Consider the following 111,668-nt stretch of genomic DNA (forward strand, 5'->3'; position numbering starts at 1 on the left):
CGGCGCACAGCTGTGGATTGGTCATGCCCGCCGACACCTCTGACATCAGGGTGGCCGGCAACAGGTCGTGCAGCCCGATTACTTTCCGGCCAGCTCGGCTACCACCGGAGCGAGCGTGTCGGCGAAGTCGGCGCCGAAGACGAAGTAGGAGAAGCCGATCTCCTCGCGCCGCCGCTGGATCTCTTCGGCGGCCGCCGCGGGGTCATCTGGAAGTACGGCCAGTGAGTCCGCCGCGTGAAGTGCAGCAGGGTTGGTGTCGGGGGACGCCATGAACGGCGCGACATTGTCGCCGATCACCGCCACGTGCTGCGCGAGTTCGACGTCTCGGATGGCGCGGAAGTCGCGTACCACCTGTGTGATTTCGCCCCGGTCCTCTCCTGGCATTAGTGCGAAGGCGACCGTGTCTGCCAGGTCGGCCGCCAGTGCCTGGGCCTTTGGCCCGCGTACGGCCATCACCACCGGCGTGTGCACGTCGGGGCCGTCGAGATCTCGCAGCGCCGTGACGGTCTCCCGCATCTGGGCCAGCCGCTCGCTCGGGGGTACGACAGGCAGTCCCAACTCGCGGAGTTCGTCCTCGATGCCGGGCCTGCCGGTGCCGATGCCCATCTCGAAGCGACCGCCGGTGAGCACCGACAGCGAGTGCGCTTCCCAGGCGGTGCTCCAAGCCGGGCGCAGCGGGGAGGCATACACCCACGTGCCCACCCGCAGGTCGGTAAGGGCGGCCGCGACGGCCAGCGTGGGGGCAGGCGCCGGCTGCCATCGCGGGACATCGGGCATCAGCAGCGTGGAGTAGCCGCTGTCGGAGATGAGGCGCACCCGGTCTCGCCACGTCGGCAGATCTGTATTGAGCGGGGCAACGACCCCGAATCGGAAGGGCCTGGTTCCGCCGTTTGCCGTCGAATCGGTCATCGTTCCTGTCCTCATCAGTAGGAGGGATGGGGTTTGTTGCTTCACATGCTTCGGTCAGTTGTCTGTGCGGGTGCCTGACCGCGCGATAGACCTGGCCCGTTACTTCGCATAATCGTGGAACCCTTTTCTTCGGGCTCCATGGTCGGCGTCTCACCCCTACTACGAACGCCGCTGCCCCGATCCGACACCTCCTCCCAGAAAATTCTGGCGAGGATCTCGGCAGCCGCTCATCAGCGATCCGACAACGCGACGGTTTGGGACGACTGCGCTTCACCTCTCCATGCGCGCCACTGCCGACGGACTCTCAGCCCGTCGTATTCGGCGTAAGGCTTTAGCCCCACCTGGGAGCGGCGCTGGTCACTCGCGGTCCTCGATGGGTGCGGGGCGAACCCGCCTTCGGCGGTCTGCTGTGACTAGGTGCCGTACACCTGAGGACGTCCTTAGCCCACCCGTACTCGATCGACCAGGTACGCGAGCTGTCGCGCAGCCGCCTGCCCTCGGGCGACGGCATCGCGCAGCAGAGGCAGGCAGCGGCGCTGGAAGTCGCGATCGCGGTCGGCGTGCTGAGCCAGCAACCAGGCCGCCTGGGCGGCGCGTTCTCTGCTGGCCAGGTCGATCACGGCGAAGCTGGCCAGGACCTCTTTGAGCTCGGCGAACGGCCCGTCGGTCGCCACCACGCCGTCGGGGCTCTTGCGGACGGTGGTGCTGACCACCGGGTGGCCGAGGTTCTCGCGGCTGACGAATTCGCCGGTGGCGATCAGCTCCAGCTCGAACTTCTGGTACGCGGCGAACGCGGCCAGCGCCTCCTCGGACGGAATGCCGGCGGTCGCGGCGTCCCAGGCGGCGGCCGGGTGTAGCTGAGCAACGGTCTTGGTGTGTAAGTTGGCGACTTGATGTGCGCCTTGTCGCTAGGTTCAAGCACAAGGAGTGGGGTCGTGATTACGAGTTGTCGGGCAATGCCCTCAACGGGCGGATGCCTGTTTCCAGGCTGAGATCGTTGCGTCAGCCCAACGCATGACTCGATCCTCATGCCCTTCCGCAGGAAAGCTGCCTTCCGCAGCGACGTCCTGAATCGTCACGGCATACCTCGTGGGTGGACTGATCGTCTGGGGGATCGGCGGCGTCCCTGGAAAGTCGTCGGCTGTGGGGGCCCCGCCCTCCGAACCGATGGGAGTTGCGTTGCCGGGCGCGCTGAGCCATGAATGTGAGCGCGTCAGTGCCCTGCTGCAGGTAAGCGTGTAACAGCGCCCAGTAAAATGCGGTGGCCCCGCTGTCTATGCGTGTCGGGTGCTGGAAGAAGTAGCACGCCACCGAGACGGCGTGCAGAGGCGCCCACGGCGGCCGTCCTGAGTAGTCGCACACGAGCAATGCGCGGAACAGAGTCTCGCACGAGTCCGTCCCAGCCCCGCATTTCTCGCAACTGGGCGCTGTCTTCTCCTCCTGGAGCCACTCTTTCTCGGTGCGCTAACGCCGCGCAACGCGATTTCCGGATACGACGATCTCGTTGGGTGGGGCGTGAAGCGACTATTTCTGAGCGGTGAGCGCCGTCAGCGGCGTGTCATTCCGTTGCGATGACCTCGTTGACGGCCGGCCGCCTGCGCGGTGGCGGGCCAGGGCTCTGGGGATGGGCACCACGTTGTACAGCATGTTCGCCGGCGTGATCGCCGGGCTGGGCACGCTTAGGACGCTGAGCTGGACCGGCAGCAGAAACACCGCACCCGACACCCCAACCGGAGCGGCGAAAACAGCGATCACCAACCCCGCGCCGAACCCCAGCAGGTCGCCCTGCCAGCTCATGCGGGGATTGCAGAGACGGCGGGGGCCGTGGCGGCCTCCTCGGCCAGGACCCGGTAGACGCCGGCCACCGAAGGCTGCCGGCCCTTGTTCTTCCCCGCCGGGATGACCAGCTTGCGGGCGATGTCCGGCACGGCCACCCCGCGAGCCGGCAGCGTCCGGGCACAGGCGATCATGTCGTCATCGAACACCCTCGGCCGCCCGCCGTGGCGGCCGCGCTCGCGCGCGGAAGACTGACCCTCCAGCGACTTCTCACACACATACTCCCGTTCCGACTCCGCCATGCCGGCGAAGAAGGCGAACAGCGCTGCGCCATGCCCGGAGGGGTGGTAGATGCCCTGCAGCGGGCGTGACGGCGCAGCTCCTCGGCGATCGCCAGCAGTTCTGCGGCACCACGGCCCAGGCGCTTCATCTCGTGCACCGTGAACATCACCCGTTGATGCGGCACAGCGGTCTTGATCGTGCGCGCGTACTCCATCGCCTTGGCGAACTCGGGCCGCACCTTGATACGCGTGCTGATCTTCTCGGCGAAGATCGGTTCACAGCCCGCCTCCTCAGGGCACCGAGCTGACTGTCCAGCTCCTGCTGCACCGGGCATACCCGACCCGGGTCGGCCTGGCCGCGACCGACGGCGCCACGGTGTCCACCGCCGGCCCGCCTGCCAGACGCGGCCGGGCCCGCGCTCGGCAGGAATGCGCACCTCCAGCTCGGTACGCAGCTGCGGCACCAGCATGAGGTACTTGGGCGCGACTCTGCCGCCCCGCGTTCGGCAGGTGCTGCCCGCGGGCGCCTCACACATTGGGCCATCGAACTGTTCGACGGCGGCGGCCGGAGCCACGAGCTCGGTTATGTCGCAAAACCTATCGCAGGCCCTGTTCTGCGAGACAGGTTTGCGAGAGGTTCTGAGAACGAAGATCGGCAACAAACCGGACATGAGCCGGGCAGTCCTCAGGTCTCGCAGATCTGGTCATTTCTGCGAATCGCGCCCTTTGCGATCCACGGGATGGGCCGGGCACGAAGGTTGCCAAGACAGGTGGTGACCTTGGAGGCTCTCCTTGCCGACGCGTGCGACCTTCCAGGAGTGCTCTGTGATCAACGAGGATCTGTCCGAGCCGGAACTCGCCCTCTGGGAGGCGTTTCCCACAGCGCGTCATGTGGATCTTCCTGGCGCCCCCGTTCGGGCTGCGATCATCGCAAGGATGTTGCTCGGTGCCCGGGAACGCGTTGCAGGGCAGACGCCCGGCATGCACCTGTCCGGCGCCCGGATCGCGGGCCGATTGGACCTGTCGTACGCCGAGGTACAGCATCCTCTGATCTTGACCAACTGCGAGTTCGAGGAAGCGCCGGTCTTCACCGGAGCCCGCACCGGCCTGGTGGACCTCGCGGCCTCCCAGGCGCCCGGACTGCAGGCTGTAGACGCTGTGATCGGCGGGGCACTGCGCCTGGAAGGCTGCGAGATGGCCGGCCCGATCCAGCTTGCCGGGGCCCATGTGTCCGGGACGCTGAATCTCAGCGGCGCAGCGATCCACGCACTTCAGGCTGTCCATGCCGACGGCCTGATTGTCGACCGTGATCTTCTGTGCGCGAACGCCGTCATCGACGGAGAGTTACGCGTTGTTGGCGCCAGGATAGGCGGGACGATGACCCTCGATGGCGCACGGGTCGGGCGGTCAGGCGGCTTCAGTCTCACCGCCGAGGGGGTCGTCATCGACGGCGGGTTGTCGTGTGCCCGCGGTTTCCGCTCCTGGGGGGAGCTGAGCGTGCAGGACGCCCGGATAGGGCGCCGGTGCGTCTTCAGCGGAGCCCAGCTGTCCAACCCGGACGGCATCGCCCTGAACGCGGAGAGACTCAGTGTCGAGGGCGGACTGCGCATCGATGACGGCTTCTCGGCCGAAGGTGAAGTCCTTCTGCGCGGAGCCCGTGTGGCCGGTTCGCTCCGTTTCGCGCAGGCGCGCCTCGCTAATCCGGAAAGACGCGCGCTGAATGCGCCGCTGATGGAGATCGGCAGCGGACTGCGGCTCACACCAGGTTTTGTGGCGAACGGAGAGGTCTTTCTGGACTCCACCCAGGTCCGCGGATCGGTCAACCTCGACGGCGGGACGTTGTCCAACCCGGGTGCGACGGCGCTTTCCCTGCGTCGGCTGGGGGTCACGGGCAGGCTCAGCTGCAGCGAAGGCTTCCGTGCCGACGGGGAGATCGTGCTCGTCAACGCCCGAATCGAGGGCAGCTTGGAGTTTCACGGTGCCGCCCTCAGTAATCCCGGCGGGCGAGTTCTGTCCCTATGGGAGGTGATTGCGGGCGGGGGCATCGACTGCTGCGAAGGCTTCGCGGCCACGGGAGACGTCTCGATCAGGAACTCCCAGATCGCCGCCACACTGTGCCTTGCGGAGACCACCATCGACGGTGACCTTCACCTTCGTGGTGTAGATACGGCTTCGCTGAAGATCGGGCCCCAGACGGAACTGCTGCGGGCCGTCGACCTTCGCCACAGTCGGGTCGGCGTGCTCGATGACGCTCCCAGCCGGTGGCCTGCTCACGTCCTGATGAACGGTTTCACCTATGACAGCCTGGAGGCTCCCCTGCCTGTCCGGGAGCGACTTGACTGGCTGGCCAGGGAGGCCTACCAGCCTCAACCCTATGAGCAGTTGGCCGCCGTCTACCGCCGGCAGGGTCACGATGAGGCTGCTCGCGACGTGCTGCTGGCCAAACAGCGTCGCCGCCGCTCGGGGCAGCGGCTCGGGGCGCGGCTGTGGGGATACGTGCAGGACTGGACCGTCGGGTACGGCTACCGACCCTTCCGCGCTGCGCTCTGGCTCGCCGCCCTTCTCCTTATCGGCACGGTCGTTTTCACCGCCCACCAGCCACCGGCCTTCAAGCCAGGCGAGGCTCCCCTCTTCAACGCCTTCCTCTACACCCTGGACCTGCTCCTCCCGATCATCAGCTTCGGACAGGAGAGCTTCTTCGGCCCGCGCGGCGCACAACAGTGGCTCGCCGCGGCGATGATCACTGCAGGGTGGATCCTCGCAACGACCATCCTGGCAGGCCTCACTCGCGCACTCTCGCGCCAATAACGCGACCACAAGCGGCCACCTTGACGCCCTCTCAGCAGCCACTGACAGGGTGATCTACCTAGGAGCTTTGCCCCGGGTGACGCGGACCTGAGCAGGAGGCCGCATGAGCAGGCACGTTATGGCCCTCAATCATGGCAAACAGCCGTCGTCGCCGAACCGTCGTCAAGATCGACTCTCTAGCGCCAAGATCCGGTCCGATCCTCCCCGGAGGCCAGCAGCCGGTCGACCAACCCGTCGAGGTAGTCAGGGGTGAGCGGGCCCGCGCCGAACAGGACGCGCATGTAGATCGGCGCCAGGAGATGGTCCAGCACCTCCAGTACGTCAGGCGGGTCCTCGCCGCGGCCGCGGGCGCGGTCGAGCATGGCCTGCAACTGCCTGGTGCGGTCGGCCAGGAGCTCGTCGCGCGCCTGAAGGCCCTGCTGACCCTCACCTGACAGCGCGATGGTCAGCCGCACCAGCGCCAGGCCGTCGGGCCCGGTGACCTCGCGGGCCACGTTGGCGGCGTGGGCCCGCAGGTCGCCGGCCAGGCTGCCGGTGTCAGGCATCGGCGACCGCGCGTTGAGCCGGGTCAGCAGCACATCGCCGAGCAGGGCTTGGAGGTTGCCCCACCGGCGGTAGAGGCTGGTGTCGGCCACGCCCGCGCGGGCCGCGATGTCGCCGACGGTGAAGTTTCCGTAGCCGCGCTCCCTGACCAGCTCGGTAACGGCCTGGTGCACTGCCGCGCGGACCCGGGCGCTGCGCCCGCCGGGCCGCCTGGCCCGCCCCTGCTCATCCATACCCCCACCTTAACGCAGTCGAGACTTGCGTTAGATCCTATGAAGGCCTATGTTAACGCAGCCACGAACTGCTTTTAGGAAGGATGTACGTGAAAGCGTTGCTCACCCTGACCTGTGCAGGTCAGTTCATGGTGCTGCTCGACAACACGATCGTCGGCGCCGCCCTGCCCGACATGCAGCAGCGGCTCCACACCGGGCTGACCGGCCTGCAGTGGATCGTCGACGCCTACGTGCTGCTGGTGGCCATGCTGCTGCTGTCGGGCGGCGTCTTCGCCGACCGGTTCGGCCGCAGGCGGGTGTTCCTGGCCGGGGTGGTGGTGTTCACGGCCGCGTCGGTGGTGTGTTCGCTCGCGCCCTCGATCGGCTGGCTGATCGCCGGGCGGGTGCTGCAGGGCGTCGGGGCCGCGGCGCTGAGCCCCGCCTCACTGGCGCTGCTCGCCGCCGCGTATCCCGCCCCGAGAGAGCGCGTCAGAGCGATCGGGTTGTGGGCCGGGTTCAGCGGCATCGGCCTGGCCGCCGGACCGCTGGCGGGCGGGATCCTGGTGGAGTCCTTCGGCTGGCCCGCCATCTTCCTGGTCAACGTGCCCATCGGGGCGGTCCTGCTGCTGGCCGGGCTGCGCGTGCTGGGGGAGTCCCGCAACCCGAGCGCGCCGCCGATCGACGTCCCGGGCACGGTCCTGTCCGTCGCGGCCGTGGGCGCTGTGACTTACGGCCTGATCGAGGGCGGTTCCCGAGGCTGGACCTCGCCGGTGATCCTGGGCAGCCTCGCCGCCGGACTGGTGCTCCTGGCCGCGTTCGTCGTGGTCGAGGCTCGTGTGCCGACGCCGATGCTGCCGCTCCGGCTGTTCCGTCAGCGGCTGTTCACGGTGTCGAACACGGCGATGGTCGTGGTCGGGTTCGCGCTGATGGGGTCGTCGTTCTTCTTCTCCCAGTTCTTCGTCTACGTCCAGGGCACTTCGATCCTGGTCGCCGGGCTGCAGACCCTGCCCGTCTCGCTGGCCATGGTGATCGTCAGCCCGTACGCGGGTCGGTTCGCGGCCAGGTACGGCTTCCGTGTCGTCGTCAGCATCGGCCTGGCGCTGGCCGGGCTGGGGCTGCTGGCGCTGGGCTTCGTCCACGCCGACACCGGCTACGGGAACGTGTGGTGGCGGCTGGCGGTCGTCGGCATCGGGTTCGCTCTCACCATGTCGCCGCTGACCGGGGCCGCCATCCAGGCGGTCAGCCCGCAGGAGGGCGGCCTCGCCTCGGGCGTCAGCAGCACCACCCGGCAGATCGGCGCGGTGCTCGGCGTGGCGGTGCTCGGGGCGATCGTTCACACGCGGGAGTCCGGCGGAGCCTCCTTCGAGTCCGGCCTCAACAGCGCTTTCCTCACGGCGGGTGCCGCGACGCTGGCCTGCGCCGTGTTCACCGGCCTGTGGCTGACCGCGGCCCGGACGCCGAGGGGCGTCCGGGCCGAACCGTCAGGAGGCCAAGCAGTCGGTGAGCGGCCGCTGACAGCTCCTCCCGGTCGGCCCAGGTCTTGAGCCGCTTGGCGTAGGCCTGCTGGGTCAACCCGCAGCCTTTCGGTGCGGCCTGTCTGGATGACGGCTCTGTCGCAGATTCGGTGGCGACGGAAGGTAGGAGAGCGGCACGCTGAGTTGTGGTCGATCCGACGTTCCGATCGAGACGCCGGGCGCTGATGATGGTGCGCGTCCGCCGCCTGGCCTGTCCGACGCACGGCTGTCGGCAGACCTTCCGGGAACAGGTGCCTGGCGTGCTGGAACGCTATCATCGCCGCACGTCGCGTCTGGGCGCCCGGGCCGGCGCGGTGGTGCGTGAGCTGGCCGGCCGCGCCGGTACACGGATGTTGGCCGCACTGGCCGTGCGCTTGTCGCGGCATACCGCGTTGCGTCAGCCGCTGCCACCGTTGCGGGTGCCCCGCGTGCCGGGTGTGGACGACGTCGGGCTGCGCCGGCGTCATCCCTACGCCACCGTGCTCATCGACGCCGGGACCCGCCGGCGCATCGACGTGCTGCCCGGCCGTACTGCCGATGTGCTGGAGGCCTGGCTGCGTGCCCATCCCGGGGTGCAGGTGGTCTGCCGGGACGGCTCGGGCTCTGCCCGACGCCGTCCAGGCCGGTGATCGCCGGCACGGCCTTCGGTACGGATCGTCTACTTCCGCACGTCCACCAGCCCAGCCGCTGCTGCGGCAGCGGCACATCCTCACCGAGGCCGGACTGCTGGTGCGAACCGAAGGCGTCGCCGAAGGGTTTCGCCCGGCCGAGGGGGTGCAGCTGTTCGAGGATCCGGCGACGACGTCGAAGATCCTGCGCTGGCACAGCCCTCGTTCGCGAAGGTCGCCGCCGCTGCGTACCCCGGGGACATCCTGACGGTCTCGGAGCTGTTCCGGCTGTGCCGCGACCTGATCGACATCCACGCCGTCCGCGACTGGCGCCAGGCCCGCGGCGTCGCCCTGCGCGTGCTGTCGGACCGCTGTCGAACTTCCATGACCTTGCGGCCAACGACGCCACGACAGCGCTGCTCATCAACGTGATCACCGCTGTGGGCCAGTTCCGACGCGACCTGCAGAACGAGCTGACCGCCGAAGGGGAAGGCCGCTACCGCGGCCGGCCACCCGCGCTGGCCGGCGCCCGGCTGGAGGAGGTTCGATCGGCGTTCGCCGACCACGGCACCTCGATCGCGGCCCTCGCCCGCGCACATGGAGTGAGCCGGGCCGCCATCCGAACCGGACTGACTGGGCTACTGCCCGAGCCCCCGCTCATCCCGGCCGAGGATTGACCCGCAGCGCGAGACGACCCTGCCGAAGCACCCTCTTGGGGTTCAGCTTGTTCCGGGCGATCGCCTCCAGCACCCCCGCACTCCAGCAGTATGGGCCCATCATCGCCGTCCGCAACGCCCTTCGCCTCCCTTGGAGATCGATCTTCACCGGCAGAGCATCCTGAGCTGTGACTCATGTCTCCCCTTGAGGGCCGATGAGCTTCCGGGTGGTCCTGTGTCAACACCTTCGGACAAGGAAGGAAATGACCATGCTGAACTTCCCGCAGGGTGACGTGCGATTGCTCGAAACGGACATCGCGCAGCGCCTGCTGCACTCGACGATTCCCGCACGTCTCGCGTACGTGGCGACCGACGGGACACCTAGAGTGATATCGACCTGGTACGTCTGGGTGGACGAGGAACTCGTCATGGCGACGTACGTCAAGTGCCCTCCGATGGGGATCACCCGCCCGGCCCGGCGGCTGCGTGCCCTGCGTGCCAACCCCGACGTCGCGATCACCATCGACACCGAGCCCCAGCCCCCGGACGTGCTCCTGTTGCGCGGTCGCGTCTCCATCACCGAAGTCGACGGCATGGTGCCCGAGCAGGCTCAGGCGGCGCGCCGTTTCCTGGGAGAGGAAGGCGGGGCTGGCTACGTCGCCCAAGCCGATCACCCCGAAACGAGGATGGCCCGCATCGCCCTCCGCCCCACCTGGGTAGGCGTCCTCAACTACCAGACCCGCCTCCCCGGCATCATGGGCGCCTGACTGCCGGGCAGGAGGGAGTTCACCGTGCTGCGCTGAGTGCCCCTCCGCTTGGATGATCTACTCCTCCAAGCGGAGGCGTAAATCGGGGCAGGTCTGGGACCGGTCAGCAGGATTCAGCAGCCATTGGTCACGGCAGTGGGCAGATCAAAGGGCTGTTTTCTCGGTTTGGTGTATACCTTTGATCGTTTCTGGCGGATACCCTTCGCTGTTGCAGTCTCAAGGACGATCCTGCGCCGCAATCATGTGAAAACCTGCAGGTCAAAGCCAAATGGTCACGAGGATTCCGACAGGGTTGATCACCACGTTGCCGTGGTTCACTGAGGCTTTTCCAACCTGATCGCGCAGGTCAGCAGGGGCGGCGCCGGGACCGGTTGGCATGAGAGGAGGCTCCAGGCAAGACAGCAGTCGACCAAGATCCGATGCCTCTACCGCGATTCCGCTGTCCAACCACACCCTGATCCGCCTGGCCGAGCTGATCCGCGTCCGGCGTGCCGAGCGCCACTGCCGGTGGCGGCGCCTGGACCCGTCCCGGCAAGCCCTGGTCCTGGCCCAGTTGCGCAATGGCGACACCTACGCGCGTCTGGCCGCGGGCTTCGCCATCGGCACCAGCACCGCCTGGCGCTACGTCCGCGAGGCGGTCGACCTGCTGGCCATGCTCGCCGACGATGTCCACGCTGCCGTCTTACGCGTCGGCTCGCTGGCCTACGCCATCCTGGACGGCACCCTGATCCCGATGGATCGGGCGAAGGACCGGTGCGCACCTTGCCTGGTGCCGGCCGCGCCGCGAGCCGCTTCGCCGACAGGTGGCACACGCCTTCATCGAGGCCCCCGTACGGTAGTGGATCACCCCTTCTCAAACAGATCCTGGAGCGGCCGGTCCCGCGCATCCGGACGGCAAGGCGCCATTGACCGGTTTGCCGGAAAAGTTTACTTTGATGGCCTGGAAAGCGCTTTCTGATCAGATTCTCCCCCCGAGAGCCCCCCATCCATCGGGAGCGCCATGAGACGCCCTGTCCGGAAATCCCCCTCCGTGTTCACCGCCGTCCTGCTCGTCCTCGCCCTCGTGCTGGGGCAGGTGACGCCCGCCCAGGCCGCGGCCGCGCGGTTCCGCGTGCTGGTCTTCTCCAAGGTCACGAACTTCCACCACGACTCGATTCCCGCCGGCATCGCCGCGATCGAGAAGCTCGGGGCCGACCACGACTTCGAGGTCGAGGCCACCGACGACGCGGGCGCCTTCACCGACGACAACCTCGCTCGCTTCCAGGCCATCGTGTTCAACAACACCAACTCCACCCCGGAGTCGGGCGACCTGCTGAACGCCGATCAGCGCGCCGCGCTGCAGAAGTTCGTGCGCGACGGCGGCGGCTGGGTCGGGCTGCACGCCGCGTCGGCCAGTGAGCGCGACTGGCCATGGTACGAGGGCCTGGTCGGCGCGATCTTCGACCAGCATCCGGCGATCCAGGTCGGCCGGGTCAAGGTGCTCGACCACGCCCACCCCTCGACCAAGGACCTGCCGGACCTCTGGGAACGCACCGAGGAGTGGTACAACTGGCGGGCCAACCCCACAGGGAAGGTCCACACGCTCACTCAGATCAAGGTGCGTGACGGGATCAACGGCCTGGACGAGGGCGTCGACCACCCGAGTTCGTGGTGCCAGAACTACGAAGGCGGCCGTTCGTGGTACACCGCACTGGGCCACGCATCCGACGCGTACTCCGAGCCGGCGTTCCTGAAGCACGTGCTCGGCGGCATCGAGTGGGCCGCGGGGGCTGCCCCCGGCGACTGCTCGGCGACCGAGACCGGCAACTTCCAGCGGGTGCCGCTCGTGACCGAGGACCTCGCCGACCCGTTCGAGCTCGCGGTCGCGCCGGACCGGCGGGTCTTCTACGCCCAGCGCACCGGCGAGCTGAAGGTGATCGACCAGGACTCCCTGCGGGTCACCACCGCGCTGGACTTCGACTACTCCCCGGAGATGACCAGTCAGTCGGACGGCCTGCTCGGGCTGGCCCTGGACCCGAAGTTCGCGGAGAACAACTGGCTGTACCTCCTGCATTCCGACAAGGTGGAGAACCGGCTCAACCTCTCCCGCTTCACCGTGTCCGGGAACACGGTCGACCCCGCGACGCAGAAGGTGCTGCTGACCATTCCGACGTGGCGTGGCGAAGGCCGGGCCAACGTCCACATGGCCGGTTCGCTCACCTTCGACACCAAGGGGAACCTCTACGCGGCGACCGGTGACAACACCGACCCCTTCGCCTCCGACGGCTTCGCCCCGATCGACGAACGCGAAGGACGCCGCGCCTGGGACGCCCAGGGCACCGCCGGCAACACCAACGACCTGCGCGGCAAGATCCTGCGCATCACCCCGCAGGACGACGGCACCTACGACATCCCCGAAGGCAACCTCTTCGCGCCCGGCACCGACAGGACCCGGCCCGAGATCTACGCGATGGGCATGCGCAATCCGTTCCGGATCACCACCGATCCGCTCAGCGGCGCGCTGCTCGTCGCCGACTACGGCCCGGACGCCCGCCAGGCCGCTCCGAACCGGGGCCCCGAGGGCACGGTCGAGTTCAACCGCATCACCAAGGCGGGCAACTTCGGCTGGCCGTACTGCATCGGGAACAACACGCCGTTCAACGACTACGACTTCGCGACGGGCACCTCCGGACCGACGTTCGACTGCGCGGCCCCGGTCAACGACTCGCCCAACAACACGGGGCTGCGCGAGCTGCCGCCCGCGCAGCCCGCGCTCGTGTGGTACGCCTACTCCGCCTCGGCGGAGTTCCCCGAGGTCGGCACCGGGGGCGGCGGCCCGATGAGCGGGCCGGTGTACGACTACGACCCGGACAACCCGAGCAAGACCAAGTTCCCCGAGTACTTCGAGGGCAAGTGGTTCACCTACGAACTCACCCGCAGGTGGTTCAAGACCCTGTCCATCCAGCGTGCGGACCAGACCTTCACCGACCCGCGCTTCGCCCCGGCGCGCGCGGGCGACCTGCAGTCGATCAACACGATCTTCCCCGACATGTCGTGGATCCAGCCGTTCGAAGCCGACTTCGGGCCGGACGGCTCGCTCTACGTCATCGACTTCGGCGAGGGCAGCGGCACCGGGCGCGGCGGCAGCAACGAAGGCGCGGGCATCTACCGGATCGACTACGTGGCGGACGGCCGTCCGCCGGTCGCGAAGCTCTCCGCCACCCCCGACTCGGGTCCCGCTCCGCTGACGGTGACGTTCTCCAGCGAAGGCTCGGAGTCGCCCGAGGGCGTGCCCCTCACGTACGCGTGGGACTTCGACGGCGACGGCACCACCGACTCCACGGAGGCCGAACCGACCCACACCTACACCGCGAAGGGCCGCTTCACCGCCCGGCTGACCGTCGAAGGCCCGGAGGGCCTCACCGGCGTCGCCGTGCACGACATCACGGTCGGCAACAGCCGGCCCGAGGTGCGGATCCAGGCGCCGCCGGACGGCGGCATGTTCGACTTCGGCGACACCATCACGTTCACGGTCAAGGTCAAGGACGCCGAGGACGGGCGCGTCGACTGCGGCCGGGTGGTCGTGCAGTCGCAGCTCGGCCACGACAGCCACCTGCATCCGCTGGACAACTACACCGGCTGCGAGGGCGAGATCGTGACCGACCCGGGTGAGAGCCACGGACCGGGACAGAACCTCTATTACGCGATCAGCGCGCAGTACGAGGACGAGGGCGCCGCGGAGGCACCGAGCCTCGTCGGATCGGCGTCGCTGACGCTGCGGCCGAAGTTCCGGGAGGCCGAGCACTTCACCACGACCGGTGGCGCGAGCGACGGCGTCGAGATCGCGGACCGCGCGGACGCCTCGGCGGGTAAGCGGCTCACCGAGATCGAGCACGGCGACTGGATCACCTTCGACCCCGTCCACCTCAAGGGGATCGACTCGGTGACCATCGGCGTGGCCTCGGGAGGGCTCGGCGGGGACGTCGAACTCCGGGCCGGCTCACCCGACGGGCCGCTGCTCGGCAAGGTGACGGTGCCGAACACCGGTGGCTGGGGCAACGTGATCTCGCCGACGATCGACCTCGCCGACACGGATCTTGCCGCAGGGGAGACCGTACGGCTCTACGCGGTGTTCACCAACGCCGGCTGGTCGGCGGACCAGCCCGACCTGCTCGCCCTCGACTGGCTGCACTTCAACGGCAAGGGCGTCGAGAAGCGCCCTGGCGGGGAGGTGGCCGTGACGGCCGCTCCGGCCGACGGCCCGGCTCCGCTGGCCGTGTCCCTTCAGGGCCAGGCGACGTTGCCGAGCGGAAGGACCGCAGTGAGCTGGCACTGGAACTTCGGCGACAACACCGCGGCGGACGGTGCCGCCACCGCCTCCCACACCTATGCCAGGAAGGGGACCTACACCGCGCATCTGACTGTCACCGACGACAAGGGTGACACGACGACCGGCTCCGTCGAGATCACGGTCGGCTGAGACGCCCGGCGAGGGTGGCCGGGAGCGACGACCCGGCCACCCCGCTCTCACCCGCTCACGACTTCTCACACGCCAACACAGGAGTTGAAGCCATGAACGACCCGACTCGAATCGGCCGGACCGGGAGCGGCATCAGCCGGCGTTCGTTGCTCGGCGGCGCGCTGGGCGCCACGGCGGCGGTCGCCGTGGTCGGTGGCGCGGCGGCGCCGGCTCGTGCCGACGACCTCGCCGGTGCGGAACACGGCAAGCGGCGTATCCCGCCGAGCGGTATCGGCATGCACCTGTACACCATGCGAGGACCGCTCGCGCAGGATTTCGAGGGCACGCTCGAGCAACTGGCCGCCATCGGTTACGCCACCGTCGGGGTCAGCGGACGCCACGGATACGACGCCGCCCAGATCCGTGGCATGCTCGACAGGACCGGCCTCAAGGCGGTGCTCGAGCACGTCGGCTACGACGCCATCACGAGCGGGCGCTGGGAGCAGGCCATCGACGACGTACGCACGCTCGGGGGCAAGTGGATCGTCATCCCGAGCCTGCCGTCATCGATGCACAACCCGGCCGGATACCGGGAGGCCGCACGGCGCTTCAACGAGGCAGGGCTGACCGCCCGCAGCGCCGGGCTCAAGCTGCTCTTCCACAACCACGAACCCGACCACAGGGTCGTGGAGGGAGAGTTGCTCTACGACATCCTGGTGAGCCAGACCGATCCGGCGCTCGTCGGCTTCGAGTTCGACCTCTACTGGGCGGCCAAGGGCGGTGGTGATCCGGCGAGCTACTTCCGGGAGCACCCGCGCCGCTTCCCCGCCCTGCATGTCAAGGACATGGCGCCCAACGGCGACTTCGCCGACGTGGGTTCCGGCGTCCTCGACTTCGCGGGGATGTTCCGATACGCGCGCAGGGGCGGCGTCAAGCAGTGGCTGGTCGAGCACGACGCACCGGCCGACCCGTTCCTGACCGCCCGCAACAGCTACGCCCATCTGGCCGCCCTGCGGTACTGACGCCCGGGTCGTGGCGTGCCGGAAGCCTGGCACGCCACGAGCCGGTCACGAGCCGATCACTGGGGGCGGGCCTCCAGGACGTCGACGGCGAGTTCGCGCACGACCGTCTCGTCGACCTCGACGCCGAGCCCCGGGCCGTCGGGCACGTGGGCGATGCCGTCCTCGATCCGGACGGTGGGGCCGGCGTACGGGGACTCGATGAACTGCCGGCCGTTGAGGTCGACCGGCGTGTCGATCCCGAAGGCGGCGAACAGGTGGAGCGACGCGGCCAGCCCCAGGTCCGAGTCGGTGAGGCCGGAGCCCATGAGCTGCACCCCGCTGTCCTCGGCGAGCGCGCACAGTCGCCGCGACAGGGTCAGGCCGCCGCTCCGCTGCACCTTGGCGATCGCGATGTCCACGGCCTCGAGGCGGACGAACGTGGCCAGGTCACTCGGGTGGCGCAGGCTCTCGTCGAGCGCCACGGGAACGGGGGAGGAGTCGCGCAGCCGTCGCAGCCCTGCCACGTCGTTGGCGGGCAGCGGCTGCTCCAGCGCGGTGACGCCGAGCGGCTCCAGCCGGCGGGCCATCCGCAGCGCGGCCGGCGCCGTATAGCCCTGGTTGGCGTCGACCCAGAGCGGCGCGCCGGGCGCGTGCTCGCGTACCGCGGCGGCGACGGCGACGTCGGTGTCCTCGTCGTGCAGCCCGATCTTCACCTTGAACGCACGGTAGCCCTGATCGCGGCCCTCGGCGACGCACTCGCCCACCTCGGCCGGCGACTGGCCGGAGACGATCCAGCCCAGTTCGACCGTCTCGGTGCGGCGCCGGCCCCACAGCACGCCGAGCGGCACGCCCGCGGCCCGGCCCAGCAGGTCGTGCAGCGCCGTGTCGACCGCGCTCTTCGCCAGGGGCGCGCCGATCGTGAAGCCCCGGTTGATCGCACGGTCGAAGGCGGCGTCGACGCCGTCGAGATCCCACACGGGCATGCCCAGCACCGCGGGGGCGAGATAACGGTCGATGGTGGTGACGATCGACTCGGCCGTCTCGTACGTCCACGCGGGGATCGGCGTCGCCTCGCCCCAACCGTGCACGCCGTCGGCGCTGACCTTCACCAGCACGCGGACGCTGGGCCGGCCCGCCACCGTGACCGCGCCGCCTGAGACACCGAACGAACGGCGGGTGGGCAGCGCGACGGCGAAGGTCTCGACCCGGTCGATGGTCAGCTCGGTCAGCCGGATCATACGGTGCTCCAAACTCTCGGGAATCAGAGTGGGGTGGTGCTGGCGCGCAGCACCACCTCGCCGCCGAAACGCGTGACGCGCGAGCGCCGGTGCGGCGGTTCCGCAGCGCGAGGGCCATGACCGCCTCGCCCATCTCGGCGAGGGCGGCGCCACGGTCGTGAGCGGGGGCTGAGGTCGCGCACGATGGGGATGTCGTCGAAGCCGGCGAGCGACACGTCCTCGGGGACGCGCAGCCCGTGGTCGCGCAGGGCCGCGGGGGCGCCGATCGCCATCACGTCGGTGACGGCGCAAGACACCGGTCGCCCGGAGCCCCCGCTGGAGCAGGCCGGAGCACGCGTCATACCCGCCGTCCCGGGTGAAGGCCCCCTCGACGATCTGGTCGGGGGCGAGGTCGACGCCCGCCCGCTCCAGGGCGTCGCGGAAGCGCCGAGCCGGTCCGACACGGTGGTGAGCGCCCGCGGCCCGGCCAGCACGGCGAAGTCGCAGTGCCCGAGGTCGAGCAGGACGTGGGTGAGCGCCTGCGCGTGGGCGTTCGGGATATGGCCCAGAAGGTCTGCGGCGGCCAGCACCCGCTCCTTCAGCTCGGCGCGGACCCTGGTGGTCCCGTTGAGCACGCGCGAGGCCGTCGCGGGGGAGACGCCGGCGTAGCGGGCGACGACCTCGAGAGTCATGTGGGCCGGTGCTGCGCGCTCGCTCACGATGTACCCCCGATCAAGGCACTGGCACGCTTCGCGACAACGGTGCGGCTATTGACCTCATTCGATGTGATCTTTACGTTATCAGAAAGCGCTTTCCGAAACCGCTTTCCAGCCGCCCCGGTGGCGAAGGGACGGTTTCCGACGGCAGAGGAGGTCATCGTGGAGCACGGCAGGACACCTACGGTGCCGGCGGCCTCCGCGGCCACGGTCGCCGGCGTGGCCGAACGAGCCCGGCCGGGCATCGCCGACCGCGCCCTCGACACGCTCGCGCGGTCGTGGCGGCCATTCGCGCTGCTCGTCGCCTGTTTCGCCGTGTGGTGGGCGGTCTCGGCGGCTCGCCTGGTGGAGCCGTATCTCGTGCCGTCACCGGGCTCGACCCTGCAGGTGATGCGGGACAAGGCCGGTTACATCTGGCACCACGGCTGGGTGACCACCTACGAGACGCTCCTGGGATTCGCGATCGCCGTCGCCGTCGGCGTCCTCGCCGCGGTGATCATGGTGTACTCGTCCACCGTCGAGAAGACCCTCTACCCGGTGCTGCTGTTCGCTCAGGTGGTCCCCAAGATCGCGATCGCTCCGCTGTTCATCGTCTGGCTGGGCTTCGGCATCGCGCCGAAGATCGTGGTGGCCGTGCTGATCGCCTTCTTCCCTGTGGTCATCTCGATGGTCACCGGCCTGAAGTCGGTCGACCCCGAAATGGTGCAGCTCTCGGCGACCATGGGCGCCGGGCCGCTGCAGACCTTCGTGAAGATCCGCTTCCCGGCGTCACTGCCGCACCTGTTCTCCGGCCTGAAGGTGGCGGTCACGCTGGCCGTCACCGGAGCCGTCGTCGGCGAGTTCGTCGGCGCGAACGAGGGTCTCGGATTCGTGATCCTGCAGGCGAACGGCAACCTCGACACCCCGATGCTGTTCGCCGGGCTGATCGTCATGTCGCTCATCGGCGTGGTCCTCTTCCTGCTCGTGGAGGTCGCCGAAAAGCTCCTGCTCCCGTGGCATGCCAGCCGCCGGGGCGACGCCGTCACCACCACCTACTGACCACCGCCGCCTCCTACCCCGACCGAGGAGCGCCCCACCATGAAACTCCGCACCCTCGCCGCCGGCCTCGTTCCCCTGCTCGTGCTCACCGCGGCATGCGGCGGAGGAGGCTCCGAGAAGACCACGAGCGCGTCGGGCAAGGAGCTCGACCGCGTCACGCTGACGCTCAACTGGTACCCGTACGGAGAACACGCGCCCTTCTACTACGGGAAGAAACAGGGCGTCTACGAAAAGCACGGCATCGACCTGCAGATCCAGGCGGGTCAGGGGTCGCAGAAGACCGTGCAGGCCACCGGTGCGGGCCAGACCGACTTCGGCTGGGCCGACACTCCGGCCCTGCTCGCCGGCGTGGGCCAGGGCATCCCCGTCAAGAGCCTCGGGGTCTTCCTGCAGATCACACCGGCGTCCGTGCAGTTCTTCACGGAGAAGAACATCAAGACCCCGGCGGACCTCAAGGGCAAGCTGATCGCCGGCACCGCGGGCGACGCGCTCTCGAAGACCTTCCCGGCCTTCCTGCAGAAGAACGGGATGAAGGAGAGCGACGTCCGGGTCCAGAACACCGACCCCGCCGGCAAGATCGCCGCGGTGATGTCCGGCCAGGTTGACGCGCTGCTCGGGTATGCCAGCGACCAGGGTCCGACCATGCAGGACAAGGCCGGCAAGCCGGTGTCGTACCTGCGCTTCTCCGAGCTCGGCCTGAACTTCTACTCCAACGGTCTCATCGCCGGCGAGCGCATGTTGCAGAGCGATCCCGACCTGGCCAAGCGGATGGTGACGGCGACCAGTGAGGCATGGGCGGCGGCGGAGCGGAGCCCACAGCAGGCGGTCGACAGCATGCAGGGCGCCTCGGAGCAGTTGCCGCCGGCGAAGGTGCTCACCGACCAGTTCAACACCACGCTGACGCTCCTGCGCACCGATGCCACCCAGGGCAAGGCGCCCGGCGTCAACACCGAGGCCGACTGGCAGGAGACCATCGACGTCTTCGCCCAGGCGGGCGTGATCCCCGATCCCAAGCCGCCCGCGGACTACTGGGACGCCGGCGCGGCGATGAAGGGCTGACGATGACCGAGGAGGTCGAGCGGGCCGTCGCCCTTGCCGAAGGCGGCGGGGACACGGCCGCGGTGGACGTCGACGACGTGGCCGTCCGCTTCCGTACCAGGAAGAAGGACGTCCTGGCGCTGCGGCAGATCTCGCTGAGCGTCGCGACGGGCGAGTTCGTGGCCATCGTCGGGCCCTCCGGCTGCGGTAAGTCGACCCTGCTCAAGCTCGTGGCCGGGTTGCTCAAGCCCTCGTCCGGCGCCGTACGGCTGCACGGCGACGCGGTCACCGGCCCGCGCCGCGACATCGGCTATGTCTTCCAGCGCGCCGCGCTGCTGGAATGGCGCAGCGCCCGGCGCAACATCCTGCTCCAGGCGGAGATGCGGCACATGCCGGGCGCGGCGGCGCGCACGCGCGCGGACGAGCTCATCGAGATGACCGGCCTGCGCGGCTTCGAGGACGCCTACCCCCACGAGCTGTCGGGTGGCATGCAGCAGCGCGTGGCGCTGTGCCGCGCGCTGCTGCACCGGCCTCCGGTCCTGCTCATGGACGAGCCCTTCGGAGCGCTCGACGCGCTGACCCGCGAGCAGATGAACATCGAGCTGAACCGGATCTGGCGCGAGACCGGCACGACCGTGCTGCTGGTCACCCACTCGATCGCCGAGGCCGTCTACCTGGCGAACCGGGTGGTCGTGATGAGCGCCCGGCCCGGCACCGTCACCGAGATCATCGACGTCGCGCTGCCGGCCGAACGGGACTACGCCGAGACCATGGGGCTGGAGGAGTTCTCCAGCGCCACGACGCGGATCCGCCGCCTGCTCGGCGCCGCGCCAGGCGCCGAGTGACCAGACCCGGGACGACCCCGGCCATGGGCACACCACCGCGGACATGGCGCGACTCGGCCGGCGCCTGGCTCGGCCTCGGCGCTGCCCCCGGCGCGCTCGTGCTCGGGGCGCAGATCGGCGGGCGGCACGACGGGCACCTGCCGGTGCAGGTGCTCGCGGCCGGCGGGATGGTGATGGCCCTGCTGCTCGCCGTGCAGGGACGGCTGGGGCTGCGCGCGCCGCTCGGCGAGGACGCGACGCTGTCGCAGCTGACCCCGCGCTACCTGCCGCGCACGGCCGACCACGGCGTTACCGCGCTGCTCGCGATGGCGATGATCGGCTGGTTCGGCTTCAACGTCGGGCTCGGCGGCGGAGCGGTGGCCGCCTTGCTCGGGCTGCCCGACCCGCTGGGTGTCCTGCTGCTGGCCGTACCGGTCACGAGCATCCTGCTGGTCGGCGCCGGCCGGTGGAACGCGGTGGCGGTGGCGGCCACGATCAGCGCGATCGCGCTGATCGCCATCGTGGCCGTCCGGCTGCCGCCGCCGGAGCCCGTGCTCACGACCGCATACGAGGGCGGCGGCCGGTTCGCGGCGGACGTGGCCGTCTACCTCGGGTACGTGGCGGTGTTCGCCGTACGGGCACCGGACTTCACCGTCGGCCTCGGCCGGCGGCGCGATCTCGCATGGTGTGTGGTCCTGCTGGTCGGTGCGGCGCTCGCCGCGAGCGCGGTGGGCGCCGGGCTCGCGGCCGCCAGCGGTTCCACCGACGTCGTGGCCGTGCTCGCCGGCCCGGGCGGGCTGCCCGCCGCCAACCTTTTCGTGGCGGCTTCCGTGGTGGCGCCCACGCTGACGACGATGCACTCAGGTGCGCTCGCCGTCCGCCGGTTCGGCCGGGTATCGCACCGGTGCGCGATCCTCGCGATCGCGCTGCCCGGTCTGACGCTGGCGTTGCTGCGTGTGGACCGGCTGATGGTCGTCTGGCTCTCGCTGCTGGCCGCGGTGCTGCCCGCCCTCATCGTGCCGTTCGCGGCCGAGGCCGCCCGGCGGCGCCGTGGCCGCGCGCCCCGCCAGGTGCCCACGTGGACCTGGGCACCCGCCTCGGCGCTCGCGCTCGGCCTGACCGTCGCCGCGAGCCCGGTGGCGGCGGTCGCCGGCGTGGGCGCGGCGGCAGCAGCGACCGCCGCCCACATGTTCTCGGTGTGGCGGGCGGGCTTGGCCGGGAGGGGGCGGGATACCGGCATCGAGTCTTGATCAGTTCCGGGGGCGTGATCGACAAGCAGCCGGGGCGCCGTATCGAGCCGAGGGAGGACTTAATGGATCAAGGCGGCGTTTCGTCGTCGGAGCCGGGCTGACGGCGGCCGCGCTGGCCGGCCAGTACGACAGGGCCGGCGCCGTACAAGGGGCACTTCATCCAGCATCTGCTGGGCGGCGTCAGGTCCGTGCTCGGCATGGCGCCCTTCTGCCGCTAATTTCGGGCGTCGATGCGTTCAGGTCGCGGCCTCTGTGATGCCCAGGCTGTGGAGCCACGAGTGATCGGGGCTCTCAAGCCGCCCCTTCACGGACACGAGGTAGCGGGCGGCGTCCGCACCGTCCACCAGTCGATGGTCGTAGGTCAGCGACAGATAGGCCATCGAGCGGATCGCGATCAGCTCGTCGCCGTCATCGCCGCGCAGAACCACAGGCCGTCGTGTCACGGAACCGAGGCCGAGGATCGCCGACTGGGGGGCGTTGAGGATGGGCGTGTCGAACAACGCCCCCCGGCTACCGGTATTGGTGATGGTGAAGGAGCCGCCCGCGAGGTCGTCGGCGGTCGCCGAACCGTCCCGGGATCGGGCCGCGAGGTGAGCGATGTGACGGGCGAGCGCCCCGACGGTGAGGTCCTCGGCGCCTCGGATGACCGGGACGACCAGTCCGTCATCGGTGTCCACGGCGATCCCGAGGTCCACCCGGCGAAGGTAGGTGACCGTTCCGGCGGCGAGGTCCAGCTCCGCGTTGATCATCGGGTGGTGGGCGAGGGCATGTACGGCTGCCTCGGCCACGAACGGGAACACGGACAGGGAGACGCCGTATCTGCTGCGGAACCCGTGCTTCGCCGCATCGCGGATCTTGGCGACGTGGCTGAGGTCAACCTCGATCACTGTGGTCAGTTGAGCCGACTCCTGGAGCGACCGGTGCATGCGTTCGGCGATGACCTTGCGCCGCCGGGAGAGCTGCTCGACCCGGCCGCGTGTGCCGGAGTGTGGAGTCCCCGGAAGAGGTTCGGACTGCTTCGGGAGGCTGGTGACCTCGCCAGGATGTGACTGCGCCGGGATGGACGCCCGCTCGGCGGCTTCGCGCACGTCGGCGACGGTGGCCCGTCCGCGAGGTCCCGATCGCCGTACCACCGTGAGGTTGACGCCGTGTTCGCGGGCGAGCCGGCGCACCCGGGGACTGTCCCGGTGCCGATTAGGGCGCGCCGCCGGCGTCGCGACCCCGTGGGGACGCGGTGCGGAGCCTGGCCCGCTGAGAGCCGTGACCGGCGGTGACCCGGGGTCCTCGGCGGCGGCGATGTCTGCGAGGAGCGCGAGGACGGTGCCGACGGGCACGGTCATGCCCTCGGGCACCAGGATCCGCCGGAGTACCCCGTCCGCCGGGGCGACCACTTCCGTGTCGACCTTGTCGGTGGACACCTCGAGCAGCGGGTCGTCCGCGGCGACCGGCGCACCCTCACTGAACAGCCAGCGCGTCACGGTGCCCTCGGCGACCGTCTCGCCGAGCTGCGGCATGGTGATGTCGATGTCGCTCACGCCTGCATCGCCTTCTCGATCTCGGCCACGATGCGGTCCACCGACGGGATGACGAGGTCCTCCAGCGAGTCGGCGGAGGGCAGCGGGACATGCGGTGTGGTGATCCGCACGATGGGTCCGTCGAGGTCCCAGAAGGCCTCGTCCCCGACGATCGACGCGACCTCGGCGCCCCAGCCCAGGGCCCGTGGGTTCTCCTCGACGGTGAACAGCCGGCCGGTACGGGCGACCGATTCCAGGATGGCCCGGGCGTCGAGCGGGATGAGCGAACGCACGTCGATGACTTCGCAGCTGATGCCTCGGCCGGCGAGCCGCTCGGCTGCCTCCATGGCCCGGGGCACCATCAGCCCGAGTGCGGCGATGGTGGCGTGGTCGCCCCGGCGGCGGATCTTGGCCGTGCCCAGCACGTCCTCGACGGTCCCGTCGGGGACGTCGCCCTTGCTGGCGTAGAGGCCCTTGTGCTCGAAGAACAGCACCGGGTCGTCGCTGCGCACCGCGGCGGCCATCAGCCCCACGACGTCCTCCGGGCACGACGGGGTGACGACCTTGAGCCCCGGCACCGCCATGGCCCAGTTCTCGATCGACTGGGAGTGCTGGGCGCCGAAGCGGAGTCCTCCGCCGTTGCCGCTCTTCACCACCAGCGGGATCGTGACCTGCCCGTTGGTCATGTAGCGGGTCTTCGCCATCTGGTTGACGACGATGTCCCAGCAGACGGCGAAGAAGTCGGAGAACATGATCTCCGCGATCGGCCGCAGACCGGTCATCGCGGCGCCCATGGCGGCGCCGAGGATGGCCTGCTCGGAGATCGGGGTGTCGATGACGCGGCGCGGCCCGAACTGCTCCAGCAGCCCGACGGTGGTCTTGAACACGCCTCCCGCCCCGGCGATGTCCTCCCCGATGAGGACCACGCGCTCGTCTCGTCTCATCTCCTGCGCGATTCCGCGGGCCACCGCCTCGCGGTAGGTCAGTTGCGCCACGAATTTCCTCCATCCGCCCACACATCGGTGTACGCCGATGCCGGATCCGGCATCGGACCGTTCTTGGCCGCCTCGGTCGCCGCGTCGACGGCCCGGCCGACCTGTCTCCCGATCTCGTCCAGCTCCGCGGACGGGACGCCGAGCCGTTCCAGCCGGCCGCGATAGATCTTCAACGGGTCGTAGGCCAGCCAGGCCTCCAGCTCGCCCGGAGGCTTGTACTTGCCCGGGTCGGCCCGGGAGTGGCCGCCGTGGCGGTAGGTCAGCGCCTCGATCAGGACCGGGCCGTGGCCGGAACGGGCGTGTTCGAGCGCGTCGCGCGCGGCCAGGTAGCAGGCGTCGGCGTCGTTGCCGTCCACGACCACCGGTTCGAGACCGTAGGCACCCGCCCGGTCGGCGGCCGGGCGGGGCACCGCGGTGATGTCGGAGATGGCGGTGTACTCCATGTACAGGTTGTTCTCGCAGACGAACACCACCGGCAGGGCGAAGACCGCCGCGTAGTTGAGGGCCTCATGAAAAGCGCCGATGTTGGTGGTGCCGTCGCCGAAGAAACAGACCGCGACCTGGCCGCTCCCGCGGTACTGTGCGGACCACGCCGCGCCGTTGGCGATGGTGAGGTGCGCACCGATGATCGCGTACGAGCCCATCACCCCGTGCTCGACGCTGGTGAGGTGCATGGATCCTCCCTTGCCGCCGAGCAGCCCGTTGGCGCGGCCCAGCAACTCGGCCAGGACGCCTTCCATCGCCACCCCGCGCGCCAGGGTGTGCGCGTGGCCCCGGTACGTCGCGAACGTGTAGTCGTCCTCGCGCATCGCGGCGCCGAACCCGACCGCCACCGCCTCCATACCGAGCGAGAGATGGGTGGTGCCCTTGACCAGGTTCTGCATGAACATGTCATAGGCGCGCTTCTCGAACTGCCGCAGCTCGTGCAGGCGCCGGTACATCAGCAGCCGGACGTCCCGGTCGATGGGCGCGGCGTCGTGGGTCGTCTGGCTGTCCGGCGGCAGCACGATGGGGTGCCCGCCGTACTGGTGCCGTTCGAGGGGCAGCGTCATGCCTGGCCTCCAGGGACGGTCGGCGTGTTCAGGTGCGACTGCGACTCTCGCGTGGTGGGCAGCATCCCGCCGGTCGTGAAGTACGGCCGGCCGGCGACGAGCAGATCCTCGGCGGGGAACTTCGTGATCACCTCGCACCCGTCGGCGGTCACGACGATCTCCTCCTCGATGCGGGCCGCCGACCAGCCGTCCTTGGCGGGCCAGTACGTCTCCAGGGCGAAGACCATGCCCTCCTCCAGGGTCTCGGGATGTTCCAGGGACACGAGCCGGCTGAAGATCGGCTTCTCCCAGATGGACAGTCCGACGCCGTGGCCGTACTGGAGGCCGAACGCGGCCTCCTCGCCGGCGAAGCCGAACTCCTGCGCGGTAGGCCACACCGAGACGATGTCGGCGGTGGTGGCACCGGGCTTCACCAGGGCGATCGCCTGGTCGATGTACTCGCGGCAGATCTTGTAGGCGTCCCGCTGGGCGGGTGAGGCGCTGCCGACCGCGAAGGTCCGGTAGTAGCAGGTCCGGTACCCCATGTGGCTGTGCAGGATGTCGAAGAACGCGGGGTCTCCGGGCCGGATGAAGCGGTCGGAGTAGACGTGCGGATGCGGCGAGCACCGCTCCCCGCTGATCGCGTTGACACCCTCGACGAACTCCGACCCCATGTCGTAGAGCACCTTGCTGACCAGTCCCACGGTCTCGTTCTCGCGGACCCCCGGCCGCAGGAACTCGTAGAGCCGGTCGTAGGCCGCGTCGACCATGGAGGCGGCCTGGGTGAGCAGCCCGATCTCGTCCTTGGTCTTGATCCTGCGCGCCTCGAGGAAGACCTGCTGGCCGTCGACGACCTGGATGCCGGCCCGCTGCAGCGCGGCGAGGATCGGCAGCTCGATGACGTCGACGCCGAGCGGCTCGCCGAGCAGCCCGTGCCGGTCCAGCTCGATCTTGATCTTGCTCGCTACGTCCTCGGCGATGCCGGCCTGCGGGTGGAAGGCGCCCCGCAGGGTGGAGATGCCGGCTCGGGCGCCGCCCGCTTGCGCGTCCGCGCCGTGGTGCGGGCCATGGACGGCGTCGGGCGACTCCAGCGCGGCGTGCCCGAGCCACGGGTTGTACAGCTGGTGGTGCCTGGCCGCCGAGCCGAAATCCCAGATGATCGGTTCGGCGCCCCGGACCAGCAGGGCGAAACGGATCAGCTTGTCGTTGGCCCAGGTGCCGATATGGGTGGCCGTCATGTACCGGATGTTGGGGAAGTCGAACGCGAGCACCGCGCCCAGCGATGAGCGGTCCAGCTCCGCGCGTAGCCGGGCAAGGCGCTCGGTACGCAGCCGGTCAAGGTCCAGCCGCTGTTCCCAGTCGACGGCGTTCATTCCGTAAGTGGCGATTCCCACGTTAATTCCTTTCGGTTGCGCGGCCGGGAGCAGCTTTCCCTGCCGCGGCGGAGTGGCCGGCGCGACCGGCCGTGCCCGAGTGGCCGGCCCGGCCCGCCGTGGCCCCGAACCAGGCCGCCATCGCGGCCATGTCCCTGGTGCCGAAGCCGTCGTCGAGCGCGCGCTCATGGAGCTCGAAAGCACGCCTTACCACGGACTCCTGGAGGCCCGCGTCGTCGCCGGCGGTGACCGCGAGGCCGAGATCCTTGGTGGCGGTGCCCAGATCGAAGGCGACCTCGGTGCCGGCCGGGTCGGTGAAGGCGGGCCTCTTGTAGTCGAGGAAGCGATTCCACAGCACGCCGGAGGCGAGGACGTCGAAGAAGGAGTCGGCGGAGACACCGGAGGCGCGGGCGGTGACCAGGCACTCCGACAAGGCGGTGCTGAACGTGTGCAGCAGCGCGTTCACCGCGACCTTGGTTGCGGCGCCGGCCCCGGTGGGCCCCACGTGCACCACGGTGCCGAGTGCCGCCAGCACCGGTCGCGCCGCGTGGATCACGGCCGGGTCGCCGCCGGCCATCAGCCCGAGCCTGCCCTCGCGGGCCACGGCGGTGCTGCCGCTCACCGGACAGTCGAGGAAGCGCAGGCCCGCGGCGGCGCACAGTTCCGCGGCCTCGCGTGCCGCGTGCACGCCGATGGTGGAGCAGTCCACGACGATCGTGCCCTCGCGGACGCCGGCCAGGACGCCGTCGTCGCCGGCGAGCGTACGAAGGACCGCATGGCCGTCCGTCAGCATGGTGATCACGACGTCGGCGTCCTTGCCCGCCAGCGCCGGCGTCGGAGCCACCTCGGCGCTGGTGCGCCCGGCGACTGCGACGGCGCGTTCCGCCGTCCTGTTCCAGATGGTGACCGGGAAGCCCTGCCGGGTGAGGACGCCGACCATTTCGGCGCCCATCCTGCCGGTGCCGCAGAAGGCGACCCGGAGTCGCCGCCGTTCGCTCATGATGGCCCGGCCTGGGTGTCCACGAGGAGCTTGCCCCGGGCGGTTCCCTCGGCCATCGGGATGAGGGCGTCCTCGATGATCCGATCGAGGGGGACGACGCGCTCGACGAGGAGCGAGGCGAGATCGTGCCGGGCGAGCAGGTCGAGGGCGGCCGGGAGGTTCCGGTCGCACACGTGGGCGACGGTGGTCATGACGTCGATCTCACGGAGGATGAGGTCGGCCGCCGCGAAGGAGACCGCCCCCTTGGGAAGGCCGACGAGGAGGATCGTGCCGCCGCGCCGGGTCAGCCGCTGCACCCGGGAGAGGCCGTCGGGCACGCCGCTCGCCTCGATGGTGACGTCGGCCAGTGCCGAGCCGGTGAGATCGCGTACCACCTGCAGCGGGTCGCCTGAGGACGCGTTGACCGTCACGTCGGCGCCGAGCCTCGCGGCAGTCTCCAGCCTGCCGTCGTCGATGTCCACGGCGACGACCGCGCCGGCGTCGGCGGCCTGCAGACCGGCGATGATGAACGACCCGATGGCGCCGGCGCCGTGCACCACTACCACGTCACCGGCCCGGACCCGGCTACGGTCGAGGGCGTGCAGCCCGACCGCGAGAGGCTGGGCGAGCGCGGCGTTGTCGTCGGACACGTGCGGCGCGATGGGGTGCAGCATCATCTCGGGCACCGTGACCTGCCGGGTGAGGGCGCCGTCGGCGGACAGTCCGTAGGTCCAGTAGGACCGGCAGAGGTTGGTCTGACCACGCCGGCACCAGTCACAGCCTCCGCACCAGACACCGGCGCCGGCAGCCACCCGGTCACCGACGGTGAACCGGTCGCTGCCGGGCCCCGTGCTCTCCACGACGCCGATGAACTCGTGGCCGAGCACCACCGGCCCGAGCGCGCCGGAGCCCGGGTGGCGGCTCTTCAGCGGGGTCATGATCGGCCCGGCGGCGTACTCGCTGGCGTCGGTGCCGCAGAGCCCGGCGCGGGTGACCACCAGGCGTACCTCTCCCGGCCCGGGGGAGGGAGCGTCGAGGCGTTCTTCGACGCGGACGTCCCCGGCGGCGTGCAGGACCGCGGCCTTCATGAGCGCGCGCCGTTCTCGATGTGCACCTTGACGTTGCGATCGGTACGGCGTGCGGCGTCATACGCCTCCGGCGCTCGCTCCAGGGGGAACCTGCTGGTGATCATCGGTGTCAGGTCGAGACCGGACCGGGCGAGGAAACGCAGGGTGTCCTGCCACACGCCGGGCGAGCCGATGGTGCCGCGGATCTGCAACTGCTTCGACTGGATGAGCCCCAGCTTGGCCGTGGCGCTGCGGCCGACGTCGATGCCGATGTTGACCAGGCGGCCGTTGAAGCCGGCGACCTCCAGCGTCGCGGCCATCGCGGCCGGCTGGCCGGATGCCTCCATGACGACGCTCGCGCCCCGCCCGCCGGTCAGGTCGAGGACCTGCTCGGCGAAGCCGGCGGAGGTGGGGTCGAGCACCTCCTCCGCGCCGAGCCGCCGGGCCAGGCCGCCGCGGGAGGCGTCGGGCTCGGCGGCGATGACCCGGGCGCCGAGCGTGGCGGCGACCGCGACGCAGCTCAGGCCGATCGGCCCGGCGCCGAAGACGACGACGGTGTCGCTCGCGTTGACGTTGCCTGCCCGCATGGCAGCGAAGTACGCGCAGCTGAACGGCTCCACGAGCGCTGCCTGGCTGTCGGTGAGCTCGTCGGGCACCTTGTGCAGCCACTCCGGCCGGACCACGAAGTATTCGGCCGCGGCTCCCGAGATGGAGAATCCGAAGTGGTCCATGCCGATCACGCACTCTCCGAGGACCCGGTCGCCGGTGGCGAACCCGGTCACGTTCCGGCCGACCTCGGCGACCTCGCCCGACCACTCGTGGCCGGGGATGAGCGGGTACTCGAAGGGGATGATGTAGCGCCCTTCCAGCAGCTCGAAGTCCGAGTGGCAGATCCCGACAGACCGCAGTGCGACCAGGATCTCGTCCTCGCCGATCTTCGGTATCTCGATGTCGGCCAGCGTCAGCTTGCCGACGTCCTGAAACTGAAGGGCCTTCATGACGGCCTCACCTCCGAGGGGATGACTCGTTCCTTGCGCAGCCGGTCGAAGAGGTCGAGGAACGAGCGGCTGCTGTCCTGGACTCTGGTGAAGCCGGCCCGCCGGCTCTTGGCCATGTCGGCGTAGGTCTCGACCGTCCGGCCGAGGTCGCTGTCGGTGTGCCACCACGACACCAGGCGGTTGACGTCGGGCTCGACGAGCCGCTCCCGCTCGGCGATCCGCCGCCAGATCACGGCGGCGTCGTCCATCCGGCCGTCGAGCGGCGTCGGGCGCCCCGGATAGGGGGCGGCCTCGACGCCGAGGCCGGAGGCCACCACTTTCCACATCTCGTGCCACTGGAACGTGTCGCCGTTGGTGACGTTGAACGCCTCGTTCCGTGCCGCGGGCGTGGTCGCGGCCCAGGCCAGGTGCTCGGCGAGGAGCCGGGCGTCGGTGATGTCGGTGGTGCCCTCGTACTGCTCGGGGGAGCCGGGGAAGACGAACGAGACGCCCGTCTCGCGGGCGATCGTGCCGTAAACGGCGAGCGTGACGCCCATGTTCATGGCGTTGCCGAGCGTGTATCCGATGACGGTGTGCGGGCGGTGCACCGACCAGCCGAACCCGAACCGCTCCGCGGCCTCCCAGAGGATGTCCTCCTGGGTGTAGTAGAAGTTCTCGTGGTCCAGCCGCGGCTGGCTCTCCCGGAAAGGCGGCCTGGCCGGGTTCCGCGCGTAGGCCTCGAACGGGCCGAGGTAGTGCTTGAGGCCGGTGACCAGGCAGACGTGCTCCAGCGTCCCGGTACTGCCCGCGGCGTCCAGGACGTTGCGCAACATCGTCCCGTTGACCACGATGTTCTCGGCCTCGGTGTTCCTGCGCGACCAGGTGCAGTAGAACAGGTGCGTCGCCCGTACCTCCCGGGCCACCCGCAGCACAGAGTCCGGGTCGAGGATGTCGGCGTTCGCGTGCCGCACCCCCTCGCTCTCCATGGCGTTCCCGCGCGACAGCCCGGTGACCGCCCAGCCGGCTCGCGCCAGGTGCTCGGCGGTGTTGCGGCCGGTGAGCCCCGTGGCGCCGACGACCAGCGCTCTGCGCCCGCTCACGGGTGCTCCTTCCCTTCCGGGGTCTGGAACAGCTCGAGGGTGATGCCGTCAGGGTCCTTGAGATAGACGAACGAGCAGCCTTCGAGCGGCCCGTCCTCGATGAGCAGCGGCGGGGCGAGGCACTCGACGCCCTTGCCCAGCAGGTCCCGGTAGGCGGCCTGCAGGTCGGGGACGTCGATGCACACGTGCGCGGTGCCGACGTCGGCGTTCGACCGGGTGAACGTCTCCTCGCGGTCGTTGTCGTAGCAGAGCAGCTCGATCACGCTGCCGCCGAAGCGGAGGAACGCGAACCGGAGGTCCGCGCCGGGCACTCCCAAGGCCTGCGACAGGCCGGGCCCCGACCCGTGGGCGACGAACTCGGGCTTCACCCCGAAGACGCGCTCGTACCAGGCCAGTGACGCCTCCAGGTCGCGCACCGTGATGCCGACGTGGTGCATGTCGCCGAATGAGCTCATGCGGCTTTCCTTTCTCGGGTCACGAACCCGACCGGACGAGGACTTTGAGCTGGTCGCCCTGCGGGTCGACCAGCGTGTCGAAGCCTTTTGTGACGACGTCGTCGAGGGAGATCTGGGCGGTGACGGCCTTGCCGACCGGGTAGGCACCGGAGGCCACCATGCGGATGATCCGCGGCCAGTCGGTCATCCTCCAGCACCAGCTGCCGTAGAGCGTGAGGTCCTTCTCCGACAGCGCCATCGCGTCGAGGGTGGCGGGCTGCGTGTGCAGCCCGGTCTGCACGATCGAGGCCCGCTTCCTGGTCTGCCGCACGCAGGAGGCGAGACCCGGAGTGCTGCCGGAGCACTCGACGGCCAGGTCCACGCCGTCGCCGTCGGTCAGCTCCGCCACGAGCTCGTCGAGCTCCCCGGTGGCCGGGTCCACCACAGGGCCGATGTCGAGGGAGGCCGCCAGCGCGGAGCGATTCTTGTTGGGCTCGGAGATGATGACCGTCGACGCTCCGACGGCGCGGGCGTACATCGCGGACAGGATGCCGATCGGCCCGGCGCCGGCGACCAGCACGATGTCACCGCCGGTGACCCCGGCGCGCTCGACACCGTAGGCGGCTACCGCGGCCGGTTCGATGACCGCGCCCTCGACGTCGGACACCTCGTCGGGAAGCTTGGCGACCTGGTACTCCTTGACCAGGGCGTACTCGGCGAGCCCGCCCGTCTCGGCGCTGAGGCCGGTGCAGGCGAACCGTACGCACAGGTGCCCCTGACCGCGGCGGCAGTAGCGGCAGCGCCCGCACACGATGGCCGGCATGATCGAGACCCGGTCGCCGACGGCGACGTCGCGGACCGCCGCGCCCACGGCGGCGACCCTGGCCGAGAACTCGTGCCCCAGAATCTGCGGCAGCGTGGCGCCGGTCAGCGGGTGCGGTGCGACTGGGGTGACGATCGGCCCCACGGAGTACTCATGGAGGTCGGTCCCGCAGATGCCGCAGTAGGCGACCTCGACGAGCACATCGTCGGGTTCCTTGACCTGCGGCTCGGCTACCTGCTCCACGCGGATGTCATGCTGTCCGTAGTAGCGCGCTGCTCGCACGTTCTGTCCTTTCGTCGGCGGCGGGTACGCCGAATTTCCACGAGGTCAACGGGTGGCGCTCTCGGCCGTGCGGCCGGTACCGCGCGCCTGGCTGTACACGAGGGCGGCGATCACGATCAGGGCCCCCTGGAAGAGGTACTGCCAGGTCTGTGACAGACCGAGGAACGTGGTGGCGTTGAGAAGTTGAACGATGAGGCCGGTGCCCAGGAGGGTGCCGACGAAGGTGCCCCGGCCGCCCAGCAGGCTGGTCCCGCCGAGTACGACCGCGGCGATGCTGTTGAGGGTGTAGCTGACCCCCTGGGCCGGGTCGCCGATGCCGAGCTGAGCCAGCAGGATGAGTGCTCCCAGGAAGGCGAAGAGCGAGACCACGACGTAGCCCGCGATGATCGTACGGGTGGAGCGCACGCCGAGCCGGCGGGCGGACTCCTCGTCGGAGCCGACCGCTCGGATGTTGCGCCCCCATCGGGTGGTGCGGAGCAGGAACTCCATACCGAAGGCGAGAACGACCAGCACGATGAAGGCGATGGGGACCGGGCCGATCGTCAGGGTGATGACGTCGGTCACAGTGGTGCTGATCAGCCCGCCGGGAGTGTCGCGCAGCAGATAGCTGAATCCCTGCAGCGCGATGTAGGTCGCCAAGGTCGCGGCCACCGGGGTGAACTTGCCGAACCTGATCAAGGACCCGTTCACCAGCCCGGTCGAGGCCGCGAGCGCTGCCATGAGCACCAGTCCGAGCACCAGCATCTGCCCCGACTGGCCGTCGGTGAAGAAGAACGACCCGACCACCACCAGGAACCCGGACAAAGGGCCGACGGACAGATCGATGCCGCCGGTCATCAGCGCGACCGTCTGGCCGAGCGCGATGAAGCCCAGGGCGCTGACCAGGAGCATCACCGACGTGACGTTGAAGGGCAGCAGGTAGCGGTCGTTCTGAGCGTAGATGTAGGCGCCGAGGAGGAGCATCACCCCGGCCAGGATGAGGACGGGGGTGTAGTCGCCCTCCAGCCGGCGCCGCCATACCGGGCTGAGCCGGCCTGCGGTGGTCCGGTGCTCCTCGGCGCGCTTGTGGGCCGTCGATTCGATCGCGGCCCGGATCATCCGCTCCTCGGTGACCTCGTCCCCGGCCAGCTCCGCCACGACGTGGCCCCGGGACAGCACGATGACCCGGTCGCAGAGCCCCTCCAGCTCCTTGGCGTCGGAGGACGCGACGACGACCGGCACCCCGCTGCCGGAGACCTCGCGCAGGATGCGGTAGATCTCCGCGCGTGCGCCCACGTCGACGCCCTGCGTGGGCTCGTCGGCCAGCAGGATGTCCGGCTTGCCGAGCAGCGACCGGGCCATGACGACCTTCTGCTGATTACCACCGGACAGGCTGGTGATGGGCGTCTCCAGCGTCGCGGCCTTCACGTTGAGCCCGGCCAGTTCGGCGCCGACGACCGCGACCTCCCGTCGGCGGCTCACGAACCGGCCCGCGCCGAGCCGGTCGAGCGCCGTCAGCGCGGCGTTCTCCCGCACCGACATGGACATCATCAGTCCCTCGTGGTGCCGGTCGGCGGGCATGTACGCCGAGGAGCGGTGCAATCGCCGGCGGTTGACCCGCCTGCCACCGATGACGATGCCGCCGCTGTGCCATGCTGCGAGACCGGCCAGCGCCCGGAGCAGCTCGCTCTGACCGTTGCCGAGGACCCCCGCGACGCCGATGATCTCACCTTGCCGGGCGGTGAACGAGACGTCGGAGAACCCGTCCCCGGACAACCCTTCGACCGTGAGCACCGGCGGCTCCTCACCGGAGGTGTGCTGCTTCGCGGGGAAGGTGTACTCCAGCCGCCTTCCGACGATCATGGCGAGTAGTTCTTCATCGGTGACGTCGCCGACGACGGCGGTGCCGCTGTGGTGCCCGTCCCGCAGCACGGTGACCCGGTCGGCCAGCTCGCGGACCTCTGCCAGCCGGTGCGTGATGTACACCACGGCGGTGCCCTGCCGAGCCGCCGAGCGTACGAGGTCGAACAGCAGCCCGACGGAGTCGCGGTCGAGGGGGGCGGTGGGCTCGTCGAGGATGAGCAGCCGCGGCTCCACGGCCATCGCCTTGGCCAGTTCCAGCAGATGCTTCTGGGCGATGCTGAGATTGCCCACCCGGTCCTGCAGGTGTGCGGTGCAACCGACCCGGTCAAGAACGCGGCGCATCGCGGCGCGGCGGTCACCGTGGAGGAAGCGTTCCGGCACCGCCACGGCGATGTTCTCCGCCACCGTCATGTCGGGGAGGACCGCGGGGTGCTGGTGCACGATCGCGATGCCCATCCTGGTCGCCAGGCCGGGGGTGAGCTCGTCGACCGCCTCTCCGAGGACCGTGATGGTGCCTCGGTCCGGGATGACGGTGCCGGAGGCGACACCCATGAGGGTGGACTTGCCGGCACCGTTCTCGCCGAGCAGTGCGTGCACTTCGCCGGGCAGGACCTCGAGGGACACGTCGGTCAGTGCGGCGACCGCAGCGTAGGACTTGGAGATGCCCTGCAGCGCCATCGTCGGCGGTGCCGCGGTCAGCGCCGTCTCCTGAGACTGGTTGATCATCACATCGTCCTTGGCAGGTGCTCGATCTCGATCGTTCCGGTGGCTCCTGGGGTGGCGTCCGGCGCCACTACTTGACGACCGCTGCCTGGTCGGCGCCTGACATCTCGGCGGAGAGGTAGATGTCGTCGGGCAGGTCGCGTTCGCATTGGACCGGCTTGTCCTCCGAGGTGGAGTCCTCGAACACCAGCGACGGGAAGGTGGAAGAGTCGGGGATCTGTCCGCCCGTGGCCCTGGCGACCGCGTGCTGGACGGCCAGCCGCGAGTGGTCGGTCTGGGTCGAGACCGTGAAGAGCTTGAAGTCGGGATTCTTGGCCTTGTGCTCTTCCCAGAAGCATGAGAGCACGTTGCCGTCGGACGTGGCGATCGCCGGGATGGAACGTCCGCTCTGCTCGAACACAGGAAGCGCGCCGACCAGGGACGGACCAAAGTCGGAGATGATGACGTCGATCTGCGCGTTCTGAGCGATCGCGGAGGTCAGCACCTTCTGCGTCTCGGCGGGGTCCCAGTTGGTGACCTCGAACGGCTGCTCGCCGATGAACTTGTACCGGCTGTCGGTGCCGAGCACCGAGCGCAGCCCCTCGGCCTCGTCCCGTCCCTGGCTGTTTCCGGGAGGGCCGCTGAGAAAGAGGATGTTGCCGCCGTCCGGGAGGATCTTTTTGATCCACTCGCCCCAGTTGCGTCCGTCGTTGGCGAACTTGGTGTCCACGAACACGTCGTAGTCCTCGCCGGCCTTGCCGCCCGGGGCGACACGGTACGGCACGGTGACCACACCGGCGTTGTAGGCGCTGCGCAACGCCGGGAGCATGGCCTCGCCCGCGTCCGGGAAGACGACGAGGGCGTTGACGCCTTTGGCGACCATGCCCTGGATGTCGGCGATCGCCTTCTGGGTGTTGCCCTGGCCGTCGGCGTACTCGAAGCTGGTGATGCTCGGACACTTGGCGGCCTCCTCTTTCGCGGAGGCGGTGCTGATCAGCCGCCAGCTGTTGCCACCGAAGCCGTCGGCCAGGCCGAGGGCGGCCTTCTTGCTGCCGCACCATGCGGGGGCGTTGCCGTTGCCACCGGCGACGGCCTCCGATGCGGAGCCGGCATCCGAGGTGCCGCATCCGGCGAGGGCGAGGCCGAGCGCTCCGGCGGCGATGGTGGCGAGAAATCTGGAACGGCGGATGGGACGGTTCATGGACGTGATCCCTTTCTGAGGGGCTTGCCGTTGCGCCCGGCGTGGCGGGCGAGGGCCCGGCGACGCGTGGATCGGTCAGGCCGTGGCGGCCGTTCGCCGCCCGGCGAACCTGCGTCGCACCGCGGCCCAGTCGACGGTGTAGAGAGCGACACCGACGGTGAGGGCGGCTGCCTCGACCAGGGTGCGGATGGCGAAGGAGACGCCGAGGGCGAGGACGAACTGCTCGAGTTGGCTGAGAAAGACGGCCGCGATGGCGGTGGGCACGAGGAAGCCACGGCCTCCGAGGAGCGAGGTGCCGCCGAGGACCACCGCGGCGACGGAGGGCAGCAGGTAGGCGTCGCCCTGGAAGGCGGTGGGCTGGGCGATGATCCCCGCGAGCAGGACGCCGGCCAGCCAGTAGAGGACCTGCGCCCAGATATAGGCGGCGGCGCGATACCGCGTGACCGGCAGGCCGGTGGCGGCCGCGGCCGCGGGGTTGGCGCCGATGGCCTCGAAGCGCCGGCCGCCGACAGTGGTCTTCATGACCATGGCGGCGAGGGCGACCACGACGACTCCGAAGTAGACGGAGTGCGGAATGCCGAAGGTGACACCGCCGGCCACCTCGCGCAGCAACTGGGTGGTACGCCGGGGGGACCCACCGGAGATACCGAGCACCACGGCGTACATCAGGGCGTTGACACCGAGGGTGGCGACGATGGGGTTGAGCCGCCGCCAGCCGATCAGGAGCCCGTTGACGATTCCGAAACCGATGGCGACGACCAGCCCGAAGAGCAGTGCGCCGAGGAGCTTGTCGTCGTCCCCGGCCGGCTGATGGGTGGTGATGACGACCGCGAGGGACACGGCGCCGGGCACTGACAGGTCGATCCCCCCCTGCTGCACCACGAGGGTCTGCCCGACGGCCGCGATGGCGAGGACGGCCGCGAACGGCAGCATTCCGAGGAGCGCGCTGTGGTCGACGCTGGTCGGCGCCAGGACGGCGCCGGCGGCGAAGAGCAGGATCACGGCGATGCTCACCGTCAGCAAGCCCCGGGAAAAGCGGAGCCCCGGTCCGGGAGTGATCGCGCTGCGTTCGGATGCCTGGAGGGCCATGCTCACACCTCACAGTCCTACGGGGCCGAGTGACGGCCGCCACATGTTTCGTAGGAATGTACATTGTGTGCTTACACTTAACAAGAGCCTAGCATCGGGTCTTCAACGCCGACATTTCGCCATGTCTGTTCACTATTACAGAACAGTTCGGGGCGGTTAACCTTGACTGGCCGTCCGCGGTCGTTCACTATGACTGATCACGGTCTCGGGCGACGACACGTCCCCGCAAGCTTCCCGCGAAGGGACATCCTCATGAAGATCAGCGACCGTCTGGGGCATCTCACCTACTCCACGCTGGTCCATCCCGGCGACACCTGGGCCGAGATGCGGGCGAGCGTCGCCGCCCACGTGCCCGCGGTGAAGAGGCGGGTTTCCCCCGGCTCCCCGATGGGGCTGTCGCTGCGGCTTTCCGGCGCGTCGGTGGCGGCTCTGCGGGCGGATCCCGCCGAGCGCGCCGACTTCCTCGGCTTCCTGCGCCAGGAAGAGCTGTACGTCTACACGGTCAACGCGTTCCCGCACGGACCGTTCAAGGGGCGCTCCGTCATGGAGCAGGTGTACGAGCCCGACTGGACAACTCAGGAACGGGCGACCTACACGATGGGCGTCGCCGACGTCCTGGCGGACATCACCGAAGCCGGCGTGGAGCCGTCCATCCAGACCGCTCCACTGGCCTTCCGTCCCCATGTCACCGGGCCCGGATACGTCGCGGCGTTCACCGCCAACCTGCTCCGGGTGGCCGCCCACCTGGCCGTACTGGAGCGGGGGACCGGTCGCCGGGTGAAGCTCGCGCTGGAGCCGGAGCCGTTCTGCTTCCTCGAGACCACCGAGGAGACAGTGCGCTACTTCGAGGAGCAGGTCTTCTCCCGCTCGGGCACCGAGGAGTTCGCGCGGCTGGCCTCCGTCCCGATGTCGGAGGCGATCGGCCTGATCCGCAGGCACCTGGGCGTGGTCTTCGACATAGGCCACCAGTCGGTGGAGTTCGAGGACATCCCCGCTGCGCTGGAGTCACTGCTGGCGGCCGGTATCCCGATCTTCAAGCTGCAGCAGGCGGCGGCGCTGTGGATCCCCGAGGTCACCAATGAGGCGGTGAAGGCGCTGGAGCAATTCACCGACACGATCTACCTGAGCCAGACCACCGAGCGTCGCGAGGGACGACTGACCCGCTTCCTCAACCTCGGTGACGCCATCGCGTCGTGGAACGCCGACCCGGGCGGCACACGGGAATGGCGGACCCACTTCCACGTGCCCGTCTTCCTCGACGAGGTCGGTGGTTTCGCGACAACCCGGTCGAACATCGAGGCAGCCCTGGCTCTGCACCGGCGCACACCCCTCTCAGATCACCTTGAGATCGAGACCTACACCTGGGACGTACTCCCGGAACACCTCAAGACCGGCGACATCAATGAGTACGTCAGCCGCGAGATCGAATGGGTACGCGACGCACTCGGCGCACGCTGACCACCCCAACGACGACGAGCAGGAGGGCTGATGTCCGGAAGAGTGCAGGGCAAGAGCATCATCATCACCGGGGCGGGAAGCGGCATGGGGCGGGTCTTCGCCCTGGGGCTGGCCCGGGAAGGAGCGACCGTGGGCGTCCTCGACCTGCGCAAGGGCGCCGCCGAGGAGGTGTGCGCAGAACTACGCGATGAGGGACTGACGGGGATCCCGCTGGCCGCGGACGTGAGCAGGCGCTACCAGGTGATCGCGGCCTTCGACGCCTTCGTCGAGCAGACCGGCCGGCTGGACGTGCTGTTCAACAACGCCGGGTTCAACGAGCCGATGCACCTGATGGACGTGACCGAGGAGAACTGGCACACCATCATGGACGTCAATGCGATGGGCACGCTCATCGGCATCCAGGAGGGGGCACGCCGGATGATCCCCCATCGGCAGGGAAAGATCGTGAACACCTCCTCCATCGCCGGCCGGCAGGGCTACCCATCGTTCGCGCCCTACTGCGCGAGCAAGTTCGCCGTCAACGCGCTGACCCAGGCGGCCGCCCGCGCGCTGGCCGAACACGACATCACCTGCAACGCCTTCGCGCCAGGCGTCGTGGACACTCCACTGTGGACTAAGCTCGATCAGGATCTGATGGACATCGGCGACGCCGAGAGGCCAGGTCAGGCGATGGCCGACTTCGCCGCGGGCATCCTCAGAGGCCGGGTCGCCACCGGCGAGGACATCCTGGGTACGGCGTTGTTTCTGGCCTCCGCGGACTCCGACTACCTGACTGGGCAGGTCATCATGGTTGACGGGGGCATGGTGCTGGTCTGAGCCCCACACGAAGATCCGTCGGACCGCCCCGCCATCGTCGTCGCCATGAGCAAGGAGCACTCTTGACTTCTCCCTCTTCACCGCAGACTTCCGACGACGCCACAGCCGTCAACCTCGGGCTCCGGCTGCGGATGGCACGTCGGAAGTCAGGGCTGTCACTGCGCGAACTGGCGCGCCGGCTCAGTGTCTCGCCGTCCTTTCTGTCCCAGATCGAGAACGGCAAGTCGCAGCCTTCGGTGGCGACGTTGTATTCCATGGCGCAGATGCTCAATGTGTCCGTCGACCATCTCTTCGAAAGCGAGGAGGCACCGATGGAGTACGACAGCGAGATGACCGACGAGGCCGGCCCGGACGCCGAGGCCGAGCCCGACGAGGAACGGGACGCCGTACCCGGCATCTCGCCTCTGCTTCGCCCAGAGGACGCCGAGGAGGCTCCGGAGCGCGGCCCAGATACAGGCTCCGCGCGAGGGCCGTGGGACGACACCAAGCGCACGGCCCGCCTGTCGGTGACCTCGCCGGGAAACCGGACCCGCCTCGTCATGGACACCGGGGTCATCTGGGAACAGCTGGCCACCAACACCGCGCACCAGCTGGACTTCATCGAGATCATCTACCCGCCGGGCGCCAGCTCGACCAGCGACGAGCGCATGCTGCGCCACAACGGCTTCGAATACGGCTACCTTCTCGAGGGGGAACTCGAGGTGACCTTCGGTTTCGACACGTTCACCCTGTCCGCCGGCCAGTCGCTCGGCCTGAACTCCACCGTCCCCCACCTGTTCCGCAACCGCGGCACAGTCCCGGCCAGGGGCATCTGGTTCGTGCACCACGAGCACGACTGAGAGCGCCGCCGAAGAGTCGGTGTCATGCGTGGTCCGGAATCATTTACGTCGCGGACATGTACTCCCGCGCGATCGTCGGCTGGTCAGCGTCGGCCAGCAAACGCTCCAGGCTGGTCCTCGACGCCCTGGACAACGCGCTCATGGATCGTAGATAGGCCTCTACAAAAGGGAATTGATCAAGCCGCGCAAGCCCTGCGCGAGTGCTGGTCGGCGACGCCCAGCGGCCACGGCTACTCGGTGTCGTGCGGACGGGAAGCACGCTCATGGCCCGTGCCGTGCCCGGACGCCAGCCGATCTCGGATGGCGAAACAGCCAGCGTGAGTTCGGGGAAGCGGGTCAGCAGGTCGCGGAGCGCGATCTGGGTCTCGGCGTGGGCCAGGGGCGCCGCCGAGACCGTAGTGGATGCCGTGGCCGAAGCACAGGTGCGCGTTATCGATGCCGCTCACATCGAGCGGGGGGCGTCGCCGACGATGAGCGTTGAGAGAGGCTTCGGCCTCTCTGTGAATCTACAGTGTAAAGGCGATCGGTTAATTTAAAAATAGGTCTTATCACCACAGACGTACGGGCTTCGCCCGTACCTATCAACTAAAACAAACAGGACGCCACGGATTAGAGGCGCAGCGGGTGCACCCGCTGCGCCGAGGGCCTGTCTCAAAGGCAGATGAGCCAGTCGTTGGCCGTCACCTCCTCGATGTCGGCCAGCTGCGCCACCGGCCCGCTCCACCACCTGACGCACCGACCCACCCCGGCGGCCTGTATCCGCACCGCCTTGACCAATACCTCGACCCCGGCCGCGCCTGCCGCTCCGGCTCCCCGACATCCCCGCCGGCGCTGCCGGCGGGCTCGCGGCAGGCGCGGCCGGGGTCGGCTTCTTCCTCTAGGTCTCCGTCCTGGCCCCGCAGCGCGCTCAGCGCCATCATCACCATCTGCGCAGCCGCGACCTCGGCCACCTCGACCGGCCCGCCCGGCAACAAACCCTGCAGCACGCCCCGGTAGGTGCCAATCAGGTTCTCCACCACCTGCCGCTGCCGCTGATGGATCTCCTCCAGCTTCGCCTTGGCCTTCTTGGCGGTGGCCGCCATCCGCTTGCACATCATCGCGGCCAGATCATCGCGGGCCCGCGCCCGAGCGGTGTGCACCAGGCACACCAGCAGCGCGATCCGCTTGGCCTCCACACTGTAGGAGCGGGCCAGCACATCAGCGTCGGCCGCGTCCGCCTCCCCGGCGAAGTCGGCGACCTTGGAAGCGGCGATGCTCTCCGACACGGCCTCGGTGTTGCGGATTCCCTCCACCCAGGCCAGGTGCGCGGCCTGACCCTTGAACTTCGACCAGCTCGCCCGGCGCGCCAGCTTCTTCACCCGGTCCAAGTCGCTCTTGCCGCCCGGCCCCACCACCAGCAACGCCTGGATGCGAGCGCGGTCGGCGGCGCCCAGCCGCCGCCAGATCGTCTGGAAGATCTGACCGTTGACCTTGCCGCGAATCGTCGACTCCATGCTGTCCAGCGTGGAGAACGCCGGCGGCTCCAACCGAGCCTGGGCCAGCCGCTCCAACGCCACGTTGATCAGATCGGCCGGGTGGTTCTTCACCCGCGCCGCCTTCGCCATCGCCTTGGCCGCGATCTTGCGAGCCCTGGCCGGCGCGTAGCCCCCCCCCTTCATGGCGCCGCACCAGCACCCGATGCGACTCCGCCGTACGCGGCGAGGCGTACACCGGCATGACATCCTCGTCCAACTCCAGACATCGCCGCACGTGCTCCACCACCACGGGCGGCACCTCGCGGGATTTTTCGGAAGCGGCCCAGCCGCTGAAAGATCTTTCAGGGCGAGTGTTAGCGCCAGCAGGTGCTCATCGGTGTCGGTCTTCTCCCGCGCCCACACCATCTCCTCGGCCGAGGGGGAGTAGAAGAGATACAGCTCACGCGTCATCACCAGCCGCGGAAACACCCGATAGGCGGTCCGTTCGACCGACGTCACTGCACACGCCTCCCGGCTCGCCCCCGCCAAGATCATCCCAATGTGGGTTTTGGGCTTATGTGGGCCGACCGCCTGGGTTGTCCGCACCGTCGTGTCCTCTGGGCGAGGGATTGTGGCGCGGTCACCGTTGAAGGGCGAGAAGGTGAAACGCTCCCCGGACGATGGACTGGCTTTTGACCGCCATGTCGATCGTGTCGGGTGCGGTGGTGGGGTCGGACACCATAAGGCGGGCGGCCAGCGCGCGGCCGTCGGCGGTGCACGCCAGGTAGTGCAGGGTCACGACGCCGGGCTCGCTGCCGCCCTTGTAGCAGACCGCCGGGAATCGGGAGCCGTCAAGGTGAAGTCCGTCGTCGTTGAGCGAGAGAGCATGGTGGATCTCGGGCTGGTCGAGCCGCAGCAGGCCTGCGTAGACGTGGCAGATATCGGCCGGCGAAGCGAAATGCTCGGTCTGGACGATGTATCCGGGTTGGGACCAGGATCTCGTGTACTCCGGGCAGCGGCAACCGCTCCAGCTCCAGCACCGCGGCCAGGCGCTGGTGGGTCGGCAGGGCCAGATACTGCCGTGCCCGGTCCTGATCTGAGGTGGCCTTGAGCTGGAAGAACGCCTTGGTGGTGAGGATCGGGACGTTCGCATCGGGTTGCCGGTGGCCGAACAGCGACAGTTGGCGTTGCACCGCGTCCCGGCCCAGCCGGTGGATGAGGTGATCGGTGGCGGTGTTGTCGCTGATCGAGATCATGTGATCGGCGTCCTCCGACAGCGGGAGCATGGTGCCGGCCGGGCGGTTCTGCAGGGTGCCGGAGGGCAGGCTCTTGTAGTCGTCGCGGATGGCCAGCTGCTCGTTCCACGAGAGCCGCCCTTCGGCGACGGCTTGGGCGAGCGCACCCAGCACGTACAACTTGAAGGCCGAGCCGATCGGGCGTTGCGTGTCTGCATCGAGGCCGTGCGCGATCCGGCATTGTCCGTCCGGCTCGATGCGCGCCGCGGCGAAGGATACGCCTGCTCCCAGCTCGGCCAGCCATGTGTCGATCTCGGTCCACGAGTTCGGCTTGGGTTCGTCTGGGGTCAGGCGCAGGCTGTCCACGCGCCCACCCGCTCCACGTGCACCGTGATGCGGAAGCCGGTGCTGTGGCACTGCACGGCTGCCTGAACCTGGTCCGGTCGCGTCGTGATGGTCTCGCGGAGTGTACGGCAACCAATCGGGCAGGGGCGGTAGCCGGCAGGCATAGCCACGCCTTCGGCATCCACTTCGCCACCGCCGTCATCGTCCTCATCGGCTCGGCGCCGCTGGCCGCCCTTAGTGGTGTTTGTCGCCGTGGTGATCGGCCAAACGGGTGAGCAGGTTGATCAGGTTCTGCCGGTCGGCCGCGGACAGCGGGGCGAGGTATTCGTCCTGGGCGGCGGCGATCAGCCGGTCAAGGTCGGCGAGTTGCCTTCGGCCCGCCGGGGTGATGGTGATGATGTTGCGGCGGCGGTCTTCTGGGTCGGGTGCGCGCTCGAGGAGTTGCCGTTCGGCGAGGTCGTTGACGGTCGCCACCATGTCGCTGCGATCGATGCCGGTGCGGCGACCGAGGGCGGCCTGACTGGCCGGGCCGTACTCCTCCAGGGTGGCAAGCAAAGAGTAGTGGTAGCGCCGCACGCCGGCCTGCGCGAGCGCCTGATCCACAAGCCGGTTGGCGATCAATGCCGCACCGTAGGTCAACCTGCTCGGCAGCGCGCGCAGCCGCTCCGGCGGCGGCCCCTCGGGAGTATTCACGAGCCAAATCTAGCAAATTGTTGGCAGGACCCACGACTAGCTGTAATGTTGGCCAGGCCAACATTGGACATCCCAACGTTGGGCCAACATTGTTCTTATGACGCTGAGGAGCCCAGACATGACCACCATCGCACAGCCGGCCGGGCCCGCCTTCGGCCCCGAGGTCATCGGCCAGACCGAGAAGGCTCTCAACGCCCTCCTGGAGCGACATCTAGCCGGCACCAGCATCACCGAACCCCAGTGGGTGACGCTGACGCTGACCGTGGTCAGCGACGGAACTCTGTCCGGCGATGCTCTGGCCGAGCGGGTCTCCCGCTCCTTGAAGGTCGACCAGGCCACGGCACACCAGCGCATCGTCGAACTGACGGCCGCGAATCTGGTCCGCACCAGCCAGGACGGCATCGTCGAAGCGACCGAGCACGGCAAGGCCCAGTGGAACCAGGTCCGCGCCGCCATCGCCCGGATCACCGAAAAACTGTGGGGCGACCTGCCGGAGGAGGAATTGACCACCACCGGCCGCGTCCTGAACACCGTCCTCTCCCGCGCGAACACGCTGCTGTCCCTCGCCTGAATCGCCAGAAACGCTTGGCAGTTCCGTCGGGCGCTGGATGAGTACCTGAAGACGTCCGCCCTGTCTATCGCGGCGGGTCTACTCCGGTCTGAGCCGCTCCAGCGCACCCGCCACGTCGCTGGACGGCGCTCGGCACCGTGGCCGCCGTCCACACCTCAACCTTCAACCACAAGGCAAGGAGATTCCGTTGAGTACCGATGTCGGTACCGCGGCCGCACCGCGGGCGACCCGAAGAGAATGGCTGGGGCTGGCGGTCCTCGCGCTTCCCACCATGCTGATCGCCATGGACCTGACCGTCCTGCATCTGGCACTGCCCGCCCTCACCGCCGACCTGCGGCCCAGCAATGCCGAGTTGCTGTTGATCGGCGCATTCGCGTTCGGCGTGGCCTCGGTGCTCTCGGCATTCGCGGTCAATGCGGCGATGCTCATCGCCGCCCGGGCGCTCCTCGGCCTCGCGGGCGCCACACTGATGCCCTCCACGCTCTCTCTGATCCGGATCATGTTCACCGACCCCAAGCAGCAGGGCGCCGCGATCGGGGCCTGGACCGGCTTCTTCGGCCTCGGCACGGTGATCGGACCCCTGATCGGCGGTACGTTCCTTGAGCTGTTCCAGTGGGGCTCGGTCTTCCTGCTCGGCGTCCCGATCATGCTGCTACTGATCGGGTTCGGCCCGATCGTGCTGCCGGAGTACCGGGACGAGTCGGTCTCCCGCCCGGACTTCATCAGCGCGATCATGTCCATCGTCGGCGTCCTTGCCTTGATCTTCGGTCTCAAGCGGGTCGCCGAGGACGGCCAGCGATCGCGTAGCGACCCAGGCGGTTGAGGTGGGCGTGGCCCAGCGGGGACAGCCGCGCTACGTCCTGAGCGCGTAACTGGTCCACAATTGCCGACAGATATCGTGAGTTCCACAAAACGACGGCATTGACGACAAGTCCAAGAGCCGCGAGTTGATCCTCCTGGCCTTACCGATATGCCTGCCGGATCCGGCCGGAGTCGCCGTGGCAGATCTTGCGCGCGAGGCGGTGCCGCGACTCCTGGACCGACAGCTGCTTGCCCAGGCTGCGGCGGTAGGTGGAATCCATCGGGCGTAGTCCAGCACCGGCCACGGCACCGCCAGCGGATTCTCCAGGAACAACCCCTTGTACCGGACCGCGCCGATCTGAACGGCAACGCCCAGCCGGTGAGAATCGGCCCTCGACTGCGCGATCACATTCCGGTCGAAGCTGTCCAGGAAGAAGAACCTCTCCAGGTCTGACAGCGATGGCACCTCGATGAACGAGACGTGGGCGGCCCGCTGCTCGGCAGACAGAAATTCCGCAGGCATAGCCCGCACGGTAGGGCCATATCGGTCGCGATCAACTCATAGTGATCGACGCGTTACAAGTGAGAACGTTTCAGTCGTAAGTGCGTCTTGATCCTTCTCAGCGCCAACGGCTGTCCGCCGGTTCCTTGACCCCGGTGGCGTTCGTGCGTCCCGGTGGGCGCGGGCCTGTTGATCGGCTTGGCATGCTGGTCCAGCTGTGCAGTCCTGCCCTGGTTGGGGTTCGTGCCCGACGATGTGGGCGGCGCCGCCGGCGGCGGTGGCGCGGGTGGCCGAGCGGCTCGGGGTGACGCCGGCGGCGCTGCGGTTGTACGGCAAGCGCGATCAGACCCGCTCGGATCATCTGGGCCAGATCGCCAAGTATCTGGAGTGGCAGACGGCCCCGGGGGGCAGCCAGGCGATGAAGGATCTGGAGCAGTTCCTGCTGGATCGGGCGATGGAGCACGACTCGCCGACGCTGCTGTTCAACTTGGCGCGCGAGTATCTGATGGCGGCCAAGGTGATCCGGCCCGGCGCTCTCTAGATAGAACGTTCTGTCTTGACAGACGGCGACATTCTTGCCAGTCTACAAGACAGAACGTTCAGTCTTGTGGAAGCGGCGTCCAATGGCTCGCCATACCGGGCGTGGCCACCCGGGCGCCCTCCGTTCTACAGAAACGGCGTTGTTCGCCGTTTAACGTCTGCCCACGTCAGGAGAGGCTATGTCCATCGATCCCGCACCCGTCCTGGTCACCGGCGCCACCGGGCAGCAGGGCGGCGCCACCGCCCGCGCGCTGCTCGCGGCCGGCGTCCCCGTACGGGCACTGGTCCGCGACCCCGCCACCGACCGGGCCGTGGCGATCCAGGCGCTCGGCGCCGAACTCATCACCGGCGACCTCAACGACCGCGACTCCGTGATCAGGGCCGCGGAGGGAGCCCGAGCCGTCTTCTCGGTGCAGATGCCCCCGCTGACGGCCGCCGGCTTCGACTTCGAGGGCGAGCTGGCCCAGGCGGTCAACCTGGTCGAGGGCGCGCGGGCCGCGGGTGTGCGGCAGTTCGTGCACACGTCGTTCTCCGGCGCGGGACGCCACACTGAGGCTCCCGGCTGGGCCGAAGGCCGATGGTCGCCGCTGGAGCCCGTCTACGCCGCCAAGGCGGGCGCCCAAGACCTCGTGCGCGAGGCCGGCTTCACGCACTGGACGATCATCAAGCCGGCCTTCTTCATGGAGAACTTCCTCCCGTCCGTGGCCTACCTGCTCCCTCGCGGCCTCGAAGGAGGCATCGTGACCGTGCTGAAGCCCGCCACCAGGCTCTCCCTCATCGCGGTCCGGGACATCGGCACGACGGCCGCCGCCGCCTTCGCAGACCCAGGGCGGTTCCACGAGGTCGAGCTGGAGCTGGCGGGCGACTACCTGCCGATGACCGACATCGCCAGGATCCTCTCCGGCGCCTTCGGCACCGAGTTGGCCGCGCCCGACATGACCACGGAGGAGGCCGTGGAAGCGGGCATGCCGGGGCCGGGCGTCTTGGCGCACGAATTCCTCAACGTGGCCGGTCAGCCCGCCCGCCCGGAGTACGCGCGGGCCTTCGGCATCCCGCTCACGACCCTGGAGGACTGGGCTGGCGACCTTGTGCGGGTGTGACGACGGGCAGCACGACCGCCGATGCGTGCGCCGCCTCTTGAAGGATCTCCTGGTCCGCGGCGCGCATCGCGGTGGCCGTGACGAGGGGTTCGCCGGTGCCCGGGTTGCGGCTGTACATGGGGTGGGCGCCACTGGAGATCTGCAGGCGGATGCGGTGACCGCGCAGGCAGCAGTGGGCCGTGGGAGACAGGGTGATGGTCATCTCCCGGGTGCCGCCCCGGTCGAGGCGGATGATGCCGTCGCGCACGTTCTTCGAGGCGCCCTTGGGAGAGACGTCGCAGAGACGGGCGAAGAAGTCGGTGTGGTCAAGGCTCGAGCGGGCGTGCAGCCTGACCGTGACGGTGCCCATGATGGTCGTCTCGGCCCGCACCGGATCGCTGGTGAACGTGAGGACGTCCGGGCGGGCATCCAGCCTGCGGTTGTCCTTGGCGCCGCCCCCGCGGTCCGTCGCGCCGCCGAGGCCGCGCGTCGGGTACGCGGGGCCGTAGCGGTAACGCGACGGCTGGGCAGGACCCGCCGGCGGCTGGGCGGACAGCAGGCCCCCTGCGCGCAGGTAGTGGGTCACCGGGTCGGACGGAGGCGGTCAGGAGGGCAGGTCGATGCGGCGCGCAGTGGCCACCTTCTGATCTCGCTGGTGCCGCTTTCCAATTCGTCGTCCCGTCCCCTAGGAGCAGCATGTCAACCGATTCCGCGCGAGCGCCGAAACCGGAGAACACCGTGACCGATCTGTTCAACCCCGCGGCTCCTGCCGCTGCCTACGACGCCTTTCTCCCCTCGGCCCTCACCAGGGCCCGCGCCCAGCGGGAGTGGGTGCCCTCGGACGGTGCTCTGCCCTCCCTGTATCTCAGTCATGGTGCCCCGCCGCTGTTCGACCTGCCCGACTGGATGCGTGAACTCTCGGACTGGGCTCACTCCCTGCCCAAGCCCAAGGCGATCCTCGTCGTCTCCGCGCACTGGGAGGACGCGCCCCTCGCCCTGTCCGCACCTGCAGCGGGGACCCCCCTGGTCTACGACTTCGGGGGCTTCCACTCCCGCTACTACACCATGACGTACCCCACCCCTGACGCCGGCGACCTCGCCCGGCGCATCGCGGCGATGATGCCGGACGACGAACCGGTGTACCAGCACTCCTCCCGCGGGCTGGACCACGGGGCGTGGATCCCGTTGATGGCGATGTACCCCCTGGCCGACATACCCGTGCTGCAGATGTCGATGCCCACCCACGACCCCGCCCGCCTGCTGAGCCTGGGCCACAGACTCAAGTCCTTGCGCGCGGAAGGCGTTCTGATCGTCGGTTCCGGCTTCATGACTCACGGCCAGCTGTCTCTTGAGACGGGCGTCGTACCCGCCTGGTCGTCGGAGTTCGACGCCTGGGCCGCCGACGCACTCGCACGGGGCGACGTCGATCAACTCGCCGGATTCGCCGACCGTGCCCCCGGCATGCCGCACGCCCACCCTACGCACGACCACTTCCTGCCGATCTTCATCACCCTCGGCGCAGCCGCTAACGCGGAGCAGCCCGCCCGCACGGCCATCGACGGCTACGTTCTCGGCCTGGCCAAGCGCTCCTTCGAGCTCGCCTGATCTGGTCACCAGGCGCGGTGTCCGCCGACCGTCCGCTTGCGCGGCGCCACGCCCCGTGAGCCGGTCGGCCCCGCCCACATCGGCTGGCGCGTCGTACCTCGTCGCGCGAAGGTGATGGCCGCGGGCCGCCGTCGCGGCGGCCCGCGAGGATGCCATCGCCCTCAAGGACCCAGACGAAGACTGCAGTCAGACGACGACCGTCCATGACCAGGCCCGCCCAGGGCTCACGCCGCCTGGCCTGACGGCGTTCCCCGTGCTGCTACTTCTCACCGACATTCCTTGCCCCAGCAACCCCCGAGCGCTGTCCAAACTGACCGTCAAACGCTTCTGCTACTCACCGGCACAATCACTCGACTACTTCGACAGCCCCGAACACCTGGTCAAGTGGCTGGACGACATGCCCGCCGACGAGCTTCCCGCGGTGCAGGCGTGCCTGATGGCCCAGGCCGACCAGCGACAGCAGCTACACGCCGACCGGATTTCACGGCCCGGTACTCCCGAAGCTGCAACCAAGTGCGAAGTAGTTCTCTGTCCATGCGCCGAAATTTCGAGGTCGAGCCCGCATGACCGTCACCTGCCTCCCGACCTCCCCACAGTCGTCATGACCACCGTGAACGAGCCGGACTCGGGTGTCGGCAAACGACCTAATCCCGACAGGGCCACCAAGTCCGGGGCCAGCGCGTATCGAGCTAATCGGGGAGCAGAACTGGCGGAAAGGGCAGCGAGCCCCTCCGGCGGTAGGTCATTGATCAAGGCGTGCTCGCGGAAGCTCCCGGCCGGGCGCTGGCCGCTACCTGACCGAGCGGGCGGCTCCTCGGGACGGGTGCGAGTAGTGACCGCTCCGGTGATCCGCACGGTCAAGCGCGTTGGCGTACTGCTGCCCTGAGTGTCAGCCAACCTTCGCCGCTTGCAGGATCTGGTGCAGTTGGACGGCGTAGGCGCGGGGGTGGGTGGTGTTGCCGTTGTGGCCGCCGGGGAACTCAGTGGCCTCGGCGCCGAGCAGCGTGGCCAGCTCCTGTGCGCAGCGGTAGTCGAAGACGGTGCGCGGGGTGGTACGGCCGGCGGCGGGAACGATGCGGGTAGGGGTATGCGCCAGTTCGTTGACCGGCAGGGTGTCGTTGATCAGGGCGGTGAAGTCATGCTCGATGAAGAATCCAAAGTTGGCGATCCGCCCCGAGGTCATGGGTTGCGGCGTCAGGTCGGGTTCGGCGTCGGGGTTGGCCGGGTCGATGCCCAGGACTTCGGCGACCGCCTTGAGTGCCGGCGCGAGCCCTTGCTCCCGGTAGAGCTGCTGGATCTCGGCCAGCTCGGCCTCATGGCGGGCTCGGTCCGGAACGGGCAGCAGGTGGGGCGCGACCGGCTCGTGCGCGATGAGGGTATTGAGCTGCCCGGTGTGCCGGAGGGCCAGGTGGAGGCCAATGACCGCGCCCAGGCTGCAGCCGAGCATGGCCGCCGGTTCGTCAGTGACCGCGGCCAGCAGCCGGTGGACATCGTCGGCGTGTTCGGTCATCGTCACACCGCTGCTGGGGTCGTCCAGGGTGCTGCGGGACAGTCCGCGCCGGTCGTAGGTGATCACGGTGTAGGTGTCGGCGAGCTGATCGACCAGATCGACGCTGCGTCCGGCGTCGCCCTCGCCGCTCTGGGAGATCAGCAGCGTGGGGCCGTTGCCGCGCATCTCGTAGTAGAGGCTGGCGCCCGGGACAGACAGGTAGTCGGTTGTCGTGGTCATGGGAGGGTCCTTTCGCCTTGGGTCGCGATCACCATATTCCATCGTCCTTGATACATCTACTTCGATGAATCTTTTTCGATGTAATCTCGGTCACGTGAACGGAGTGGACCTGTTCCTTCTGGGGCGCACCCTGATGAAGATCGGCGAAGAGGCCCTGCCCACCAAAGGGCTGGGCGACCAGCCTGGGAGTGCCCGGACCATGCTGATCGTGGTCAGCGACATCCGCACGCATCCCGGCAGCGCGATCAGCGAGATCGTCACCCGCACCGGCCTGCCCCAGAGCGCCGTGTCGGCGGCGGTTGCCCGGTTGCGGGAGGCGGGTGCCGTCGTCACGGAACCCGATGCCCGCGACCGCCGACGACTCTGCATCCAACCCGCCCTGGAGATCTCCAGCCGCGTGGAGCAGGTCCGCTCGACCTCCATCGACGCAGCCCTGGCCAAAGCGCTGGCCATCGACGACCCGCACAGAGTCGCCGAGATCATCGCCCTCCTGGAGGAACTCGCCCGGAACCTGTCTCCCCAGGCGCTCAGCCGCCTGCGCGACTGAGCGCCACGCGGCCGGGCTGCCGAACCACAGGGCGAGCGCGCCGGCCAAGCCGTGCAGATCGCGGCCGTCGCCGACCTTGAAGGGCCGGCGCCTTCTCGCCAAGCTCCGTATGGACGCCTCCAGCTGAGGAACCAGACGTCCGTCTCTCGTGAGAGTGACTGGCGGGCTTCTTGGTGTTTGAACGCCCGGCTCGCCGCTCGCAACCCCGCCAGAGACGCGCGCCTCGACGCCCCTCTCGGGTCAGAAGTAGGCGCCGGGGATGGCAGCGCCGAGGATCGGACGGCGAAGGTGTTGTGGGGTGAGCATGACGCCGGTGATCCGGCTGGCGAGCGCCAGGGCCGCCGGGATGGAGTTGTCAATGCTGTCGCCGGCGGCCGGATCGATGCCCAGCTCACGGAGGTGACGATTGAGCCGGTCGGGATCCACGCCCTGCCTGTCTCTGGGAAACCCCGGATTGATGTCGGTGATGAGCCGGCCGTCGACGGCGTAGGTGACCTGGTGCTGGGCGTAGTCATGCCGGTGCATCGCCACGGCCTCCCCTCCGTTGTGCGACAGGGCCCCCAATACCTCCTGTTGCAGGCTGCGCCAGCCGCAGTCCTCGATGGCGATCGTCCAGTCCTCGATTCGCCTCACGGTGATGATCTCCGGTCCCTCCGGCTGGGAGTAGTCCTCGTCCGTGATGAGCCGAATGTCCTCGTCCGCGGCACCGAGTCGGCGGAGCACCTCGTGCTCGTCGAGCCTGCGGACGAAAACGATCGTGTAGATGTCGTGGAGGCTGCTGCTCTTTTCCCATGCGTAGTCCTCCGGCGACGCGCCGGGGGTCCTCGCGGTGGCGTGGACCATCTCGAACGTCCTTGCCTGCTCATAGACCTCGGGATGAGCGGTGAAGAAGGCCTCAATGATCTCTGGAGCTATCCGGCCGCGTTCACTGACGGTGTAGCCCTTCTCCTTCGCCCATGTGCGAATGCGGTGGGAGGTGTCACGCCCGTGCGCTCGGTGGGTGACGCGGAGGGGGGTGAAGTCGGCATCGGACATGATCAGAAACTTACCGATGGGTTCGACGTTCGTCTGCTAGCACCCTTTCACGGCGCCCTGATCCGACTGACCGCCCTCATCAGAATCAGGTCCGGCTGGAGGCGAGTCACGAGGACCGCCGGCTCTCGCAGGAAGCGCTTCAGAAGCCGGGCTTGCCGGGAAGATGTCGGCAAGCACCAATCGTGCCCGCGCCTGCACCTGACCTTCGGCGAGCCGGCCGGCCCCATCGACACCTGCTCGCGCAGGTATGCGGTCACTCCCGAAAGAACGCTTGACGTGCGACGGATCCGGTCACTGTCCGGCGGTACTGGCCCGGCGACTTGCCGGTGTACTTCTTGAACACGACGCCCATGTACTCGGAGTGGCTGAAGTTGAGCCGCTCCGCGATCTGCTGGAGCGTCCACTCCGTGGAGGACAGCAGTTCGGCGACGTGGCCCATGCGGACGCGCATGATCTCGTTGTGGACCGTCCGGCCCAGGATCCGCACGAACCGATGGTCGAGCGCGCGCCGCGAAAGCCCGACGTGCCGGAGCACCGCGGCCACCGCGAGATTCCGGTCCGAGCGATCCCGGATGAACCGCAGGGCCTCGGCGACGAGCGGATCGTCCACGGCGAGGATGTCCGACGACTGCCGGGCGACGATCCGCGTCGGTTCTATCAGTCTCAGGCCTGGCTCAAGGGAGTGACCTTGCATCATCAGGTCCAGAAGCCCTGCGGCCAGGTATCCCGTCCTCGTCGTGTCCGGCTCGATGCTTGACAGTGGGGGCGTCGTCAGGTTGCCGATGAGCTCGTCGTTGTCGACGCCGATGACGGCAACTGAGTCGGGCACTGCCAGGTCGTCCATCTTGCACGCCTCCAGCACCTCTTGACCTGCGATGTCGTAGCAGGCGAGCACACCCACCGGTTTGGGGAGGTCCAGGAGCCACTTTGCGAGGAGCTCGCGGTCGGTGGCGCGCATTCCAGACGGCTTCATCCGGAACTCGTGTGGCGTCAACCCATGTTCGCGAACATGTTGGGCGAACCACTCAGCCCGTTTCACCGACCAGCCGAACCGCTCGTCCCCGCAGAAGGCGAAGTTTCGCAGGCCGCGCTGAGCGAAGTGCTCGACTGCCCATCGTGCGATCGTGTCGTCGTCGGTCTCGACGCCGGGCAGTTCCGGCACCAGTCGTCCCGCGCTGAGATCGACGGTCGGGAGACCGAGCCGCCGGATGAATCGAGCCGTCTCCTCGTTCTCGATCCGGGCCAGCACTCCGTCACCATGCCAGCCTTCGAGCCATGAGAAGTCTGTCTCGTGGCGGCTGTGCTCGGCCAGGTACATCGACCAGCCAGGGTGTTCCTCGACGTACTTCTTCACTCCGACAAGAACGCCGCGAGCGTACGCGTTCGAGGTTTCCACCAACAGCGCGACGTGTCGAGTCTCGTGTAACGGCATGTAAGAAATCTAAGATCTGATGCTGGATTGCGCATGGTTGACCTCTTCTGCCCTCCGTAGCGTCACCACACAGGAGGTCAACGATGACGCAGAAAGTACGGATGGCCATTGCCGGACTCGGCTTCGGGGCGGAATTCGTGCCGATCTATCAAGACCACCCGGACGCCGAACTCGTGGCTGTGTGCCAACGGACCGAGAGCGCGCTGCACGAGATCGCCGACCGTTTCGGCGTCCCGGGCCGGTTCACCGGCTTCGCCGAGATGATCGAGGACCCCGACATCGACGCGGTGCACATCAACACTCCGATTCCGGACCACGCGCAGCAGACGATCGCGGCCCTTCGCGCGGGCAAGCACGTGGCGTGCACCGTGCCGATGGCCACCACACTCGAGGAGTGCCGGGCGATCACCGCGGCCGTGCGGGAATCCGGCAAGAACTACATGATGATGGAGACGGTCGTCTATTCCCGCGAGTTCTTGCACGTCAAGGATCTCGTGGAGAACGGCACAATAGGCCGCATCCAGTTCCTCCGCGGGGCGCACCACCAGGAGATGGCCGGATGGCCGGGATACTGGGAGGGCCTTCCCCCCATGCACTACGCGACCCATGCGGTGAGTCCCGTACTGAGTCTGGCCGGCGCGCTGGCCGAGAGCGTCGTGTGCATCGGCTCGGGACGGATCTCCCCCGAGCTCACCGGCAAATACGGGTCGCCGTTCGCCGTGGAGAGCGCGATCATCACCATTCGTGACTCGCCCATCGGCGCCGAGGTCGCACGCTCGCTCTTCGAGACGGCTCACGAATACGTCGAAAGCTTCACCGTCTTCGGCGATCAGGCGACGTTCGAGTGGGAACAGACGCAAGGATCTGGCCACGTTCTGCACGTCGGCGAGACTCCGAAAATCATCGAGATCCCTGACTTCGCCCATCGGTTGCCGGAGCAGATCGCGCGATACACGACGCGGGGCGTCTACGACGGCGAGAACGAGCACCTTTCGTTCGTTCAAGGCAGTGGCCACGGCGGCTCTCACCCACACCTGGCGCACGAGTTCGTCCGCAGCATTGTCGAGGAGCGTAAACCTGCGATCGATGAAGTCACCGCGGCGAACTGGACGTCTGTGGGCATCTGCGCCCACCAATCGGCCATGAGCGGCGGAACACGAGTGATGATCCCGAGTTACGAGTAAGCAGCGGTATGACGGCGACCGCGTCCGTCGCGTCGCCGCGGGTCTCAGCTCCCGCCGGCCGTTCCGCCACCGCTGAACCCGCGCCACAGATCAGCCGTTGGTGGTGGGCGCTCCCCGTAAGCGCCGCACACGCACATCACACCTTGCCCGCGGCCGGGCTCGATGACCGAGCCGGAGGACGCGACATGCCTTCACTGAACAGCGGGAGGAACGGATGAAGCCTGCCGAGATCGATGCGCACAGGTCGAGCACGACGACATTCGAGCGGGGAATGCCGGCGGGGATCCGATGACCGCGATCCTTCCGCGGCGACCGGCCACGAACAGGCGGAGAGCGGTGCTGCGCCGGCTTCCCGTCTGGGCTGTCGCCATAGCCGCCGCGGCCGCTGCCGCATGGGTGGCGCTCCTCGCCGACGGCACCCCGGCCGGACCGGCGACGGAGAACCCAGGCAAATTCGTGGTCACGGCACTGGACGCGGTCACCTTCGCCGGGCTCCTGTTCGTCGCGGCCTCCGGGTTCACGCTGATCTTCGGGTTGATGCGAACGGTGAACATGATGCACGGTTCGCTGTTCCTGCTGGCCGCCTACACCGCCATCGGGCTGCAGGAGGCCATGGTCGGCAAGTCCCGCAACATCACTCCGGCGGATGTCGGTGTGCTGGACTGGCTCGTGCCCATGCTGGCGGGCGCCGGCGTCGCGGCGGTGCTCGGCCTGGTGATCCAGCAGGTGTTCCTGCAGTGGAACGAGGGCCAGGAACTGCGCCAGACGCTGGTGACGCTCGCCATCACAGTGGTGCTGGCCGACCAGATGCTGCGCGAGTTCGGCGGGCTGGCGCAGCGGATGGTCTGGCCCGGTGCCGTCACCCATTTCCTCACCATCATGGGTGAGCGGTACGCCGTCACCCGCCTGTTCATGCTCGGCGTGGCCGTGCTGGTCGGCGTGCTGCTGTGGCTCTGGCTGACCAGGACGAGCATGGGCATGGTGATCCGGGCGGGCGTCGACGACCGCCAGATGGTGCGCGGGCTCGGCATCAACATCCGGCTGATCTTCGCGATCACGTTCTTCGTCGGCTCCTTCCTGGCCGGCGTGGGCGGGGTGCTGGGCGCGTCGTTCGCCGGCGCCGCACCGGGCACGGACGGCAGCTGGCTGCTGAACGCGCTCGTCGTCGTCATCATCGGCGGGCTGGGCTCGCTCAAGGGCGCGGCGGCCGGTTCGCTGCTCTACGGCACCGTGGTCGCGTTCTCGCCCGCCTATCTGCCCAGCCAGTACTCCTACTACGCGATCATCGTGACCTTCGCCCTGCTGGCCCTGGTCCTGGCCGTCCGGCCGTACGGGCTGTTCGGGAGGCCGGCATGAACATACGCGGCCTGCCGACCCGGGGCAGCCTCGTGTTCGCCGGGCTGATCGTCGCCCTGCTCGCGCTGCCGAATCTGGCGACGGCGTTCTTCGTCAACTTCGTGATGACCCAGACCCTCGTCCTGGGGCTGGCCGCGGCGACGATCGTGTTCCTGGCCAAGTACGGCGGCATGACCTCGCTGGCGCAGCTCCTGCTGTTCGGCGTCGCCGGCTTCATGTTCGGCAACGCGGCCCTGGAGGCCGGTGCTCGCGGTCTGAACCTCGGCTGGCCTCCGTGGGCGGCGGTCGGGTTCGCGATCCTGGTGACCACCGCCGTCGCGTTCGTGCTCGGCGCGATCGCCAGCCGGACCGCCGGCATCTACTTCCTGATGCTGACCCTGGTCTACGGGGTCATCGGCTTCTTCGTCTTCGCCCAGATCGTCGAGATCTCCGGTCCCGGCGGCATCACGAGCATCCAGCGGCCGGACCTCCTGGGGCCCCCGGTTCGGCTGTACTACGCGAGCCTGCTGCTCTCCGTGCTGGCCTACCTCGGTTTCCGGGCGCTTGGCCGGACGGCGTTCGGGCTGGCCCTGCAGGGCAGCCGCGACGACCCGATCCGGATGGCGTCGCTGGGGTTCAACGTGCCGCTGCACCGGACGCTGGCCTTCACCCTGGCCGGGTTCGTCGCCGGGTTGGCAGGTCTGCTCAACGTGTGGTGGAACGGCCAGATCGATCCCGCGTCGATCTCGATCGGGCCCACCCTGATCCTGCTGATCATCGCCGTCATCGGTGGCATCTCGTCCTTCGAGGGCGCCTGGGCAGGCGCATTCGTCTACGTCCTGGTGCTCACCTACCTGCGTGATCTACCGCTGATCGATCGGATCGGCGTCACCGAGGCCCGGTTCAACACCGTGATCGGCGTCATCGTACTGGCGATCATGGTGCTCTCCCCTGAAGGGCTGACCGGGCTCGCCCAGCGACTGCGTCGCCGTCTCGGGCGTCGCAGCACCATCGCGCCGGACCCGCCGACCGGCGGATCGGTGGCCGTTCGCAAGCCCGCGAAGGAATTCGGAGGAACACGACCATGAGCAGACTGAGGCGCCGAAAGACGCTGGCGCTCGCCATGGCGGCGTGCCTGGCGCTGGTGACCACCGCATGCGCCGGCGGCGCCGACGACTCGGCCGGGCTGCCCGCCGACCAGCAGACGTCCGCTGGGGGGACCGTCAGGCCGCCCGCGGAGGGCGATGGCGTCCGGCTGGGGATCCTCGGCCAGTGCGAGGGGCCGTTCGGCGGCTTCCACGAGGACGTCGTGGCCGGCACGACGCTCGCCCTCGCGCGGTTCGCCGGCGCGAAGCCGAACTCGTCGACCAGCGCGCTGGAGGGCTTCACCGGCGCGGAGGTCGCGGGGACCCCGATCGAACTCGTCGGCATCGGCTGCGGCGACGACACCGCCGACCGCATCCTCCAGGAGGTACGCCGCCTGGTGGAGCAACTCGGCGCCAACGTCATCATCGGCCCGCTCTCCGGCGACGAGGGCATCGCCATCGCCGAGTACGCGAAGGCCAACCCCGGACTCACGGTGTTCGCCGGAATCTCCGGCTCGCAGGAGCAGACCCTTCAGGTACGGGCACCGAACTACTTCCGGTTCTACGGCGACGGCGCGATCTGGAGCGCCGGCCTCGGCGACCTGCTGTACAACAAGGAAGGCTGGCGGAGAGTCGCGGTCATCGCGGACGACTACAGCTTCGGCCACACCTCGGCGGCCGGATTCGTCGCCGACTTCTGTGCCGTCGGCGGCCAGGTGACCCATCGAGTGTTCCCGCCTCTGGGCACCACCGACTACTCCTCCTACATCGCCCAACTGCCGAACCCGGATGAGGTGGACGGCTACTTCTGGGCCGTGGGTGGCACCGGGACACAGGCCGCGCTCGAGGCGTTCGTGAACGGCAAGGGCGACCTCACAGGGGACCAGCACGCGGGCAACATGTTCTTCAACCCGGACTTGGCCCAGGTGCTCGGACCCGACATCGCCGGCGCCTACGTCGGTGGCTTCGCCACGCTGCCCGGTGACGTCCGAACCTCGGAGATCGAGGAGTACCTGGCGAGCGCCGACGCGACGTGGGACACCATTCCGGGGTCGCTGAGCAGCAACGAGCCCGCCAAGCCGTCGGTCGCCGCGGCCTTCGGCTTCTTCTACGGCTACTACACGGCCGGCGTGGCGCTGGTCGAGGCGCTCAACGCGGTCGGCGGCGACATCTCCGACCTCGATGCCTTCCACACCGCGGTCGCCGGCCTCACGCTCGACCTCCCGTACGGCGACATCAGGCTGGACGAGAACCGTAGCGGCATCGTCGACGTCGGGCTGTCGCGGCTCGCGGTCGATGGGACCGGCGAGGTCGTTCAGCAGACGGTGGCCATCGTGCCCGGCGTCGACCAGACCTTCGGCGGCACGTTCAGCCCGGACACGCCGTCGCCGGGGCGCGACTTCCCAGCGTGTGAAGAGCGTGACCTGCCCTGGACCGGCAAGGCCATCGCGGTCGTCGACGGCGTGCCGCAGAACTAGGAGATCCCGGTCATGGGCTACACCAGCGCCGCGCGCTCCGAGCCGGCCGGCTCGACGGGGGTCATCCAGGTCAGCGCCGTCACCGTGGCGTTCGGGGGCCTGCTGGCCCTGCGCGGTATCGATCTCGATATCGCGCGGGGCGAGCGGCTGGCGATCATCGGGCCGAACGGAGCCGGCAAGACGACCCTGTTCAACGTGATCGCCGGCGACATCGCGCCGACCGGTGGTTCCGTCGTCATCAAGGGCGTGGAGTGCACACACCGGCCGTCGCGCCACCGGACGCGGCTCGGGATGGCTCGGACGTACCAGCAGGCGCGGGCCTTCGCCGGTCTCACGGTGCGCGAGAACATCTATCTCGCGCTCGCCGGTCATCGGAGCCGGCATCGGGCGCTGTGGCGTTCGTCCGTCGACCGCAGGATGGACGAGGAGGCGGCCGAGGTGGCACGGCGGGTCTGGCTGTCGGCGCAGCTCGACTCCCTCGCGGGGGAGCTCGCGCACGGTCAGCGGCGTCAGCTCGAACTCGGGATGGCGATCGCCACGAGCCCGGACGTGATGCTGCTCGACGAACCGGCCTCCGGCCTGTCGCGGGGCGATCGCGAGCGGCTCGTCGAGCTGCTCGAGTCGTTCGACGAGCACCTGACCCTGCTGCTCATCGAGCACGACATGGACGTGGCGTTCCGGGTGGCCCAGCGGGTGGTGGTGATGGCCGACGGCGAGCGGGTCACGGCCGGCACCCCCGAGCAGGTGCGCAGCGATCCGCAGGTCCATCAGATCTACCTCGGCACGGAGGCGCCGGCATGAGCACCGCAGCCCTTCTGGACGTCCGCGGACTACGGGCCGGCTACGGCGCGTCCGTGGTCCTGGAGGATCTCAGCTTCAGCATGGGAGTCGAGGCGGTCGGGATCGTGGGCCGTAACGGGATGGGCAAGACCACGCTGTGCAACACGCTGGTCGGATTCCTCCCGGCGTCGGGCGGCGAGGTTCTGCTGCACCGCGAGCGGGTCGACGGACGGGCACCGGAGAAGATCGCAGGCGCCGGCATCGCCTACGTCCCGCAGGGCCGGCGGCTGTTCCCGTCGCTCACCGTCGATGAGCACCTGGCCATGCTGGCCAGGAGGACGCGGAAGAAGCGGTGGACTCCCGAGGGGGTTTACGAGTTGTTCCCGCGGCTCGCCGAGCGCAAGAAGCATGGTGGCGCCGATCTGTCGGGTGGCGAGCAGCAGATGCTCGCCGTCGGACGGGCGCTCCTGCTGAACGCACACCTGATCGTGATGGACGAGCCGTCAGAAGGGCTGGCCCCGACCATCGTCGACATCCTCGTCGATGCCGTCCATCACCTGGTCGACGAGGGGGTGGCCGTGCTCGTCGTCGAACAGGATCTGCGCGCCGCGGTCCGGATGGCCCCTCGCCAGCTCGTCATGGTGTCCGGCCGTATCGAGGCCGAGTTCACCGGCGACGAGCTGCTCGCCCGGCCGGACCTGCAACGCCGGTATCTCGGTGTCGGCACTGCGGACCGGTCGCCCGAGTGACGTCCCGTCCGCACAGCGCTTCCGCACTGGGTAAGACGGCGCACCTGCCGGATCTTGGACTGTGGAGCGAAGAACGAAAGGAATGGAGGAGCGATGAACGCGACGAGGACGTTCGGGGTCAACACGTGGGTGTGGGCGTCACCGCTGACCGACCAGCGGCTGGCCCGGCTGGCGCCGCGGATCCGGGAGTGGGGCTTCGACGTGATCGAGCTTCCGGTGGAGAACGCAGGCGATTGGGACCCCGAGCGCGCGGCGAAGCTGCTCGACTCGCTCGGTCTGGCGGCCACCGTCGTCCTGGCCATGGGACCGGGTCGTGAGCTGGTGGCGGCCGATCGAGAGACGATCGCCGCCACTCGTGACTACATGCGCCATGTGGTCGACGTGGCGGCGACCGTCTCTTCGCCGGTGGTGGCCGGCCCGGCTTACACGTCGGTGGGACGTACCTGGCGGATCGGCGACGCGGAGCGGCGCGCCTGTTACGAACAGCTGCGGGACAGCCTCGCACCGGTGGTCGAGCATGCGACGGGCGCCGGCGTCACTGTGGCCGTCGAACCCCTCAACCGGTACGAGACCAGTCTGATCAACACCGTCGGCCAGGTGCTCGAGGCGCTGGAAGGTCTACCGGCCGCTGGCGTGGCGCTGGACATCTACCACATGAACATCGAGGAGCAGAGCATCCCCCAGGCCATCCGGAAGGCCGCGGACCGGATCGCGCACGTGCAGGTCAGTGCGAACGATCGGGGAGCACCGGGCGCGGATCACCTCGACTGGCCCGGCATCGTCAGCGCACTCGAGGCGGCCGGGTACCGGGGCCCGCTCGTGATCGAGTCGTTCACCGGGGACAACGAGACGATCGCCACGGCCGCTTCGATCTGGCGGCCGCTGGCGGAGAGCCAGGACGCGATCGCCGTCGACGGGCTCTCCTTTCTTAACGGCGTCGTGCGAGGAGGAGGTATGCCGTAGCGGCCGATGACTCACCCGATGAATGACGACGGTTACTGGTCGATCGTCGATCCATATCCGCCGCCTAGAGAGGGAAGGGATTATGCGACGACGTTATTGGTACATCCCGTTCATGGTGTTGACGGTCCTCCTGGCCCCGATCGTCCCGGGAACCGCCAGCGGCTCCGCACGAACCTCCGCAGCCGAATACGACGTGCTGTTCTTCCACAAGACGACCGGCTTCCGGCACGAATCGATCCCGTCGGCCATCGCCGCCGTCGAGGAGCTGGGCGCTGACAACGACTTCTCGGTGACCGAGACGCAGGATGCGTCGGTCTTCACCGACGAAGGGCTGTCGCAGTATGAGGCCATTGTCTTCTACACCGACGGTGAGAACATCCTCAACGCCGACCAGCGGCTGGCTTTCGAGCGTTACATCCACGGTGGCGGCGGGTTCGTCGGATTACATTCGACGACGAACATGCACAAGAACGGCTGGGCCTGGTGGTCCGATCTCATGGGCGGCGCGTTCTTCCAGAGCCATCCCTCCGGCGCCGACCAGTTCCAGGAAGCCACCGTGCGGATCGAGGACTCCGCGCATCCGTCCACCGCCGGTCTGCCGGCCGCGTGGGTCCGCGAGGACGAGTGGTACAACTTCACCGCTAATCCACGCGAGAAGGTGCACGTTCTGGCGACGCTGGACGAGTCGACCTACAACCCGGGACCGGACGCCATGGGTGCGGATCACCCGATCGCCTGGTGCTCGAACTTCGACGGCGGGCGCACCTGGTACACGGCGCTGGGCCACAACCCGGAGCACTACGCCGAACCCGAGCTGCGCGAGCACATCCTCGGCGGCGTCCAATGGGCGGCGGGCGTGGCCGAGGGCGACTGCGGGGAGCCCCGCGACGGCATCCCCACCGAGTCGTCGTTCGAGAAGGTCACGTTGGACGACAACACCGCCAACCCGATGGAGCTGGCCGTCGCCCCCGACGGGCGGGTCTTCTACGTCGAACTGGGCGGCGCGGTGAAGATCTACGACCCCAAGACCGGCGCCGTGAAGGTCGCCGCGGAGATCCCGGTCCACCGCGGCAACGAGAACGGGCTGCTGGGCATCGCCCTCGACCCTGACTTCGCGACGAACCAGCATCTCTACCTGTTCTACAGCGCGCCGTCGCCGGAGGTGCAGCACCTGTCCAGGTTCACCCTTGACGGCGACACCCTGGACATGGAATCCGAAGCGGTCCTTCTCGAGGTCCCGCACCAGCGGGAGGTGTGCTGCCACTCCGCCGGCTCGATGAGGTTCGGCCCCGACGGCAACCTGTACGTCTCCACCGGTGATGACACCGCCCATTTCGCGTCGCAGGGCTATGCCCCCATCGACGGGCGCATCCACGACGAACACCAGAGCGAGGACGCCAAGCGCTCCTACGACGCGCGGCGCACGTCCGGCAACACCAACGACCTGCGCGGCAAGATCCTGCGGATCACGCCCGAGGACGACGGCACGTACTCGATCCCGGAGGGGAACCTGTTCCCGCCGGGCACCGAGGGCGCACGTCCCGAGATCTACACGATGGGCCACCGTAACCCGTTCCGGATCGCCATCGACGACGAGACCGGGTGGGTCTACGCCGGCGAGGTCGGGCCCGACGCGGGCAGCGACAACCCCGACCGCGGTCCGCGCGGCTACGACGAGTGGAACCAGATCCGGGAGGCCGGAAACTACGGCTGGCCGTACTGCATCGCCGACAACAAGCCCTACCGGCAATGGGACTTCGGCGCCGGCACCCCGGGTGAGTTCTACGACTGCGAGAACGGCCCGGCCAACGATTCACCCTTCAACACCGGCCTGGACGTCGTCCCGCCGGCCAAGGACGCGTTCATCTGGTATCCGTACGGCGAGTCTCCGGAGTTCCCGGAACTGCCCCAGGGCGGCGGCCGCACCGCGTACGCCGGTGACGTCTACCACTACGAGGAAGGGCTGCTGGGCGACGGACAGTTCCCGGAGTACTACGACGGCGCGGTGTTCGTCATGGAGTGGTCTCGGAAGTGGATCGGCGCGCTCAGGCTGGACGAGAACGGCAACTACCAGAGCTTCGAGCAGTTCATGCCGAACATGGAGTTCCGCAGCCCGCACGACATGGAGTTCGGGCCGGACGGAGCGATGTACCTGATCGAATGGGGCGTCGACTTCAACTACGCGGGAGAGAACGTCAACCCGGACTCCGGCCTCTACAAGATCAACTACACCCAGGGGGCACGCACTCCGATCGCGGAGGCCGGCGCCGACAAGGACTCCGGACCCGCTCCGCTGGAGGTCGCCTTCTCCAGCGAGGGAAGCCACGACCCGGACGGTGACGAGCTGACGTACGCGTGGGACTTCGGCGACGGGACGACGGCGGCGGAGGCCAACCCGACCCACACCTACACCGAGCCGGGCGAGTACACCGTGCGGTTGACGGTCTCCGACCCGTCGGGGCGTTCCAGCAGCTCCAACCTCGTGATCACCGCAGGGAACACCCGTCCCGAGGTGACGATCGAGCTCCCCGTCAGTGGCCAGGTCTTCGACTGGGGCGACGAGATTCCCTACAAGGTGTCCGTGGTGGACGCCGAGGACGGCTCCGGTGACGCGATCGACTGCGACCGGGTGACCGTCCAGCAGGGCCTTTACCACGACGAGGGCGGCAACGCGCACGTGCATCCCGGACAGGCGCAGACCGGCTGCGAGGGTGTGCTCGCCACCCAGGCCGACGCGGAACACGGCGACGCCGCGGACATCGCACTGACGGTGACCGCCGGCTACGTCGACCGCGGCGGCGAGTCCGGATCACCGGAGCTGACCGGTGGCGTGACGCATTTCCTGCAGCAGAAGCGGAAGGAAACAGAGCACTTCAGCGACTCCTCAGACGTCAGCGTCGGCGCTGCCCGCGACGAGGAGACCGGTGGCGGCGACGCGATCACCGGGCAGGACGGTGCCTGGGCGTCGTACGAGCCGTACAACCTCAAGGGCATCGGCGAGGTGACGCTGCGCGTGGCGGCGGCCGACGACGCCACGATCGAGGTGCGGCGGAACGCGCCCGACGGTGACCTGCTCGGCACCGCGGAGATCGAAGGCGGTGTCGACCTCGCGAGGGCCGGCGGTCCTGAGGGGTTCGGCAACGCCGTACGGCTCAACGGCCCAAGCCCGCTGGAGTACGTGGAGCTGCCCGAAGGCATCGTCAGCGGTGCCGAGAACTTCACCATCTCCGCGTGGGTGAACTGGGACGGCGGCCAGAGCTGGGCCAGGATCTTCGACTTCGGCTCGGGCACGGACAACTTCATGTTCCTGACGCCGAGTGCCGGTGGCGGCAACCTCAGGTACGCGATCACGACCGGTGCCGGTGAGCAACAGATCAACGGCTCGCAGCCGCTGCCCAGCGGCGGCTGGCACCACGTCGCGGTCACTCAGTCGGGCACGACGGGCACGCTGTACCTGGACGGCGCACCGATCGGGACCAACGCCAACCTGACGCTGACCCCGTCGGACCTGGGGCAGACGCCGCAGAACTGGATCGGCGAATCGCAGTGGACGGCGGACCCGCTGCTCAACGGCACCGTCGACGACTTCAACATCTTCGGCCGGGCTCTCACGCAGGAGGAGATCCGGGCGCTGGTGGACGGCGCAGGCGGCGGTGACATCGGCGGCGGCGACGTCGCCTGGTACCAGTTCGACGAGGACGGCGGGGCCACGGTCGTGGACTCCTCCGACCAAGGCAAGGACGCGAGCATCGTCATCGCCGAAGACGCCGCGACCTGGCAGAACGTCACGTTCGACCTGAACCAGACCGAAGGCACGTTCCCGCTGCACCTCACCTTCCCGGACGGCCCGGTGCGGGTGAACTGGATGGAGTTCGGCGAGGGGGACGTCGATCCAGGTCCAGGCGCGTGCACCGATCCCGATCCGCGGCGGACCGTCGTCATCGGTGACATCGACAGCGGCGTGCCGAACCGCGACACCGGCAGCGGATGCACGATCAACGACCTCATCCTGGACGAACAGCCGTGGAAGAACCACGGTCAGTTCGTCAAGCACGTGCAAGGGGTGACGGCTCAGCTCGTGAAGGACAACGTGATCGACAAGAAGGAGGCGAACCAGATCACCCGTGCCGCCGCTCGCAGCACGATCGGCCGCCGCGACTGAGCGGCTGACTCGGCTTCTCCTTCAGACTCGGGTGGCCCGGGGAGACCTGTTCTCCCCGGGCCACCCGGCGCGCGGATGCTTAACGCTCATGAGATCGGATGAGCTCCCGTCCGAGCCGACCGCGTCTCCGAGGTAGGACCTGGTACGTAATGGGCATCCGGATTCGGGGCCGTGAGGGGTTCATGTACGGCCTCGGGGAACATCGGTACAGCGGTTAACGCTGAAGCCGATGATCACGAGTAATCGTCCAGACTGTGGATTAAAACGACTCAGCTACCGGCGTTGCTCGGCGAGCTGGTGGTCGGCGGCGGTGCGAACACGTCGTGTCCTTCCATCGCTGGCGAGCAGCCGCAGAGCAGCCGGTGACGTCAGGATCTGCACAGCCGTGCGCTGGAACCAGTCGGAGGCGTGCAGGCGGCGAACGAGGAACTCGTGCTCTCCCACCTCGGTTGCCATGGCGTGGAACCAGTCGCCGAATCCAGGGTCGGTGAGCAACTGGTGTGCCCGTCGGTCCAGATGCCGGGCCGCCGCCGACCGCGCCATCGCCTCATCCGGATCGCGCAGGATCATCCGCACCAGCTCGGCTTCCTCTCGGCAGACGTCCGCCAGCTGCTGAAGGTAGCGGTGGAAGCGCTGATGCTCGTCCTCGTCCGGCTGGTTGCCGGTGTCGCTCCAGCCGCTCACGCTGCGACTTCTTCGGGCGTTCGACGAGCTTGCCGTTGATGAAGGTCGCGCCGGCACGGACCAGGGCCACGAGATGGGGAGCGTTGACCGCGCGCCAGCGGCCCTGAGCCGACTCGATCAGATTGAACGCCATGGCCAGCGCAGCCGCCCGGGAACCGGGCCCCTTGGTGACCTTGGTGCGATGCCGGACGGTCGCGAACGTCGACTCGATCGGGTTGGTCGTGCGCAGATGCACCCAATGCTCGGCCGGGAAGTCATAGAACGCCAGCAACTCGTCCACGTCGTCGACGACCTTGGCCACGGCCTTGCCGTACTTGGCCCCGTAAGACGCGCTGCGCCGGGCTCATGATCAGCACAGCAGATGGCGATGCACACTCGGCGCGTGACTGAGGGACCTGGCCGCCGATCGAGAGCGACAGCCGCCCGCTACGACTGGGAGCGGGTTCGACTTGACCGAGTCATCGGTGGCCGAGCCTTCGATGAACGGGGCGATCTGCTCGCTGTGGTGCGCGGCTCCACGCTGCATCAGATGCCGGCATCGGACGCAAGCGTGGAGCGCATATCCACTTCTAGCCGCGCGGCAGCACGGCCGCAGCGATGATGACATTGTTGACGATGGTCGCGGTGACGGTGCGCGCCACAGCTGCCGCGGCAGCGCCGGCGCCCCAGTTGCCCTTCTTGAGTTCCTCGGCGCGGGTGATCACGGGAGAGGTCCAGGGGATCTCCGGATCGAACTGCGGCAGCGTCCCGCTGCCGTAGACGAGAGCCGCGAGAATGGCGGCACGGGGCGATGGATCCGCACCGTCGACGAGCACCGCCCGGACGTCGGCGAGCAGGCCGTCGCGACGGCCGCTGCCGCCGTCCTCGAGCACGCTCGTATTGAAAAGGCCCAGCGCTTTGCGCGTGCCGCGGCGGACGTCGCCGCGTTCGACGAGTCTGTCCAGAAGCGGTTCGCGCAAGGTGGGGCCGATGGCGGCGAGCACCGTCTGGACGCCGCGGGGCTTGTCGGCGACGTACTCCCACGCGGAGCGGAGGATGTGATCCTCTGGCGGGTTCTCCGCCACGGCCTCGACCGTGGTGGTGCCGACCTTTCCGGTTCCGGTGCGGACGTGTTCGCCGAGACCGAGGTCTGCGAGCACCGCGCCTGCGAGGACGTAGAAGAGCGTGTTCTCCCCGGCGATCGTTCCCGTGCCCTGCCGCAGACCGGAGTTCGGCTGGAACAGCAGAAGCAGGAGATCTTCCGCAAGCGTGGGGACGCCGGGCGTTGCCGCTTCACCGGGAGCTTCCGAGCCCGCACTGCTCAGGGACTCCTCCGGTTGCTGAATCATCGTTCTTTCCTTTCTCGTTCTCGGTGGACTGCGGTGTGCGCGTTCAGACCAGGATGACGGTGTTGACCGCGATCCACATCAGCGTCGTGGTCACGGTCGTCCACAGCACGATCGCCACCGCCTGCCACAGCAGGACCCACCCTCGCGGCGTGCCGGACGCGATGAGGATGGCGGAGGTGAATTGGGTCGGGATTGCCAGGGGCCCGAGGATGCTCGCGCCGGGCACGCCGAATCGGACCAGGTACCTCCGGAAGCGCTGACGTCCCTTCGACTCGGGCTTGGGCTCCGCGGGCGTGTCGATCTGGCGCGCGCGACGAGCCACCGCGGTGGTGCGGACCCGCGAGCTGAGCAGCACGACCGCGAGAACGCAGAGGAAGTTCCCTGAAGCCGCGGCGATGCCGGCGACGATGGGATGGATCCCGCCCAGGACGCCGATCGGCGACCCTCCTTCGCCCTCGATGAACGGGATCGCTCCGGCAACCATGACCATGAGGGGCTGGACGATGTCGGGAACCTGAGCCACGAGATCTTGGAAGTTACGGACAAGGGTCTCGATGGGATTCACCGGGGGCTCCTCAGGCTGCGTGTCGCGGATATCGCGATATGTTTCGAATCAGCCCCAGTAGAGACCGTGTTCTTGGAACATGGTCAAATCCCGTGGGAGGCGACGGTCAGTCGTCGCCATTCGCCTCGCGCGCGACGCGCAGTTGCTCGTGCGCGAGGATGCTGGCGCGGCGCAGTACGTCGAGCTGGGCGGTGTTGTACAGCTCAATCACCGCTTCGATGAACGTCTGCTGCGTGACATGCTCACTCTTCGACAGATGCGCCACCGGATCGCTCAGCCAGGGGTAGTCGATGAGGTTCTGGGCGAGGATCGGCGCGAGCCTCTCAGCGAGGCGCTGCCGGGTCGCCTCGTCCGCGTCGGGCGGCAAGGCGTCGATGTCGGCGCCGATGGAGTCGGTGTCGGCTTCCACCATGCGCCGCACGTCCGCCATCGCATCCTCGTCGTAGAGTTGCGTGTAGATGTGGATGATCGAGTTGTCGGCCTCGGACAGGCGTGAGGCGACGGACTCGAACCCCGCCGGCACGTCGGCCGGCGCGCTGTCGCGCAGGATGGCCGCGATGTCGAACCGGGCTTTCTGCAGGCGCTCGAGGCGTGCCGCGAGTTCGGCGTCGAGCTGTCGCAGTGCATCCGGGGTGCTGTCCCCGCCCGTGCCGACTTCTTCGATCTGCGAGAGCGGCACGCCGAGCTCGACGAGCCGTCGGATGCGCAGAAGGCGCACGAGATCCTGCACCCCGTACTCTTTGTATCCGTTGTACCTGCGCTCGGGCTCGTCGAGCAGGCCGAGCCGGTGGTAGTGCCTAATGGTGTTCACCGTGGTGCCGGCGAGTTCCGCGAGTTCGCGTGTACTCCAGGCCACGTCGTCTCCTTCCCGCGCTCACAGAGTGCGTTGTCATCTCGCCCGCCGGGCACTTCATGTCCAGCAGACACGTCGCCGCGATCTCGTCAACGCGGGTGCTGAGAAAGACCGTAGCACTTCAGTACTGCTCGGTACCGAAGTGCTGTGGGAACGTCGCGGCGATGACGGGCTGTGCCCAGTGTCGCGCCGTACGCGGTCGGCATGTTGCGAGATGGTCGTCCGTGAGCGCGGCGTCCGGTCATAGAGTGAGGCATGGCGTACGCGACGGGAATCATCGTTACCGTCTCGCTCGAGTCGGGTCGGCGTGATCGTGGCTCAAGCCTTCACTGAAGGCGTGCTGCCCGAATGCCGACGAGCATGGTGCCGTCGGGAGCCGAACTGGCGGCGGGCACGCTCGCGTCCGACGTCCCGAGCCTCATCATCGGCCCGGGGGTGGCCGGTGCCACCCCCGGGGACCCGCTGGCCCGCCCGACTATGCGCGGCGCGCGAACCGTTCCCGGAGATGCTGACGAGGGCCGACCCTGGACGTCAGGAGCCCAGCTGACGCTGCACTGCCTGGGCGTCGATCAGATAGTTCATCTCATAGAAGCGCCCATCGCGGACCTTGTGGAAGGCGTACTCGGCATACTCGACCGTGGCCCCGGTGGGGGTCACGCCGAACCACTCCTTCGCGGGCGTGCCCTTGTTGAACAGACGGGCCGCCACGCGATCACCGTCGATGGCGACGTCCTTGACCCGCCAAGTGAAGTCGGGTACCGCATCGCCGTGCCCCTTCAGCTCCGCGATCACGTCGTCCCGCGTGACCCGCTGGCCGTTCTCGATGACCTCGTCGTGAATGAACTCGGTCATGCGGTGAAATTCATGAGCATTGAGCGCATCGATGTAGCGCTGGAAAAGTGCGCGCAGTTCAGTGTCGGACATGATTGCTCTCTCTGTCGCCCCGGATCGGGATTGTGTACTCGGATGGTGATGACGTGCGACGCCCTCCCACGATCTCGCCGTGGCGGCCGTCGCCGAAGGTAAGACCCCGACTGCAGGTATTTCTATTCTAATCGGTACATAAGTCGAACGAGGTGCGCACCCGTCAGCTCTCGTAACGCCCCCACGAGCGTGATGAGGAGCGGGACGAGCAACGCGGTTTGCGGTGTTGGCACCGGAGGGACGCTTTCTACAAGCGGTAGCCGCCGGTGGCGTCGATGACCTGTCCCGTGACCCACCGGGCGTCATGGGAGGCGAGGAGGGCGACGACATCGGCGACGTCGTCGGGTTCGCCGATGCGGCCGAGGGCGTTCTGTGCGGCGATGTCGGCGATGAGGCGGAGGTCGCCGCGCAACCAGGAGGCGTTCATGTCGGTGTCGGTGGTGGCGGGGACGACGGCGTTGACAGTGATGCCGCGGGGGCCCAGGTGCTGGGCGAGGGGGAGGGTGAGGGCGTCGATGGCGCCCTTTGTCATGGTGTAGCCGATGAGATCGGGGAAGGCGACGCGGGTGGCGCCGGAGGAGATGTTCACGATGCGCCCGCCGTTGGCCAGGCGAGGCAGGGCAGCCTGGATGATCAGGAACGGCGCGGTGGTGTTGATCTGCTGCTGGCGGATGAAGTCCTCGGCATCGAACTCCTCGATGGTGCCGTGCAGGGCGACCCCGGCGTTGTTCACCAGCACCCGCACGGGAGCGTCGCGCAGCGAGCCCGCAGCTTCATCGTAGGCGGCCCAGAACGCGGTGCCGGTGTCGGGTGCGGCCAGGTCGGCGGCGAAGGAGAACGCCGCGCCGCCGGCCGCGATGATCTTTCCGACGACGCTGGCTGCGGCGGCCGAGTCCTGGCGGTAGTGAACGGCGACGGTGTATCCGTCGGCGGCGAGACGGCCGGCGATGGCCGCGCCGATGCCACGGCTGGCGCCGGTGACCACTGCGATGCGGTCGGACTCATGGGCGTTGAGCGCCTCGATGTTGCGCAGGTCGGTGTCAGACATGACGGCCTTTCTGTCGGCCCGGATCGGGGCTGTGTTCGGGTGGTGATGGCTCGCGACGCCCTTCCACGCTCTCGTCGCAGCGGCCATCGTTGGAGGGGACAACTTCGGCCCCGCGACTTCTATTCCGAGCGGTACAAAAGTCGGCGTGTCGCTCCGGGATGCGCCACCGCAGCAGCGTCAGCGCAGCGCGCCGGTTCGCTCGCCCGGCGTCGCACGAACATGCGCAGGGCTCCGTGACGCGGAAGGAACAGGCCCCGAGTCCTCACGCGCTGCACCGCCAACGCACACGCGCCGCTGGATCTCGTCACGCCCCGGCGAGGGCGAAGAGGAGTGGGACGAGCAACGCGGTCGTGTTGTTGACGCCGTGCAACACAACGCCCGACCAGATCGAACCCGACCAGCGGAACAGTAGGGCGGCGAGCACCCCGACCACGAACGCCACGGGCAGGATGGGGTTGATGCCGTGGGCGACAGCGAAGACCGCCGCGCTCGCGACGACCGCGATCCACGCGTGGTAGCGGGCGAACAGGGCGTTGGCGAGAACCCTGCGGAAGAACGCCTCCTCGCCGAGCGGAGTGATGATCGCCCCCGCGACGAGCGCGAGGACGAGCGACCACCAGCCGGCTGCAGCAGCCGCCTGGTAGCTCGTCTGCACGTTTTGTGCGTCGCCGCTCACGAGCATGTAGACGACCGCGACGATCGCGTAGGCGACCAGGCCGAGCATCGCGGCTACAACGAAGTGACGCGGCCTCGCACGGCGGACGCCGACGGCTGCGAGCCCGCGTATACGGATGAGTACTGCGGCTGCAAAGGCCATGAGCCCCATCGCACCCGAGACGAGAAGCCCGACGACGCCTGCTACGGCGGCGTCTTTGGCGAGCGGCAGCAGGACGGCCACAAGGAGACAGGACGCCCCGTAAGCGGCGCCTCCCGCCAGGATCTCCGGCCACCCTGGCGCCTTCAGCCGGACGCCCCCTGTCGCGGTTTCGCCAGGTGTGTTGACCATCATGTCCTCTCCTTTGTTCCCCCGCGGGTTGTCTGAAAGGAGAAACCATGTAGTCGGGACACAGTCAATACATCGTTCGTACGGCAGGTTCAGAGCGAGCACGTCACCGGTCCGCCTGGCGAGTGTCTGCGCCGGTTTCGATCCGGGGCAGCGTCCTCGTACCGGAGGGCGATTCTGTAAGCGTGGCCGACGTGGCCCTCGGTGAGACTCTGCGCGAATGCGTGTCGGACGTCTTCGCATCCTTCATCTCGACAGAGTCGCACGCCCCGCTATGGCTGCCAGCTGCGCAGTGCCGTATCGGCGATGTCCTGGAGTTGGTCGTGACCGAGGCCGCTGGCGGCCTGGACAGCGATACCGAATGCCACCGTCATAACGTATCGGGCCAGTCGCCCTGCGTCGGCGTCGCGCGGGAGGTCGCCCTCGTCGACGGCGCGCTGGAAGCGCTCCTGAAGGCGTAGGCCCGCATCGTTCCGCCAGCTGACGAGCAGATCGTGCGCGGGTCGACCTCCGTCGCTTGCCGCCAGCGCGCCCTGCACTGTCAAGCATCCAGGATGGCCTTCGGAAAGGGTCGTGGTCCGAACCGCTCCATGCAAGAGCGCCTCTGCCACCCCTCGCGCGGTCGGCTCCTCCAGGGCGCGCGTCGCGTAGGAGGCCGGCCCCTCCACGTAGCGCTCCAGTGCCCTGCGGAACAGCTGCTCCTTGTTACCGAAGGCCGCGTACATGCTCGTCTTGGTGATCCCCATGGCGCCGGTCAGATCAGAGAGGGTCGCACCCTCGTACCCCCGCTCCCAGAACACCTGCATGGCGCGCTCCAACGCCTCGTCGATGTCGAATTCCCGAGGCCGGCCCATGACAGTACTCCGCGAACGACCCATCCTACAATTGTACTATTCGGTACCGATCGCCGCTGAGATGCTGGTCATGCTGTGTGCTCTCTGCACCGTGCCCGGCGCTGGTGCCCAACCGGGTGCGACGACGTGCTGGCGTGCCACGCGATAGCGACCTCCCCAGGTAGAACTGGGCACGTCCTACACGTCCGGGTCGAACCAGCGCTCGCCGGTTTCGTGGCCACGCGGTGAATCGCAGCGTTCGTAAGGTCACCACCGCATTGTTCGCACGGTCCGGTGCCGTGAACAGTGACGGCACGTCACGTGTCGGCGTGACATGGCGCCACTGCCGGGTGGCTGCGGCGGCTGGTGGCATGGAGGCATCGCGCTGGGCGCAGAGGACCAACCGTGAACAGTTGGCCGGGAGGCAGGCATGAAACGACGTCGAAGAGTGGCCTTGACCGTCGTCGTCGGGCTCGCCGCGTCCCTGGTGGCGCACCGGCCCAAGCGGTGGCAGCGGCGAGCCGGCTTCCTCGACTGGCTACAACGCACACGCTGACGCCGGTCATGAACACCAGGTGCGATGCAGACCGTCTCGACATAACAGAAGCGTATAAAGGAGTCCGTAACGTGAGCAGAAGGACGAGCATTACGTCCCGCCCCGGCAGGGGTCGCCCACCCCTACGGCGACTCCGTTTCGCGAGTATCGCCCTGGTGGCCTGTTTGGTTTCGCTCGTGGCGTGCGCATCCGGAGAGGAAGAGGATCCAGGTCCGGGCGAAAGCGCGGCCAGCACTGCGCTGGAGCGGTACTACACCCAGAAGCTGGAGTGGAAGGGCTGTACCGACTTCGCCACGAGCCCGCGTGAGGCGGAGATCCTCGGGAAGGCTCCGGCCGAGTGCGCGTGGCTGAGTGTGCCGCTGGACTACGACGATCCTCAGGGCACCGCCACCACCGTCGCGGTCCTGCGCTTCGCTGCCCGGGGAGAGTCGCAGGGCTCACTGGTGTTCAATCCCGGGGGTCCCGGTGGCTCCGGCGTCCTGGGCGGTCTGGGGGTCGCGGCTCAGATGACGAAGAGTCGCATCACCGAACGGTTCGACGTGGTCGGTTTCGACCCGCGTGGTGTCGGCGCCACCAAGCCCGCGGCCGACTGCTACACCGAGGGTGGCGCGAGCCGGGGCGACGAGGTGTTCCCGCTGATGACCATGACCGCCTCGCTGACGGAGGAGGACACTCGCGCGGTGTTCGACCGCTGCGCAAAGGGATCCGGGGGTGTGGAGGCGCTCACCCAGATGGGTTCGCGCACGACCGCCCGGGACATGGACGTGCTGCGGGCGGCGCTCGGTGAGGAGAAGTTGACGTTCCTCGGTCAGAGCTACGGCACCCGGCTGGGAGCGGTTTACGCGGAGCAGTTCCCGCAGCGGGTGCGGGCGATGGTCCTCGACGGCGCGTTCGACCCGAACCTGGGGACGATCGAACGTCGGCTCTCGGCGTACGGGGGCTTCCAGCGAGCATTCGAGGCGATGGCCGCCGCGTGCGCGGAGAAGGCGACCTGCCCGTTGGGGACCGATCCGAAGGCATGGACGTCGACGTTCCAGACGATCGTTCAGCCGCTTAGAGACAAGCCCGTGCCCGCATTGGACCAGGAACTCGACTTCGACGAGGCGCTCGGTGGGGTGATGGCTGGCCTGTACAGCCCGGACAAGTGGCCCGCCATCGTGAGTGGTCTTGCGGAGGTGCAGCAGGGGCGTGGCGACACGCTGCTGGAGCTGACGTTCGACTTCGAAGGTGGTGAGCCCGACTCTGTGCTCAACGGCAACGCCATCGAGGCGATGTTCGCGATCAACTGCATGGACGAGCAACGGCTCACCCCGCAGGACGCCACCCGGCTGCGCGTGAAGACCTACGAGATGGCGCCCTTCATGAACCCCGGGGGAGACCCCGCGGTGGGCGCACGCGACGGATGCGAGTTCTGGCCGGCCCCGCCGACGCTCGGCATCCCGTACGCACAGAACGTCAAGGGCCTGCCGGACACTCTGGTCATTTCGATCACCGGTGACGCCACCACTCCGCACCAGGGTGCCATCAGCCTCGCCGACACCCTGGGCAGCGCCCTGCTGACCGTCGAGGGCGAGGGACACACCATCGTCTCGTCCGGAAAGAACGAGTGCGTCGACACCATCGCCGCGGACTACCTCATCGACCTCAAGCTGCCGGCCACCATGCCCACCTGCTCCGTCTGACCCGGCAGTACGGCGATCGCGACATCGCCCCGGACGGACGAGGCGACTCGGCGGAACCTCACCGAGAAGCTCGCACCGATCCTGGCGCGACATCTCGTCGACCCCCCTGGTTGAGCGAGCCGGGGGCGGCCCCTATCGGTGTCATGCTGTCTCAGCGACTCCCCGATCGCAGACGGAGCCGCACTGGTCCCACGCCACCCTTCAACCGGCGCGACACCGCCTGTGCCTCAGTCAGAGACACCCCAATGGACCACGCAGAGGCCCTGGGACATCCTGAATCGACTCCAGTCGTCATCACAACGGGCCGACAGGGGCATCACGTCACCACATCGCTGTGACATCTCACCGATCGAAGGCGGACCGTCGCTTACAGCCAGTCGTGTTCGCGGGCGTAGCGCGCCGCGTCGTGACGGGTGTGGGTCTGGGTCTTCTGCATCGCGTTGGACAGGTAGTTGCGCACCGTGCCCTGCGCGAGGTGGAGCCGGCTGGCGATGTCGGCGACCGAGTAACCAGAGCCGGTCTCGCGCAGGACGTCGAGTTCGCGGTCGGTCAGGGGGCAGTCGTCGATGACGGCCAGCGCGGAGACCTCCGGGTCGATCCAGCGCCTGCCGGTGTGCAGGGTGGCGATGACGGAGGTGATGTGGGCCGGCTCGGAGGACTTGCTGACGAAGCCCTGGACACCGAGTTTCAAGGCCTTTCGCAACACGCCCGGCCGGGCGTGCCGGGTCAGCATGAGGACCACCTGTTCCGGGCGCGCGCGGCGGATCTGCGCGACCGCGCCGAGGCCGTCCACGCCCGGCATCTCCAGGTCGATGACCAGCACGTCGGGTCGGTGCCGCAGGGTGGCTTCGATGGCCGTCTGTCCGTCTTGCGCCTCGGCGAGGACGGTGATGTCGCCCTCCAGCGGCAGTAGCGCGGCCAGGGCCGTGCGGAGCAGCACCTCGTCGTCGGCGAGCACGATGGTCGTCATCGGTCGTTCTCCCGCGCGGCCGCGGTCGTGCCGGTACGGGCGGGGGGGAACATCGCGGCTGTCCGGAACAGTCCGTCGTGCTGTTCCACGATCAGCTCGCCTCCGTCGCCGGACACCCGTTGTCGCAGGGCCGACAGCCCCCTGAGCTCCGGAGGTGAGTTGCCCGCCGCTCCGTCGTTGACGATCGTGATACCCGCCTCGGAAAGCGTGATCTGCACCTGGGTGGCCTGCGCGTGCCGCAGGATGTTGGTGGTCGTCTCGCGTAGAACCTGGCCGAGCAGTTCGCCGGCCTGGGCGTCGACCTCGGCCTCCCGTGTCAGCCGCACCCGGATGCCTGCGGCCTCGAACAGGTTCTTCGCGTTCTCGATCTCCGCCGAGAGGTTGAGCCGCCGTTGGGCGTAGGCGAGTTCCTTGGTCTGCGCGATGGTGTCGCTGACCAGGGCGTACGTCTCGCGTAGTTCCTTCTCCGCCCGTCCGGCGTCGCGGAGCAGCATCTTCTGCGCCAGCGCGATCTTCAGCTTCACCACGTGCAGGGTGTGGCCCTGGATGTCGTGCAGGTCGCTGGCGAACCGGACGCGTTCTCGGACGACAGCCAGCTCCGCCTCGCGCTCCCGGGTCTGGTCGAGTTCCCGGATGAGGTCGTAGAACCGCTCGCCCAGCAGGGTCATGACCGTCACCAGGGCGGTGAGGGCAGTCGGGGTGAGGACGTAGCTGACCAGGACCTCGCGTACGTCGTCCCGCTCCACCAGGAGCCGCGCCGCGCCGACGACGGCGACGTAGGAGAACAGCCCGGCCACCGCCAGGGCCCGACGTCGCCGCACCTCGCGCAGGGCGAGGGAACCCACGGCGCAGACACCCCAGTACGCGTTCGGGCTGCCGGTCAGCAGCGCCCCCAGCGGCCACACGGCTCCCGCCACGATCATGGCGGGCAGCGCGACCCGGGCGAGGTCGTTGGCCGTCCACCGTTCGAAGGCCACCAGGGCCGCCGCGAACCCCGGAGCCAGGACGACGACGTGCCACCAGGCATGTGCGTCGATGTACATGAGGGCTGCCGCAGCGATCATGAGCGGCGGCAGTGAGGCCGCGAGATTGAGCCGGCGCAGCCGTCCCTGCGTCGACTTGGTGTAGCGCGGCGATCTTGTGGTCACCGTCCCAGTATCCGCATGCCGACCGGCCGCGACCAGTGACACCACATCACATGGAGCCCGTGACATGGTTGCACTGACGGGTGGCCGCGAGTCCCGCTGTCATGGATGCATGTCCAACACACCAGTCATCGAAGTCGAACACCTGAACCTCACGTACGGCGACTTTCACGCGGTGAAGGATCTCTCTTTCCAGGTACGGCGGGGGGAACTGTACGCGCTGCTCGGCACCAACGGGGCTGGGAAGACCTCGACGCTGGAGACCATCGAGGGACACCGGAGGCCGACCTCCGGCGCCGTGCGCGTCTTCGGGCACAGCCCGCAGGACCGACGCGCCGTACGTCCCCGGATGGGCGTGATGCTCCAGGAGAGCGGGTTCTCCCCGGGCCTGACCGTACGCGAGTCCGTCGGTCTGGTCGGCCGGCTCAGCCGGCGTACCGACGACGTCGACCGGTTACTGGACCTCGTCGACCTCACCGACCGGGCCGGCCGGAAGGTGTCCCAGCTCTCCGGCGGGGAGAAACGACGGCTGGACTTCGCCACCGCCGTCTACGGAACACCCGAGCTGATCTTCCTGGACGAGCCGACCACCGGCCTGGACATCCAGTCCCGGGACGCCGTGTGGGCGACGGTGGACCGGGTGCGTGAGAACGGCGCGACCATCGTGCTCACCACGCATTACCTGGAGGAGGCGCAGCAGCGCGCCGACCGCATCGGGTTGATGCACCAGGGCACCTTCCACCGGGAGGGCACGGTCTCCGAGCTGACTCGCACCCTGCCGGCGGTGATCCGCTTCTCCCTCCCGGCATCGGCACCGTCGCTGCCGTTGCAGGCTGTCGTCGACGCCGACGGGAAGGTCATGGTCGAGACCTTTGCTTTGCAGGAGGACCTGTATCTCCTGCTCGGGTGGGCGCAGGAGCACGCCGTGGAGTTGCGGGGTCTGGAGGCTGGGGCAACCCGGCTCGACGACGTGTTCCGCGCCATCAGCAGCTGATTCGTTCTTTCGAGAGGAGTGTCACCGTGTTGTCCATCGCTTCCAGTGAGCTGATCCAGATCTTTCGAAACCGTCTTGTGCTGATCACCAGCTTCATCATTCCCGTAGCGGTCTGCGTGTTCTTCGTCCGTCAGCACGAGACCTTCGCGACCATCCTCAGCCTCGGCTACATCGCGGCGATCGTGATGTTGACCGCGGCCGCGTTCGGGCTCTACGCCACGGCCGTCACCACCCTGGCGTCCCGGCGTCAGAACCTTTTCCTCAAGCGGCTACGATCCACCGCCGTCGACGACGCCGGCATCCTCGCCGGTCTGCTGCTACCCGTCGTCGTCCTGGCCCTGGTGCAGGTGACCGCGATCCTGACCGCACTGGCCGTGGTCGCCGGTGGGCCGGCCAACGTCGTCCTGCTGGTGGTGGCGATCCTCGCGACCCTGGCCATGATGATCGGCCTGGCCCTGGCCACCGCGGGACTGACGAACTCACCCGAGCACGCCCAGGTGACCACCCTGCCCGTCACCCTCGGCGTGATCGCCGTGGCCACCTGGGTGGGCGTCAGCGGCACCGAGGACCTCACCCTGCTCAAGCGGCTCCTGCCCGGCGGCTCGGCCACCGAGCTGACCATGAACGCCTGGAACGGTGGAGTCGCGGTGACCGAGTCCCTTGCCCTGCTCGCACCGACGCTGGGCTGGGTCGTCGTCGCCGTCGCCCTCGCCATCCGGCTTTTCCGCTGGGAGCCTCGCCGATGACCGCCGCACCATCAGCTGAGCTACCCGCTGTCAGCGGTCGAGTCTCCGAACGACAAGGCGTGATGATGGTTTCTTCGACACGACGTCTGGTAATCGCGGTGACAGCGGTCTCGGTCTTGGTTCCCCTGGCCGCACGCGGCACCGCCGACGCGGCTGAGCAGCCGACGTGGGACCGTCCGGTGATGGTCACCGCGTCCACCGCCGATCGGGACCGGGAGTTCCGACGGCTGGAGAAGAGGTTCGACGCGCGGCTGGGGATCTACGCGATCGACACCGGTACGGGTCGGACCGTGGGGTACCGGGACGAGGAGAGGTTCGCGTACGCCTCGACGTACAAGGCGTTGGCCGCCGCCGAGGTCCTCGACGAGACCAGAGACGCCGAGATGGATCGCGTGGTGCGGTACTCGGCGGACGACCTGGTGACCTATTCGCCGATCACCGAGCAGCACGTCGCCGAGGGCATGACGCTGCGCGCACTCGCCGACGCCGCCGTGCGGTACAGCGACAACACGGCCGGCAACTTGCTGTTGCGGCATCTCGGTGGACCGCAGCGATTCGAGAAGGAACTGCGGAAGATCGGTGACAAGGTCACCGACGCGGCGCGCTACGAGACTGAGCTCAACGAGGCGACGCCGGGCGACAGGCGGGACACCAGCACCCCACGGGCGCTGGCCGGTGACCTGCGGGCGTACGCCGTCGCGGATGCCCTCGAGCCCGCAGACCGCGGCATCCTCAACGGTTGGCTGCGGGGCAACACCACCGGCGCCGCGCTGATCCGCGCCGGTGTCCCCGACGGGTGGGTCGTCGGGGACAAGACCGGTGCCGCCGGGTACGGCACCCGCAACGACATCGCGGTGATTTGGCCGCCGGTTCGCGCGCCGATCGTCCTGGCCGTGCTGTCCAGCCGCCGCGATCAAAACGCCGGCTACGACGACGCCCTGATCGCCCAGGCGACGGAGGTGGTGATCAGCCAGCTGTGACGGGGCTGGTGGCCGTGAGGTCCGGCGATGCCGCCGACGAGATCGGTGGTGCTGACAAACTCCGTCGTGCGGATGCGTCGGTCGGTGTCCGGCGGCGGTCGGTGGCGCCCAGGAATCGTGCGATGTCCGAGTGGAGGACCGTTCTCAGCTGTTGGAGGTCCTCGATGCGCTCGACCTGGCTATCGATGTAGCGGCAGCGGCCGCTCGGGCTGCGGAAGCGGGTGGCGATCGCACATTGTCACGCTGCGGCGTCGCGGGCCGTAGCCAGTGACACCACGTCACACGGTGCTGTGACGTCCTGTTACTGACGGGTGGCCGCGAGGGCTGCTGTCATCGAGGTATGTCCACCACACTGACTGTCGCTGTCGAAGGGAGCCCGACGTGGTCTCTGGCTTGACTGTGCCTCCGAGGCACGGTGTGGCATCGGGTGGAACTACCGCAACGAAGAACGGGAGACCCGGACGTGTATCGAAGACGTGGCATCGCCCTGATGGGGATGCTTGGCATGGTTGGTGCGCTGGCCGCGGTGATTCCGGCGACGGCCGGGGAATCGACGGCGCGGCCGGCATGGGCCGCGTGCCCGGAGAATGTCGTGGTGCCGCCGCCACTTCTGGTGCAGTGCGCGAAGGTGCCGGTCCCGCTGGACTACCGTGACCCGGAGGGCACGCAGATCCAGATCATGGTGTCGCGGATCGCGAGCACGAAGCCGGAGAAGCGGCCTGGCGTGCTGATGTTCAACCCCGGGGGGCCGGGCGGCACCGGGCTGGACCAGCCGGGATTTCTGGCCGGCAAGGGGCTGCCGGCCAGCGTCATGGACGCCTACGATCTGATCGGCATGGACACCCGGGGCGTCGGGGCACTCGGCGCCGGTCAGCTGTGGCTTCACCGCCGTCGACGCCTACTGGGCCAACAGCCCACCGTACGCGGTCGACGGCGCGGCCGTGACCCGGCAGGCGGAGATCGTCAAGGAGGTCGCCGCCCGGTGCGCGGCGAACGACACCGAAGGGCGGCTGCGACACCTGACGACCGCCAACATGGCCCGCGACCTGGACCGCATCCGGGCCGCGCTCGGCGTGGGGTGCCGCGTACGCCTCGATGTTCTCGGCAACCACCGACCGGATCGTGCTGGACAGCAACATCGGCGACACCCACCTCGACCGTGCCGGTCTGCGCCGGTACGCCCTCGGCATGGAACAGAGGTTGCCCGACTTTGCGGAGTGGGCGGCGGCGCGGCACGACTCCTACGGGCTGGGCCACACGCCGCAGCAGGTGCGCAGGACCTATTTGACCATCGCCGAACGACTTGACCGGACACCGGCGGCCGACGGTCTCAACGGCGCTATGTTCCGGACCTACACCTTCGCCTCCCTCTACAGCGAGATTCAGTACGCGAACCTCGCGCGGATCTGGCAGTCGTACCAGGACCATGGCAAGGCGCCCTCGGAGGCGAAGGCGACGGTGGCACCGAGCCCGGCCGACAACGCCTTGACGGTGTTCCTCGCCGTCACCTGCAATGACGTCGAGGGGCCTGAGGACGTGGAGACCTACCGGCGGGCCGTCTTCGAGGACCGAGAGCGATACCCGCTGTACGGTGCGGCCAGCGCCAACATCACTCCGTGCGCCTACTGGAAGTACGAGCCGTCCGAGCCCTCCGTTGCGATTAGCGACAAGGGCCCGCGGAATGTGCTGATCCTTCAGAACTGGCACGACCCGGTCACCCCGTGGGCGGGTGGCAAGCTGCTGCGTGAGCAGTTCGGCCAGCGCGCTCGGCTGGTGACCGCCAACGAGAGCGGGCACGGCGTCTATGTGCTCGGCGGCGACGCTTGCGCGCTTAACCTCACCACGTCGTACCTGGTCGACGGCACGATGCCCGCCGAGGACACGACGTGCCGGCACGACTGACCTTGTCCGGAGTCGAAATCGGGGGCGGAACCGGTGTCCGCCCCCGTGCCGAGCTGGCGGCCAGCATCGAGCGCCAGCAGCGGATGCGCGAGGAGCTGGCAGGGATGGAGCTGCATCCAGGGTCAGTCGACGGGCATCGAGTCGACGTCGTCGAGGTAGACCGGACCGAGGCGATCCGTCCCTCCGTACAGCCCTGCGCATTCGCCGATCCTCTGCCTTCAACCGGCGGATCCCGCGCCGAAGACGCCTCCATCTGACTGGAGCGTGGCCCGACGGCATGGTGTTCGCTCATGAGCGCAGCAACCGATTCGAACCCGAGAGGAACCTTCCCGATGGATGTACCAGGATCCGACGATCCCCGAGACGCGACGAGTCGCCCAAACCCCGCGGCATCGAGTCACTCGAGTCTCTCGACGCAGGGGGGCTCTCGGCCTGCCGTCGATAGCTCCCGACCGTTCGGCGCGCACCTCCGCATGAGTTGGTGGAAGCCGCTCGTGGTCATCATCGTGCCGTCGCTCGTGATGGTGGTCCTGCAGATTCTGCTCTACCAGGTCGTCGGCATCATTGAGGGCAGCGACGACCCGATGGCAGCCACCTTCACGCCGTTGAAGTTCCTGGCCGTCAACCTGAGCGTGGGCACGGCGGGCGTACTGGCGATCCTGCTCGTGGTGTGGATGGCCAAGGTACCGTGGCGCAGCCTGATCAGCTCACCACGAGCATTCGACACACGCCGCTTGGTGCAGTACCTAATCGGCGCGGCGCTGCTGGTGGGCGCCGGGATCGGTGTCGTGGCGTTGGTCGCACCGGACGCTCCGGGCTGGACCGCCTTCGGTGTCACCGGCACGACGATTGTCATGCTGTTGATCGTCGTCCTGACCACTCCGATGCAGGCCGCCGGGGAGGAGCTGATGTTTCGAAGCGCCGTGCTGCCCGCCGCCGCATCCTGGGTGCGTGCGGTGCGCCCGGCTCTGGTGGTCGGGCTCGTGGTCTCCAGCCTGGCCTTCGCCGTGGTCCACGGGTCTACCGACCCCTGGCTGTTCGGCTACTACGCCGTGTTCGGCATCTCCACCGGGCTGATGGCGATCATCAGCCGCGGCATCGAGGCGTCGATCGCGTTCCACATCGCCAACAACATCCTGATGACGACCGTCAACACGTTGATGGCGGACGGCGAGGCCTTCGCCCTCGATCGGTCCACCGACTCCGGCGATGCGTCCCTGCTGATCCTTGCCGCCGTCAACATCGGCATGGTCGTGCTCGTCTGGCTGCGCGAGCGGCTGGTGCCTCGTCATGCAGTCTTGGACGGGTAATTGGCAGTGGCGAATCCGGATTTCGGGGGTGCTCGCTGGTTGCGCCAGCGGATGTAGCCGCCGAGGGCTGTGTCCTGCTCGGCGTGGGTTCGGTGGTCGGTACCGTTGAGCGCGAAGTGGCGCACGGCGGCGAACTGGGCTCGCCGTGGGGTCGCCAGGCCCGGCCGTGGGGGGTTGCAGGTTCAGCGGTCCGAACTCGTCGATGCAGATCACCCAGCCCTCGGGGGGCGGGTGGTCGTAAAGGTTCAGGATCCGGTGCATGGATGTCGTGCCGTGCTCGTCGACGGTGCGGAACCGCAGTCCCAGGTCGTCGCGCTCGGGGCGCTGCTCCGGGAAGCGGAACCCGGCCGCAGTTCCACCGCGAGATCCCCTGGACCTCTCCATGATCAGCGCGCCAAGCAAGGCAGCGGGGGAGCCGTTGCCGCCGCCGAAGCGGTTGCCCGCATCGTCACCATGGTCAACAACGTCATGGTCGCGGCGACCGTATCCCCTCAGCAGTAATCGATCTTCTCACAGAGACAAGGATTTCGCATGGGCACTTACGCAGTGACGGGTTCGGCATCGGGGATGGGCTCTGCGGTGAGCGAGCGGCTGAGCGCCGCCGGACACTTAGTGATCGGCGTGGATCTGTACGACGCCGAGATCATCGCCGATCTCGCGACAGGGGAAGGCCGCTCGGCAGCGGCCGCCGGAATACTCGAACGGTCCGGTGGTGTACTCGACGGCGCGGTAGTCGCCGCCGGGATCGGGCCCGTACCAGGTCCCGACCGCGCGCGGAGGATCGCGCAGATCAATTACCTGGGCTCGGTCGAGCTGCTGACTGCCCTGCGGCCGGCGCTCGCGGCGAGCGGTGATGCCCGGGCCGTGGTCTTTGGCAGCAACTCGCCCACCGTCATGCCTCACGTGCCCTGGCTGGTATTCCGTGCCATTCGCGCCGGCAAGATCGAACAAGCGGTGCGGAGGGTGCGGATATTCGGGCGGGCCGCCCCTAACTTCGCCTATGCGGCGTCGAAGCTCGCGGTGACCGACTGGGCACGGCGCGCGGCAGTAACTCCAGCGTGGGCCGGTGCCGGGATCAGGCTCAATGTGATTGCCCCGGGACCGGTGAAGACGCCACTGCTCGACGAGGAACTGGCGGATCCGGTCGCGGCCAAGGCGTTCCAGTCGTTCCCCAACCCGATCGGCGGAGTGGGCGACCCCGGCCACCTCGCCGACTGGGTGATGATGATGCTCTCGCCCGCGGCGGCGTTCATGAGTGGCAGCGTCGTCGTCGTCGACGGCGGCACCGAAGCGTGGTTCCGTGCCGGCGAGTGGCCCCGGCCTGTCGCCATCCGGCAGATACCCCGCCATCTATGGCGTTGGCGAGCCTTTTCCCGGCTTTCGTCCACGGATCGCGCTGAACCGTCGAGCAGGCCATTTCCTCCGTCTTTCCACTGACCCGCACAGGCTCCCTAACGGCCTGCGCCCCGGCCGCAACCGCCGCTCGAGAAAGGTCTGATCAGACCGAAGCTGGTCTGCCCTCCTCGCCGGATCCCCGCTTCCGGCCTGGAAAGGAGGACCCGTGCCCGCAGCGCCCGCCCCGGTTGTCATCGCGATCGATCCCCACAAGGCGTCCATTCACACAAGTCCCGGTAGGGTCCAAAGGTTGCCATTGTCTATCTAGAAAGTGCAAGCCGAACGGCGCGGCGCGATCGACGACCCGGTCCCACTCGCTGCATGATCAGGGCGGCGGCAGAGACCATCAGAGGTGTTGTTGTCGCCTACTCCGCTGTCAGCTCGGCGGCAGCCGCGGTGGGCTACGCCGAGCAGCTCTGGATGGCGACATTGACTCGGCTGACCCACCGCCGCCGGCGATCAGAGCTGCTCCCGGTCACCCCGCCTGGCACGGTGCGGAAACCTTGCACATGGCCAGCCTCTATCCGGCGCCCCACCAGGCCGGGTCGAAGACTGTGCAAGCTCGGTGCAGGCAGGAGCGCTCCTCAAGCCCTCGACAAGCTTTGCCGAAGGATCAGCATCGCTGATATCCGCTCCGCCCTGTGGGACGCCGCAGCAGGCGCTGGCCCTCGTGGTCATCGATCCCGCGCACGCGTACTCGTTCTGCCACCCGCACAGCCTGGCGACACCACGCCGCCCGGCCCAGCCTCCGGCCGGCGCGTCACATCACCACGGGGCAAAGATTCTCTTATGCGGCATTAGTGACAGTTGCGAGGCATGGGCGCTGTTCCAGTCTCCGCGGTTCCGAGGTCGTCGGAGTGTCCGGCGTGGATTCGCGGCCACTGGGCGGTGGGGCGTCCGTTGGTCCGCATGTGTGCCGACTCCCTGTCAACCTGCGGTTGCGGCCAGCCGGAGGGCGAGTCCTCCCACAGCTCCTGGCGCCCGTACACGGTGAGGTCCATGAGCGCGTAGCTGTAGTCCATCGCCTCCACGCCGCGGCGCGACGTCCAGTAGGTCTCGAAGACGCGGTCGCCCTCCCGCACGTAGCACACGAGGTGCATCAGGCCGAGCTCGCGACCGACGAGGAGCGCGTCAAGGGAGGGCTGTGCCGAATACCACGGCATGTCCCAGCCCATGAAGTCGCGATAGCGGACGCTTTCGTCGTAGGACACCTGGGCATCGGCCGGGCCGAACGCGGTGTTGCGGCCCTGGCTGAACACTGCGTAGGTGATGTCACGGGAGTGCAGGTAGGACAGCTCGCCGACCTGGCCGAGGAACAACGTGCAGCCCTCGCACTGCTCGGGCGCGGGCCGGCCGGGCCACCACATGAAGTAGTAGGCGATGAGCTGTCGACGTCCTTCGAACGCGTCCAGCAGGGTCACCGGCCCGTTCGGTCCGATCAGCTCAAGGCTGGCATCCACCTCCACCATGGGCAGGCGCCGGCGGGCCGCCGCGATCGCGTCACCTTCGCGGGTATGGGCCTTCTCCCGAACCCGCAGCGCATCTACGTCGGCCTGCCAGGTGTCCCGGTCGACGACCGGCGGCAGCGCAGAGGTGTCGTTGTTCTTCGAATCATCGTTCATGATCGTCTCCTAGATTCAGTCGTGACCGTGCGTGGTGCCTCCCCGAGGGCACGCGGGTCGTTGCGGCTCCCAGTCGGGCCCCCGATGGGCCCTCATCATCCTCGCGCCGCAGGATGACCACCGGTGTCCTGATCAACATCTACCGCCGTATCGACGGATAGCACCGACCGTCGGCGGCTGGTCCTGCTCGTCAACCTCGAGCGGGGCTCGCGCTGAAAGACATGGTGAGCGCCGCCACACTTCCGCACACCCGGCCCTGACGGGCCGGGGTGGCGTCCGCTGCGGAGATCGAACTGAAGCGTCAGTCCATCGTCTTCCAGAGCCCGCAGTGGTGGGTGCGGGCCAGGTTCACCGGTCCGGTCCGCTCGATGGCGATCGACAGTGCCTTCGATGTGCCGCTCCGGTATGCCGGCCATTGCGGACCTGGATCGCCGGTCCTGGCGAACGCCGTCCAGTAGCCGATCAACCGCTCGGCGAAGGCCTGTTCCTCCGGCGTGGTGGGCGGTGGGCCCTCCTGCTCGTTGTCGAGGAAGAACCTGAGGTCGGCCCCGTGGGAGGCGCCGAACGGGAAGCCTTGGAGCGGCTCGCCCGGCTGGGCGTACTCGTAGGCGTACACGGGTGCGCGCCGCGCCGCCGCGTCGATCGCCGGTAGCTGGGTGCACGTGCCGGCCACGCCGCCGTGGTCGGTGAGCAGGGTGGCCAGCGCCAGGCTCGGGGTGGGGTAACCGCTGGCGGGATAGAGGGCGAGGATGCGTGTCGCGTTCTCAGGACCGAACAGTCGTGTCACGATCTGCGGGTACTCAGCCTCGGTCACCGGCTTGCCTTGGCGGTCGTACACCAGCCAGACGAGGCTGCGCAGCTCGTGCTTCGTGCCGCCGTGGATCAGCGGGACGTCGGCGGCCATCCCCAGCCGCATCGCGGTGAGCGGCTGCAGGGGCAGCGCCGGCGTGCCCGCGACGGGGAACCACGAGACGTCCGCCCGGTGCCGGCTCACCTGGCCGAAGAGCTCTTCGGCGTCGGACCGCCGGACCAGTTCCCCGACCGGCTTGCCGCGCAGGCATTCTTCAGCCGTCGTGGCATCTGTGCAGCCCAGCTCGGCCGCGAACGCGAGGCCATGCCGATCCGCGGCCTGTTCGGTCTTCATCGGATTGCCGCACGGCGCGCTCTGCACGACGGCCTTGTCGAACAGGCCACGTGCGGCGGGCGCGGCCAGCTGGGCGCACACGCTGTACCCGCCGCCCGACTGGCCCCACAACGTCACGTTGCGGTCGTCGCCGCCGAACGCCCCGACGTTCTTCCGCACCCAGCGCAGCGCGGCCTGCTGGTCGGCGAGCCCGAAGTTCCCGGCATACGGGTCACGCAGCGACGGATGGCGCAGGAATCCCAGCGCACCGAGCCGGTAGTTGAACGTGACCACGATCACGTCCTGGCCGACCATCCGCTTCGGATCGTAGGCGGCGCCGAAGCCGCTGATCAGCCCGCCGCCGTACACGAAGACGAGCACCGGCAGCTTCCCCGTCCCTTCACGCGGCGTCGTCACGTTCACATAGAGGCAGTCCTCGCTGCCCGCGGGCTCCGGCGAACTGGAGAGCTGCGGACACTGCGGCCCCGGCCGGGTCGCGTCGCGTAGGCCCTCCCACGGCTTCGCGGCATGTGGCATCGCCCAGCGCAACGGACCGATAGGAGGAGAGGCGTACGGGATACCGAGGAAGCTGCGATGGGTCCCGGTCACCTCGCCCTTCACCCAGCCGCCGGTGGTGAGCACCCGGTCGGCCGAGCCACCGCCGTCGTTCACCTTCACCGTCGTTGGTGGCAGCACGACTGCGGTGGCCAGTACCGCAGCAAACACACCCCATCGTTTCACCATGGCTCCCCTGATAGGTCGGTGCTGACGGGCTGGTCGTCCCTCGACGGGGGTAGCCGCGTGCACCCCGGCGGAGGTATGCACATTGTCATCGCTCGGCTCGCCCTGTGGGGCCCCGCAGGACGAGCGCCCAGATGAGGGAGCAGAAGGCCGCCGTCGCGGTAAGAGTCCTGACGATGTCCCAGGTGACCCAGGGAGTCACGAAGTCGTCGCGCACAGCGGCTAGGTTCTGGATACGGGAGGGGTCACCCGCATCCCTCAGCTCGTAGTTGAGCGGGACGTGGACTGTGAAGGTGATCAGGAGCGTCAGCGTATAGAAGGCGAGTCCGGTGACGATCCAGCCTGCGACCTTGGCCGAGCCGGCGCGACGTGCCTGCACCAAGGCGACCGCGGCGAACACCGGAGCACCGAGGAAGATGAGGAAGAAGGCCGGATTCTCGATCTTGACGATCGTCTGTTGCATCGCATCAACGAGGGTCCGGTCGTCGGCCGCGGTCAGACCCGGCATGACGGCGATCGTGAAGGCGCACAGGAGGCCCGCGGACAGCCCCATAGCGAGCACAGCAGCACCCAGCACCTTCCGTCCTCGGTGTCCGTTGGTGGGCTTGCGGGTGGTGTCGCCGGCCATCGCGGCCTCCTCTCGGCCCCTGTGGAGCCGGTGTGGGTGTATGGATCGGTAGTGCAACACGTCCGGCCCCGGCAGATCGTCACTGCGTGACGCTCCGCGTCTCGGTGTCGTCCGGATCCGAGTCGGCAGTGTGCTTGCGCAGCACTCCTGGCAGCGCAAAAGCGACAAGCATGGTGGTCAGCAGGCCACCGCCACCGGCGATGAGAAGTGTTGTCGGTGCGGAAGTGGCGTCCAGCAGGAACCCGCCTGCTATGTATGACAGCGCGGCGGCTACTCCGATTGCTCCATAGAGGTTGCCGAAGACTCTGCCGAGCATTCCTTGAGGGACCAGGCGCTGCAGCATGGTGTTGGTGGCTACGTCCATCGCCGCGATGCCGAATCCGCGGATGAACTGGGTCATGAACGCGGCGGCGGCGGCCCAGGCCAGCCCGGTGAGGAGGTTGCCTGCGCTGTTCACCGCGAAGCCGGCGACCAGCAGGGTCACCAGGGACATTCGAGCGCTGTAACGGGCCGTCAGCGCGTACCCGAAGAGCAGCCCGATGCCGACGGCGCCGAGAAGCAGTCCGGCCGCCGACTCGCCGGCCGCGAAGGATTCGGTGGCCAGGAGAACCAAAGCGACATCGTCCACTCCGTTGAAAGCCACGATGGCGCAGAAACCCAGGGCGATGACCCTGACCACCTTGGCTGATCTGATGTAGCCGAGCCCGGACTTCGCATCCCCCAGGAGGGAAGCTTTCGATCCTTCGGGAGAGGGTGCCGGGGGAAGTGACCGCAGCTTGAGCAGTACCGCGCCCGCAAGCACGAATGAGACGGCGTCGACCAGGAGGACGCCCCGTATTCCGACGAAGGGAAGGAGCGCGGCCGCGGCCAGCGGGCCGAGAGCCTCGGCCGAGTTGGTGCCGAACCCCAGCGTGGCGTTGGCGGTCTCCAAGTCCTTGTCCCGAACCAGCCCCGGTAGCGCCGCGCGCGAGGCCGGCAGAAACACCTGTCCCGCAATCGCGCGCAGCCCGACCAGCACCAACAGCAGGGGGAGCGGCGGCAACGACAGAGCGATGAGCAGGAGCACCATGCCCTGCGCCAGCTCACATGCGATCATCACCCGTTTGAGTTCGAAACGGTCGCTGATCGCGCCGGCGATCGGACTGAGAAGCGAGGGAACGAAATCGCCGACAAGCAGCAACAGTGAGACCGCGATCGCTTGCCCCATGGTGTCGGCGACGTGGAGCATCAGCGCGACGAGGCTGAGCGCGTCACCGCCCACCGAGATGACTCGTGCCGACCACAGCGAGCGAAATCCCGCACTGTCGCGTAATAGCTGTAACCCGCTCGCCTTGCTTGGTTCGGTTCCCGTGAATTCCGCCGGAGACTGACATGGTCTCTTTCTCCTCGGCTTTGGAGGCGCCCTGGCGGGTTGCTCTCGACGGCGAGGGAGCGGTCTGATCATCATTCCTGTGCCGGTTGATCCGATGACAGGGCAACGATGTGGTCGGCGAGCACGGTTGGGGCGTCGAGGTGCACGAAGGTCCGTGCGCCAGGGATCTCGACGAACGAGGCGTCGCGAAACGCGCGTTGCAGACGCCGGCCCAGCGCGGGCTTGAAGGCGCGGTCGGCGGCGCCCCATACGATCTGCACTAATCCTGTGAAGTCCTTCAGGCGGGTGGAGACGTCGAGCAGGTCCTTCGGATCGACGGCTCGCAGGAATCGCACCGTGTCCCGGCGGATCTTCTTGCTCCGTAAGCTCGGCTCGATCCATGCCCTGGTTTGGACCGGATCCAGCTCATTGGCGAGAAGACCGAGCCCGAGGGGTGAGTGGCGGAAGGCGCGCAACCGCATGGGCTGCATGTTGAGGCGCATCCGGAGTTCGCCGCGCAGGAGGCGGAAGATGACGTTGTAGGGGAAGGGCGGGAAGGTGTCGAACGCGTCGCAGTTCGTGAGCACCAGCCTGCCGATCCGGCTGGCATCGATGTCGAGCAGGAATTGACTCAGCGCGCCCCCCGTGTCGTTGCCGACCAGCGTGACGTCGCGCAGATCGAGGGCATCGAGGAAGGCCAGGATCTGCCGGGCGACGCCGCGCGGAGATTGGTCGGCGTCGGGCCGCAGGGGCGTGCGATGGGCCCCGAGCGGCCAGTCGGGTGCGTAGGAGCGGATGCCTCGCGCGGCGAGGTGGTCGGCGACGCCGGACCAGACCGAGCCGTCGACGAGGAACGCGTGGACGAAGACCACCGGAGGTGCGGTCGAGTTCGCTGGGCCCGCGATGCGATAGCTGACGGTGCCCTGTGGCAGGTCGATCGTCGTCATGCCACTATCCTTAGATAGATACAACCTGTATGTAAACTTAGGAACAGACTGTATGCAAATTTCTCGCCGCACGCAAGCAGACCGCTCGGCCGCGACACGTACCGCCCTGATCGCTGCTGGTAGGAGGCTGTTCGCCGAACATGGATTCGCCGGAGTCGGGACGGAGACGATCGTCCGCGACGCGGACGTCAGCCGGGGCGCGCTCTATCATCAGTTCGGCGACAAGACCGAGCTGTTCGCCGCGGTGCTCGCGGATGTCGAGGGCGAGATCACCAAGCAGCTCGCCGCCGAGATGTTCGCCGACGCCGACGCTGCCGGTGACTTCGTTTCGTTGATGATGCGCAGCGCCGAGGGCTGGCTCGAAGCCTGCCAACGACCCGAGGTGCAGCGGATCGTGCTGCTCGACGGGCCGTCGGTGCTGGGCTGGGCGCGTTGGCGCGACATCTGCCAGGCCAATGTGCTGGGGTTGATCGAGGGAGTCCTCGCCCGAGGGGTGCGCGACGGCGTGCTTCTGCCGCTCCCGGTCAAGCCGCTCGCGCACCTTCTGCTGGCCGTGGCGGATGAGGCAGCGCTCTACGTCGGCGCCGCCCTCGAACCGAACGCTGCTCGGCGTGACATGGTGGCCATCATCCGCCCACTCATCGAGGCGCTCACCCAAGCGCAAGCTGAGCGATTGATCATTGCGCCTCCAGAAGAGGTCTGACTGTCAGGCTTTCCGCACGGGTGAGGCGCTCCGCGCACAACACATCGGTGACCCAGGGCGCGCGCAAACAGCGGCCCGCTGCGGTACGCGGCTCTGGTACGCCACACCCACAACCGCGTGGAATCGTGGCTCACGACTCTGGAGGAGGAGGGCGTGCTGCCCGCGGGCGGCAGGTGACTTCGTGCGCGCTACCTGCTCATCGTCCTGGACGGGCTCGCCGTTGCCCCCTGCCGGAAACCACCCTGGCGCCGCATCACGAAGAAGTAGTTCTCCGGGCCGCCGCCAGCACCGTCCTACACCTGCCGTGGCCACAGGGCGATACGGCAAGTACCCGCCTCGGGTGATTCAGCGGGCTCCAGCGCCGCCTGTGTGGGCGGTTGGTATGGCGCCCTGGCTCGACGCGCGCATGGGAGTGACTGCCGGCCCGTCGCGGCGGGTGCGGTACCAGACCACCGCGGTGATGACCGCCAGCAGAACGACCGGGGTCAGGTAGACGACGGAGCCGACACCGGACGAGCGGTCCGTCAAGGCGCCGAGGTCAGCGTGCTGCGCCATCGCCAGCAGGAGCCCGAAGACGTTGTTGGCAGCGTGCAGTACGACTGCGGTCTCGATGCCGCCGGTGCGCCACGTGATCAGCGCGAACGCTACACCGACAGCCAGGAACTGGAGGTTCAGCCAGGCGTCGGTGGACAGGTGGATCGTGGCGAACAGGACGGCGGAGACGACGACGCCCAGGGTGAGAGCGGATCGCGGTCCGCGGCCCCAGCTCCCGGCGACCCGGAAGATCAGCCCGCGGTAGCCGTACTCCTCGCCCGCGCTCTGCAGCGGAACGATGACGATCGTGACCGCGAACATGAACAGCAGGTCGGCAACCGCCCAGCTCCCTGCCGGGGATGGCTCCAGGGCGGCGAGAACCGTCATGTAGACCGCCCAGACCGGTGCAAGGAAGAGGATCGCGCGGCCGAGGACCGCAGGTCGGAACGCCCCGACGACGGAGTGGAGCGAACCGCCCTTGACGCCGTACAACCAGCGCTGGATGAGCATGCTCCAGGGGATCAGCAGCGCGGTGGAGGCATAGGCGGTGGCCATCGTGACCGGCGTGAACTCCGTACCGCCCGTCACCACGCTGTCCCGCCCGAGCAGGAGGTCGATCTGACCCCCGAGCTGGGTGAAAGCAGCGCCGAAGCCCAACAGGCCGGCGTGCAGCAGCACTATTGCGAGGATGCCGCGACCGATGCGGCGCTTCTCCCCCGCGAGCACCAGGTGATACGGCGTGCCTCCAGGGACCGATCTGGGCTGACCCTCCGAGCCGTCGGCGGACGAGCGTGCGGTGGACGAGGTCTCGAACAGGTGGGGCATGGTGTGTCTCCTCGGGGAAGGCATGCGTCAACAGGGTGTGCGCGGGGCAGGAACATCTGCTGGATCGAGCGATACGGCGCCGGTACGCCGTAGCCGTAGGCGTGCTGGAACTTCGCGCGGCGCTCGCGGCCGGGCTCGTCACCGGCGTCTGGGTGGTGGGCGTCCTGCCCCTTGATCCAGGTGCTCATGCTGCTGAACTGGCCGCCGGGAGTACGCCTTCGCGTGGTGCTGGCGTCGAGCGCCCTGCTCGTCGCGCCGGCAGTGATCGACGTCCGCCTCACCTTTGGACCGGGCGCCGACACGAACTGGTTCCAGCTGATCCCCTGTTCGTAATCCTTCCGGCCATGACCGTCTCCTCGCTGTGGTGGTGGGACGGGCTCGTCACCCTCGACCGGGCCCGGGCCTCAGAGGCGAAGCTCGCCGCGACCCAGGAGCGGCTACGGCTGGCGACGGACGTCCACGACCTGCAGGAGCACCACCTCCAGGTCATCGCCCTCCAGCTCGAGCTCGCCGAACGACTCATGCCCCGCGCCCCCGAAGCGGGCATGGAACAGCTACGCGCCGCGCGCGCCAGCGTCGACGACGCACGGCAGGGCACCCGCGACCTGGCCACCCGGTTCCGCGCCGCCCCGCTGAGCGACGAGCTCGCCAACACCGTCGCCTGCTGCGCGCCGCGCGGTCCCCGCCGAAGAAGTCCCTGCCGAAGGAAAGGTTGCCGGATGATCCGCGTGCTGCTCGCCGACGACGAGGGCATGATCCGCTCCGCACTGGCCGCGCTGTTGCGCCTGGAACCGGACATCGACGTCGTCGAGCGCAAGCGCTTCGTCGCGTCGTTTTCGGCTCTTGGCTCCGCGCGCCACGACGACCGCAGGGTCTGCACCCCGCGATACAGGAGGTAGGCAACCCTGATCCACTTGATGGCAGTGAACAGCCGTTCGGACTGCAAGAGCAGCGTGCCGAGACCGGCGCAGACCAGCACGATCATCACTGCGAACGCGGCCAGCCTGCCGCCTACAGCGACCAGCGCCACCCGGGACCCCTCTCGGCACGCGTTCCGAAGGCCCAGCAGCTGGTTGGCTCCCCGGGATCACGGAGGTGGTCAAGGATGCCAACAGGAAGGCCGGCCAGTCGATCGCCATGGCCGTAGTAGAAACTGTGTTCTCAGGACATAGTCAAGACTGAAGCCACGGCCGCAGCACTTCTCGACCGACGATCGTGTGTCGCTCGAAGGACTCCGCCGACTGCGACGGGCCGAACGCGAGCACCGCGCGGGCGCGCTGCGGAGTCACTGATGCTGGGTGGCGGCACACAGGGATGGCAAGCGTGACGACTATGAGTCCGATGCCACCGTGACGCCAGGAAGGGCCCCGCCTCCGGGTTGATCAGCTGGGCGACGGGATCGCTGCTCGCGCAGGAGGGCTTCTGCCACGGCTTACGCCCAAGTTGGCGGCGATGCCTTTGTAGGTCGCCCCCTCGGTGGACTCGTACAAGGTCACGGCTCGGCCCTGAACTCATCCGAGTAGTCCTTCAACGCCATCGGCGGTGTCTCGCTTCCTCTGGAACAAGCAAGATCCAGTATCAGCGTGTCCACCAAGCGGGGGAAGGTCCCCTACGACGCGGCTTCCACCCTGAACATGGCACTCACTTGCAAAAAATAGCCTCTGGGCACCGCGAGGGCGTTCCCTCAAGGCGGCCTCCCTAAAGGATCTTGCTGACACCTCGTGGCACTCCCACTGACATCAAGTGGCATAACGCCAGGACAGCTTCGTGGCAATCCGCACGCACGCCAGGTCTCGTGAGACAGGACAGCAGATTCGCACCGGGCTGTCCGATCAGGTTGGATCGCGCTTCCGGATTACTTGCGGGAATTCTGCCTTCTCGCAAGTTGGGCGGGGTTTCCAGCTGCGCAACGGATCCATTTTTTTGATTTTGATTTTCTGGAAAATCAAAAATGGTAGAGTGATCTCGTGACCGTGGAGAGCAGTGTCGTTACGCCCTGTAAGCACTGTGGTGCGCCGATTGAGCAGCGGCGGGGGAGAGGGCGGCCGAAGGCGTACTGTCCGGAGAAGGACTGTCAGGCGGCGGCCAAGCGGGAGCGGGAGTTGCGGCGCGCCACCCCGGGGCTGGAGGGCGCGCTGGCCAGGGCCGAGCAGCTGTACGACCGGATGGAGAGCGGGCTGGCCGCGGCCATCGAGCCGCTCGCCCGTGCGCTGGCCGAGGAGCTGAGCCCGGCAGGGGTCGAGGCCAAGCTGAGCGCGGTGCAGGCCGAGGCGCACACGCGCGTCGCGATCGCCCGTACGGAGCGGGAGCAGGCGTTCGAGCAGGTACGGCTGGCGCGCGAGGCCACCGAGCATGCCCGCCGGCAGACCGCCGAGATGCGGGAACGGCTGGAAGAGGCCCAGAACGAACGGGAGACCGCGCTGGCCGACGCCGAGCGCGCACGCGAGCAGGCGCTGGCCGCGTTGCGCGAGGCGGCGAGCACGGAGAGGCAGGCGTTGCAGACCGCCGAGGAGGCGCAGCGAAAGGCTGAGCTGGCCGAACGGCGGGCCGAGGAGTCGGCTCACGAGGCCGAGATGGCGCGCCAGGCCAGGGATCAGGCGGTTCGGGAGCTGGCCGAGCGGGTGGAGCTGGCCGAACGGCGGGTGGAGGAGGCGCGGGCGCAGGCCGTACGGGCTGAGGAGGACGCCGAGTTGGCGCGCCGGGAACGTGATCGCGTCCGGGAGGAGACGGCGGCGGCGGTTCGGGCGCGTGAGCAGGCCGAACGTGAGGTGGTCGGCGCGGACGCGCGGGCCGGGGCGGCGGCGCAGGAGCGCGACAGAGCCGTGCAGAGGGCGGTGAACGCGGAGCGCGCGGCGGCCGAGGCCGAACGTGATCGTGCTGTGGCGCTGGGGGAGGCCGCGCGGGCGGCGGACGAGGTCCAGCGGCTGAACGGGAAGGTGGCGCAGGTCGAGGCGGAGGCGGCCGCGGCGCTGTCCCGGGAGCGGAAAGTCGTCACGCGGGAGAAGTCGCGCGCCGAAGCTGCCACCAAGGAAAACGATCGGCTTCAGGGGGAGTTGCGGCTGGAGCGCGTACGGCTGGAGGATCTGCGGGCCGAGCTGGAGGCGGCCCGCGCGGAGGCGGCCCAGCTGCGGGAACGCGCGGTCGCGGCGGAGCTACGCCTGCAGGGCGGATGACCTGTGGGGCTCAGGAACTCGAAGCACTCGCATCGCAGAGGCGTTCGTTCGGGGCGGCAGGGGCTGGGGGCGCGAGTGACCGACTCTACTCGCCTGCGATCACGTCTCGTGATCTTGTCCACGGTGTACGCGGTCACCCAGCGCCTGTTGTCCTTGCCCGCAGTACTGCTGCGCCGCGACGCAGTACACCCGCTCGACGGCGCCGCCCTTAAACCGGACGGGGGCGCGGCGGTGTTCCAGATCGAGGTCCTCGACGTTCAGCGCGAGGATCTCGGCGGCTCGTGCGGCGGTCTCCTACAGAATTCGCCACAGCGCCCTCTCCCGCAGCGGGATGTCGCGGCGCGACAGCAGCCGGTGGATCGTGGTCTTGGCGACCGCGCGGGTCTCGTCGGCGCTCTCCCTGCGGCGTTCGACGTCGGACGGGACCGAGGGGGCAGCCCAGTGCTTCTTGGCCTGGCACCGCCAGGAGGTGGGCTGCGGTGGGCTCGCCTTCATGGGCCGGGTGGCAGGACACGATGTCGACACGAACCGCAACCGCAGGTGCTGCTGACCCGGCTGCGAGCTGAGGTCGGATTCGGACAGCCGTCGGTCAGCAACGTCGCCAGCATGGGGCCGGTGTTTCCTACGCCGCACCCGCCGGGTGCGGCAGCACCGTCCTAGCGGCGGCTGCCCGACCTGTGGCGGGACGAGCTGATCGGCGTGGTCAGCGTGGCCGTTACCGCTGGTTCTGGCTAGGCCGGTGCTGATCTCCCTGTGTGAGGTGGGGAACGGTTTCGAGAGCGGCGGCCCAGCTGGCGAGCAGGCGCAGGGCGTCGTGGGAGGGGCTGTCGGGGGCAGCGGTGTAGACGGTGAGGTTCAGGCCGGGGTCGGCGTGCAGGTCGATGGATTCGTAGGCGAGGGTGAGGTCGCCGATCGCGGGGTGGTGGAAGGTCTTGGTGCCGGCGTGGTGCAGTCGGACGTTGTGCTGTGCCCAGCGGGTGCGGAAGTCGTCGCTGTGGGTGGACAGCTCGCCGATCAGGTCGGTGAGGTCCTTGTTGCAGGCCCCTCGCTCGGGTCCGCGTCACCAGCCGCAAAGTAACGCTGAGTAGCTGTTGTCATTTTGTGTGGTCGCGAGTCTGGCCATCTCAGGGAAGGCGATGCGCCGCGCGGCTGACCGCCTCACGCGCCGGATCGCCGGGGTTGGCGACTGATCGCGGCTCGGGGGTAGGCCAGGCCGAGATGTGCGGCTGGCGGGTCGTCGAGGTAGTCGCCCCAGGCGCAGCCTGAGGGGGGTCGGCCCACATAAGCCCGAAACCCACAATGAGTCGATCTTGAGCTCTGTATTGCTTGGTCAGGCGGCGGGTTCAGCTGCCGTCGATGGCGACCCTGGACAGGCATTCATGCGCCTCTTGGAGCGATGCCCCTTCCAGCCGCGCCGCGAGTATGCGGGCGAAGGTGGGGCACTCGAAGACGTCGTCGTGCGGACAGGCCAGTGCGTGGGCGATGGCCTCGCGCGCCACCTGCGCCTTGGCGATCCGCTCGTCCAGCTCGGCAAGCTTGCGCCGGTACGGCTCCCGCAGCCCGGACACCGGCGGTTCACCGGCCGGTGGACGGCGGGCGACGAGCTCGTTGATCTCGCGCAGGGTGAAGCCGGCGTCGCGCAGCAGGAGGATGACGCCGACCTGGCCGACCGTCGCCGATGAGTAGCGCCGTTGCCCCGCGCTTCGGGCCGGCGGGGGCAGCAGGCCGAGATCCTCCCAGTAGCGCAGCGTGGAGGTGGCGACCCCCACGCGGTTCGCCAGCTCACCAATCGTCAGCTGCTCGCCCATTTGACTTCAAGCATACTTGAAGCCGTTGACTTGCGAACATGCCGACAGCAGACGCAGGACTCAAGCAACGCGCACTCATGAAAGTAGTGCGACAGTTCCACTATCCCCGAGGCGTCGCCGGGCGGGTGGTCGGCTGGTTCATGGCCCATCGCGGCTCCAACCGGCAGCGCAACATCTGGGCGGTACGGCTGCTCGACATCCAGCCCACGGACCGGGTACTGGAGGTCGGCTTCGGCCCTGGCCTCGCCATCGCCGAGCTCGCCCGCCTGGCCACCCGGGGCCACGTCTACGGTGTCGACCACTCACAGGTCATGGTCGGCCAGGCCCGCCGGCGCAACGCCGCCGCCGTCCGGGCTCACCGCGTCCACCTCACGCACGCGTCCGTGGACCGGCTGCCGGGCTTCGACCATCCGCTCGACGCCATCCTCGCCGTTAACTCCCTGGGGTTCTGGCCCAGCCCCGTCGAACGGCTCCGCCAGCTACGTGGCCTGCTCCGCCCCGGCGGACGCATCGCGCTCGTCAGCCAGCCCCGATGTCCCGGCGCCGACAGAGACACCACGGGCCGGGCCGCCCAGGAGCTCCAGGACCTGCTCACCGAGGCCGGCTTCGCCCACCCCCGGGTCGAGATCCTCGACATCGACCCGCCCGCAGCCTGTGTTCTCGCCGACAACCCGGCCGGGATGCCGTCATGAGCGCCGACGACATCCCGGCCGCCCTGCCCGCCGACATCTGCCTCACCGGTCTCGGACTCGTCCTGCGGGAGTGGACCGATGACGACCTGCCCGTGATGGTCGAGCTGTTCAACGACCCTCAGGTCGGCCTCTGGACCCCGCTGCGCTTCCCCTTCGACAAGGAGGCCGCCCGCGCCTACCTGGCCCAGGCCCGGCAGCGCCGCTCCGATGGCCTGTACGTCCAACTAGCCATCACCGCCGACGGTGACGCACCGATGGGCGAGATCCTGCTCTTCCGAACCGGGAGCCCCGGCGAGGCCGAACTCGCCTACGCCGTCGGCCCTCGGCACCGCCGACGACGCCTGGCCACCCGCGCAGTGCAGCTGATCACCAGCTACGCGTACGACGTCCTGGGAATGGATCACGTCCTCCTACGCATCGCCCAGGACAACCGGGGCAGCGTCGCCGTAGCCCACAGCGCCGGTTTCGCACCCACCGACGCCCTCCCCCTCACCCGGGCAGGCAGCCGACATCCCCTCCACACCTGGCGGCATCACCGCGCTGAGTGAAAGGGGGATCGGGACCTGCCCGGCGGTAAGAGCAGTCACCAGCTCATGCACCGTGATCGCGGGCAAGGCGGTTCTCCGAGATCGGAGACCTCGACTTGTCGCGCTCCATGGTCAGGGCCGGACGGGCGACCTCAGAAAGCTGTACGCGTTTCGCCCCGGGATCGTCCAGCAACTCGCGGCTCTCGTACAGCCCGGCGCGGACCCGGCGGCGCCGGCCGATGCGGTGGCGTTGTCGAGACCGGATCGGACGATGACGTCGCTCGCGCGGGATCTGTGGGTTAGCCCGTACCGCCAGATGATCACAGCGGCGGGGGCCTGCTGACCTGGAAGAACCCCGTTAACGCCGGATTCCGTTCCAAATCTCTCCGACCCCCGGATCCAGCTCAAGCTGCAGATCGAGGCCCGCAGAGACTTCGGCCGCTTCGACCGGCGCCGACACGCCAACCCGACCAACCCCTGGCTGGTCCGGGCACGCAATGCCGCCCAGGCCATCGGCGAGGCACGCGGCTGGACCGGCCGAGTGCTCAGCGATGTCGACCGCGGCCTGGTCATCCTGCTCAGCACCGCCGACGGTGACAAGATCCGCCACTCCGAGCTGTTCCCGGTACTGCGCGCCTATGGATTGAGCGTCGAACGCACCGTCGAGGTCCTCGACCAGATCGGCCTGGTGGAAGACGACCGCATCCCAGCTTTCGAGTCCTGGCTGGAGCGCAGCCTCGCCGATCTGGCCCCAGCCATCCACGCCGAGGTTGAGCACTGGCTCCGAACCCTGCGAGAAGGTGGTCCCCGATCGCGGCCTCGCAGCCCTGAAACCGTGTGGGCCTACCTGCGCGCCGTGCGCCCCTCGTTGCTGACCTGGTCCGAACGCTATGACCACCTGCGGGAGGTGACTCGCGACGGCATCCTCGCAGTAATCGACGCTCTCACTGGTCACGAGCGACATCACACGCTTAGCGTCCTGCGGTCCCTGTTTCGCCACTGCAAGAAGACTCGCACCATCTTCCGAGATCCCACCGCCCGGCTGCGGGTCGGCGAGAAGCCCCGCAAATTGGCCTTACCCCTGCAGGTTGAGGAGATCAATGACGTGGTGAAGGTTGCCACCAAGCCCCTGGACCGGCTCGTCGTGGTGCTGTCAGCTGTCCATGCCGCTCGCCCGAAGATGATCCGTGAACTCCAGCTCGACGACGTCGACCTCGGCAACCGGCGCCTCACCATCGCCGGACGGACGCGGCCCCTGGACGACCTCACCCACCACATGCTCTGCGACTGGCTGGAGCACCGGCGCACCCGCTGGCCCAACACCGCCAACCCGCATCTGATCATCAACCAGCAGACCGCGATGGAGACCGGCCCGGTCAGCAAGGTCCATCTCACCGACTCCTTCCGCGGCCACACCGCTACCTTGGAACGGCTCCGCGTCCATCGCCAACTCGACGAGGCTCTGACAAACGGCCCGGACCCTCTCCACCTTGCCGCGGTGTTCGGCCTCGATCCCAAGACCGCCATCCGCTACGCCGACGCCGCCCAGCGGCTCTTGACGAGTACCGCGGAGGAACAGGACCCCGCCAGTCGAGACGAACCCAAGGGTCAAAATCGTCCATGAAGCCTGAAGAGCCCTGGGTTCAGCGTGAGGAACCTTCAGTTCGCCCGAACTCTGGGAAATCACGGCCCTCCGCTCCAGAAGCGGTCCCCGGCTCCAAAGTAGCTGTGTGAGAAAGCACGATTGCGGTTCGTGATCGTGCTTTCTGGTCGCCTAGTAGATCGTGGTCTACCGGCCGTGACAATTTCTCCGATCTTCGAGCGGCGTGTCCAGGGCGATGGGGCCGTCGCTCAATTCGGCGTGCCTCTCTTCGCACAATCCTGGGGTAGGCGTGGATGTCTCGACGACCTTCGTCTGGAAAGCCGATGCTGCCCGGATCAGGCGCCCGGGGCCGGGCAGCAAGCAGGGCGGGCGAGGGCGAAGGCCCGGTCGACGAGCTCAGCGCGCTCGGTCTTTCCGCCCAGGCGGTGCCACTCGCGGGAGGCGGAGTCGAGGGCAGCCGCCGCGCAGGCCGTGACGAGTTCGGCGGCGAGGACGTCGAGCCCGAACTTCCGCTGGACGACGTCGGCGAACTGCCGTCGGATGTCATCACGTGTCTGGTGGAAGCGGGCACGCAACGCTGGCGTCGACGCGATTAGCCGGTGGCGTTCGTCGGTGATCTCTTGACTCCAGTCCCGCAGTACGGCATGCAGTGCCTCCCACGGTCCGAGGTCGGAGGGCTGTCCGGACAGCTCCTCGACGATGTCGTCGCCCAGCGCGTGGACGCCCTCGAAGACCACGTCCTCCTTGGTGGGGAAGTAGCGGAAGAAGCTGCGTTTGGAGATGCCCGCTGCCTGGGCGATGTCCTCGACCGTGGTCTCGTCGAACCCGCGTGAGGTGAATAGCTCCATGGCCACGTCGGCGAGCTGCATGGTGACCGCTCGCCTGGTGCGCTCTCTCAATCCTGTCACGCAACCGAGTGTACACAGTGGCATCAGATGTATAAGCTGACACCAAGTGACAGAAATGGATGGAGATGTCATGCAGGAAAAGACTGCTGTGATCACGGGCAGCACCGGCGGGATCGGCAAGGAGATCGCCCGCGGCCTCGCCATGCGAGGAGCCTCGGTCATCCTCGTCGGCTTGGACCCGGTGGAGGGCCGTCAGGCCATGACCGAGCTCAGACGAGACGCGGGACATGACCGGATCGAGGCGCTCGTCGCAGACGTCACCACCCTGGACGGCCTCGCCAAGCTGGCTTCGCAGATCGCCGAACGCACCGATCAGCTCGACGTTCTGGTCAACAACGTGGGCGTGAACCCGCCAGCCAGGCAGCTCACGGCCGACGGCGTGGAGAAGACCTTCGCCGCCCATGTGCTCGCGCCCTTCACCCTCACCCGCCTGCTGCTGCCGCAGCTGCGCCAGGCAGGCAGCGCGCGGATCGTCAACGTCACCGGCGGGATACCCGGCGGCCCGATCGAGCGAGACAACCTGCAAGCAGAGAAGCGTTTCATGGGATGGACGTTCAGCCAGTACAACCACACCAAGACAATGACGATGGCGATGACCCATCGACTGGCCACGGAACTGTCCGGCACCGGCGTCTGCGTCAACGTGGTCTACCCGGGGCACGGCTACACCCCGATGAACAGATCGACGTCGATCAAGGCGTTCCCGAAGCTCTACCGGCCCATCGCGCCCCTGGTGCTGAAGGTCATCGCGCCGCTGTTCCTTGCGGACCTGGCCAGGTCCGCCCGTCCGAGCGTCTACCTAGCCTCCAGCCCCGAGGTGGAGGGCATAACCGGCGCCTACTTCGACAGCAGCTGCCGCCACCGGCCGTGGCCGGCCAGCGTCCTCGATCCGCGCAACCGCAACGCCGTCTGGGACCTGTGCACCTCGTTGAGCCCGCAGAGCGTGGGAGGCAAGGCATGAGGACCGTCGTCATCACCGGCGGCACCGACGGAATCGGCAAGGGCCTGGCCCTGCATTACCTGCACCAGGGGGCGCGTGTCATAGCCGTCGGCAGCACCCCTGCCAAGGGCGAGGCATTCCTGGCAGAGGCCGCCAGCGAGAACGCCGCGTTCGTGCGCGCCGATCTCACCTCGGTCGCGGCGACCAAGGACCTTCTCGCCACGATCAAGGCCACGTGCGCCTCGCTGGACACGCTCGTCCTGTGCGCCCAGCGCTACCGGCTCTTCGGGTCCCGCGCCACCACCCACGAGGGTTTCGAGCACAGCTTCGCTCTGGCCTACCTCAGCAGGCACATCCTCAGCCACGGCCTGCACGACCTGATGACGCTCGCGCCCCGCCCCGTCATCATGAACGTGGGCACACCGGGCGTCCCCCTGGGCCGCATCCACTGGGACGACCTGCAACTGACCCGCCGCTACAACGGCACCCGCGCCACGCTGCAGTCTTTCCGCGCCAACGACCTTCTCGGCATGGCTTTCGGCGAGTTGTACGGCGGTGCGGTCCGCTACGTCGGCTACAACCCCGGCGTCGTCTCGACCGGAATGCCTACGCACCTCCCCCCGCCTCTGCGTGCGCTGGTGAAGGCGACCTTCCCGCTGCTGGCCACCTCCGTCGCCAAAGCCATCACGCCCATGACGACTCTCCTGGACGATCCACCGGCCGAGGCGTTCAGTGCCTACTTCACCAAGCGCCGCCTCTCCCTCGACGGCAGCGCGTTCGACCGTGAGCAGGCGATACGCCTGCATCGCCTCACCCAGCGCCTGACAGACGCCACGGAGCCGATCCTGCCCAGCTGATCGCTCGCGGCCCGGCGATCTCCATATGGAGGGACCACCTCAAGGCGATCAGCAGCGGACGGCACCTGGTGCTCGCTACCCGGCGAGTGCCGGACCCACCTCCCCGGGCAGACTCTCGCCATCGTCATCACACGCAAATAGACAAACGGCTCACCCACTTTATCGCCGGGGGTTCGTTCCCGTTTGATGAGTCCCTGCTGTTCGAGGAAGGCGACGGTCTGTGAGATCGATGCGGGGCTGACGCCCAGCCGATGGACCAATTCGGCGGCGGTGAGGTTGCCGGAGTCGGTGACGTACAGGCAGGCCAGCACCCTGGCCGTCATCCGGGGCATGCCCTGCTGTTCGGGGAGCGTGGCGAAGGATTCGGTGAGGTCCTGAACCGCCCGGGGATCGCGCCCATGGCTGCTGTCGCCAACCGGCGGTGCCGGTGGGCCTGCTGCTGGGTGGCCTCCTGCGCCCGCTGCGGGTGACCTCTCGCATGATGGTGGAGGCGGGCCGCCTGAGACAGCGGCCGATCTCTGTGTAGCCGAGCCCTTCGGCCAGCCCGGCAGCGGTCTGCTGACGGTCCTCGTTGGTGAGCCTGGGCGCCGCGAGCGCTACGTCGTTGACGACAAGCTCTGGGTCCGCTCCACCCTCACGGCCATGCAGCAGAACGACGACCATGATCGCCGCATCGCAACGCGCGGCCCAGATCCTCGGGGCTGACACCCCGGCCGGCGCCCGCTTCGGCGTTGATGGCGCTCGTTGAAACTGACTCTGGCGATCTTTGCGTGGTGCCGTCACGGATCGTGAGAACGTTCAGTGGGCGCAGAGGATGATCTTCCTACTGGGCGCAGAAGTTCACCAGCAAGGCCTATGAGGAACGTTCTCTGTGGGGCAGCCCGTACAACAACTACATCGACGGCGTCGACCCCTGCTGACCAAAGTGCGGCCAGGGCCCTGCTGCGAGGGTGGTCAAGCTGAGGCGCGCCACCGCGTGACCTGTGCCTCGGCGCGATGCGCGCCGAGGCACAGGCACTGCCGGGGCACAGGACATAGCTGGACTACCAGGCACAGCTCTCGCTTGGTTGCCGGCGCGGCCGCAGTTATACATCCGCGACGCGGACGGATCCGGCCTGGGCCTCGGCTACCTGGATGTTCCCCCGCCCTCCTCCATCGTCGCGATCGAATGCGTCTGGCGAGGCGGCGCGATCTCAGGCTGGGTCTGGCCGTCCAGTAGGAGCGGAACGGCGAGCCGGGCTTACTGTCACATCCGTTGACACGGCCCGGAACTCCTATAGCTACGGCGAGCCGCCACTCAGTTGATCAGTGGGTACGGCGGCGGGGCGCCAGCACCTCGGTGACCTTGGCGATGGCCTCAGTGCCGGGTTTGACATAGCGCATGGCGGTGCGGGGGTTCTTGTGCCGGGTCTTGCCCATGATGAGCTGCAGGGGGATCTCGGCTTCGCCGAGGTGGGTGGCGGCGCTGTGGCGCAGCTGGTGCAGATCGAGGCCGGCGTACTTCTCCAGCAGGACGCGGGCGCGGTCGTAGCCGAGGCGGGCGCGGCCGGTGTGCGGGCAGATGTCGCCGGGACCGGGCCGACGGGCCGGGACCGGACGCCGCTCGGACAGGAACAGCGGGCCGTGCGTACGGGCACTGCCGTCCGGGAGCCGGAGCAGGCGGGGCAGCAGGTGCGCGGTGCCGCGGTCCCAATACACCCACTCGACGGCGCCGCCCTTGGCCCGCACAGACGCGCGGCGGTGCTCCAAGTCGAGGTCCTCGACGTTCAGCGCCAGGATCTCCGCGGCCCGGGCCGCCGTCTCGTAGAGCATGCGCCACAGCGCCCGCTCGCGAAGGGGGATGTCCCGGCGCGAGAGCAGCCGGTGGATCGTGGTCTTGGCGACCGCGCGGGTCTCGTCGGCGGTTTCTTTGCGGCGTTCGGCGTCGGCCGGGACTGACGGTGCGACCCAGTGCTTCTTGGTCTGGCACCAGGTGAGCCAGGAGGTGATGGCGGCGCGGTTGCGGTTCCAGGTCGCCGGCGCGCTCGCTCCCCACAGCTCGGCGAGTGCGCTGCCAATCTCGGCGTCGGCCACCTCCGCCAGCGGCCGGTCGCGGCCCAGCCGGTCGATGACGCGGTCGATGGCGGAAGCGTAGGCGCGGTGGGTGTTGGGGTTGGCCGTGCGCGGGGTGGCGAGGAAGGCGTCGGCGGCCGCGGCGAGGCTGACGTCTCCACCGCGCAGGGCGGTGATCTTCGGTGCGGCGCTCATGCCGGCCGCCCAGTGGTCGTCGCGTCGGTCTGGGCGATGTACCGGATAACGTGCGGGAGTCGCGCACCGCCCCGGCGAGACGTTCTCCAGGTCGTCGCGCCGCCATGATCGCTCATGTACGTGATAATAGACGATTATCGCGTACATGAGAGGAAAGATCAACCGCCCCATGTCTACGAGGGCCGGCGGTGATCAGGCAAGGATCGCATTCACAAGGCCACCGTCGATGACCAGGTCCTGGCCATTGATGTAGGACGCCTCACGGGAGGCGAGAAACGCCACTGCTGTGGCAATCTCCTCCGGTTGCCCGAACCTCCCCGCCGCGATACGACCGGTGATGGCCGCAGTCTCCGTCTCGCTCAACGCCGCAGCGGGATACATCGGTGTGTCGATGTATCCGGGACTGATCGAGTTGACGCGGATGCCCCGGGGTGCGAGATCCGCCGCAAGGGTGCGGGCCAGGTTGTGCACGGCCGCCTTGGTAGCCGAGTACAGCGTGAGAATGCCGTTGCCGCGGTGCAGGGTCCAGGAGGCGTTGATGACAATGGAGCCGTTCTCGGCGATCAGCGGCAAGGCCTTCTGGATCGTGAAGAACACGCCTTTGAAGTTCACGTCGACGGTGTGATCGAAGTCGGTCTCGGTGATATCGGCGAAGGGTGCGAAGGCGCCCACTCCGGCGTTGGCGAAGACGACGTCCAGCCTGCCGAAGCGCGTCCTGATCGTGTTCATCAGGGCGTCCAGAGCCTTGAGGTCGGTTGCGTCCGCCACCACGCCGAGAGCGCGCGGGCCGAGCACGGCGGTGGCCTGGTCCACGCGTTGCCGGGTGCGGCCGGTGACGATCACGTGGGCGCCCTCGGCGATGAGGCGGTGTGCGGCGGCCAGTCCCATGCCGCTCGTGCCGCCGGTGATCAGGGCGGTCTTGTCGGTGAAGCGTGTCATGCGAGTGCTCCAGAGATCCAGTCGACGGCCATGGCCAGCCAGTCGGGGCGGGCGTTGCCGAGCAGGTGGTCGCCATGTGGCAGGGACACGTAGCGCCCGTGCGGTGCCAGGCAGGCCAGCGGCTCGCCGTTGGTCACGCCGGGGATGACGTCCTGGCCGCCGTCGATGATCAGCAGCGGGCAGGTGATCTGCGGGGCGAGGGCGGACAGGTCCACCTGGCCGGCGAAGCGGCGGGCCGCTTCTTCGCCACCGGCCCGCTGGATGAGGAGATCCCGTACGGGAGGTGGCAGGACGTCCCAGTGCAGCCGGAAGGGGCCACTGACGGTGACGGCGGCCGCGACGCGGCACTCCCGGGCAGCGCTTTCTGCGACGTAGTAGCCGCCGAGGCTGAGCCCGACGAGTCCCACGTTCCGCGGGCCGAGTGTGTCGATGACCTGACCGATCACGTGGTGGTAGTCGGCGCGGACGGTGCTGGTGGCGGCGAGCGCGCCCTGTCCCGGCCCGTCCATGGCGAACACGGCCAGGCCCCGGCGCAGCAGGGCGGTGACGAGGTCGTGGAACTCCTCCTTGCCGGAGTCCAGCCCCGGAACCACCACCACCGTCGCGGCGGCATCGGCTGGGCCGCGCAACCAGCCGGTGAAGCCCGGCCCTTCGATCCGGCGCGCCGGCGGCTCCAGCAACTCCAGCGCCCGCCTCATGGCGGTGTCGGCCTCGGCCGCCGCGAGCGCGTTCTGGCGGTTCGGTCCCAGGGTGGCGAAGTGGAACCAGCGCGCCGCCGCCCGGAGGTGCTCGCCCGTTGAGATCGCCGTGGCCGCCTGCCCGGCGCGCGCCAAGTGCTCTCGTGCGGCGCGCATGAAAGCCTCGCCCCACTGGTCCAGGTCCGTCAGTTCGCCGGTGACGCGCAGGTACTCGTGCGGGTCCAGCCCGGCTCCGGTGGCGCGTGACAGGTTGGCGGCGGCGAAGTCCGCGGCGCTCATCGCGATGCTCCGATCGTCAGGACGGCCTTGCCGCGGATCCGGCGTTCCCGCAGGTCGACTAGGACGTCGGCGGTCCGGCTCCAGTCGGCGGTGCGGCCGATCTCGGGGTGCAGCCGCCCGCCGGCCGCCAGACGTACCAGGGTGGCCAGGTCAGGACCGTACGGCGTGCCCGCGTAGTGGAAGTGCCGGATCACGGCGTTCTGCGGCCCGGCCAGCAGGTCGAAGAAGTTCACCGTCGCAGGGGTACGGCTGGCCTGCCCGAACCACACCAGCAGGCCAGCTGGCGCCAGCCGGGCCAGCGCAGCCGGGAGCGCGTTGCCGCCGGTGGACTCCAGCACCACGTCGAACGGCCCGTCCGTCTCGTCCGCGTCGTGCACGATCGCGGCGGCGCCCAGCTCGCGCAGGCGCGCGCCGCGCTCTGCCGTGGCGGTCACCGCGGTCACCTCCGCCCCGGCTGCGGCGGCGAGCTCGGTCAGGTAGTGGCCCACTCCGCCGGAGGCGCCGGTCAGCAGCAGTCGCCTGCCCGTCATGGCTCCGGCAGTGCGAAGCAGCCGCAGCGCGGTGATCCCGGCCAGTGGAAGGGCGGCCGCCTGCACGGTGGCGAGCCCGTCGGGTAGGACGGCGATCGAGTGGGTAGGCACGGCCGCGTACTCGGCCCAGCCGCCCATGGGTGGATGGCCCACCACCCGGCTGCCGGCCGGTGGGCCCGAGCCGTCGGCGGCGGCCTGCACGACCAGTCCTGCGACGTCCTTGCCCGGCTGCAGACCGGGCTCCGGCGTTTCCAGCAGGAACGTCTCCCCCCGATTCGGGGAGAACGCCTCAACCTTGATCAGCACCTCGTCCGGGGCGGGCACGGGCTGCGCGGCCTGGGCGAACTCCACCGGCCGCGAGGCATCTCCCGTAGGGATCAATCTACGCATGCGGCCATGAAACCGGCGAGCGGATCGCCTGAGCCAACAACGGACGCGAGGAGCCGACAACCATAGGTTGTCGCCTATGGTGACAGCCGTGGACTTGGACCTGGCGCAGGTGCGCGCGTTCGTACAGGCGGCAGAAGAGCTGCACTTCGGCCACGCGGCCGAGGAATTGTCGATCTCCCAGCAGGCCCTGTCCAAACGGATCGCCCGCCTGGAGTCCACGCTCGGCAGGCGCCTGCTCGACCGCGGCGGCCAGGGGGTGCGCCTCACCGAGGCCGGCCAGCGTTTCTTGAAGCCCGCCCGGCAGGCGCTGGCCGCTGCCGACCTGGCCGTGGCGGCTGTGCTGGACACACACCGCCCGCTACGGATCGACGTGTGGGGCCACCTGTACGCGCCCATGCGCACCCTGGCCCAGGTGACGACCGGCGAGCCGCGGCTGGAACTGGGCCACGGCCGAGACCTTCCGTCGGTGATCACCGCGCTGCTGCACGGCGACATCGACGCCGCCTTCGGCCGCGTCCACGCGCCGCTGCCCGCCGGGCTGACCCATCGCCTGGTACGGCTGGAACCCGTGGACGCCATCCTCCACGCCGATCATCCGCTGGCGAACGCGCCCGCGATCCGTCCGGCGCAGTTGCGCGACGGCGTACTGTGGACCCCCGGCGCGCTCCACCGACTGGACTTCCTGCACCGCTTCGCCATGGCCTTCGGCATCCACCAGCACGCCGAAGGCACGAACCTGGGACTGGACCACTTCCTGGCCGATCTGGCAGCCGACATGCACCGCTTCAGCCTGCTGCCCGCAGACATACCCCTCCCGCCGCACCCGGCGATCCGCTCGATCCCGCTGATCGACCCCACACCGCTGTACGCCTGGTCACTGCTCTGGCGCGACAACGGCGGCCACCCACTGCTGGACACCTTGACAAGCGCCTTTGTGACGGAGGCCGAGCACAACCGGTGGCTGGAACACGATCCCACCCGCGATTGGCTACCGAACGCCACAGCACGGACGCCAGCGCATTGACTACATCATGAGGAGCCTGGTCGGCTCACGGGCCACGTGCGAGTGAAGGCGATCGCGTAGTTAGTAGGCGGCGCAGAAACATGAGGTGGCGCCAGAACCATCGCACCGTCCCGCCCGGAGGTCCGCTCACGCCGCGGTGAGATCGAGCCGGGTCTCCATGTCCAGCCGGAACCGGCCGTAGGGGTTCACATGAGCCCAGAACAGCGAGCTGAGGGCTCGCCGGTCTTCCTCCGTCAGCTTGCCGGCCAACTGCGGACCTCGCAGAACGGCCTGAAGGAGCTGGGTATTAATGAACACCAACGAGGACTACAGCAGGTGCAAGGTGAGCATGGACACCTCGGCGTGCTCACGATCGGCCCCGGTCAGCACGCCGTCACGCCTGAAGCTCATGAGACACCGTCGGCCCGGCCATAGACCTCCGGAACTTACACGCCCGCCCACGCTGGCTCACCGGCCCTGCTCCCAGCCTCCTGGCGCTGGTGCCCGGCGGCCGCAGCCGCTGTCGGCGGGCTACAGTCAGGCTGCCCGCATCCGGACCGTTTGCGCTACGCTCGCCTCACGGGTTTCACACCCGATCATCATCCCTAGAGGGACCGGCATCACTTCGCCCTGCCCTCTAGGAGAAATCATGATCCGCTACCGAGAGCGCATCTGCGCCCCCTATGACCTGTCGGCGCATGCCGGGGCATCGCGGGAATGAGTTCCCCTCGCGCCCGCTGAAGGGGCGCCGCAGGACGGCGATCGGTTCCGTGGATTCCGTGAATTGCGTGCGCCCCCGTTCGGCATGGCCGCCGGCTCGCTGCAGCCACACCATGAAGATGCCTTCCGCCGGACGGCCGAAAGGCCGGAGGTCTGCGCCGGCAAGCCGTCGCCCTCAGTATCTACCGTGCTCGCCCCAGCTCACCCATGTGCGACCGCCTGAGGAGGAAATACGGGTGCCCCGCTACCGGTGCGGTCTTGACTGGTCGGAATCGGCGCAGGACTACGCCGTCCTGGACGACAAAGGCAATGTGGTCAGCGAAGGCAGGATCCTTGAGACCTATGAGGGACTGAAAGAGCTGCTCGGCGTCCTGACCAGCCCATCCACAGCGCGTCGCCATCCGCGTAAACAGGTGCCGATCGCCATCGAGACAGGCCGGAGCTTGCTGGTGGCCGCTCTCCGCACTGCGGGGCAGCCGGTCGTCGCGATCAATCCCGCTGTCGTCGCCCGCTACCGAGGCCGCGTCAGCCCCGCCAAGAAGCGCAAGTCGGACCAAAGTGACGCAAGACTTCTGGCGAACATCATCCGCACCGACGGCCAGCTTCACCGCACACTGCCGGGCAACAGCGAACAGCTCCTCACCTTGGTCGAGCTCTCCCGCGCGCAGCGGCACGCCGTCAACCAGCAGCAGTACTACCTACGCCGCCTGCGCAGCCAGCTGCGCACCTACTACCCAGCCGCCCTGCAGGCCTGGCAGGGCCTGCCGAAAACCATCCTGAGACCGGAGGCCCGGGCGCTGCTCCGCCTCGCCCCCACTCCCGCTGCGGCTGGGCGGCTGACACGCCGTCAGATCGCCAGCACGCTCGCCGCCGCTGGACGGGTCAGGCTCATCGCTCACCACACCGAGCGGCTTCACGCGCTGTTTCGGCAACGGCAGCTCCGCCAGCCGCCGACAGCAGAGGAGGCGATGGGGGTGGCGGTGCTCTCCACGCTGACGTTCCTGGAATGCGCCGACCAGCTGGTCCACACCCTGGCAGGTGACATGACCGAAGTCTTCCTGGCGCACCCGCAAGCCCCGATCTATCTCAGCTTCCCGGGTGTGGGCCCGGTGATGGGGTCTCGGCTCCTGGCCGAACTGGGCGATGACCCCGACCGATTCGAGACAGCCAAGGGGCTGCGCGCCTACGCCGGGGTCGCGCCCTTGACCTGGACGAGCGGAGGCAGCCGCTCGGTCAGCCATCGCCGCGTCGCCAACAAACTATTGAAGGCCACATGTCACCAATGGGCCTTCTCCAGCCTCACCCGCTCCCCCGGCGCCCGCGCCCACTACGACCGGCGCCGCGCGGCGGGCGACCAGTGGACAGGCGCGCTGCGCCACCCGGCCGGACGCTTACTGAACTGCCTGTACCACTGCCTAGCAAGCGAGGAGCTCTATCAAGAGGCCAAGGCCTTCCCGCCTCACAGCGGCACCTAGACCGGGCAGCCGGGATGCAGACCTCTCATCACCCCGGGCCCCGAGCCCTTCCTCCAGAGCGGTCG

General features: G+C 68.5%; 104 protein-coding genes and 10 pseudogenes. 51 read left to right on the forward strand and 63 right to left on the reverse strand.

The features are described 5' to 3' along the window. Positions 1 to 78: 78 nt before the first annotated feature. The 7 genes and pseudogenes from ACIBP6_RS06705 to ACIBP6_RS06735 all read right to left on the reverse strand — a co-directional run bounded on the left by ACIBP6_RS06705 (position 79) and on the right by ACIBP6_RS06735 (position 3,637). Positions 79 to 909, reverse strand: a complete 831-nt coding sequence (locus ACIBP6_RS06705) for an LLM class flavin-dependent oxidoreductase (RefSeq protein ID WP_397049522.1) — start codon at positions 907 to 909, stop codon at positions 79 to 81. A 440-nt stretch (positions 910 to 1,349) separates the two neighbouring features. After that, positions 1,350 to 1,727 carry a YciI family protein gene (locus ACIBP6_RS06710; RefSeq protein WP_397051472.1) on the reverse strand — a complete coding sequence of 126 codons (378 nt, stop codon included), beginning with the start codon at positions 1,725 to 1,727 and terminating at the stop codon, positions 1,350 to 1,352. 144 nt (positions 1,728 to 1,871) lie between these two features. Next, on the reverse strand, positions 1,872 to 2,126 hold the full coding sequence (locus tag ACIBP6_RS06715) for a DUF5946 family protein (RefSeq protein WP_397051474.1): 255 nt from the start codon (positions 2,124 to 2,126) through the stop codon (positions 1,872 to 1,874). Next, positions 2,053 to 2,319 (reverse strand): annotated as a pseudogene (locus tag ACIBP6_RS06720) (DUF5946 family protein); the annotation flags it as partial. The gene ACIBP6_RS06715 and the pseudogene ACIBP6_RS06720, both read right to left, overlap by 74 nt. 114 nt (positions 2,320 to 2,433) lie before the next feature. Then, complete coding sequence (locus ACIBP6_RS06725; RefSeq protein ID WP_397049524.1) at positions 2,434 to 2,706, reverse strand: hypothetical protein; 273 nt, start codon at positions 2,704 to 2,706, stop codon at positions 2,434 to 2,436. After that, positions 2,703 to 2,879, reverse strand: coding sequence for a hypothetical protein (locus ACIBP6_RS06730; protein WP_397049526.1), 177 nt, complete (start codon positions 2,877 to 2,879; stop codon positions 2,703 to 2,705). The genes ACIBP6_RS06725 and ACIBP6_RS06730 overlap by 4 nt, the downstream gene beginning before the upstream one ends. Continuing rightward, a complete protein-coding gene (locus ACIBP6_RS06735) occupies positions 2,876 to 3,637 on the reverse strand; it encodes a recombinase family protein (RefSeq protein WP_397049528.1) in 762 nt (253 codons plus the stop codon). Before ACIBP6_RS06735 ends, ACIBP6_RS06730 begins: the two co-directional genes overlap by 4 nt. Positions 3,638 to 3,791: 154 nt before the next feature. On the opposite strand from ACIBP6_RS06735, the gene ACIBP6_RS06740 reads away from it, so the two are divergent. Continuing rightward, positions 3,792 to 5,774 (forward strand): hypothetical protein, encoded by a 1,983-nt coding sequence (locus ACIBP6_RS06740; RefSeq protein ID WP_397049530.1) that lies wholly within the window; start codon positions 3,792 to 3,794, stop codon positions 5,772 to 5,774. Positions 5,775 to 5,950: 176 nt separating this feature from the next. Here the strand turns inward: ACIBP6_RS06740 and ACIBP6_RS06745 are convergent, their stop codons facing one another. Next, positions 5,951 to 6,550 carry a TetR/AcrR family transcriptional regulator gene (locus tag ACIBP6_RS06745; RefSeq protein WP_397049531.1) on the reverse strand — a complete coding sequence of 200 codons (600 nt, stop codon included), beginning with the start codon at positions 6,548 to 6,550 and terminating at the stop codon, positions 5,951 to 5,953. Positions 6,551 to 6,639: 89 nt separating this feature from the next. Here ACIBP6_RS06745 and ACIBP6_RS06750 point away from each other — a divergent pair, with 89 nt between their 5' ends. The 8 genes and pseudogenes from ACIBP6_RS06750 (at position 6,640) to ACIBP6_RS06785 (ending at position 15,534) form a co-directional block, all read left to right on the forward strand. Beyond that, the gene (locus ACIBP6_RS06750) at positions 6,640 to 8,073 is read left to right on the forward strand and encodes an MFS transporter (RefSeq protein WP_397049533.1); all 1,434 of its coding nucleotides are present in this window, start codon (positions 6,640 to 6,642) and stop codon (positions 8,071 to 8,073) included. 143 nt (positions 8,074 to 8,216) lie between these two features. Continuing rightward, positions 8,217 to 8,682: pseudogene (locus ACIBP6_RS06755) on the forward strand (transposase); the annotation flags it as partial. A gap of 14 nt (positions 8,683 to 8,696) precedes the next feature. Next, complete coding sequence (locus ACIBP6_RS06760; RefSeq protein ID WP_397051476.1) at positions 8,697 to 9,083, forward strand: recombinase family protein; 387 nt, start codon at positions 8,697 to 8,699, stop codon at positions 9,081 to 9,083. Further along, a complete protein-coding gene (locus ACIBP6_RS06765; RefSeq protein ID WP_397049535.1) occupies positions 9,080 to 9,328 on the forward strand; it encodes a hypothetical protein in 249 nt (82 codons plus the stop codon). The genes ACIBP6_RS06760 and ACIBP6_RS06765 overlap by 4 nt, the downstream gene beginning before the upstream one ends. A gap of 248 nt (positions 9,329 to 9,576) precedes the next feature. Next, a complete protein-coding gene (locus tag ACIBP6_RS06770) occupies positions 9,577 to 10,074 on the forward strand; it encodes a pyridoxamine 5'-phosphate oxidase family protein (protein WP_397049537.1) in 498 nt (165 codons plus the stop codon). A 376-nt stretch (positions 10,075 to 10,450) separates the two neighbouring features. Further along, a pseudogene (locus ACIBP6_RS06775) lies at positions 10,451 to 10,825 on the forward strand (helix-turn-helix domain-containing protein); the annotation flags it as partial. A 249-nt stretch (positions 10,826 to 11,074) separates the two neighbouring features. Then, positions 11,075 to 14,533 (forward strand): ThuA domain-containing protein, encoded by a 3,459-nt coding sequence (locus tag ACIBP6_RS06780; protein WP_397049539.1) that lies wholly within the window; start codon positions 11,075 to 11,077, stop codon positions 14,531 to 14,533. A 92-nt stretch (positions 14,534 to 14,625) separates the two neighbouring features. Then, a complete protein-coding gene (locus ACIBP6_RS06785) occupies positions 14,626 to 15,534 on the forward strand; it encodes a sugar phosphate isomerase/epimerase family protein (RefSeq protein ID WP_397049541.1) in 909 nt (302 codons plus the stop codon). Between the two features lie 56 nt (positions 15,535 to 15,590). Here the strand turns inward: ACIBP6_RS06785 and ACIBP6_RS06790 are convergent, their stop codons facing one another. Beyond that, positions 15,591 to 16,751: a mandelate racemase/muconate lactonizing enzyme family protein gene (locus ACIBP6_RS06790; RefSeq protein ID WP_397049543.1), complete on the reverse strand. Its 1,161-nt coding sequence runs from the start codon at positions 16,749 to 16,751 to the stop codon at positions 15,591 to 15,593. A gap of 23 nt (positions 16,752 to 16,774) precedes the next feature. Next, positions 16,775 to 17,422 (reverse strand): LacI family DNA-binding transcriptional regulator, encoded by a 648-nt coding sequence (locus tag ACIBP6_RS06795; RefSeq protein ID WP_397049544.1) that lies wholly within the window; start codon positions 17,420 to 17,422, stop codon positions 16,775 to 16,777. A gap of 186 nt (positions 17,423 to 17,608) precedes the next feature. On the opposite strand from ACIBP6_RS06795, the gene ACIBP6_RS06800 reads away from it, so the two are divergent. The 4 genes from ACIBP6_RS06800 to ACIBP6_RS06815 are packed head-to-tail and all read left to right on the forward strand — an operon-like array spanning position 17,609 to position 21,596. Beyond that, the gene (locus tag ACIBP6_RS06800; RefSeq protein ID WP_397049546.1) at positions 17,609 to 18,484 is read left to right on the forward strand and encodes an ABC transporter permease; all 876 of its coding nucleotides are present in this window, start codon (positions 17,609 to 17,611) and stop codon (positions 18,482 to 18,484) included. A 39-nt stretch (positions 18,485 to 18,523) separates the two neighbouring features. Further along, complete coding sequence (locus tag ACIBP6_RS06805) at positions 18,524 to 19,543, forward strand: ABC transporter substrate-binding protein (protein WP_397049548.1); 1,020 nt, start codon at positions 18,524 to 18,526, stop codon at positions 19,541 to 19,543. 2 nt (positions 19,544 to 19,545) lie between these two features. Further along, entirely contained in the window at positions 19,546 to 20,367 is an 822-nt protein-coding gene (locus ACIBP6_RS06810) for an ABC transporter ATP-binding protein (protein ID WP_397049549.1), read from the forward strand. A 23-nt stretch (positions 20,368 to 20,390) separates the two neighbouring features. Beyond that, a complete protein-coding gene (locus ACIBP6_RS06815) occupies positions 20,391 to 21,596 on the forward strand; it encodes a hypothetical protein (RefSeq protein ID WP_397049551.1) in 1,206 nt (401 codons plus the stop codon). Between the two features lie 236 nt (positions 21,597 to 21,832). Here the strand turns inward: ACIBP6_RS06815 and ACIBP6_RS06820 are convergent, their stop codons facing one another. The 13 genes from ACIBP6_RS06820 to ACIBP6_RS06880 all read right to left on the reverse strand — a co-directional run bounded on the left by ACIBP6_RS06820 (position 21,833) and on the right by ACIBP6_RS06880 (position 37,005). Next, positions 21,833 to 23,131, reverse strand: coding sequence for a dihydrolipoamide acetyltransferase family protein (locus tag ACIBP6_RS06820; RefSeq protein WP_397049553.1), 1,299 nt, complete (start codon positions 23,129 to 23,131; stop codon positions 21,833 to 21,835). After that, the gene (locus ACIBP6_RS06825; RefSeq protein WP_397049555.1) at positions 23,128 to 24,105 is read right to left on the reverse strand and encodes an alpha-ketoacid dehydrogenase subunit beta; all 978 of its coding nucleotides are present in this window, start codon (positions 24,103 to 24,105) and stop codon (positions 23,128 to 23,130) included. The genes ACIBP6_RS06820 and ACIBP6_RS06825 overlap by 4 nt, the downstream gene beginning before the upstream one ends. Then, positions 24,093 to 25,157: a thiamine pyrophosphate-dependent dehydrogenase E1 component subunit alpha gene (locus ACIBP6_RS06830; protein ID WP_397049557.1), complete on the reverse strand. Its 1,065-nt coding sequence runs from the start codon at positions 25,155 to 25,157 to the stop codon at positions 24,093 to 24,095. The genes ACIBP6_RS06825 and ACIBP6_RS06830 overlap by 13 nt, the downstream gene beginning before the upstream one ends. Further along, on the reverse strand, positions 25,154 to 26,530 hold the full coding sequence (locus ACIBP6_RS06835) for a M24 family metallopeptidase (protein ID WP_397049559.1): 1,377 nt from the start codon (positions 26,528 to 26,530) through the stop codon (positions 25,154 to 25,156). The genes ACIBP6_RS06830 and ACIBP6_RS06835 overlap by 4 nt, the downstream gene beginning before the upstream one ends. 1 nt (position 26,531) lies before the next feature. Then, positions 26,532 to 27,509, reverse strand: coding sequence for an NAD(P)-dependent oxidoreductase (locus ACIBP6_RS06840; RefSeq protein ID WP_397049561.1), 978 nt, complete (start codon positions 27,507 to 27,509; stop codon positions 26,532 to 26,534). Further along, the gene (locus tag ACIBP6_RS06845; protein ID WP_397049563.1) at positions 27,506 to 28,576 is read right to left on the reverse strand and encodes a zinc-binding dehydrogenase; all 1,071 of its coding nucleotides are present in this window, start codon (positions 28,574 to 28,576) and stop codon (positions 27,506 to 27,508) included. The genes ACIBP6_RS06840 and ACIBP6_RS06845 overlap by 4 nt, the downstream gene beginning before the upstream one ends. Next, the gene (locus ACIBP6_RS06850; protein WP_397049565.1) at positions 28,573 to 29,553 is read right to left on the reverse strand and encodes a zinc-binding dehydrogenase; all 981 of its coding nucleotides are present in this window, start codon (positions 29,551 to 29,553) and stop codon (positions 28,573 to 28,575) included. The genes ACIBP6_RS06845 and ACIBP6_RS06850 overlap by 4 nt, the downstream gene beginning before the upstream one ends. Continuing rightward, entirely contained in the window at positions 29,550 to 30,632 is a 1,083-nt protein-coding gene (locus ACIBP6_RS06855) for an SDR family oxidoreductase (protein WP_397049566.1), read from the reverse strand. Before ACIBP6_RS06855 ends, ACIBP6_RS06850 begins: the two co-directional genes overlap by 4 nt. Beyond that, complete coding sequence (locus ACIBP6_RS06860) at positions 30,629 to 31,087, reverse strand: VOC family protein (protein ID WP_397049568.1); 459 nt, start codon at positions 31,085 to 31,087, stop codon at positions 30,629 to 30,631. Before ACIBP6_RS06860 ends, ACIBP6_RS06855 begins: the two co-directional genes overlap by 4 nt. Positions 31,088 to 31,106: 19 nt before the next feature. Further along, entirely contained in the window at positions 31,107 to 32,171 is a 1,065-nt protein-coding gene (locus tag ACIBP6_RS06865; RefSeq protein ID WP_397049570.1) for a 2,3-butanediol dehydrogenase, read from the reverse strand. A 45-nt stretch (positions 32,172 to 32,216) separates the two neighbouring features. Continuing rightward, complete coding sequence (locus ACIBP6_RS06870) at positions 32,217 to 34,739, reverse strand: ATP-binding cassette domain-containing protein (RefSeq protein ID WP_397049572.1); 2,523 nt, start codon at positions 34,737 to 34,739, stop codon at positions 32,217 to 32,219. A gap of 67 nt (positions 34,740 to 34,806) precedes the next feature. Beyond that, positions 34,807 to 35,916, reverse strand: a complete 1,110-nt coding sequence (locus ACIBP6_RS06875; RefSeq protein ID WP_397049574.1) for a substrate-binding domain-containing protein — start codon at positions 35,914 to 35,916, stop codon at positions 34,807 to 34,809. Between the two features lie 75 nt (positions 35,917 to 35,991). Further along, a complete protein-coding gene (locus ACIBP6_RS06880) occupies positions 35,992 to 37,005 on the reverse strand; it encodes an ABC transporter permease (protein WP_397049576.1) in 1,014 nt (337 codons plus the stop codon). Between the two features lie 252 nt (positions 37,006 to 37,257). Here ACIBP6_RS06880 and eboE point away from each other — a divergent pair, with 252 nt between their 5' ends. The 3 genes from eboE to ACIBP6_RS06895 all read left to right on the forward strand — a co-directional run bounded on the left by eboE (position 37,258) and on the right by ACIBP6_RS06895 (position 40,118). Beyond that, a complete protein-coding gene (gene eboE, locus ACIBP6_RS06885) occupies positions 37,258 to 38,463 on the forward strand; it encodes a metabolite traffic protein EboE (RefSeq protein ID WP_397049578.1) in 1,206 nt (401 codons plus the stop codon). A 30-nt stretch (positions 38,464 to 38,493) separates the two neighbouring features. Then, on the forward strand, positions 38,494 to 39,279 hold the full coding sequence (locus tag ACIBP6_RS06890; protein WP_397049580.1) for an SDR family NAD(P)-dependent oxidoreductase: 786 nt from the start codon (positions 38,494 to 38,496) through the stop codon (positions 39,277 to 39,279). A 62-nt stretch (positions 39,280 to 39,341) separates the two neighbouring features. Then, positions 39,342 to 40,118 carry a helix-turn-helix domain-containing protein gene (locus ACIBP6_RS06895; protein WP_397049581.1) on the forward strand — a complete coding sequence of 259 codons (777 nt, stop codon included), beginning with the start codon at positions 39,342 to 39,344 and terminating at the stop codon, positions 40,116 to 40,118. 680 nt (positions 40,119 to 40,798) lie between these two features. Here the strand turns inward: ACIBP6_RS06895 and ACIBP6_RS06900 are convergent. From ACIBP6_RS06900 to ACIBP6_RS06915, 4 genes are all read right to left on the reverse strand, one after another. After that, positions 40,799 to 42,091: a hypothetical protein gene (locus ACIBP6_RS06900; protein ID WP_397049583.1), complete on the reverse strand. Its 1,293-nt coding sequence runs from the start codon at positions 42,089 to 42,091 to the stop codon at positions 40,799 to 40,801. A 121-nt stretch (positions 42,092 to 42,212) separates the two neighbouring features. Continuing rightward, positions 42,213 to 42,371, reverse strand: a complete 159-nt coding sequence (locus tag ACIBP6_RS06905) for a hypothetical protein (RefSeq protein WP_397049585.1) — start codon at positions 42,369 to 42,371, stop codon at positions 42,213 to 42,215. A gap of 52 nt (positions 42,372 to 42,423) precedes the next feature. Continuing rightward, positions 42,424 to 43,173 carry a serine hydrolase gene (locus tag ACIBP6_RS06910; RefSeq protein WP_397049587.1) on the reverse strand — a complete coding sequence of 250 codons (750 nt, stop codon included), beginning with the start codon at positions 43,171 to 43,173 and terminating at the stop codon, positions 42,424 to 42,426. Between the two features lie 213 nt (positions 43,174 to 43,386). Beyond that, on the reverse strand, positions 43,387 to 43,845 hold the full coding sequence (locus ACIBP6_RS06915; RefSeq protein WP_397049589.1) for a MarR family winged helix-turn-helix transcriptional regulator: 459 nt from the start codon (positions 43,843 to 43,845) through the stop codon (positions 43,387 to 43,389). A gap of 118 nt (positions 43,846 to 43,963) precedes the next feature. On the opposite strand from ACIBP6_RS06915, the gene ACIBP6_RS06920 reads away from it, so the two are divergent. Further along, complete coding sequence (locus ACIBP6_RS06920; RefSeq protein ID WP_397049591.1) at positions 43,964 to 44,416, forward strand: MarR family winged helix-turn-helix transcriptional regulator; 453 nt, start codon at positions 43,964 to 43,966, stop codon at positions 44,414 to 44,416. A 187-nt stretch (positions 44,417 to 44,603) separates the two neighbouring features. Further along, a complete protein-coding gene (locus ACIBP6_RS06925) occupies positions 44,604 to 45,239 on the forward strand; it encodes an MFS transporter (protein WP_397049593.1) in 636 nt (211 codons plus the stop codon). On the opposite strand, the pseudogene ACIBP6_RS06930 reads toward ACIBP6_RS06925, so the two are convergent. Both ACIBP6_RS06930 and ACIBP6_RS06935 read right to left on the reverse strand, forming a co-directional pair. Further along, positions 45,187 to 45,501: pseudogene (locus ACIBP6_RS06930) on the reverse strand (Tn3 family transposase); the annotation flags it as partial. The gene ACIBP6_RS06925 and the pseudogene ACIBP6_RS06930 sit on opposite strands and share 53 nt — an antisense overlap. Positions 45,502 to 45,560: 59 nt before the next feature. Further along, a pseudogene (locus ACIBP6_RS06935) lies at positions 45,561 to 45,740 on the reverse strand (DUF4158 domain-containing protein); the annotation flags it as partial. Between the two features lie 232 nt (positions 45,741 to 45,972). Between ACIBP6_RS06935 and ACIBP6_RS06940 the strand changes: the two are divergent. Beyond that, positions 45,973 to 46,260, forward strand: a complete 288-nt coding sequence (locus ACIBP6_RS06940) for a DUF4158 domain-containing protein (protein ID WP_397049595.1) — start codon at positions 45,973 to 45,975, stop codon at positions 46,258 to 46,260. A gap of 178 nt (positions 46,261 to 46,438) precedes the next feature. Further along, positions 46,439 to 47,359 (forward strand): NmrA family NAD(P)-binding protein, encoded by a 921-nt coding sequence (locus ACIBP6_RS06945; protein WP_397049597.1) that lies wholly within the window; start codon positions 46,439 to 46,441, stop codon positions 47,357 to 47,359. Here the strand turns inward: ACIBP6_RS06945 and ACIBP6_RS06950 are convergent. Then, positions 47,316 to 47,924 (reverse strand): CocE/NonD family hydrolase, encoded by a 609-nt coding sequence (locus ACIBP6_RS06950; protein WP_397049599.1) that lies wholly within the window; start codon positions 47,922 to 47,924, stop codon positions 47,316 to 47,318. The two genes, ACIBP6_RS06945 and ACIBP6_RS06950, sit on opposite strands and share 44 nt — an antisense overlap. A 110-nt stretch (positions 47,925 to 48,034) precedes the next feature. Between ACIBP6_RS06950 and ACIBP6_RS06955 the strand changes: the two genes are divergently transcribed. After that, positions 48,035 to 48,943, forward strand: coding sequence for a dioxygenase (locus ACIBP6_RS06955; RefSeq protein ID WP_397049600.1), 909 nt, complete (start codon positions 48,035 to 48,037; stop codon positions 48,941 to 48,943). 889 nt (positions 48,944 to 49,832) lie between these two features. On the opposite strand, the gene ACIBP6_RS06960 is transcribed toward ACIBP6_RS06955, so the two are convergent. Then, positions 49,833 to 50,672 carry an alpha/beta fold hydrolase gene (locus ACIBP6_RS06960; protein WP_397049602.1) on the reverse strand — a complete coding sequence of 280 codons (840 nt, stop codon included), beginning with the start codon at positions 50,670 to 50,672 and terminating at the stop codon, positions 49,833 to 49,835. A 94-nt stretch (positions 50,673 to 50,766) separates the two neighbouring features. Between ACIBP6_RS06960 and ACIBP6_RS06965 the strand changes: the two genes are divergently transcribed. Continuing rightward, on the forward strand, positions 50,767 to 51,219 hold the full coding sequence (locus ACIBP6_RS06965) for a MarR family transcriptional regulator (RefSeq protein WP_397049604.1): 453 nt from the start codon (positions 50,767 to 50,769) through the stop codon (positions 51,217 to 51,219). A 240-nt stretch (positions 51,220 to 51,459) separates the two neighbouring features. On the opposite strand, the gene ACIBP6_RS06970 is transcribed toward ACIBP6_RS06965, so the two are convergent. Beyond that, positions 51,460 to 52,254 (reverse strand): DUF6461 domain-containing protein, encoded by a 795-nt coding sequence (locus ACIBP6_RS06970; protein WP_397049605.1) that lies wholly within the window; start codon positions 52,252 to 52,254, stop codon positions 51,460 to 51,462. Between the two features lie 253 nt (positions 52,255 to 52,507). Then, positions 52,508 to 53,686 (reverse strand): XylR family transcriptional regulator, encoded by a 1,179-nt coding sequence (locus ACIBP6_RS06975; RefSeq protein WP_397049607.1) that lies wholly within the window; start codon positions 53,684 to 53,686, stop codon positions 52,508 to 52,510. An 83-nt stretch (positions 53,687 to 53,769) separates the two neighbouring features. On the opposite strand from ACIBP6_RS06975, the gene ACIBP6_RS06980 reads away from it, so the two are divergent. The 8 genes from ACIBP6_RS06980 (at position 53,770) to ACIBP6_RS07015 (ending at position 65,422) form a co-directional block, all read left to right on the forward strand. After that, a complete protein-coding gene (locus ACIBP6_RS06980) occupies positions 53,770 to 54,870 on the forward strand; it encodes a Gfo/Idh/MocA family protein (protein ID WP_397049609.1) in 1,101 nt (366 codons plus the stop codon). A 288-nt stretch (positions 54,871 to 55,158) separates the two neighbouring features. Next, complete coding sequence (locus tag ACIBP6_RS06985; protein WP_397049611.1) at positions 55,159 to 56,226, forward strand: branched-chain amino acid ABC transporter permease; 1,068 nt, start codon at positions 55,159 to 55,161, stop codon at positions 56,224 to 56,226. Further along, on the forward strand, positions 56,223 to 57,293 hold the full coding sequence (locus tag ACIBP6_RS06990; protein WP_397049613.1) for a branched-chain amino acid ABC transporter permease: 1,071 nt from the start codon (positions 56,223 to 56,225) through the stop codon (positions 57,291 to 57,293). Before ACIBP6_RS06985 ends, ACIBP6_RS06990 begins: the two co-directional genes overlap by 4 nt. Further along, positions 57,290 to 58,768: an ABC transporter substrate-binding protein gene (locus tag ACIBP6_RS06995; RefSeq protein ID WP_397049614.1), complete on the forward strand. Its 1,479-nt coding sequence runs from the start codon at positions 57,290 to 57,292 to the stop codon at positions 58,766 to 58,768. The genes ACIBP6_RS06990 and ACIBP6_RS06995 overlap by 4 nt, the downstream gene beginning before the upstream one ends. 12 nt (positions 58,769 to 58,780) lie before the next feature. Further along, positions 58,781 to 59,569 carry an ABC transporter ATP-binding protein gene (locus ACIBP6_RS07000; RefSeq protein WP_397049616.1) on the forward strand — a complete coding sequence of 263 codons (789 nt, stop codon included), beginning with the start codon at positions 58,781 to 58,783 and terminating at the stop codon, positions 59,567 to 59,569. Further along, on the forward strand, positions 59,566 to 60,297 hold the full coding sequence (locus ACIBP6_RS07005; protein ID WP_397049618.1) for an ABC transporter ATP-binding protein: 732 nt from the start codon (positions 59,566 to 59,568) through the stop codon (positions 60,295 to 60,297). The genes ACIBP6_RS07000 and ACIBP6_RS07005 overlap by 4 nt, the downstream gene beginning before the upstream one ends. 93 nt (positions 60,298 to 60,390) lie before the next feature. Next, positions 60,391 to 61,260, forward strand: a complete 870-nt coding sequence (locus ACIBP6_RS07010) for a sugar phosphate isomerase/epimerase family protein (RefSeq protein WP_397049620.1) — start codon at positions 60,391 to 60,393, stop codon at positions 61,258 to 61,260. An 82-nt stretch (positions 61,261 to 61,342) separates the two neighbouring features. After that, positions 61,343 to 65,422 (forward strand): ThuA domain-containing protein, encoded by a 4,080-nt coding sequence (locus ACIBP6_RS07015; RefSeq protein ID WP_397049622.1) that lies wholly within the window; start codon positions 61,343 to 61,345, stop codon positions 65,420 to 65,422. A gap of 273 nt (positions 65,423 to 65,695) precedes the next feature. On the opposite strand, the gene ACIBP6_RS07020 is transcribed toward ACIBP6_RS07015, so the two are convergent. From ACIBP6_RS07020 to ACIBP6_RS07060, 9 genes and pseudogenes are all read right to left on the reverse strand, one after another. Continuing rightward, positions 65,696 to 65,992, reverse strand: a complete 297-nt coding sequence (locus ACIBP6_RS07020) for a hypothetical protein (protein ID WP_397049624.1) — start codon at positions 65,990 to 65,992, stop codon at positions 65,696 to 65,698. Positions 65,993 to 66,119: 127 nt separating this feature from the next. After that, positions 66,120 to 66,431 (reverse strand): annotated as a pseudogene (locus tag ACIBP6_RS07025) (transposase); the annotation flags it as partial. Between the two features lie 244 nt (positions 66,432 to 66,675). Beyond that, a complete protein-coding gene (locus ACIBP6_RS07030) occupies positions 66,676 to 67,434 on the reverse strand; it encodes a GOLPH3/VPS74 family protein (protein WP_397049626.1) in 759 nt (252 codons plus the stop codon). Positions 67,435 to 67,477: 43 nt separating this feature from the next. Further along, the gene (locus ACIBP6_RS07035; RefSeq protein ID WP_397049628.1) at positions 67,478 to 67,999 is read right to left on the reverse strand and encodes a hypothetical protein; all 522 of its coding nucleotides are present in this window, start codon (positions 67,997 to 67,999) and stop codon (positions 67,478 to 67,480) included. A 106-nt stretch (positions 68,000 to 68,105) separates the two neighbouring features. Further along, on the reverse strand, positions 68,106 to 68,855 hold the full coding sequence (locus tag ACIBP6_RS07040) for a MerR family transcriptional regulator (RefSeq protein ID WP_397049630.1): 750 nt from the start codon (positions 68,853 to 68,855) through the stop codon (positions 68,106 to 68,108). Between the two features lie 528 nt (positions 68,856 to 69,383). Continuing rightward, positions 69,384 to 69,776: an ester cyclase gene (locus ACIBP6_RS07045; protein ID WP_397049632.1), complete on the reverse strand. Its 393-nt coding sequence runs from the start codon at positions 69,774 to 69,776 to the stop codon at positions 69,384 to 69,386. 247 nt (positions 69,777 to 70,023) lie between these two features. Continuing rightward, positions 70,024 to 70,824: an SDR family NAD(P)-dependent oxidoreductase gene (locus ACIBP6_RS07050; protein WP_397049634.1), complete on the reverse strand. Its 801-nt coding sequence runs from the start codon at positions 70,822 to 70,824 to the stop codon at positions 70,024 to 70,026. A gap of 304 nt (positions 70,825 to 71,128) precedes the next feature. After that, on the reverse strand, positions 71,129 to 71,833 hold the full coding sequence (locus tag ACIBP6_RS07055) for a lysostaphin resistance A-like protein (protein WP_397049635.1): 705 nt from the start codon (positions 71,831 to 71,833) through the stop codon (positions 71,129 to 71,131). Between the two features lie 266 nt (positions 71,834 to 72,099). Then, a complete protein-coding gene (locus ACIBP6_RS07060) occupies positions 72,100 to 72,705 on the reverse strand; it encodes a TetR/AcrR family transcriptional regulator (protein WP_397049637.1) in 606 nt (201 codons plus the stop codon). A 385-nt stretch (positions 72,706 to 73,090) separates the two neighbouring features. Between ACIBP6_RS07060 and ACIBP6_RS07065 the strand changes: the two genes are divergently transcribed. Further along, positions 73,091 to 73,216, forward strand: coding sequence for a hypothetical protein (locus ACIBP6_RS07065; RefSeq protein WP_397049639.1), 126 nt, complete (start codon positions 73,091 to 73,093; stop codon positions 73,214 to 73,216). Positions 73,217 to 73,371: 155 nt separating this feature from the next. Beyond that, a complete protein-coding gene (locus ACIBP6_RS07070) occupies positions 73,372 to 74,898 on the forward strand; it encodes an alpha/beta hydrolase (RefSeq protein ID WP_397049640.1) in 1,527 nt (508 codons plus the stop codon). A gap of 367 nt (positions 74,899 to 75,265) precedes the next feature. Here ACIBP6_RS07070 and ACIBP6_RS07075 read toward each other — a convergent pair whose 3' ends face one another. Both ACIBP6_RS07075 and ACIBP6_RS07080 read right to left on the reverse strand, forming a co-directional pair. Beyond that, on the reverse strand, positions 75,266 to 75,868 hold the full coding sequence (locus ACIBP6_RS07075; protein ID WP_397049642.1) for a DNA-binding response regulator: 603 nt from the start codon (positions 75,866 to 75,868) through the stop codon (positions 75,266 to 75,268). After that, entirely contained in the window at positions 75,865 to 77,016 is a 1,152-nt protein-coding gene (locus ACIBP6_RS07080; protein WP_397049644.1) for a sensor histidine kinase, read from the reverse strand. Before ACIBP6_RS07080 ends, ACIBP6_RS07075 begins: the two co-directional genes overlap by 4 nt. 109 nt (positions 77,017 to 77,125) lie before the next feature. Here ACIBP6_RS07080 and ACIBP6_RS07085 point away from each other — a divergent pair, with 109 nt between their 5' ends. The 3 genes from ACIBP6_RS07085 (at position 77,126) to bla (ending at position 79,733) form a co-directional block, all read left to right on the forward strand. After that, positions 77,126 to 78,007, forward strand: coding sequence for an ABC transporter ATP-binding protein (locus ACIBP6_RS07085; protein ID WP_397049646.1), 882 nt, complete (start codon positions 77,126 to 77,128; stop codon positions 78,005 to 78,007). 26 nt (positions 78,008 to 78,033) lie between these two features. After that, positions 78,034 to 78,753 (forward strand): ABC transporter permease, encoded by a 720-nt coding sequence (locus ACIBP6_RS07090; RefSeq protein ID WP_397049648.1) that lies wholly within the window; start codon positions 78,034 to 78,036, stop codon positions 78,751 to 78,753. Between the two features lie 62 nt (positions 78,754 to 78,815). Then, positions 78,816 to 79,733 (forward strand): class A beta-lactamase, encoded by a 918-nt coding sequence (bla, locus tag ACIBP6_RS07095; protein ID WP_397051477.1) that lies wholly within the window; start codon positions 78,816 to 78,818, stop codon positions 79,731 to 79,733. Positions 79,734 to 80,378: 645 nt separating this feature from the next. On the opposite strand, the gene ACIBP6_RS07100 is transcribed toward bla, so the two are convergent. Beyond that, positions 80,379 to 80,546: a hypothetical protein gene (locus ACIBP6_RS07100; RefSeq protein WP_397049650.1), complete on the reverse strand. Its 168-nt coding sequence runs from the start codon at positions 80,544 to 80,546 to the stop codon at positions 80,379 to 80,381. A 309-nt stretch (positions 80,547 to 80,855) separates the two neighbouring features. Between ACIBP6_RS07100 and ACIBP6_RS07105 the strand changes: the two genes are divergently transcribed. From ACIBP6_RS07105 to ACIBP6_RS07125, 5 genes are all read left to right on the forward strand, one after another. Then, positions 80,856 to 81,635: an alpha/beta hydrolase gene (locus tag ACIBP6_RS07105; protein ID WP_397049652.1), complete on the forward strand. Its 780-nt coding sequence runs from the start codon at positions 80,856 to 80,858 to the stop codon at positions 81,633 to 81,635. Next, positions 81,620 to 81,892: a hypothetical protein gene (locus ACIBP6_RS07110; protein ID WP_397049654.1), complete on the forward strand. Its 273-nt coding sequence runs from the start codon at positions 81,620 to 81,622 to the stop codon at positions 81,890 to 81,892. Before ACIBP6_RS07105 ends, ACIBP6_RS07110 begins: the two co-directional genes overlap by 16 nt. Positions 81,893 to 82,129: 237 nt before the next feature. Next, positions 82,130 to 82,945: a CPBP family intramembrane glutamic endopeptidase gene (locus tag ACIBP6_RS07115; RefSeq protein ID WP_397049656.1), complete on the forward strand. Its 816-nt coding sequence runs from the start codon at positions 82,130 to 82,132 to the stop codon at positions 82,943 to 82,945. A 273-nt stretch (positions 82,946 to 83,218) separates the two neighbouring features. Next, entirely contained in the window at positions 83,219 to 83,446 is a 228-nt protein-coding gene (locus tag ACIBP6_RS07120; RefSeq protein ID WP_397049657.1) for a hypothetical protein, read from the forward strand. Between the two features lie 30 nt (positions 83,447 to 83,476). After that, complete coding sequence (locus tag ACIBP6_RS07125; protein ID WP_397049659.1) at positions 83,477 to 84,382, forward strand: SDR family oxidoreductase; 906 nt, start codon at positions 83,477 to 83,479, stop codon at positions 84,380 to 84,382. Positions 84,383 to 85,137: 755 nt separating this feature from the next. Here the strand turns inward: ACIBP6_RS07125 and ACIBP6_RS07130 are convergent. The 5 genes from ACIBP6_RS07130 to ACIBP6_RS07150 all read right to left on the reverse strand — a co-directional run bounded on the left by ACIBP6_RS07130 (position 85,138) and on the right by ACIBP6_RS07150 (position 90,752). Then, positions 85,138 to 85,962 (reverse strand): DUF899 family protein, encoded by an 825-nt coding sequence (locus ACIBP6_RS07130; protein WP_397049661.1) that lies wholly within the window; start codon positions 85,960 to 85,962, stop codon positions 85,138 to 85,140. 301 nt (positions 85,963 to 86,263) lie between these two features. Further along, complete coding sequence (locus tag ACIBP6_RS07135) at positions 86,264 to 87,811, reverse strand: carboxylesterase/lipase family protein (RefSeq protein WP_397049663.1); 1,548 nt, start codon at positions 87,809 to 87,811, stop codon at positions 86,264 to 86,266. Positions 87,812 to 87,914: 103 nt separating this feature from the next. Beyond that, positions 87,915 to 88,454: a DUF1772 domain-containing protein gene (locus ACIBP6_RS07140; RefSeq protein ID WP_397049665.1), complete on the reverse strand. Its 540-nt coding sequence runs from the start codon at positions 88,452 to 88,454 to the stop codon at positions 87,915 to 87,917. A 79-nt stretch (positions 88,455 to 88,533) separates the two neighbouring features. Continuing rightward, positions 88,534 to 89,901 (reverse strand): MFS transporter, encoded by a 1,368-nt coding sequence (locus tag ACIBP6_RS07145; RefSeq protein ID WP_397049667.1) that lies wholly within the window; start codon positions 89,899 to 89,901, stop codon positions 88,534 to 88,536. Then, positions 89,898 to 90,752, reverse strand: coding sequence for an alpha/beta fold hydrolase (locus ACIBP6_RS07150; protein WP_397049669.1), 855 nt, complete (start codon positions 90,750 to 90,752; stop codon positions 89,898 to 89,900). The genes ACIBP6_RS07145 and ACIBP6_RS07150 overlap by 4 nt, the downstream gene beginning before the upstream one ends. A 52-nt stretch (positions 90,753 to 90,804) precedes the next feature. Here ACIBP6_RS07150 and ACIBP6_RS07155 point away from each other — a divergent pair, with 52 nt between their 5' ends. Further along, positions 90,805 to 91,455: a TetR/AcrR family transcriptional regulator gene (locus tag ACIBP6_RS07155; protein ID WP_397049671.1), complete on the forward strand. Its 651-nt coding sequence runs from the start codon at positions 90,805 to 90,807 to the stop codon at positions 91,453 to 91,455. A 345-nt stretch (positions 91,456 to 91,800) separates the two neighbouring features. Here the strand turns inward: ACIBP6_RS07155 and ACIBP6_RS07160 are convergent, their stop codons facing one another. Next, a complete protein-coding gene (locus ACIBP6_RS07160) occupies positions 91,801 to 92,814 on the reverse strand; it encodes a lysostaphin resistance A-like protein (protein WP_397049673.1) in 1,014 nt (337 codons plus the stop codon). A 186-nt stretch (positions 92,815 to 93,000) separates the two neighbouring features. On the opposite strand from ACIBP6_RS07160, the gene ACIBP6_RS07165 reads away from it, so the two are divergent. Then, complete coding sequence (locus ACIBP6_RS07165; protein WP_397049674.1) at positions 93,001 to 93,147, forward strand: hypothetical protein; 147 nt, start codon at positions 93,001 to 93,003, stop codon at positions 93,145 to 93,147. Positions 93,148 to 93,158: 11 nt separating this feature from the next. Then, the gene (locus ACIBP6_RS07170) at positions 93,159 to 93,713 is read left to right on the forward strand and encodes a histidine kinase (protein WP_397049676.1); all 555 of its coding nucleotides are present in this window, start codon (positions 93,159 to 93,161) and stop codon (positions 93,711 to 93,713) included. On the opposite strand, the pseudogene ACIBP6_RS07175 reads toward ACIBP6_RS07170, so the two are convergent. Further along, a pseudogene (locus ACIBP6_RS07175) lies at positions 93,683 to 93,844 on the reverse strand (LysE family transporter); the annotation flags it as partial. The gene ACIBP6_RS07170 and the pseudogene ACIBP6_RS07175 sit on opposite strands and share 31 nt — an antisense overlap. 1,072 nt (positions 93,845 to 94,916) lie before the next feature. Between ACIBP6_RS07175 and ACIBP6_RS07180 the strand changes: the two are divergent. Beyond that, a complete protein-coding gene (locus ACIBP6_RS07180; RefSeq protein ID WP_397049678.1) occupies positions 94,917 to 95,987 on the forward strand; it encodes a hypothetical protein in 1,071 nt (356 codons plus the stop codon). 294 nt (positions 95,988 to 96,281) lie between these two features. On the opposite strand, the gene ACIBP6_RS07185 is transcribed toward ACIBP6_RS07180, so the two are convergent. From ACIBP6_RS07185 to ACIBP6_RS07195, 3 genes and pseudogenes are all read right to left on the reverse strand, one after another. Further along, positions 96,282 to 96,482 carry a hypothetical protein gene (locus ACIBP6_RS07185; RefSeq protein WP_397049680.1) on the reverse strand — a complete coding sequence of 67 codons (201 nt, stop codon included), beginning with the start codon at positions 96,480 to 96,482 and terminating at the stop codon, positions 96,282 to 96,284. Between the two features lie 220 nt (positions 96,483 to 96,702). Continuing rightward, positions 96,703 to 97,014 (reverse strand): annotated as a pseudogene (locus ACIBP6_RS07190) (MmyB family transcriptional regulator); the annotation flags it as partial. Positions 97,015 to 97,330: 316 nt separating this feature from the next. After that, on the reverse strand, positions 97,331 to 97,795 hold the full coding sequence (locus ACIBP6_RS07195; RefSeq protein ID WP_397049682.1) for a MerR family transcriptional regulator: 465 nt from the start codon (positions 97,793 to 97,795) through the stop codon (positions 97,331 to 97,333). Between the two features lie 77 nt (positions 97,796 to 97,872). On the opposite strand from ACIBP6_RS07195, the gene ACIBP6_RS07200 reads away from it, so the two are divergent. The 3 genes from ACIBP6_RS07200 (at position 97,873) to ACIBP6_RS07210 (ending at position 100,638) form a co-directional block, all read left to right on the forward strand. Beyond that, positions 97,873 to 98,487, forward strand: a complete 615-nt coding sequence (locus ACIBP6_RS07200) for a class I SAM-dependent methyltransferase (protein WP_397049684.1) — start codon at positions 97,873 to 97,875, stop codon at positions 98,485 to 98,487. After that, the gene (locus ACIBP6_RS07205) at positions 98,484 to 99,035 is read left to right on the forward strand and encodes a GNAT family N-acetyltransferase (protein WP_397049686.1); all 552 of its coding nucleotides are present in this window, start codon (positions 98,484 to 98,486) and stop codon (positions 99,033 to 99,035) included. The genes ACIBP6_RS07200 and ACIBP6_RS07205 overlap by 4 nt, the downstream gene beginning before the upstream one ends. 520 nt (positions 99,036 to 99,555) lie before the next feature. After that, the gene (locus ACIBP6_RS07210) at positions 99,556 to 100,638 is read left to right on the forward strand and encodes a hypothetical protein (protein ID WP_397049688.1); all 1,083 of its coding nucleotides are present in this window, start codon (positions 99,556 to 99,558) and stop codon (positions 100,636 to 100,638) included. Between the two features lie 314 nt (positions 100,639 to 100,952). Here the strand turns inward: ACIBP6_RS07210 and ACIBP6_RS07215 are convergent, their stop codons facing one another. After that, a complete protein-coding gene (locus ACIBP6_RS07215; protein ID WP_397049690.1) occupies positions 100,953 to 101,525 on the reverse strand; it encodes a TetR family transcriptional regulator in 573 nt (190 codons plus the stop codon). Positions 101,526 to 101,580: 55 nt separating this feature from the next. Here ACIBP6_RS07215 and ACIBP6_RS07220 point away from each other — a divergent pair, with 55 nt between their 5' ends. Together ACIBP6_RS07220 and ACIBP6_RS07225 are read left to right on the forward strand one after the other, a co-directional pair. After that, entirely contained in the window at positions 101,581 to 102,486 is a 906-nt protein-coding gene (locus ACIBP6_RS07220) for an SDR family NAD(P)-dependent oxidoreductase (RefSeq protein ID WP_397049692.1), read from the forward strand. Next, entirely contained in the window at positions 102,483 to 103,322 is an 840-nt protein-coding gene (locus ACIBP6_RS07225; protein WP_397049694.1) for an SDR family NAD(P)-dependent oxidoreductase, read from the forward strand. The genes ACIBP6_RS07220 and ACIBP6_RS07225 overlap by 4 nt, the downstream gene beginning before the upstream one ends. Positions 103,323 to 103,540: 218 nt before the next feature. Here the strand turns inward: ACIBP6_RS07225 and ACIBP6_RS07230 are convergent. The 6 genes and pseudogenes from ACIBP6_RS07230 to ACIBP6_RS07255 all read right to left on the reverse strand — a co-directional run. Beyond that, a pseudogene (locus ACIBP6_RS07230) lies at positions 103,541 to 103,654 on the reverse strand (MarR family transcriptional regulator); the annotation flags it as partial. A 187-nt stretch (positions 103,655 to 103,841) separates the two neighbouring features. After that, positions 103,842 to 103,985, reverse strand: a pseudogene (locus ACIBP6_RS07235) (hypothetical protein); the annotation flags it as partial. 642 nt (positions 103,986 to 104,627) lie between these two features. Continuing rightward, complete coding sequence (locus ACIBP6_RS07240) at positions 104,628 to 105,569, reverse strand: tyrosine-type recombinase/integrase (RefSeq protein WP_397049696.1); 942 nt, start codon at positions 105,567 to 105,569, stop codon at positions 104,628 to 104,630. Positions 105,570 to 105,761: 192 nt separating this feature from the next. Beyond that, on the reverse strand, positions 105,762 to 106,508 hold the full coding sequence (locus ACIBP6_RS07245; protein ID WP_397049698.1) for an SDR family NAD(P)-dependent oxidoreductase: 747 nt from the start codon (positions 106,506 to 106,508) through the stop codon (positions 105,762 to 105,764). Beyond that, on the reverse strand, positions 106,505 to 107,485 hold the full coding sequence (locus tag ACIBP6_RS07250; protein ID WP_397049700.1) for an alpha/beta hydrolase: 981 nt from the start codon (positions 107,483 to 107,485) through the stop codon (positions 106,505 to 106,507). Before ACIBP6_RS07250 ends, ACIBP6_RS07245 begins: the two co-directional genes overlap by 4 nt. Further along, positions 107,482 to 108,405: a zinc-binding dehydrogenase gene (locus ACIBP6_RS07255; protein ID WP_397049702.1), complete on the reverse strand. Its 924-nt coding sequence runs from the start codon at positions 108,403 to 108,405 to the stop codon at positions 107,482 to 107,484. The genes ACIBP6_RS07250 and ACIBP6_RS07255 overlap by 4 nt, the downstream gene beginning before the upstream one ends. Positions 108,406 to 108,481: 76 nt before the next feature. On the opposite strand from ACIBP6_RS07255, the gene ACIBP6_RS07260 reads away from it, so the two are divergent. Continuing rightward, a complete protein-coding gene (locus tag ACIBP6_RS07260) occupies positions 108,482 to 109,429 on the forward strand; it encodes a LysR family transcriptional regulator (protein ID WP_397049704.1) in 948 nt (315 codons plus the stop codon). Between the two features lie 126 nt (positions 109,430 to 109,555). On the opposite strand, the gene ACIBP6_RS07265 is transcribed toward ACIBP6_RS07260, so the two are convergent. After that, on the reverse strand, positions 109,556 to 109,726 hold the full coding sequence (locus tag ACIBP6_RS07265; RefSeq protein ID WP_397049706.1) for a Tn3 family transposase: 171 nt from the start codon (positions 109,724 to 109,726) through the stop codon (positions 109,556 to 109,558). 638 nt (positions 109,727 to 110,364) lie between these two features. Between ACIBP6_RS07265 and ACIBP6_RS07270 the strand changes: the two genes are divergently transcribed. Beyond that, entirely contained in the window at positions 110,365 to 111,603 is a 1,239-nt protein-coding gene (locus ACIBP6_RS07270; RefSeq protein WP_397049708.1) for an IS110 family transposase, read from the forward strand. Positions 111,604 to 111,668 lie beyond the last annotated feature (65 nt).

The organism is Nonomuraea terrae, assembly GCF_044465245.1.
Lineage (GTDB): Bacteria > Actinomycetota > Actinomycetes > Streptosporangiales > Streptosporangiaceae > Nonomuraea > Nonomuraea terrae.

Coding starts and splice junctions, on each gene's coding strand:
- ACIBP6_RS07245 (WP_397049698.1), bottom strand. CDS start 106,508: ATGACACGCTTCACCGACAAGACCGCCCTGATCACCGGCGGCACGAGC.
- ACIBP6_RS06970 (WP_397049605.1), bottom strand. CDS start 52,254: ATGTCCGATGCCGACTTCACCCCCCTCCGCGTCACCCACCGAGCGCAC.
- ACIBP6_RS07200 (WP_397049684.1), top strand. CDS start 97,873: ATGAAAGTAGTGCGACAGTTCCACTATCCCCGAGGCGTCGCCGGGCGG.
- ACIBP6_RS06780 (WP_397049539.1), top strand. CDS start 11,075: ATGAGACGCCCTGTCCGGAAATCCCCCTCCGTGTTCACCGCCGTCCTG.
- ACIBP6_RS06960 (WP_397049602.1), bottom strand. CDS start 50,672: ATGACCACGACAACCGACTACCTGTCTGTCCCGGGCGCCAGCCTCTAC.
- ACIBP6_RS06735 (WP_397049528.1), bottom strand. CDS start 3,637: ATGTCCGGTTTGTTGCCGATCTTCGTTCTCAGAACCTCTCGCAAACCT.
- ACIBP6_RS07155 (WP_397049671.1), top strand. CDS start 90,805: ATGCAAATTTCTCGCCGCACGCAAGCAGACCGCTCGGCCGCGACACGT.
- ACIBP6_RS07130 (WP_397049661.1), bottom strand. CDS start 85,962: ATGAACGATGATTCGAAGAACAACGACACCTCTGCGCTGCCGCCGGTC.
- ACIBP6_RS07165 (WP_397049674.1), top strand. CDS start 93,001: ATGCTGCTGAACTGGCCGCCGGGAGTACGCCTTCGCGTGGTGCTGGCG.
- ACIBP6_RS07220 (WP_397049692.1), top strand. CDS start 101,581: ATGGATGGAGATGTCATGCAGGAAAAGACTGCTGTGATCACGGGCAGC.
- ACIBP6_RS07160 (WP_397049673.1), bottom strand. CDS start 92,814: ATGCCCCACCTGTTCGAGACCTCGTCCACCGCACGCTCGTCCGCCGAC.
- ACIBP6_RS06790 (WP_397049543.1), bottom strand. CDS start 16,751: ATGATCCGGCTGACCGAGCTGACCATCGACCGGGTCGAGACCTTCGCC.
- ACIBP6_RS06830 (WP_397049557.1), bottom strand. CDS start 25,157: ATGACGCTGCCCCTCGAACGGCACCAGTACGGCGGGCACCCCATCGTG.
- ACIBP6_RS07260 (WP_397049704.1), top strand. CDS start 108,482: ATGGTGACAGCCGTGGACTTGGACCTGGCGCAGGTGCGCGCGTTCGTA.
- ACIBP6_RS06980 (WP_397049609.1), top strand. CDS start 53,770: ATGACGCAGAAAGTACGGATGGCCATTGCCGGACTCGGCTTCGGGGCG.
- ACIBP6_RS06920 (WP_397049591.1), top strand. CDS start 43,964: ATGACCACCATCGCACAGCCGGCCGGGCCCGCCTTCGGCCCCGAGGTC.
- ACIBP6_RS07010 (WP_397049620.1), top strand. CDS start 60,391: ATGAACGCGACGAGGACGTTCGGGGTCAACACGTGGGTGTGGGCGTCA.
- ACIBP6_RS07065 (WP_397049639.1), top strand. CDS start 73,091: ATGAAACGACGTCGAAGAGTGGCCTTGACCGTCGTCGTCGGGCTCGCC.
- ACIBP6_RS06875 (WP_397049574.1), bottom strand. CDS start 35,916: ATGAACCGTCCCATCCGCCGTTCCAGATTTCTCGCCACCATCGCCGCC.
- bla (WP_397051477.1), top strand. CDS start 78,816: ATGATGGTTTCTTCGACACGACGTCTGGTAATCGCGGTGACAGCGGTC.
- ACIBP6_RS07060 (WP_397049637.1), bottom strand. CDS start 72,705: ATGGGTCGTTCGCGGAGTACTGTCATGGGCCGGCCTCGGGAATTCGAC.
- ACIBP6_RS07205 (WP_397049686.1), top strand. CDS start 98,484: ATGAGCGCCGACGACATCCCGGCCGCCCTGCCCGCCGACATCTGCCTC.
- ACIBP6_RS07125 (WP_397049659.1), top strand. CDS start 83,477: ATGGGCACTTACGCAGTGACGGGTTCGGCATCGGGGATGGGCTCTGCG.
- ACIBP6_RS07150 (WP_397049669.1), bottom strand. CDS start 90,752: ATGACGACGATCGACCTGCCACAGGGCACCGTCAGCTATCGCATCGCG.
- ACIBP6_RS06705 (WP_397049522.1), bottom strand. CDS start 909: ATGACCGATTCGACGGCAAACGGCGGAACCAGGCCCTTCCGATTCGGG.
- ACIBP6_RS06805 (WP_397049548.1), top strand. CDS start 18,524: ATGAAACTCCGCACCCTCGCCGCCGGCCTCGTTCCCCTGCTCGTGCTC.
- ACIBP6_RS07140 (WP_397049665.1), bottom strand. CDS start 88,454: ATGGCCGGCGACACCACCCGCAAGCCCACCAACGGACACCGAGGACGG.
- ACIBP6_RS06815 (WP_397049551.1), top strand. CDS start 20,391: ATGGGCACACCACCGCGGACATGGCGCGACTCGGCCGGCGCCTGGCTC.
- ACIBP6_RS07015 (WP_397049622.1), top strand. CDS start 61,343: ATGCGACGACGTTATTGGTACATCCCGTTCATGGTGTTGACGGTCCTC.
- ACIBP6_RS06770 (WP_397049537.1), top strand. CDS start 9,577: ATGCTGAACTTCCCGCAGGGTGACGTGCGATTGCTCGAAACGGACATC.
- ACIBP6_RS06940 (WP_397049595.1), top strand. CDS start 45,973: ATGTGGGCGGCGCCGCCGGCGGCGGTGGCGCGGGTGGCCGAGCGGCTC.
- ACIBP6_RS06995 (WP_397049614.1), top strand. CDS start 57,290: ATGAGCAGACTGAGGCGCCGAAAGACGCTGGCGCTCGCCATGGCGGCG.
- ACIBP6_RS07005 (WP_397049618.1), top strand. CDS start 59,566: ATGAGCACCGCAGCCCTTCTGGACGTCCGCGGACTACGGGCCGGCTAC.
- ACIBP6_RS06890 (WP_397049580.1), top strand. CDS start 38,494: ATGTCCGGAAGAGTGCAGGGCAAGAGCATCATCATCACCGGGGCGGGA.
- ACIBP6_RS07055 (WP_397049635.1), bottom strand. CDS start 71,833: ATGATGGTCAACACACCTGGCGAAACCGCGACAGGGGGCGTCCGGCTG.
- ACIBP6_RS07085 (WP_397049646.1), top strand. CDS start 77,126: ATGTCCAACACACCAGTCATCGAAGTCGAACACCTGAACCTCACGTAC.
- ACIBP6_RS07075 (WP_397049642.1), bottom strand. CDS start 75,868: ATGACGACCATCGTGCTCGCCGACGACGAGGTGCTGCTCCGCACGGCC.
- ACIBP6_RS07240 (WP_397049696.1), bottom strand. CDS start 105,569: ATGAGCGCCGCACCGAAGATCACCGCCCTGCGCGGTGGAGACGTCAGC.
- ACIBP6_RS06730 (WP_397049526.1), bottom strand. CDS start 2,879: ATGATCGCCTGTGCCCGGACGCTGCCGGCTCGCGGGGTGGCCGTGCCG.
- ACIBP6_RS06870 (WP_397049572.1), bottom strand. CDS start 34,739: ATGATCAACCAGTCTCAGGAGACGGCGCTGACCGCGGCACCGCCGACG.
- ACIBP6_RS07225 (WP_397049694.1), top strand. CDS start 102,483: ATGAGGACCGTCGTCATCACCGGCGGCACCGACGGAATCGGCAAGGGC.
- ACIBP6_RS06725 (WP_397049524.1), bottom strand. CDS start 2,706: ATGAGCTGGCAGGGCGACCTGCTGGGGTTCGGCGCGGGGTTGGTGATC.
- ACIBP6_RS06975 (WP_397049607.1), bottom strand. CDS start 53,686: ATGCCGTTACACGAGACTCGACACGTCGCGCTGTTGGTGGAAACCTCG.
- ACIBP6_RS07045 (WP_397049632.1), bottom strand. CDS start 69,776: ATGTCCGACACTGAACTGCGCGCACTTTTCCAGCGCTACATCGATGCG.
- ACIBP6_RS06850 (WP_397049565.1), bottom strand. CDS start 29,553: ATGAAGGCCCTTCAGTTTCAGGACGTCGGCAAGCTGACGCTGGCCGAC.
- ACIBP6_RS07195 (WP_397049682.1), bottom strand. CDS start 97,795: ATGGGCGAGCAGCTGACGATTGGTGAGCTGGCGAACCGCGTGGGGGTC.
- ACIBP6_RS07250 (WP_397049700.1), bottom strand. CDS start 107,485: ATGAGCGCCGCGGACTTCGCCGCCGCCAACCTGTCACGCGCCACCGGA.
- ACIBP6_RS07255 (WP_397049702.1), bottom strand. CDS start 108,405: ATGCGTAGATTGATCCCTACGGGAGATGCCTCGCGGCCGGTGGAGTTC.
- ACIBP6_RS06985 (WP_397049611.1), top strand. CDS start 55,159: ATGACCGCGATCCTTCCGCGGCGACCGGCCACGAACAGGCGGAGAGCG.
- ACIBP6_RS06785 (WP_397049541.1), top strand. CDS start 14,626: ATGAACGACCCGACTCGAATCGGCCGGACCGGGAGCGGCATCAGCCGG.
- ACIBP6_RS06745 (WP_397049531.1), bottom strand. CDS start 6,550: ATGGATGAGCAGGGGCGGGCCAGGCGGCCCGGCGGGCGCAGCGCCCGG.
- eboE (WP_397049578.1), top strand. CDS start 37,258: ATGAAGATCAGCGACCGTCTGGGGCATCTCACCTACTCCACGCTGGTC.
- ACIBP6_RS06845 (WP_397049563.1), bottom strand. CDS start 28,576: ATGAAGGCCGCGGTCCTGCACGCCGCCGGGGACGTCCGCGTCGAAGAA.
- ACIBP6_RS06990 (WP_397049613.1), top strand. CDS start 56,223: ATGAACATACGCGGCCTGCCGACCCGGGGCAGCCTCGTGTTCGCCGGG.
- ACIBP6_RS07170 (WP_397049676.1), top strand. CDS start 93,159: ATGACCGTCTCCTCGCTGTGGTGGTGGGACGGGCTCGTCACCCTCGAC.
- ACIBP6_RS06840 (WP_397049561.1), bottom strand. CDS start 27,509: ATGAGCGAACGGCGGCGACTCCGGGTCGCCTTCTGCGGCACCGGCAGG.
- ACIBP6_RS06860 (WP_397049568.1), bottom strand. CDS start 31,087: ATGAGCTCATTCGGCGACATGCACCACGTCGGCATCACGGTGCGCGAC.
- ACIBP6_RS07100 (WP_397049650.1), bottom strand. CDS start 80,546: ATGACGCTGGCCGGCAGCCCCTTGCCGGCCAGAAATCCCGGCTGGTCC.
- ACIBP6_RS07000 (WP_397049616.1), top strand. CDS start 58,781: ATGGGCTACACCAGCGCCGCGCGCTCCGAGCCGGCCGGCTCGACGGGG.
- ACIBP6_RS06880 (WP_397049576.1), bottom strand. CDS start 37,005: ATGGCCCTCCAGGCATCCGAACGCAGCGCGATCACTCCCGGACCGGGG.
- ACIBP6_RS07185 (WP_397049680.1), bottom strand. CDS start 96,482: ATGAAGGCGAGCCCACCGCAGCCCACCTCCTGGCGGTGCCAGGCCAAG.
- ACIBP6_RS06795 (WP_397049544.1), bottom strand. CDS start 17,422: ATGACTCTCGAGGTCGTCGCCCGCTACGCCGGCGTCTCCCCCGCGACG.
- ACIBP6_RS07050 (WP_397049634.1), bottom strand. CDS start 70,824: ATGTCTGACACCGACCTGCGCAACATCGAGGCGCTCAACGCCCATGAG.
- ACIBP6_RS06945 (WP_397049597.1), top strand. CDS start 46,439: ATGTCCATCGATCCCGCACCCGTCCTGGTCACCGGCGCCACCGGGCAG.
- ACIBP6_RS06810 (WP_397049549.1), top strand. CDS start 19,546: ATGACCGAGGAGGTCGAGCGGGCCGTCGCCCTTGCCGAAGGCGGCGGG.
- ACIBP6_RS06955 (WP_397049600.1), top strand. CDS start 48,035: ATGTCAACCGATTCCGCGCGAGCGCCGAAACCGGAGAACACCGTGACC.
- ACIBP6_RS07020 (WP_397049624.1), bottom strand. CDS start 65,992: ATGATCCTGCGCGATCCGGATGAGGCGATGGCGCGGTCGGCGGCGGCC.
- ACIBP6_RS07145 (WP_397049667.1), bottom strand. CDS start 89,901: ATGATGATCAGACCGCTCCCTCGCCGTCGAGAGCAACCCGCCAGGGCG.
- ACIBP6_RS07030 (WP_397049626.1), bottom strand. CDS start 67,434: ATGATTCAGCAACCGGAGGAGTCCCTGAGCAGTGCGGGCTCGGAAGCT.